Source organism: Flavobacterium sp. ZB4R12 (assembly GCF_048276375.1).
In the GTDB taxonomy this organism is placed as follows: domain Bacteria; phylum Bacteroidota; class Bacteroidia; order Flavobacteriales; family Flavobacteriaceae; genus Flavobacterium; species Flavobacterium gawalongense.
Genome location: NZ_JBLNKS010000005.1, coordinates 115,344 through 216,127, shown reverse-complemented (window position 1 = coordinate 216,127; position 100,784 = coordinate 115,344). Strand labels below are relative to the sequence as shown.

Annotated in this window: 80 protein-coding genes, 3 tRNA genes and 1 other RNA gene (1 of these 84 only partly in view); 39 read left to right on the top strand and 45 right to left on the bottom strand. The window is 32.5% G+C overall.

Features of this window, described 5'->3' with window-relative positions; genetic code table 11:
* Window positions 1-217: 217 nt before the first annotated feature.
* From ACNO7W_RS05485 to ACNO7W_RS05450, 8 genes are all read right to left on the bottom strand, one after another.
* Window positions 218-673 (bottom strand): CAP domain-containing protein, encoded by a 456-nt coding sequence (locus ACNO7W_RS05485; protein ID WP_417937333.1) that lies wholly within the window; start codon window positions 671-673, stop codon window positions 218-220.
* A 365-nt stretch (window positions 674-1,038) separates the two neighbouring features.
* A complete protein-coding gene (locus ACNO7W_RS05480; RefSeq protein ID WP_417937332.1) occupies window positions 1,039-1,542 on the bottom strand; it encodes a CAP domain-containing protein in 504 nt (167 codons plus the stop codon).
* 167 nt (window positions 1,543-1,709) lie between these two features.
* Entirely contained in the window at window positions 1,710-2,354 is a 645-nt protein-coding gene (gene pdxH / locus ACNO7W_RS05475; protein WP_417937331.1) for a pyridoxamine 5'-phosphate oxidase, read from the bottom strand.
* A 99-nt stretch (window positions 2,355-2,453) separates the two neighbouring features.
* Window positions 2,454-3,359 (bottom strand): ribonuclease Z, encoded by a 906-nt coding sequence (locus ACNO7W_RS05470; protein ID WP_417937330.1) that lies wholly within the window; start codon window positions 3,357-3,359, stop codon window positions 2,454-2,456.
* A gap of 79 nt (window positions 3,360-3,438) precedes the next feature.
* The gene (locus tag ACNO7W_RS05465) at window positions 3,439-3,771 is read right to left on the bottom strand and encodes a ribonuclease Z (protein ID WP_143388806.1); all 333 of its coding nucleotides are present in this window, start codon (window positions 3,769-3,771) and stop codon (window positions 3,439-3,441) included.
* 74 nt (window positions 3,772-3,845) lie between these two features.
* The gene (locus tag ACNO7W_RS05460) at window positions 3,846-4,772 is read right to left on the bottom strand and encodes an aspartate carbamoyltransferase catalytic subunit (protein WP_143388807.1); all 927 of its coding nucleotides are present in this window, start codon (window positions 4,770-4,772) and stop codon (window positions 3,846-3,848) included.
* Window positions 4,773-4,825: 53 nt separating this feature from the next.
* Window positions 4,826-5,365, bottom strand: coding sequence for a bifunctional pyr operon transcriptional regulator/uracil phosphoribosyltransferase PyrR (gene pyrR, locus ACNO7W_RS05455; protein WP_035672748.1), 540 nt, complete (start codon window positions 5,363-5,365; stop codon window positions 4,826-4,828).
* Window positions 5,366-5,447: 82 nt separating this feature from the next.
* Window positions 5,448-6,635, bottom strand: a complete 1,188-nt coding sequence (locus tag ACNO7W_RS05450; protein WP_417937329.1) for a DUF418 domain-containing protein — start codon at window positions 6,633-6,635, stop codon at window positions 5,448-5,450.
* 220 nt (window positions 6,636-6,855) lie between these two features.
* On the opposite strand from ACNO7W_RS05450, the gene ACNO7W_RS05445 reads away from it, so the two are divergent.
* Window positions 6,856-7,029 carry a hypothetical protein gene (locus tag ACNO7W_RS05445; protein WP_417937328.1) on the top strand — a complete coding sequence of 58 codons (174 nt, stop codon included), beginning with the start codon at window positions 6,856-6,858 and terminating at the stop codon, window positions 7,027-7,029.
* A gap of 92 nt (window positions 7,030-7,121) precedes the next feature.
* Here the strand turns inward: ACNO7W_RS05445 and ACNO7W_RS05440 are convergent, their stop codons facing one another.
* The 5 genes from ACNO7W_RS05440 to ACNO7W_RS05420 all read right to left on the bottom strand — a co-directional run bounded on the left by ACNO7W_RS05440 (window position 7,122) and on the right by ACNO7W_RS05420 (window position 18,215).
* Complete coding sequence (locus ACNO7W_RS05440; protein ID WP_417937327.1) at window positions 7,122-8,741, bottom strand: ABC-F family ATP-binding cassette domain-containing protein; 1,620 nt, start codon at window positions 8,739-8,741, stop codon at window positions 7,122-7,124.
* Between the two features lie 276 nt (window positions 8,742-9,017).
* A complete protein-coding gene (locus ACNO7W_RS05435) occupies window positions 9,018-11,045 on the bottom strand; it encodes a beta-N-acetylhexosaminidase (RefSeq protein WP_417937326.1) in 2,028 nt (675 codons plus the stop codon).
* 19 nt (window positions 11,046-11,064) lie between these two features.
* The gene (gene nagB, locus ACNO7W_RS05430; protein ID WP_417937325.1) at window positions 11,065-13,002 is read right to left on the bottom strand and encodes a glucosamine-6-phosphate deaminase; all 1,938 of its coding nucleotides are present in this window, start codon (window positions 13,000-13,002) and stop codon (window positions 11,065-11,067) included.
* Window positions 13,003-13,594: 592 nt separating this feature from the next.
* A complete protein-coding gene (locus tag ACNO7W_RS05425; RefSeq protein WP_417937324.1) occupies window positions 13,595-15,175 on the bottom strand; it encodes a RagB/SusD family nutrient uptake outer membrane protein in 1,581 nt (526 codons plus the stop codon).
* A 10-nt stretch (window positions 15,176-15,185) separates the two neighbouring features.
* Complete coding sequence (locus ACNO7W_RS05420) at window positions 15,186-18,215, bottom strand: SusC/RagA family TonB-linked outer membrane protein (RefSeq protein WP_417937323.1); 3,030 nt, start codon at window positions 18,213-18,215, stop codon at window positions 15,186-15,188.
* Window positions 18,216-18,510: 295 nt separating this feature from the next.
* On the opposite strand from ACNO7W_RS05420, the gene ACNO7W_RS05415 reads away from it, so the two are divergent.
* The 3 genes from ACNO7W_RS05415 (at window position 18,511) to ACNO7W_RS05405 (ending at window position 22,085) form a co-directional block, all read left to right on the top strand.
* A complete protein-coding gene (locus ACNO7W_RS05415; RefSeq protein WP_417937322.1) occupies window positions 18,511-19,545 on the top strand; it encodes a sensor histidine kinase in 1,035 nt (344 codons plus the stop codon).
* A complete protein-coding gene (locus ACNO7W_RS05410; protein ID WP_143388814.1) occupies window positions 19,535-20,236 on the top strand; it encodes a LytR/AlgR family response regulator transcription factor in 702 nt (233 codons plus the stop codon). The genes ACNO7W_RS05415 and ACNO7W_RS05410 overlap by 11 nt, the downstream gene beginning before the upstream one ends.
* Before the next feature lie 187 nt (window positions 20,237-20,423).
* Window positions 20,424-22,085, top strand: coding sequence for an MFS transporter (locus ACNO7W_RS05405; RefSeq protein WP_417937321.1), 1,662 nt, complete (start codon window positions 20,424-20,426; stop codon window positions 22,083-22,085).
* A 121-nt stretch (window positions 22,086-22,206) separates the two neighbouring features.
* Here the strand turns inward: ACNO7W_RS05405 and fsa are convergent, their stop codons facing one another.
* The 3 genes from fsa to ffs all read right to left on the bottom strand — a co-directional run bounded on the left by fsa (window position 22,207) and on the right by ffs (window position 24,027).
* Window positions 22,207-22,863 (bottom strand): fructose-6-phosphate aldolase, encoded by a 657-nt coding sequence (gene fsa, locus ACNO7W_RS05400; protein WP_035672771.1) that lies wholly within the window; start codon window positions 22,861-22,863, stop codon window positions 22,207-22,209.
* A 150-nt stretch (window positions 22,864-23,013) separates the two neighbouring features.
* A complete protein-coding gene (locus tag ACNO7W_RS05395) occupies window positions 23,014-23,817 on the bottom strand; it encodes an SDR family oxidoreductase (protein WP_417937320.1) in 804 nt (267 codons plus the stop codon).
* Between the two features lie 112 nt (window positions 23,818-23,929).
* An RNA gene (ffs, locus tag ACNO7W_RS05390) (signal recognition particle sRNA small type) lies at window positions 23,930-24,027 on the bottom strand.
* Between the two features lie 88 nt (window positions 24,028-24,115).
* Between ffs and ACNO7W_RS05385 the strand changes: the two genes are divergently transcribed.
* Window positions 24,116-25,165, top strand: coding sequence for a glutaminyl-peptide cyclotransferase (locus ACNO7W_RS05385; protein WP_417937319.1), 1,050 nt, complete (start codon window positions 24,116-24,118; stop codon window positions 25,163-25,165).
* 13 nt (window positions 25,166-25,178) lie between these two features.
* Window positions 25,179-26,417, top strand: a complete 1,239-nt coding sequence (gene hutI, locus ACNO7W_RS05380; RefSeq protein WP_417937318.1) for an imidazolonepropionase — start codon at window positions 25,179-25,181, stop codon at window positions 26,415-26,417.
* Window positions 26,418-26,471: 54 nt separating this feature from the next.
* Here the strand turns inward: hutI and ACNO7W_RS05375 are convergent, their stop codons facing one another.
* Window positions 26,472-27,356 (bottom strand): hypothetical protein, encoded by an 885-nt coding sequence (locus tag ACNO7W_RS05375; RefSeq protein WP_417937317.1) that lies wholly within the window; start codon window positions 27,354-27,356, stop codon window positions 26,472-26,474.
* A gap of 103 nt (window positions 27,357-27,459) precedes the next feature.
* On the opposite strand from ACNO7W_RS05375, the gene ACNO7W_RS05370 reads away from it, so the two are divergent.
* The 4 genes from ACNO7W_RS05370 (at window position 27,460) to ACNO7W_RS05355 (ending at window position 30,879) form a co-directional block, all read left to right on the top strand.
* Window positions 27,460-28,491: a formimidoylglutamase gene (locus tag ACNO7W_RS05370; protein ID WP_143387854.1), complete on the top strand. Its 1,032-nt coding sequence runs from the start codon at window positions 27,460-27,462 to the stop codon at window positions 28,489-28,491.
* Between the two features lie 138 nt (window positions 28,492-28,629).
* Complete coding sequence (locus ACNO7W_RS05365) at window positions 28,630-29,883, top strand: DEAD/DEAH box helicase (RefSeq protein ID WP_417937316.1); 1,254 nt, start codon at window positions 28,630-28,632, stop codon at window positions 29,881-29,883.
* A 175-nt stretch (window positions 29,884-30,058) separates the two neighbouring features.
* Window positions 30,059-30,535, top strand: a complete 477-nt coding sequence (locus tag ACNO7W_RS05360) for an Hsp20/alpha crystallin family protein (protein ID WP_417937315.1) — start codon at window positions 30,059-30,061, stop codon at window positions 30,533-30,535.
* Window positions 30,536-30,684: 149 nt separating this feature from the next.
* Window positions 30,685-30,879 carry a hypothetical protein gene (locus ACNO7W_RS05355; RefSeq protein ID WP_417937314.1) on the top strand — a complete coding sequence of 65 codons (195 nt, stop codon included), beginning with the start codon at window positions 30,685-30,687 and terminating at the stop codon, window positions 30,877-30,879.
* Window positions 30,880-30,961: 82 nt separating this feature from the next.
* On the opposite strand, the gene ACNO7W_RS05350 is transcribed toward ACNO7W_RS05355, so the two are convergent.
* From ACNO7W_RS05350 to aroC, 3 genes are all read right to left on the bottom strand, one after another.
* Window positions 30,962-33,181, bottom strand: a complete 2,220-nt coding sequence (locus ACNO7W_RS05350) for a response regulator (protein WP_417937313.1) — start codon at window positions 33,179-33,181, stop codon at window positions 30,962-30,964.
* Window positions 33,182-33,417: 236 nt separating this feature from the next.
* Window positions 33,418-34,698 (bottom strand): dicarboxylate/amino acid:cation symporter, encoded by a 1,281-nt coding sequence (locus ACNO7W_RS05345; RefSeq protein WP_417937312.1) that lies wholly within the window; start codon window positions 34,696-34,698, stop codon window positions 33,418-33,420.
* 68 nt (window positions 34,699-34,766) lie between these two features.
* Window positions 34,767-35,831: a chorismate synthase gene (gene aroC, locus ACNO7W_RS05340; protein WP_143387848.1), complete on the bottom strand. Its 1,065-nt coding sequence runs from the start codon at window positions 35,829-35,831 to the stop codon at window positions 34,767-34,769.
* A 519-nt stretch (window positions 35,832-36,350) separates the two neighbouring features.
* Between aroC and ACNO7W_RS05335 the strand changes: the two genes are divergently transcribed.
* A complete protein-coding gene (locus ACNO7W_RS05335; RefSeq protein ID WP_143387847.1) occupies window positions 36,351-36,857 on the top strand; it encodes a porin family protein in 507 nt (168 codons plus the stop codon).
* Between the two features lie 52 nt (window positions 36,858-36,909).
* On the opposite strand, the gene ACNO7W_RS05330 is transcribed toward ACNO7W_RS05335, so the two are convergent.
* The 11 genes from ACNO7W_RS05330 to ACNO7W_RS05280 form a co-directional block, all read right to left on the bottom strand.
* A complete protein-coding gene (locus tag ACNO7W_RS05330) occupies window positions 36,910-37,338 on the bottom strand; it encodes a protease complex subunit PrcB family protein (RefSeq protein ID WP_143387846.1) in 429 nt (142 codons plus the stop codon).
* 53 nt (window positions 37,339-37,391) lie between these two features.
* Window positions 37,392-38,525 carry an N-acetyl-alpha-D-glucosaminyl L-malate synthase BshA gene (gene bshA / locus ACNO7W_RS05325; RefSeq protein ID WP_143387845.1) on the bottom strand — a complete coding sequence of 378 codons (1,134 nt, stop codon included), beginning with the start codon at window positions 38,523-38,525 and terminating at the stop codon, window positions 37,392-37,394.
* A gap of 76 nt (window positions 38,526-38,601) precedes the next feature.
* Window positions 38,602-40,626, bottom strand: a complete 2,025-nt coding sequence (locus ACNO7W_RS05320) for a heavy metal translocating P-type ATPase (RefSeq protein WP_417937311.1) — start codon at window positions 40,624-40,626, stop codon at window positions 38,602-38,604.
* 1 nt (window position 40,627) lies between these two features.
* Window positions 40,628-40,882 (bottom strand): hypothetical protein, encoded by a 255-nt coding sequence (locus ACNO7W_RS05315; RefSeq protein WP_417937310.1) that lies wholly within the window; start codon window positions 40,880-40,882, stop codon window positions 40,628-40,630.
* Between the two features lie 21 nt (window positions 40,883-40,903).
* Window positions 40,904-41,533, bottom strand: coding sequence for a phosphatase PAP2 family protein (locus ACNO7W_RS05310; protein WP_417937309.1), 630 nt, complete (start codon window positions 41,531-41,533; stop codon window positions 40,904-40,906).
* 159 nt (window positions 41,534-41,692) lie between these two features.
* Window positions 41,693-44,686 carry a glycoside hydrolase family 3 N-terminal domain-containing protein gene (locus ACNO7W_RS05305; RefSeq protein WP_417937308.1) on the bottom strand — a complete coding sequence of 998 codons (2,994 nt, stop codon included), beginning with the start codon at window positions 44,684-44,686 and terminating at the stop codon, window positions 41,693-41,695.
* Between the two features lie 13 nt (window positions 44,687-44,699).
* Entirely contained in the window at window positions 44,700-45,182 is a 483-nt protein-coding gene (locus ACNO7W_RS05300; protein ID WP_417937307.1) for an ABC transporter ATPase, read from the bottom strand.
* 63 nt (window positions 45,183-45,245) lie between these two features.
* Window positions 45,246-46,037, bottom strand: a complete 792-nt coding sequence (locus ACNO7W_RS05295) for a (Fe-S)-binding protein (protein ID WP_314897780.1) — start codon at window positions 46,035-46,037, stop codon at window positions 45,246-45,248.
* Window positions 46,038-46,228: 191 nt separating this feature from the next.
* Window positions 46,229-47,560, bottom strand: coding sequence for a 4Fe-4S dicluster domain-containing protein (locus ACNO7W_RS05290; protein WP_417937306.1), 1,332 nt, complete (start codon window positions 47,558-47,560; stop codon window positions 46,229-46,231).
* 4 nt (window positions 47,561-47,564) lie between these two features.
* Window positions 47,565-48,530, bottom strand: coding sequence for an MlaD family protein (locus ACNO7W_RS05285; RefSeq protein ID WP_143387837.1), 966 nt, complete (start codon window positions 48,528-48,530; stop codon window positions 47,565-47,567).
* Window positions 48,531-48,580: 50 nt separating this feature from the next.
* Window positions 48,581-49,747: an N-acetylmuramoyl-L-alanine amidase family protein gene (locus ACNO7W_RS05280; protein ID WP_143387836.1), complete on the bottom strand. Its 1,167-nt coding sequence runs from the start codon at window positions 49,745-49,747 to the stop codon at window positions 48,581-48,583.
* Window positions 49,748-49,830: 83 nt separating this feature from the next.
* Between ACNO7W_RS05280 and ACNO7W_RS05275 the strand changes: the two genes are divergently transcribed.
* Both ACNO7W_RS05275 and ACNO7W_RS05270 read left to right on the top strand, forming a co-directional pair.
* Complete coding sequence (locus ACNO7W_RS05275) at window positions 49,831-52,575, top strand: putative LPS assembly protein LptD (RefSeq protein ID WP_417937305.1); 2,745 nt, start codon at window positions 49,831-49,833, stop codon at window positions 52,573-52,575.
* Window positions 52,576-52,723: 148 nt separating this feature from the next.
* Entirely contained in the window at window positions 52,724-53,104 is a 381-nt protein-coding gene (locus ACNO7W_RS05270; protein WP_314897777.1) for a RidA family protein, read from the top strand.
* Here the strand turns inward: ACNO7W_RS05270 and ACNO7W_RS05265 are convergent.
* From ACNO7W_RS05265 to ACNO7W_RS05245, 5 genes are all read right to left on the bottom strand, one after another.
* A complete protein-coding gene (locus tag ACNO7W_RS05265) occupies window positions 53,085-53,459 on the bottom strand; it encodes a methylglyoxal synthase (RefSeq protein ID WP_314897776.1) in 375 nt (124 codons plus the stop codon). The two genes, ACNO7W_RS05270 and ACNO7W_RS05265, sit on opposite strands and share 20 nt — an antisense overlap.
* 5 nt (window positions 53,460-53,464) lie before the next feature.
* Window positions 53,465-54,316, bottom strand: a complete 852-nt coding sequence (locus tag ACNO7W_RS05260; RefSeq protein ID WP_417937304.1) for an N-acetylglucosamine kinase — start codon at window positions 54,314-54,316, stop codon at window positions 53,465-53,467.
* Window positions 54,317-54,451: 135 nt separating this feature from the next.
* On the bottom strand, window positions 54,452-55,456 hold the full coding sequence (gene gap / locus ACNO7W_RS05255) for a type I glyceraldehyde-3-phosphate dehydrogenase (protein ID WP_143387831.1): 1,005 nt from the start codon (window positions 55,454-55,456) through the stop codon (window positions 54,452-54,454).
* Window positions 55,457-55,522: 66 nt separating this feature from the next.
* Window positions 55,523-56,509: a 6-phosphofructokinase gene (pfkA, locus tag ACNO7W_RS05250; RefSeq protein ID WP_143387830.1), complete on the bottom strand. Its 987-nt coding sequence runs from the start codon at window positions 56,507-56,509 to the stop codon at window positions 55,523-55,525.
* A 373-nt stretch (window positions 56,510-56,882) separates the two neighbouring features.
* On the bottom strand, window positions 56,883-61,310 hold the full coding sequence (locus ACNO7W_RS05245) for a translocation/assembly module TamB domain-containing protein (RefSeq protein ID WP_417937303.1): 4,428 nt from the start codon (window positions 61,308-61,310) through the stop codon (window positions 56,883-56,885).
* A 210-nt stretch (window positions 61,311-61,520) separates the two neighbouring features.
* Between ACNO7W_RS05245 and tsaD the strand changes: the two genes are divergently transcribed.
* The 8 genes from tsaD (at window position 61,521) to ACNO7W_RS05205 (ending at window position 68,454) form a co-directional block, all read left to right on the top strand.
* Window positions 61,521-62,543 (top strand): tRNA (adenosine(37)-N6)-threonylcarbamoyltransferase complex transferase subunit TsaD, encoded by a 1,023-nt coding sequence (gene tsaD, locus ACNO7W_RS05240; RefSeq protein WP_417937302.1) that lies wholly within the window; start codon window positions 61,521-61,523, stop codon window positions 62,541-62,543.
* Window positions 62,544-62,546: 3 nt separating this feature from the next.
* Window positions 62,547-63,254, top strand: coding sequence for a 16S rRNA (uracil(1498)-N(3))-methyltransferase (locus ACNO7W_RS05235; RefSeq protein ID WP_417937301.1), 708 nt, complete (start codon window positions 62,547-62,549; stop codon window positions 63,252-63,254).
* A 25-nt stretch (window positions 63,255-63,279) separates the two neighbouring features.
* Window positions 63,280-63,918: a DUF4159 domain-containing protein gene (locus ACNO7W_RS05230; protein ID WP_143387827.1), complete on the top strand. Its 639-nt coding sequence runs from the start codon at window positions 63,280-63,282 to the stop codon at window positions 63,916-63,918.
* A gap of 9 nt (window positions 63,919-63,927) precedes the next feature.
* A complete protein-coding gene (locus ACNO7W_RS05225; protein WP_143387826.1) occupies window positions 63,928-64,428 on the top strand; it encodes a TrmH family RNA methyltransferase in 501 nt (166 codons plus the stop codon).
* A gap of 151 nt (window positions 64,429-64,579) precedes the next feature.
* A complete protein-coding gene (locus ACNO7W_RS05220) occupies window positions 64,580-65,530 on the top strand; it encodes a zinc metalloprotease (protein WP_417937300.1) in 951 nt (316 codons plus the stop codon).
* A 76-nt stretch (window positions 65,531-65,606) separates the two neighbouring features.
* A complete protein-coding gene (locus tag ACNO7W_RS05215) occupies window positions 65,607-66,698 on the top strand; it encodes an AI-2E family transporter (RefSeq protein ID WP_417937299.1) in 1,092 nt (363 codons plus the stop codon).
* A gap of 11 nt (window positions 66,699-66,709) precedes the next feature.
* Window positions 66,710-67,882 carry a THUMP-like domain-containing protein gene (locus tag ACNO7W_RS05210; protein WP_417937298.1) on the top strand — a complete coding sequence of 391 codons (1,173 nt, stop codon included), beginning with the start codon at window positions 66,710-66,712 and terminating at the stop codon, window positions 67,880-67,882.
* A 2-nt stretch (window positions 67,883-67,884) separates the two neighbouring features.
* Window positions 67,885-68,454 carry a hypothetical protein gene (locus ACNO7W_RS05205; RefSeq protein WP_417937297.1) on the top strand — a complete coding sequence of 190 codons (570 nt, stop codon included), beginning with the start codon at window positions 67,885-67,887 and terminating at the stop codon, window positions 68,452-68,454.
* Here the strand turns inward: ACNO7W_RS05205 and ACNO7W_RS05200 are convergent.
* Window positions 68,451-69,110 carry a M15 family metallopeptidase gene (locus ACNO7W_RS05200; protein WP_143387821.1) on the bottom strand — a complete coding sequence of 220 codons (660 nt, stop codon included), beginning with the start codon at window positions 69,108-69,110 and terminating at the stop codon, window positions 68,451-68,453. The genes ACNO7W_RS05205 and ACNO7W_RS05200 overlap by 4 nt on opposite strands.
* 228 nt (window positions 69,111-69,338) lie before the next feature.
* Between ACNO7W_RS05200 and ACNO7W_RS05195 the strand changes: the two genes are divergently transcribed.
* The 7 genes from ACNO7W_RS05195 (at window position 69,339) to ACNO7W_RS05165 (ending at window position 78,468) form a co-directional block, all read left to right on the top strand.
* Window positions 69,339-70,016 carry a response regulator transcription factor gene (locus tag ACNO7W_RS05195; RefSeq protein WP_417937296.1) on the top strand — a complete coding sequence of 226 codons (678 nt, stop codon included), beginning with the start codon at window positions 69,339-69,341 and terminating at the stop codon, window positions 70,014-70,016.
* Window positions 70,017-70,137: 121 nt separating this feature from the next.
* Window positions 70,138-71,277 carry a sensor histidine kinase gene (locus ACNO7W_RS05190; RefSeq protein ID WP_417937295.1) on the top strand — a complete coding sequence of 380 codons (1,140 nt, stop codon included), beginning with the start codon at window positions 70,138-70,140 and terminating at the stop codon, window positions 71,275-71,277.
* Window positions 71,278-71,357: 80 nt separating this feature from the next.
* Window positions 71,358-72,407, top strand: coding sequence for a YncE family protein (locus tag ACNO7W_RS05185; RefSeq protein ID WP_417937294.1), 1,050 nt, complete (start codon window positions 71,358-71,360; stop codon window positions 72,405-72,407).
* A 14-nt stretch (window positions 72,408-72,421) separates the two neighbouring features.
* On the top strand, window positions 72,422-73,675 hold the full coding sequence (locus ACNO7W_RS05180; RefSeq protein ID WP_417937293.1) for a TolC family protein: 1,254 nt from the start codon (window positions 72,422-72,424) through the stop codon (window positions 73,673-73,675).
* A 4-nt stretch (window positions 73,676-73,679) separates the two neighbouring features.
* Entirely contained in the window at window positions 73,680-74,603 is a 924-nt protein-coding gene (locus ACNO7W_RS05175; RefSeq protein ID WP_417937292.1) for an efflux RND transporter periplasmic adaptor subunit, read from the top strand.
* Window positions 74,600-77,641 (top strand): efflux RND transporter permease subunit, encoded by a 3,042-nt coding sequence (locus ACNO7W_RS05170; protein ID WP_417937291.1) that lies wholly within the window; start codon window positions 74,600-74,602, stop codon window positions 77,639-77,641. The genes ACNO7W_RS05175 and ACNO7W_RS05170 overlap by 4 nt, the downstream gene beginning before the upstream one ends.
* A 71-nt stretch (window positions 77,642-77,712) precedes the next feature.
* Window positions 77,713-78,468: a phosphatase PAP2 family protein gene (locus tag ACNO7W_RS05165; protein ID WP_417937290.1), complete on the top strand. Its 756-nt coding sequence runs from the start codon at window positions 77,713-77,715 to the stop codon at window positions 78,466-78,468.
* Between the two features lie 479 nt (window positions 78,469-78,947).
* On the opposite strand, the gene ACNO7W_RS05160 is transcribed toward ACNO7W_RS05165, so the two are convergent.
* From ACNO7W_RS05160 to ACNO7W_RS05150, 3 genes are all read right to left on the bottom strand, one after another.
* Window positions 78,948-79,021 (bottom strand) — tRNA-Arg (locus tag ACNO7W_RS05160).
* A 22-nt stretch (window positions 79,022-79,043) separates the two neighbouring features.
* Window positions 79,044-79,118 (bottom strand) — tRNA-Pro (locus ACNO7W_RS05155).
* An 18-nt stretch (window positions 79,119-79,136) separates the two neighbouring features.
* Window positions 79,137-79,220: transfer RNA gene (locus ACNO7W_RS05150), tRNA-Ser, on the bottom strand.
* 229 nt (window positions 79,221-79,449) lie between these two features.
* Between ACNO7W_RS05150 and ACNO7W_RS05145 the strand changes: the two genes are divergently transcribed.
* Together ACNO7W_RS05145 and ACNO7W_RS05140 are read left to right on the top strand one after the other, a co-directional pair.
* Complete coding sequence (locus tag ACNO7W_RS05145) at window positions 79,450-80,628, top strand: acetyl-CoA C-acyltransferase (RefSeq protein ID WP_417937289.1); 1,179 nt, start codon at window positions 79,450-79,452, stop codon at window positions 80,626-80,628.
* A 70-nt stretch (window positions 80,629-80,698) separates the two neighbouring features.
* The gene (locus ACNO7W_RS05140) at window positions 80,699-81,460 is read left to right on the top strand and encodes an NlpC/P60 family protein (RefSeq protein WP_417937288.1); all 762 of its coding nucleotides are present in this window, start codon (window positions 80,699-80,701) and stop codon (window positions 81,458-81,460) included.
* 60 nt (window positions 81,461-81,520) lie between these two features.
* On the opposite strand, the gene ACNO7W_RS05135 is transcribed toward ACNO7W_RS05140, so the two are convergent.
* Together ACNO7W_RS05135 and gyrA are read right to left on the bottom strand one after the other, a co-directional pair.
* A complete protein-coding gene (locus tag ACNO7W_RS05135) occupies window positions 81,521-82,789 on the bottom strand; it encodes a tetratricopeptide repeat protein (protein WP_143387817.1) in 1,269 nt (422 codons plus the stop codon).
* 47 nt (window positions 82,790-82,836) lie between these two features.
* Window positions 82,837-85,461, bottom strand: coding sequence for a DNA gyrase subunit A (gene gyrA / locus ACNO7W_RS05130; protein WP_417937287.1), 2,625 nt, complete (start codon window positions 85,459-85,461; stop codon window positions 82,837-82,839).
* A gap of 256 nt (window positions 85,462-85,717) precedes the next feature.
* Between gyrA and ACNO7W_RS05125 the strand changes: the two genes are divergently transcribed.
* The 8 genes from ACNO7W_RS05125 (at window position 85,718) to ACNO7W_RS05090 (ending at window position 93,756) form a co-directional block, all read left to right on the top strand.
* Complete coding sequence (locus ACNO7W_RS05125) at window positions 85,718-88,264, top strand: ATP-dependent Clp protease ATP-binding subunit (RefSeq protein WP_143387815.1); 2,547 nt, start codon at window positions 85,718-85,720, stop codon at window positions 88,262-88,264.
* A 137-nt stretch (window positions 88,265-88,401) separates the two neighbouring features.
* Entirely contained in the window at window positions 88,402-89,772 is a 1,371-nt protein-coding gene (rimK, locus tag ACNO7W_RS05120) for a 30S ribosomal protein S6--L-glutamate ligase (protein ID WP_417937286.1), read from the top strand.
* Window positions 89,773-89,841: 69 nt separating this feature from the next.
* Window positions 89,842-90,357: a DUF421 domain-containing protein gene (locus ACNO7W_RS05115; protein ID WP_417937285.1), complete on the top strand. Its 516-nt coding sequence runs from the start codon at window positions 89,842-89,844 to the stop codon at window positions 90,355-90,357.
* A 56-nt stretch (window positions 90,358-90,413) separates the two neighbouring features.
* A complete protein-coding gene (locus tag ACNO7W_RS05110; protein ID WP_417937335.1) occupies window positions 90,414-91,010 on the top strand; it encodes a Crp/Fnr family transcriptional regulator in 597 nt (198 codons plus the stop codon).
* An 89-nt stretch (window positions 91,011-91,099) separates the two neighbouring features.
* The gene (locus tag ACNO7W_RS05105) at window positions 91,100-91,978 is read left to right on the top strand and encodes a pirin family protein (RefSeq protein ID WP_417937284.1); all 879 of its coding nucleotides are present in this window, start codon (window positions 91,100-91,102) and stop codon (window positions 91,976-91,978) included.
* A gap of 211 nt (window positions 91,979-92,189) precedes the next feature.
* Window positions 92,190-93,071, top strand: coding sequence for a pirin family protein (locus tag ACNO7W_RS05100; protein ID WP_417937283.1), 882 nt, complete (start codon window positions 92,190-92,192; stop codon window positions 93,069-93,071).
* Window positions 93,072-93,076: 5 nt separating this feature from the next.
* Window positions 93,077-93,469, top strand: coding sequence for an OsmC family protein (locus tag ACNO7W_RS05095; protein ID WP_417937282.1), 393 nt, complete (start codon window positions 93,077-93,079; stop codon window positions 93,467-93,469).
* Window positions 93,470-93,474: 5 nt separating this feature from the next.
* A complete protein-coding gene (locus tag ACNO7W_RS05090; protein WP_143387808.1) occupies window positions 93,475-93,756 on the top strand; it encodes a GNAT family N-acetyltransferase in 282 nt (93 codons plus the stop codon).
* 333 nt (window positions 93,757-94,089) lie between these two features.
* Here the strand turns inward: ACNO7W_RS05090 and ACNO7W_RS05085 are convergent, their stop codons facing one another.
* The 3 genes from ACNO7W_RS05085 to hutH form a co-directional block, all read right to left on the bottom strand.
* The gene (locus ACNO7W_RS05085; protein ID WP_417937281.1) at window positions 94,090-95,373 is read right to left on the bottom strand and encodes an anion permease; all 1,284 of its coding nucleotides are present in this window, start codon (window positions 95,371-95,373) and stop codon (window positions 94,090-94,092) included.
* Between the two features lie 31 nt (window positions 95,374-95,404).
* On the bottom strand, window positions 95,405-96,049 hold the full coding sequence (locus ACNO7W_RS05080; protein ID WP_143387806.1) for a DUF47 domain-containing protein: 645 nt from the start codon (window positions 96,047-96,049) through the stop codon (window positions 95,405-95,407).
* A 223-nt stretch (window positions 96,050-96,272) separates the two neighbouring features.
* Window positions 96,273-97,787: a histidine ammonia-lyase gene (hutH, locus tag ACNO7W_RS05075; RefSeq protein ID WP_417937280.1), complete on the bottom strand. Its 1,515-nt coding sequence runs from the start codon at window positions 97,785-97,787 to the stop codon at window positions 96,273-96,275.
* Between the two features lie 647 nt (window positions 97,788-98,434).
* Between hutH and thrA the strand changes: the two genes are divergently transcribed.
* Window positions 98,435-100,784, top strand: partial view of a bifunctional aspartate kinase/homoserine dehydrogenase I gene (gene thrA / locus ACNO7W_RS05070; RefSeq protein WP_417937279.1) — the 5' portion only. 98 nt of this gene lie beyond the right edge of the window; only the first 2,350 of its 2,448 coding nucleotides appear in the window; its start codon is at window positions 98,435-98,437; its stop codon lies off the right edge, out of view.

The window sequence follows — 100,784 nt, the reverse complement described above, 5'->3', positions numbered from 1 at the left end:
AAATGGGGTTTCCCCAAAAAGATTAGTTGGCAAAGGCTATGGAGAAAATCAACTTGTGAACAATTGTTCAGACGGGGTAAAATGTTCCGAAGAAGAACATCAATTCAATAGACGCAGTGAGTTTATTATTACGGCTTTGTAAAACTCTTAAAATAATTAGAGGCTGTCTTTTTGGGGAAAGCAGCCTCTAAATTCCAAAAATAAACAAAAAATTAACTTATATTTTTGCAAAAATATTGGTATAATATTTTTTACCGGTAACCGGATCCATTCTTATTGCAATACCAAAATGAGTATAATTACCTTCAATATTTTTTTTATGCTCAGGACTAGCCAACCAGGCGTTTAAAACAGACTGAGAAGTATTATAATTATAAGCAATATTCTCACTTACTGATTTGGCACCGAGGGCATTCATAATATTTTCAGAACGTACTACAAAATCATTATGATTAACCACATTATTAATAATCATGTAATTGTCATGCTCTTCTGACTTGAGAGAGATATAATTAATTTTCGTCAAGGAATTTAACCCAATGCTAACTCGGTAAGAATTTATCAAATCCATAGTTTCTATTTCGGAAGCATTATAAGAATAATCAACTACTTTTTGAGATAAAGCAGCATTTAGTTTTGGTACTTCAGAAACATCCGAGGAACAAGAATTCATTGTACATGTAATAATTGCGATAAATAGTGTAAGAAATAATTTTAATTTCATAAAAACAGTAGCCTCAATTTTAAGTAGATTGTGATGTAAACTCCTTTAAGTTTATTCACAATATGTTATTAATTTATGAATCAAACATACATTTTTTATCGCTAGAGATCCTAATAAAATCGACGAACTACATCATTATAATAAATAACACACAAAATTCTTACGTTGAAAAAAACTAAATAATTTTTATAAGAAAACCTTCATAACTTTGTAATATTTGAGTTCACTTAGAAAATTTAATGTATAAAAAGAAAAAAGGCTGCCTTTTGGGGGGAAGGCAGCCTCTAAATTCCAAAAAAAAACAAAAAATTAACTTATATTTTCGCGAAGATATTTGTGTAATATTTTTTACCTGTTACAGGATTCTCTCTTATTGCAATTCCAAAATGAGTATAATCACCTTCAATATTTTCTTTATGTCCAGGACTAGCTAACCAAGCATTTAAAGCAGCTTGAGGCGTATTATAATTATAAGCGATATTTTCGCTTACAGTTTTAGCACCTAAAACTTTGATTATATTTTCAGAACGAGCAACAAAATCATTATGATTAACTACATTATTGGTGATCATATAGTTGTCATGCTCTTCTGACTTATAAGACATATGATTGATTTTTTCTAAAGGATTTAACCCTACACTAACTCTGTAGGTATTTATCAAATTCATAGTTTCTATTTCAGAAGTATTATAAGTATAATTAACTACCTTTTGTGTTGTAGTATTTTCTGTTGTTGCTTCAGAAGCATCTGACGAACATGAATTCATAGTGCATATCACAGCCACGAGCAATAACGCACGAAGTAATTTTAGTTTCATAAAAGTAGTAGTTTAAGTTTAAAGTAGATTGTGGGGCAAACTTCTTTAAATGTATTTACAAATATTGTTTTTTATTATATTTTAAAAGTAGACATTTTATCGCTAAACTACCAAATAAAATCGACGAAATGCATCATAAATATTTTTTTACATATATTTTTCTTACATTACGGTGATAATCGATCAATCTTCCAAGAGAAATCTTCTTGATTTGTATATCTAATTCTATCATGCAATCTATTGGGTCTTCCTTGCCAAAATTCAACTTCTAAAGGAGTAACCAAAAAACCTCCCCAATGCTTTGGTCTTGGAATAACCATACTATCATAATCTTTTTCTAATTGTTTTAAATTTTCTTCCAAATAAGCACGAGAGGGAACAACCTCACTTTGGTTTGAAACTACGGCACCTAATTTACTCCCATCAGGTCTGGATTCAAAATAATTATCTGAAATGGTTTCAGTAGTTTTCTGTGCAATACCTTTTATAATAACCTGACGTTCCATGGTATGCCAAAAGAAGGAAAGACATATTTTAGGGTTATTGGCAATAGCCTTACCTTTTTCTGAATTATAATTAGTGTAAAAAATAAATCCTTCTTCATTGAATTTTTTTAATAGAACAACTCTAGACTTTGGAAAGCCATCTAGACCAATTGTAGAGACAGTCATGGCATTAACTTCTTCGTTAGCTCCTAAATCTTCTGCTTCATGAAACCATCTATTAAATAGGTTTATTGGATCTTCGGGAATATTGGATTCTAATAACTCACTCTTTTCGTAGGATTTTCTGTAATTGCTTAAATCACTCATTTTTTTTATTTTAAGATTGTTTGATTTTAAGATTATTCGAAATCGATAATCTTAAAAATACAAGTGCCAATTTTATATGTTGTAGATTATAATCTTTTTTTAAAACTCAAAACTTTTTCCATCATCGGCTAAAAGCACTTCCGAAAAAATAGTTTCAGCTTCTTCCTTAAATAGTTCGATACTTTCATATCGGGTAGAATAATGTCCTAAAATTAATTGCTTCGCATTAGATTTCAAAGCAATCATTGCCGCTTCTTTTGCAGTGGAATGCAATGTTTTTTTAGCCAGATTTTCTTCCGACTGTAAAAAAGTAGATTCATGGTATAAAACGTCTACATTTTCAATAAATGGTATTATTAATTCATTATAAACAGTGTCGGAGCAAAAAGCATAATTCTTTGCAGGAATAGGATCAAACGTCAATTTATCGTTTTCAATGACCCTTCCGTCTTCAAGAGTAATGTCTTTCCCATTTTTTATTTTCTGATAATAACAGGTATCGATTTCATAATTTTGAACAGCATCCAAATTAAGTTTCCGCTCCCCTATTTTTTCTTGGAACAAAAAACCATTGGTATATACGCGATGTTTTAACGGAATGGTTTTCACCAAAACCTTTTCATCTTCAAAAATCACTTCACTGTCAACAGATTCTAATTCATGAAAAAACAAACCATAATTCGTCCAAGAATTAGATAATCTCAATTGTAATTTAATGATTTCTTTAATTCCTTTAGGGCCATAAATATGTAAATCGGTTGTTCTGTTAAGTAAGGTGAAAGTAGACACTAACCCTACTAATCCAAAAAAGTGATCTCCGTGCAAATGCGAAATAAAAATATGATTTATCTTAGAAAACCTAATTTTGTTTTTGCGCAATTGTACTTGAGTTCCTTCACCGCAATCAATCAGAAAAAGTCTATTTTTTATTTCTAAAATCTGTGACGTTGGATTAGTAAATGTCCGGGGAGTTGCTGCGTAGCAACCAAGTATTGTTAATTTCAATTTGAAGGTTTTATTACAAGTTGAATTTTAAACTTCCTAAATATTCATCAACTTTTGATTACAATTTATTGTTTAAACATTAAAAACCTAATTCTCTTTCAATCTCTTCCATTTCTATAATATCATGCGCTTCTAATATGGAAGGCACGACAGTTAATTTGTCAGGAACTGCATTATAATCAAAATCTGAAGCAACAATAACAAATGACTTTTTACTTTTTTTATGTTGTTTCGATAATGGTAAAAATAACTTTATATTGCTTGTAGATAAATCTTTGTAAAACAAAAGATCAATAATCAAGTTGTGTTTTTCAAATGTTTTGTATTGGTGCGTTACCTTCATCAAAAAAGAGGTAAAATCACCTTGTGTGTCTTTAATCGTAATCGTGTGGTTTTTTTGATCTACTTTCATTTTTTTGATTTTCAGAGACTGCGTAGCGGCAGACAGGTTACTAAGTAGCTAAGTTACTAAGTTTTTCTTTGAAATTACTGAATTTTTGAAGCCAAAAGATAAATAACTGCCATTCTAATCGCCACACCATTTTCTACTTGGTTCAAAATAACCGATTGATTTGAATCAGCTACTTCGCTGGTAATCTCCACACCACGATTAATAGGTCCGGGATGCATGATTATGATTTCTTTATTTAGTGAATCTAATAATGTTTTATCAACTCCATATTGCTGAGCATATTCTCTTGTAGATGGAAAATAATTTACGTCCATTCTCTCATTTTGCACGCGTAACATATTAGCCACATCACACCATTCAAGTGCTTTTCGTAGATTAGGCTCCACAGTTACCCCAAGTGATTCAATATGCCTTGGAATAAGCGTTTTAGGCCCGCAAACTTTCACCTCTGCACCCTGCATTTGCAAAGCATATATATTGGATAATGCTACTCTGGAGTGTAAAACATCACCTACAATAACTATTTTTTTCCCAGCCACTTCGCCTAGTTTTTCTCTAATCGAATAACTGTCTAATAAGGCTTGTGTAGGATGTTCATGGGCTCCATCCCCCGCATTTACAATACTGGCTTTTACATTTTTGGATAGAAAATAAGCAGCGCCAGGATTAGCATGTCTCATCACTACCATATCTACTTTCATGGAAAGTATATTGTTTACGGTGTCAATTAGTGTTTCTCCTTTTTTGACTGAAGATTGTGCAGCCGAAAAACTAATTACATCGGCAGATAAACGTTTTTGTGCTAGTTCAAAAGATAATTTTGTTCGAGTACTATTTTCGAAAAAAATATTGGCAATAGTAATATCTCGTAAAGAAGGCACTTTTTTAATTGGTCGGTTGATGACTTCTTTAAAATGATCGGCAGTTTCAAAAATCAGGTCAATATCATTCTTGTTGATGTATTTTATTCCTAATAAATGATTTACGCTTAATTCTTTCATTTCTTTTTACGATTATTAGTTTTTTTTAATAGTTAGATTTTAATAAATGTTCTCTAACTTGTAATTAAATACACTCCATCCTCACCATCATTTTCTTTCCAACTCACTTTCACTTTTTCGTTATTTATGGCATCTACCTGTCTTCCTCTATAATCCGGTTGAATGGGTAAATTGCGACTGAAACGTCTGTCAATTAAAACCAGTAATTCTATTTCTGAAGGTCTTCCAAAAGATTGAATGGCAGTCAAAGCAGATCGTATGCTTCTTCCAGTAAATAAAACATCGTCAATGAAAATAACTTTCTTATTTTCAACAATAAAATTAATCTTGGTTTTATTTGCTTCTAATGGTTTATCCGTTCTGCGAAAATCATCTCTAAAAAAGGTAATGTCCAGATAACCAAGCTTAATTTCGGGAGTTTGGTATTCTTTTTCTAATATTTCTTTCAAACGTTCTGCTAAAAAAACGCCTCTTGGTTGGATCCCTACCAAAATAGTATCTGAAAAATCTAAGTGTTTCTCAATTAACTGACAGGCCAAACGATGTAATATGATAGTAACTTCTTTTGCAGTAAGTAATACTTTTTGACTCATGTTAAAGTGTGTTGTTTGGTTTTGCAAATATACGAATTCCGATTTATGATTTTATAATTATAAAGGGAGAAAATAGATGCAGTTATTTTTTACCGAATGAAATCCATGTTGCTTTGTGCCAAATATACTCTAACGGTCCTTGTCTATGGGTTTTAAGCCACCAGGTACAAAATGATAATTGGATAATAAATAATACAATTCCTATCAATAAACAATAGGTTGCTCCTGTGTATTCAAAAAGCCCAAGGCCATATCTGTAGTAAATAAATGCCCCAATCATGGACTGCATGATATAATTAGTCAAACTCATTTTTCCAAAAGGAATCAGCTTGGAAAAAACCCTATTAACAGAATCCTTTTGATATAGTAAAACAAATACGGAAACGAGTACCAACATAAAAGCAACGTTTGACCAAGAAGCAAATATAATTGTAAGGGTATTTGATAATGTTACTCTTGCAATAATATCAACGATATGAGTCTTTAAAAAGTACAATGGGATAAAGAAAACTATTGCATAACGCAATACTTTATTCCAAAACTGGGTGTTTTCAACGGTTGTTGTGAAAAGTTGTTTTCTGCCAAGTAACATTCCAAACATGAATAAGGCTGGAGCTTGGAAAAATCGTCCATTTTCCCATGACCATAACAAAGAGGCAATTTTCCCCAATGTCAAGTTACCAATTACATAATCCATGAAAGAACCATTTTTCATATAATACCCTATACTTTCATAATAGGCATTAGATAAATTAGGCGGAGCAACATAATCTGGATTTAAAATATAATAAATGCATCTCGCCCATTCCAAGGGTTGTAACATCAAAACAACAGCGGTAATAAAAACGGCTTTATTACTCCATTTTACAACTGGAATAAGTAAAAGCCCCAGAAAGGCATACAAAGTAAGAATATCACCTTGGTAAAATGCGGTATTAACAATTCCAAAAACCAATAATAACATCATACGCCAAAAAAACCGCCCTCGGAAATCATTCCCTTTTTTAGCTTGATTATCATTTTGAATGTAAAAACTAAACCCAAAAAGAAGCGCAAAAATTGCATAGGATTTACCTCCAAAAAGAAAAAACAAAGAATCCCAAACAATTTTATCCAAAGCCACAAGCCAAGTTGGAAAATTTTCCGGTAAATAATAATATTCAAAATGTTCTACATTATGAAGTAACATAATAGACATAATTGCAAAGCCACGTAGCGCATCGACCACTTCTATTCGAGGAGCTTTTAAATTGAAAGTAATATTGGTCATATTTTAAATTTGGATTTAAATAGAAATAGTAAAATTCAAAAATATATTTTTTTTGGATGAAAATCAGTTTAAAAAAAATAATTAATAATTACAAACTAACATTTTGTTATTTTTTTTCAATAATTATAAAATTTTACAAGAAACTACAAAAATTATATAACTAATCGCTAATCTGATTCGGTACCTTTATATTAAGCTAAAATTTTAAAAATAAAAAATCATGCAAAAAAAAATAACAAGATTATTGGTCCTTTTTATAGTACTAATTTCATTTACAAGCTGTTCAGTAATAGAAGGTATATTTAAAGCCGGAATGGGTGTTGGTATTTTTATTGCGATTGCTGTAATTGCCGTAATAGTTTTTATCATGAGTAAAATTTTTGGAAGAAAGTAAATTGTACTTAATCTATTTGAAATTTCAATTAGACAAAAAAATCTCCCGCAATTGTGGGAGATTTTTCTTTAATCTTTTGGACGTTATTGCTTTTATACTGTATACATCTTAGCTCTCAATTCCTTTACTTTTTCATCGTCAAGGTAATCATCGAATGTCATGTAACGGTCAATCGCTCCATTTGGTGTCAATTCAATCACTCTATTGGCAACCGTTTGAGAGAATTCATGATCATGAGTAGTAAAAATTACAGAACCTTTGAAGTTTTTCAACGAATTATTAAAAGCCGTAATGGACTCTAAATCCAAATGATTCGTTGGTTCATCAAGCATCAAGACATTAGCCCTTTCCATCATCATTCGAGATAACATACAACGCACTTTTTCTCCTCCAGATAACACTCTACAGGTTTTCAACGCTTCCTCTCCTGAAAAAATCATTTTACCAAGGAAACTACGAATGTTTACTTCATCACGCTCTTCTTCCGTTTTTACCCATTGACGCAACCAATCTACAAGAGAATAATCGCTCTCAAAAAACGAATGATTTTCTACTGGCAAATACGCTTGGTTGGTAGTCACACCCCAATCGTAAGTTCCTGAATCCGCTTTTTGATTTCCATTTAAAATTTCGTAGAAAGCGGTTGTTGCTCTAGAATCTTTTGAGAAAAGAACGATTTTGTCGCCTTTTGCCATATTCAAATCTACTCCTTTAAACAAAACATCTCCTTCAATTGAAGCACTTAAATTTTGTACATTCAAAATTTGATCTCCTGCTTCCCGCTCTTGGTCAAAAATAATCGCTGGATAACGACGGCTTGATGGTTTTATCTCAGAAATATTCAACTTACTAATCATTTTTTTACGAGAAGTGGCTTGTTTTGATTTGGCCACATTCGCACTAAAACGACGAATAAATTCTTCTAATTCTTGTTTCTTTTCCTCAGCTTTTTTGTTTTGCTGAGCGCGCTGTTTTGCCGCTAATTGGCTTGATTCATACCAAAAAGTATAATTTCCTGAATAATGATTTATTTTACTGAAATCAATATCCGAAATATGTGTACAAACTGAATCCAGAAAGTGTCTGTCGTGTGAAACTACAATTACTGTATTTTCATAGTTGGCCAAGAAATTTTCTAACCAAGCGATGGTTTCAAAATCCAAATCATTGGTAGGCTCATCCATAATAAGTAAATCTGGATTTCCAAAAAGCGCTTGCGCCAAAAGGACCCGAACTTTTATTTTCCCCTCAAGATCGCCCATCAACGTATAATGGTGTTCTTCAGTAATTCCAAGGTTTGATAGCATCGATGCAGCATCAGAATCAGCATTCCATCCATTCATTTCTTCAAATTGCACTTGCAATTCGCCTATTCTATCCGCATTTTTATCGTTATAATCTAAATACAAGGCATCCATTTCTTTTTTGATGGCATACAAGGTTTTATTCCCCATCATCACGGTCTCAAGAACGGTACTCTCATCAAACATATTGTGGTTTTGGTTTAAAACCGACATACGTTTTCCTGGTTCCAAATGAATATGTCCCGATGTAGGATCCATTTCACCGGCAATTATTTTAAGAAAAGTAGATTTCCCAGCGCCATTGGCTCCGATAACTCCGTATATATTACCGTGTGTGAAGGTAGTATTTACTTCATCAAACAAAATTCGTTTGCCAAACTGAACTGATAAATTATTAACTGTTAACATGAATATTTTTTTTTATAAAATTTTTGCAAAAATACGAAAAAAATACTGATTTTTTTTATTCCAAAAAAACACATTTTTATGAATTGTATTTTACTTAACATTAAAAGGATAATCAAAAAAAATCCTGACAAAATATTGTCAGGATTATAATATTAATCTTCTTTAAAACAAACCATTTACCAAATTAAAAAGAAACTAATATTTAGTTACAAAACTAAAATAGAATTAATCAAACTTGATTTTTTCAATACCAATTTTAGTATTGATTTTCAATATTTACAACAACTTTTTCAAACTATTGTAAACGGCTAATTCTACATCGGCATTTTTTTTAGAATTACATTGTTCTAATAAATCATTCAATATAATAGGGTTTGCCGTTTGTTTTTTCTCAATTACGAGTAAAAGCTGCTGGGATAAATCACTTAAACTTTTTGATAATGGCAAAAGCGGTTGCACCAACGGGGCATTAGAACTTAAACCAATTAAATCACTGTTCATAGTAATCCATTTTTTGAAAAAATTGGTTACCAAAATTTGATTTTCTTGACTTTTATTTTCTAAATAATTGTTTACGGCGGTATCAAAATCAAAAACATCTAAAGCATCGGCGGTACACGCATCGGCAAATAAGGTCAACGGTGAATGCATTCGATATTTTTTTCCTCCACCATTACGAGTGTAAATTTTTAGCGGTTCACAAACATTCGAAAAATCATTCAGTGCAGCTGTTTTTTGATTGTTACTAATATTTCTCAAAATCACTTCCTTGTTTCTCAAATGCGTAATTCCAAGTTCTTCTAGTCTAAAAGAAATCGTTTTTAATCTTTTGTGTAAACTATTCAAGTCAGTAACATCTTCATTAGACCACAATCTTTCGGCTATGGCTGCAGTTCGTGGCCAAATTCTTGAATCTATGTTTAAAGGCGTTACGAGCTCGCTCCACATGGCTACTTCTCCTCCCAATATTCTGGTTTTTTCTTCCGGAGTTAGAATACTGTTTTTTGGTATCGGATCATTCAAATAATGTTTCTCTACACCAAGCATTAAATCAATATAATAGCCATTGGATAAAACTGTTTTAAACCCACTTTTTGCCGCTTTTATTAATGATCCACCAGAAGAAAGACCTTCATTCGTTCCTCTCCAAGCGTGAATTATAGCATCTTTAGACATGTTTTCAGTCATTATTTCTTCCCAGCCCATCAATCTTTTGTTGTGTTTTTTCAACATTGGAATCAACTGCATGTTAAAATACGTTTGCAAATCATGATTGTTAGCCAAATTATATTTCTTCTTAAATTCCTGTATTTTAGGATTCGCATTCCACTCTTTACCATTATTTTCATCCCCACCAATATGAAAATAAGCACCTGGAAATAAAGGACAAACGGCATCAAAAATTTCGCTTAACAATTGATAGGTTTTTGGATTTGAAGGATCCAATGTTGCATTAAAAATTCCTGAATTTCTTTGCACTTCATAGGTAACTTTTCCATCACTTACTTTACTTCCTACTTCAGGATATGCGGTAAGGAAAGCCGAAGCATGACCCGGCACATCTATTTCCGGAATAACTAAAATCCCTCTTTCATCGGCATATTTTACAATATTTCTAATTTCTTCCTGAGTATAATAGCTCCCATCTGAAGCCAATTCAGTCAATTTCGGATGTTTTTTCATTTCAATTCTCCATCCTTGATCGTCAGCTAAATGCCAATGAAAAACATTCATTTTCATTGAAGCCATAGCATCGAGATTTCTTTTGATAACATCCACTGGCTGAAAATGTCTTGCCCCATCAATCATCAATCCTCTCCAGGTAAATCTTGGTGAATCCGTAATCTCAACCGTAGGAAAATAATAGGAGGTACTGTTATTTTGCAGTAATTGTAATAATGTCTCCAAACCATGCAACGCACCTAAATCAGATGTGGCATTGATTGTTATTTTATTGGACGTTATCGTAAGTTTATAACTTTCATCTTCATTTATTTCTATTTTTCCGTTGCGAACACAATTAATTTGCAATTCTGCTTCTGGACTTTCGTTGACTTTTGTCAAAAAACTTTGTTCCAAAAACAATCCTGTTCTGCCGTCCAATCTTCGTAAAAAGTTGGTTGCTCCTATAAAAATTCGAGGATTTGGGTTACCGGTAATATTTACTTTAAAATTTTTGCTCAAAGCAAAAGTACCAGTGGTCAAATTTATATTTTGAGGCCACGGCATAAGATTTAACTGTTCTTTTTGTATTTGAGCATTCGACACAAAAGCAAAAAATAATAGAATTCGGATGTATTTCATGTTTTTTTTAATGTTGATTTTAATAGTCGAAACGCTTAAAAGCCTCAATAGCTTCGTATTCAGCAAGACCTAAATTATCATACAATTTTGCTGTATTCTTGTTACGGTCTTCTGCCCTTACCCAAAATTCTCTGGAGTCGTTTCCTTGAAACATCACTCTGTCTTTTTGAGATTGATGGTACAAAATAGCATGTCTTTTTAACAAAACCTCATCCGGACTTAAAGGAACAGCCATATCAATTTCGTGAATATCCCATTCATGCCAAGCACCACGATACAACCACAACCAACAATCATCCATGTATTTCTCTGGCTTCAATTGCTTCATTGCTGCAAAAATTGCATTAAGACAAACTTCATGGGTGCCATGTGGATCAGCCAGATCTCCAGCAGCAAAAACTTGATGGGGTTTTATGTTGGCGATAATAGCTGCAACTAAAGCTACATCCTCCTCTCCTATTGGTTTTTTCTTTACTTGTCCAGTTTCATAAAAAGGCATGTCTAAAAAATGAATGTTTTCATCTTTCAATCCGATATATCTGGTCGCTGCATAAGATTCTCGTCGTCTAATAAGACCTTTTAATTTTCGGACTTCAATCGAATCAATTTCATTCTCGGTTTTATTATTTAAAAAATCGATAGCCGCTTTAAAATTAATTTTAGTTTTATCGGCACCAACAAAATCATTGCAAACTTCGGCAAATTTCAATGCTTCATCATCTGTAACTGCTATGTTTCCTGAAGTTTGATACACTACATGAACATCATGCCCTTGTTTTATTAATTTTGAAAAAGTTCCTCCCATAGAAATCACATCGTCATCCGGATGAGGACTAAAAAGTATTACTCTCTTTTTTGCTGGATTAGCTCGTTCCGGTCTATAAGTATCATCAGTATTAGGCTTCCCTCCTGGCCATCCAGTTATGGTATGTTGCAACACATTGAACATGTTTATATTCAAGTCGTAAGCAGAACCTTCCAAAGCCAAAAGATCAGACATTCCATTATTATTATAATCTCTATCTGTCAGTTTTAAAATGGATTGGTCAGTTTTCTGGCATAGCCAAACAATAGCTTTGCTTTTTAATTCCTGAGTCCAAATGCATTCTCCAACCAGCCATGGTGTTTTGAAACGGGTTAATTCTGAAGCTGCCGATTGGTCTAAAACGAAAGTGGTATTGGTATGATTTTGCAAAAATGTAGCCGGAACCTCAGAGCTGATATCACCTTGAATGGTCCTTTTTATAATATCGGCTTTATTTTGGCCCCAAGCCATTAATACAATTCTTTTAGATCTGAGAATAGTTGAAACTCCCATGGTAATTGCTCTTTTAGGAACATTGTCAATACCATTAAAATCTGAAGATGCATCTACTCTTGTAATGTGATCTAAAGTGATGATTCGAGTTCCTGAATTGATATGAGAACCCGGCTCATTAAAACCAACGTGACCCGTGCGGCCAATTCCTAGTAATTGAAAATCTAGTCCACCTGCATTTTTAATATTCATTTCATAATCAATACAATATTGATTCAGCTCTTCAATCGCTACCGTACCGTCCGGAATATGTATATTCTCCGGTTTGATATCAATATGATTAAAAAGATGCTGATGCATGAAATAATGATAGCTCTGATTGTTCTCTTTAGTCATTGGATAATATTCATCCAGATTAAAAGTGATTACATTACTAAAACTAAGTCCTTCTTCTTTATGCATTCGCACTAATTCTTCATAGACCTTTATAGGTGAAGAACCTGTTGCTAAACCAAGAACACAAGATTTGTTTTTCTCTTGTTTGGATTTAATTAATTGTGCAATTTCTTGAGCTACAATTATAGAAGCTTCTGTTGAGTTTTTGAAAATTTCATTATGAATTTTTTCAAATCTTGTTTCTTCAAATTTACCGGCACTTTTATAGCTAATGTCAGGTTTAATTTCTAAAGCACTTTTCATTTTTATTTTATTTATTCGATTTACTTACTTCGTTGATATTAATTATATTACAAATATAAACTGTTGATTTATTCTTCTTACAAATAACTTATTAAAATTATTCCCTTGTATCTAAAATATAATTTAAACGAAAAGAATAGACTCCCCTGGATATTTTTCTAATTAACACTTGTTTGAATCCTATTGTCTTTGACTTAATCTCGGTATAAAGCTAACTAAAACGTTTTTTCTAAAAAAATAAAATATACCAACAGTCAAAAAATTTAAACAAACGACATGATTTATTCAATAATGCGTTTTAAAAAAAGGGACTTATTTTTATAATGTCAATTGTAAATTCTTTAAATAAAAGATCCTTTTTAAAAAAGACTTTTTGATATAAAAAATGGCGTAAATAAATAGGAATTACTTACACCATTTCTATTTTCAATCTATAAACCTGAGTTCGATTATTAAAATATTGATTTTCAATAGTAATTTAAGTCCTGCAAGGTCAAAAAAGACCTTGCAGGATAATCAATAAAGATAACTAATTGATAAATAATACTTTGCTTTAAAGATAATAATCGAACTCAGGTTATAATCATCTTTTTTAGAAGTTAGGTCCGGTAGTATCCCACCAAAGTCTTGTTCCTCCATTATCAGCTCCACCAAGTTTAGTTAATCCTGTGGCCACACCTCCCGGATTTCCATCTTTCTCAGATTGAACGAAGTTTACCCTTCTTACACCTAAATTAGAATCGATTTTTCCTCCGCTTGTATTTTTAAGAACAGGCAATAATTTTGGATACCCAGTTCTTCTGTATTCTGACCAAGCCTCTTGCCCTTCTGGGAAACCTGCAATCCATTTTTGAGTAATGATTTTTTGTAACTTCACTTCATTTGTGGCAACAGCATCCCATGCAACAGTCACATTATTTAATGCTGCACCATTATTCGCAGGAAAATTAGGATCTACATATGCTTTTGCTGTTTTCACATTGTCAGCAATGTAAGACGTAGCACCTGAAACACCATGTTGATCGAAAGAAGCTGTTATACCCATTTCATACAAACTTTGAGCTGTTCCACCCATATTCCAACCTCTTAAAGCGCCTTCAGCTCTTAACAAATAAACTTCTGAAGTAGTCATTAAAGCAATTTCCTTTGAATTTACAATTGGTCCAATAGCTGAAAAATCAACATGATCTGCTTTGGCAGCAATTTCTATTCCTGTACGAACTCCTTTGTATTGCCCTGGAAATTGTGCTGATGTATTAAAAAATACTGGTAACCTAGGATCAGCATAACCACCCATTATTGATTCCATATCTGCCGACATACGAATGTCTCCCCAAGCTGCACTAATTGTAGCAATTGGATTATTGAACGTAGGTGATACTACTTTGAATAAATCATCATTTGAAGTCATCACCCCAAATTTTTGAGCAATCGCTTTTTCAGCTTCTGTTTTTGCCAAAGCCGGATTCTTTTTAACAATACGCATGGCTAATCTCAAACGCAATGAATTGGCAAATTTTACCCATTTTTTATAATCCCCTTTATAAGAAGAAAGATCCGTAGTTACAAAAGTTGAAGCCTCACCAGCATCTACTCTTTTTGTTAATTCAGCAACCGCAACATCTAATTCTTTGAACATTTGATTGTAAACTTCATCTTGAGAATCATAAGCAATTACCGGATCAGTAGTTCCAAATTTTGAATATACAATAGGACCATAAGTATCCGTTACCCTATGCATTCCTTCTACTTTCAAAATCAAAGACAGCGCATAAAACTGATCGTATTTTCCTTTTGCTTTTTGTTCTACATTGTAAGCATTAAACATTACATCTCCATAAGCAGCTCCCCACGCAAAACCATTCCAACCATCTACAAGATCATAAGTAGTGTTGTTTGTTCCACCTCTAAAAGCAGTTCCCGTAGCCATATAACCCGACCAAATATCTCCTTGTAATCCTTGTTGGACCTGGTATTTCCATTCTGGAGTAAGGACTAATATATTGTTGAACATTGGTCCAAATGAACCTTTAATATGATTAAAATCTTGTTCTAACAATTCTGGGGTGATACCGTTTGGATTGGTATTTATTTCTTCGAAATTATCTGTACAACTTACTGCAGCGAGCAAGGAAATACAAATAGCTGTTCTTTTTATAGTATTTAATTTCATGATTTTTTGATTAGAAAGTTACGTTTAAATTAAGACCGATACTTCTTGTAGATGGCATTCCGTAAACATCAATACCTTGCAAACCTTCACCTGTGCTTAATGAAATATTAGGGTCAAATGGAGCATCTTTGTAAATAAAACCTAAATTTCTGGCGATTAAAGACAGACTGGCCGTTTGTAAAAAAGACATTTTTTTAGTGTTAAAAGCGTATCCTATTGAAACTTCTCTTAAACTTACATTAGTGGCATCATATACATATTCTCCTGTAGCTCCTGCTCTACCGCCTGTTTGTTTGTAATAACTTTCAGCAGGATATTTCCCTGTATAAGCAGAACCATCAGGATAAACTGCGTTGATAACAACACCCCCAGCATTTCTAGCATCTCCAGTTGCTTTCGACACACCAAATTCGTCATTTATTGCTTCGGTTAAACTCATTACATTACCACCAAATCTTCCGTCGATAAGTACATTTGCAAAGAAAGAACCAAATTTAAATGAGTTAGAAAACCCTAGCATAAAGTCTGGATTAGAATTCCCTACTTCTTCAAAATCTGTTTTTTGAATTGTTCCGTCAGTATTTAACATCACCCTACCTTGAGCATCCCTTTTTATATTTACTCCTTCAATAACACCATACGGTTTACCTTGTTCTAAAACATATCTATAGTTATTAACTCCAGCTTCAGTCAAAATTACTTTTCCTCCTAATTCAGTTGGAATTTCCTTAACTGTATTTTTATTTTGAGAATAATTTACAGTTGCATCCCAAGAAAATTTATCGGTTTTGACGATTTTTCCGGTAACAACCGCTTCAAAACCTACGTTTTTAATACTACCTGCATTAATACCATAGTATTTTACTCCTAGTGGATTCGTTAGTGGAGCAAGAATTTGTAAATATTGATGTTTCGTTTCTGAATTATAATAAGATAATTCGAATCCAAGTCTGTTATCAAACATTCTCCATTCTGTACCAATTTCAACTTCTGATTTTAATTCTGGTCGTAATGAGGTTCCAGGTTTTGGAGCTGCAATAGCAGGTTTATTACCTTCTGCAGTAAAACCATTAGTTGGAGAGGTAACAAAAGGGAAAATATCATTACCTACTTGAGCATAAGTAGCTCTTACCTTTCCGTAATTAATAAAATCCGGCAAAGTTGTCATTTCGCTGATAATAGCAGTTACACCCACAGATGGATAAAAGAAACCTGAATTATCCGTATTTACTAATGTGGAAGACCAATCGTTTCTTGCTGCAAGATCTAAAAACAACATGTCTTTGTATCCCAAAGTAGTCGTTGCAAAAACAGATTGTACTTCCTTAGAAGAATCTAATGTTTGTAGATTTCCTGCATTGTTCACAAAATTACCTAATGTAAACCAGTTTGCGATTTGCAAACCTCCACCAATACCAGAATCTAAAGTTGTTCTTTGATTTCCAATTGTATTCGTAATACTTGTTCCAACATTAGCATTAAAACTAAAATCTTCGTTGAATTTAGTATTAATTGTAGCAATCAAATCACCATAACGTTGTGTACTTAAAGTATTCACATTTATGTATCTTCCGTTTGTGTGAGATAAAGTACCTTGTGTAGTGGCATATATTTTTTTATCAAAACCACTTTCCACACGATTGTAACTGTATCTTGAAGCAATACTTAGCCAGTTATATACTTTGTAATCTAAAGCAATCGATCCGTTAAAAAATTGATTGGTATCTTCTGACTTATTTCTATTGATTCCCCAATATGGATTTTGCAAAATATCTCTGTCTGTCATCCAGTTTTGAGCCATAAGATTTCTAGCAGGATCAAAAACTTCAAAATTTTCTTTATATGCGTTAAAATCATTTCCTCTTGGCATTAAATAAACGCCAGTTAAAGGATTGAAATAAAGTCCATTTACCGGTCTGTTATTAACCGTTTGGGTAGTATAATTTGCATTTGCGGCCACACTCAATTTATCTTCGAAAAATTTTGCTGTTTGACGAATACCAAAATTATTTTTCTTTAAACCACTTCCTGGTATAATTCCAGATCCACTAGTGTTAGCATAAGATAAAGTAGTAGACGATATTGCCGAAGCTGAAGAAAAAGCTAATGAAGTAATTTGTGTATTTCCAGTATTAAAGAAATCTTTCACATGGTCATTAGAAGCTCCTTTTGCTCCCCAAGTTTCTTCCCCACCTGCTACAGCAACATATTCATTTTGAAATTTTGGTAAATATGCCGCCGATTCAAAAGTAGTCACTGACGAAGCTTTAAGATTTGATTTTCCTTCTTTTGCTTTTTTAGAAGAAAGTAAAATTACACCATTAGCACCTTGACTTCCGTACAACACAGATGCGGCAGCTCCTTTAAGAACTGTCATACCTTCATAATCATCCGGATTAATAAGAGAAACCACATCACCACCATCACGATTACCACCAGCTGTACTACCAAACGAATCGTTAGGTTGTCCTGAAGTTCCATTAAACAAAGGAATACCATCAATTACATAAAGCGGTTGGTTATTACTCACAGAGGAATTTCCTCTAATAACCACTTTTGTAGAACCGCCCGTACCGCCTGCACTTTTTGTAACGGCTACACCAGCAATCTTTCCGGCAATTGTATTAATGATATTTGCGTCTTTAACACGGGTTAATTCTTCTCCTTTTAATTCTTGAGCGGAATAAGTTAATGATTTTCTGGTTTTCTTGATACCAAGAGAGGTAACCACAACCTCAGAAAGTGCTGTAGAAGCAGCTTCTTTCAATTGTACTTTAATAGTACTGTCATCACCCACTACAACTTTTTGAGTTTCTGATCCCAGATAAGAAACGATCAGGGTTTTTCCTTTTTGTACTTCAATAGAAAAATTACCATCGAAATCGGTAATGGTTCCCTTTGATTCTCCTTGTATTGCAATAGATGCCCCAGGCAATGGTGAACCGACAGCATCGGTCACTGAACCCTTGAGAGTTTTTACTTGCGCAATGGTGATTTGCGAAGTAAAAATGATCATAAAGATTAAGATAATTTGTTTCATTTTTGAAAAGTTTTTGTTAGTTATGGCGTAAATTTATCTTTAAGGGTATTCTAAAAAAAATAATTTATACCAACTGTCCTTTATTTTAAACCAACGACATAATTCCGTCAACAATACGTTTTTCAAGTACGCCTTTTATGTGCTTTTTTTACCTGTTTTCAACTTTTTGATATTTTTATTTAAAAAAAGATGTTTTTTATTGTCAAATTGATTAAAGTTGTAAAAAAATTAAGAAAATATTATTTACCATATAAACCATTAATTATTAACTATAAAAGTGAGTAAAATAAAAGAAATGAAATTCGATATTAAACTTCAAAATCATTTTTGGTTTTGGGGATTGTTTTTTTTGATGAACTTTCTTCGTTGGGGAGCTTATTTTAATGATTATGGATATTCCTTAAAATCCAATATTTTAGAATTTTCACTTCACATTCCATTAGTATATTTTAATTTATACTTTCTCATACCTCGCTATGTATTAACTTCAAAATATTATAAGTACAGTTTAGCTTTATTATTGAGTTTAATGGTTGTTTATTTATTGAAAACTGGATTAACCTATTACATCATTTCCGAAGACATTTGGCCAGAAGCCAACAGAGAATACAAACCCTTTGAATTGAATCATATCGTAGCAGTATGCATTGGTGAAATTTATGTACTTGCTATAGCATCTACTGTTTATTTAACTTTAATCTGGCTTAATGAAAGGGAACGAAATAGGGCTATAAAAGAGAATCAATCTAAAATTAAATTGAAATATTTGAAAAATCAAATCCAGCCTCATTTCTTCTTCAATACTTTAAATAATTTATATGCTTTATCACTAGAATCCTCTGATAAAGTTCCAGATGTGATTATAAAACTTTCAAAGTTGATGGAATATGTCTTATACGACATCGAAGGAACTAAATTTGTTCCTTTGATAAATGAGATTGATTACATCCAAAATTATATTGAAATCGAGAGACTCCGTTTTGAAAACGTAGAAGTAACCATAAATATAGATTCTAATATCGATGAGATAAAAGTTCCTCCTTTACTTTTTATATCTCTTGTAGAAAATGCCTTTAAACATGGTGGTATAAATAATGACAACCTTAAAATAAAGATAAATTGTAAAGTCATTGGTGGCTCAGTATTGAATTTTGAAATATTAAATAATTTTGTACTTTCACAAAATATAAAAACCAAAAAAGGAATAGGTCTTATAAATACTAGAAAAAGATTGAAATTAATTTTCAAAAACAAGTACACTTTAGAACAAAAAATAAAGTTTAATTATTATATTACTCGTTTGCAAATACCAATTCATAATGAAGATTAAATGTGTTTTGATTGATGACGAACCATTAGCGATAAAAGTTCTACAGAATTATTTTAATAATTTTGCCGATTTTGAAATTATTGGCACGTTTAACAATGCATTAGAAGCGCTCGAGTTTATCAATAACAATACTGTTGATGCCGTATTTTTGGATATAAATATGCCAATGATGACTGGTTTTGAATTGATCCGATTAATAGAGTATAAAACTAAAATTGTAATCACTACCGCCTTTAGAGAATTTGCTGCCGAAAGTTATGATTTAGACGTTTTAGACTATTTAGTAAAGCCTATTCCGTTACCAAGATTTATAAAATGTATCAATAAGATTTCAACCGAAATCAATTTAAAGAATAATATTAAAGTTGAAATGCATCGAATAGAACCACATATTTTTATCAAGGTTGATAAAAAAATGGTAAAAATAACGATCGATGAAATTCTGTTTATCGAAGGAATGAAAGAATACATAAAGGTCGTGACTATTGACAAAACCTATATTACGCACAAATCATTAACCTCTTTATCTGAAGAATTACCTCTTGACCGATTTGTAAGAATTCATAAATCATACACCATTGCAATTGATAAAGTAAAATTTATTGAGGGGAATAGGATACAAATACTATCTTACACCTTACCAATAGGACGAAATTACAGTAAAGATGTAAAAAGTAAAATTTTAGAATAAATTTTCACAAAAAATACCCTAATTGACATTCAAAAATGCAACAAAAATGCACTTTATTGAATAAATAATGCTGTTTGTATAAAAATTATCATTTTTATACTGAAATATTTTTTTTTGGTTTCCTTAAGAAATATATTTACAGCCTTGCAGCTAAAAATAATTAATTTAAAAAACCAAAAAAAAAATTATGAATTCAGAACAAACGAAGTCGAATAATTCGGCTCTTTACACATTAATTACAGTATTCTTCTTTTGGGGATTTATTGGAGCATCTAATGGTGTTTTTATCCCTTTTTGTAAAGCCAAGTTTGGCTTAGACCAATTTCAAAGTCAGCTTATAGATTTTGCTTTTTATGGAGCTTATTACATAGGTGCTATACTTCTTTTCATTTTTAGCAGCATTGCAAAAAAAGACATTCTTAACGGTTGGGGATTCAAAAAAGGAATCATTTATGGATTATTGATTAGTACATTTGGAGCAGCTTTAATGATATTGGCAGTAACGCAAGGAAGTTATTTATTTATTCTTGGTGCTTTATTCATAGTTGCTTTGGGTTTTTCTCTACAACAAACTTCTGCTCAACCTTTCGCTGCATCATTAGGTGAGCCTCATAGTGCATCAAGCAGATTAAATCTTGCTGGAGGTGTTAATTCATTAGGAACCACAATAGGACCAATAGTTGTTTCTTTTGCTTTATTTGGTGTAATCTCTGGTGTAAGTATCGAAGAATTTGCTCAAAAAGAAGATTCATTAGATTCAATGAGGATTCTATATGTATTTGTTGGCGGTCTATTTTTATTAGCAGCTGCTTTATTTCATTTTTCTAAAAAATTACCTTCTGGAAAAAGTGACTCTACTTTTGAAACAGCAAATAAAGCAATGAAAACATTAATTGCAATTACTGTAATTTTAGTTGCCATTTTTGCCTATATCTTTTCTCGTTATGAGGATCCTGAATTTATTTCTCGTTTTATAGAAAATAAAGAAAAAGATTATTTAGGATTAGCATTAACCATTTCTACCCTAGTAATTGTAGTGATTGGATTATTGTTCGCTAACACTACAGCACAGAAAAATCCTGAAGGTTGGGGAGCAATGAAATATCCTCAATTAGTGTTGGGTATGTTGGCTCTATTTTCTTATGTTGGAGTAGAAGTAACAATTGGAAGTAATCTTGGAGAATTATTAAAAACTACTGCTTTTGGCTCAATTGAGGGTCCCGGTTTAGCTCCTTACATGTCTATGTATTGGGGAAGTTTAATGATTGGACGTTGGGCAGGAGCAATTTCTGTTTTCAATCCGTCATCACAACTTAAGAAGATTTTACTTATCGTTATACCTTACCTTGCATTTGGTGTAGTTTTAGCTGCAAATGCTATTTCAGGACAAGACATAACACCATTATATGCATACGCATTCGTAATTTTATTCCAAATTGCAGGTTTCTTTTTAGGTAAAGATCAACCGTCAAGAACACTAATGATTTTTGGTTTAATGGGAATGGCAGCCATGCTTATTGGTTTATTCACAACCGGAACCATAGCTATTTTTGCTTTTATGAGTGGTGGATTGTTTCTAAGTATTATGTGGCCATGTATTTTCTCTCTAGGAATTGCTGGTTTAGGAAAATATACTTCACAAGGATCCGCATTTTTAGTAATGATGATTTTGGGTGGTGGAATTATCCCGCCATTACAAGGAAAACTAGCTGATATCATCGGAATTCACGCCTCTTATTTTATTCCTGTATTGTGTTTTGCATTCATCGCATTCTATGGTTGGAAAGTAATTGGAATACTTGAAAAACAAGGAATCGGACACGAAATAGAAGTTGGTGGAGGACACTAATTTTAATAAAATATAATACCAAACCAAAAAACCAAACCAAATAAAAAATCCCATCGACCTAGGTTGATGGGATTTTTTTATTTAATTCACTGAGGCTGAAAACTGCTCACCGAAAACTTTTTTATTTATTTCCTTTCTCGAAATCAGCAACAAACTGTGCCAATCCAATATCAGTCAATGGGTGCTTCAATAAACCATAAATAGCCGAAAGTGGTCCAGTCATTACATCAGCACCAATTTTAGCACAGTTTACAATGTGCATCGTGTGACGTACAGATGCCGCTAGAATTTGAGTTTCGTAACCGTAGTTATCATAAATCAATCTGATTTCTTCAATAAGAGCCAAACCATCTGTAGATACATCATCCAAACGACCAATAAACGGAGAAACATAAGTTGCTCCCGCTTTTGCAGCCAATAAAGCTTGTCCTGCAGAGAAAACTAAAGTTACATTTGTTTTAATTCCTTTATCCGAAAAATATTTTGCAGCCATAACACCTTCTTTGGTCATAGGCAATTTCACCACAATTTGATCGTGTAAATCAGCTAATTCTTCACCTTCTTTGATCATTCCGTCATAATCCAAAGCATTTACTTCGGCACTTACATCACCATCAACAAGATTACAAATATCAACGTAATGTTTCAAAATGCTATTTTTACCCGTAATTCCTTCTTTAGCCATCAATGATGGATTGGTTGTAACACCATCCAAAACGCCTAATGCTTGTGCTTCCTTAATCTGAGCTAAATTAGCCGTGTCAATAAAAAACTTCATAATATATCTATTTAATTGTGTGTTTTATAATTTGGGCGTGACCTGCTGAAAAAGCCGGTCAGGCTCTACGTTGCAATCTTTTACTTTTTAAAGGAAAAAGTAAAAGGATTTTCACTGCGATCCTTCACGCTCATAAAATTCGGTGCAAAATTACAACTTATAATGATTCATAAGCATTTTTTCATATACTTTATCCGGTAAAATTCTCTTCAAGACAATCGAGAATTTTTGCATAAAAACACCCACCTTATAATGAATTTTAGGTTCCGGAGTTTGGATAATTTTATATACCGCTTCTGCCATTTCATTTGGATTACTGCCACTGTCAACATGTTCATCCATTGTTTTTAATGTATTCCCATACGGATTTTCATAAGCTGAACCTTTTATAACCGGAGCATGAAAACGCCCCGAAGCAATATTAGTCGCAAAATCACCGGGTGCTACATTCGTAATATGAACTCCAAAGGATTTCACTTCCATACGCAACCCTTCTGTGATGATTTCAAGAGCTCCTTTTGAAGCCGAATAAACACTTCTATACGGCAAACCCATATAAGCCGCAATAGAAGTAATATTGATGATTAATCCTGATTTTTGCGAACGCATTTGTGGTAACACCGCTTTCATCACTTCAATAGGCCCAAAGAAATTGGTCTCAAAATTATTTTTGATTTCATGCATTGGAATTTCTTCCAGCGGTCCAGTAATTCCAACACCTGCATTGTTGATTACTACATCCAGTCTACCAGATATCGAAATTACTTTGGCTACAGCCTTATGAATCGAATCCGTATCCCGAACATCTAAAGCCACTAAAGGAAAAACAGAATTTAAAATTCGTTCCGGATTTCTACTGGTTCCGTAAACGACAAAACCTTTTTGATGCAAAAACGCTCCGATAGATTTTCCTATTCCTGAAGAACCTCCTGTAATTAGAACTACTTTATTCATGATTATTGATGTTTATTATACGAAAGGTCCAAAAATAAAAAAATCCTCCCGAAGGAAGACTACTTTTGCATAATTCTTAAAAAAGAATCTGAAATAAATTCAGATTAAAAAAAAATGGCAAGCGACCTACATCGCACCGCTCAACCACGTACCCTTGCTATGTTCCCATCCTGGGGGAGTCTGCAGGAGCTGGTCGTGTAGGACTTGCCGGTGCAAATATACAATCTTTTTATATTTTTGCAAGTGCTTTGTACCTATAAAAATAACGTTGTATATTGGTGCATCAAAAAATCAAACTATGAGAAATTATAACTTCCTATCTTTCATTTTATTAGGAATCACTTTAGCAAGTTGCAACGACACAAAAAAAGGTGAAAATACTGTATTTACCTTCGATATTTCTAATTTCAAAGAACAATATCAGCCACAAGAAGCGATAGAATTAGGAATTTCGAACCCAAATTCGAAAGCTGTTGATAGTATTATCTATTACGTAAATGATAAAAAAATAGCTTCAAAAAAAGGACTTGACAAATTAACTTTTCAATTAAAAGACCAAAAATTAGGTTATCAGAACCTAAAAGCGTTAGTATATTATGAAGGAGAAAACTCAGAAGCTACCGCAAGAGTCGAATTAGTTTCGAATGTTCAGCCCAAATTGCTTAAATATACGATTGTAAACACTTTTCCACACGACACAGCTTCTTTCACCGAAGGTTTAGAGTTTTATAAAGATACTTTATACGAAAGTATCGGATTATATAAAAAATCTAAACTTTTAAAAACAGATTATAAAACAGGAAAAATTTATAAAAATTTAAAATTAGATGATAAATATTTTGGTGAAGGAATTACTTTTTTAAACAACAAAATATATCAATTGACTTGGCAGGAAAAAACGGGTTTTATATACAATGCTGATACTTGGAAGTTAGAAAAAACTTTTGCATATGATAAAGATATTGAAGGCTGGGGAATGACTAATGACGGTAAATACATTTATCAAACTGACAAAACGGAGAAAATCTGGAAAATGGATCCTCAAACCCAAAAAATGATTGATTACATCAATGTTTACTCTGGAAATTCTAAAATTAAAGCTGTTAATGAACTGGAATGGATTAATGGAAAAATCTATACTAATGTGTGGCAAAAAGACGCTATCGCTGTAGTAAACCCTATAAATGGAGCCGTAGAAGGTATTTTAGACATGTCTGGTTTGAGAAAATTAATCAATGTAACTTCTGAGGATTATTTAAATGGAATTGCATACAATCCAAAAACAAAAACCATTTTTGTAACTGGAAAAAACTGGGACAAAATGTTTGAAATTACAGTTTCAGAATAATTTTCATAAAAAAATGACTACAATAATCATCAATATTAAAGAATTACTTCAGGTTCGGGAAACATCAGTTTTTAAAATTTCGGGGACTGAGATGGCTATTCTGCCAACAATCAAAAATTCGTTTTTGGTGATTAAAAACGATTTGATTGCCAATTTTGGCTCCATGGATAATCTCCCGGAAATCAAAGCTGACAAGATAATTGATGCAACCGGAAAAATGGTTTTGCCTTCTTGGTGCGACAGTCATACACATATTGTTTATGCCGGCAATCGGGAACAGGAGTTTGTAGATCGAATAAATGGATTGACTTATGAAGAAATTGCTAATCGTGGCGGTGGAATCTTAAATTCGGCAAAAAAATTGAATGAAACGACCGAAGAGGAAATATACAACCAGTCCAAAGCACGATTGGAAGAAGTGATGCGTTTGGGAACTGGTGCGGTAGAAATCAAATCAGGATATGGATTAACATTCGATGGAGAATTAAAAATGCTCCGTGTAATTCAACGTTTATCCCAAAACTATCCTATAACCATAAAAGCAACTTTTCTGGGCGCACATGCTTTTCCATTGGAATATGCAGCAAACCATAAAGGCTACATTGATTCTATAATTAATGAAATGCTTCCAGAAATTGCTAAAAATAAACTGGCAAACTTTATAGATGTATTTTGTGAAACTGGTTATTTTACTGTCGAAGAAACAGAACAAATTATGGAAGCTGGAATCCGTTTTGGCTTAAAGCCAAAAATCCATGTCAATCAATTCAACTCTATTGGCGGAATTCAAGCTGGAATAAAATACAATGCACTTTCTGTAGACCATTTAGAAGTTATGAAACCCGAAGATATTGAAGCCTTAAAAAATACAGAAACAATGCCTGTTGCTTTACCTTCCTGTTCTTATTTCTTGAATATTCCTTATACGCCTGCACGAGAAATGATAGCTGCAGGACTTCCTCTGGCTCTCGCAACCGATTATAATCCTGGCTCTACTCCATCCGGAAATATGAACTTTGTAGTGGCTACAGCTTGTATCAAAATGAAAATGACTCCCGAAGAAGCCATAAATGCGGCCACAATAAATGGAGCCTACGCTATGGGAATTTCTGATACTCACGGAAGCATCACTATTGGAAAAAAAGCTAATCTGATTATTACTAAGCCTATTCCCTCGTACTATCAATTGCCATATGCTTTTGGCAGTAATCTAATTGATACTGTTCTAGTTGAAGGAGAAATTTTTGAATAAAAAAAAGAGGAACATTCATTATGTTCCTCTTTTTTATGCTGTAATTTTGAAATATTATCTTAATACGAAACTTGTTTTAGAAACCAATATATCTCTATCAAAAATATTAATATAATACGTTCCTTTAGCAAAATCTTTCCCTTTTAAATCCTCTGAAACAGTAACTGTTTTGTTTTCATATTTAACATTAGTTGTAAAACTATACGTTAAAGTATTGTCTCCAAAAGTCTCTGTTTTTTTATCGCCTAAAACATTATTCTTACTGTCAATTACTTGAACATAATACATTTTATCTCCTGATTTAGCAATTGGATTTTCAGGAATTGTAAAACTAACTCTAAGAACGTCAGCTCTACTAGCTTTATCAGTTTCTATTTGTTTACCAGAACTTTTTAGTTTAAAAGCCGATCCTCTTGTGTTTAAAACAGTTAATTTTGAACCTATTTCAACTGCTTTTGCTAATTCTTCGTTTTGTCCTGTTAATGCCTCAACATTTTTTTTGGTTTCTCCCAATACTACCACTGTACTATCACGTTGGATAGTCAAGGTTGTATTTTGTTTTTTCAACCCTTCATTCTCGGCCATTAAAACTTTCATATTCCCTTGCAAAGCATTGAATTGAGTTCTGTATTTTGATAATGAAGCTACATCGCCTTTAGATTTACTTAAATCAGACATTAAGTTTACAACTTTATCTCTTTCTTGAATTAGCTCATCAGACATTGATGTGTTTTCCGCAATTGCAGCATCATAAGTAGATTTTAATTCTTGTAAATCTTTCATAACGGATTCTTTTTCGGTCAATGTAGTTTTTAATTCTGTTTTAACTACATCGGCATCAGAAGTCATTTTAAAAATATACACTAAACTTCCCACTAATAAAACTGCTAAAACCGCAATAACCGCTTTAAGACTTGAACTGCTTTTTTGATTTTCCATAATTTGATTTTAATTTTTAATTTATACAAATTTAACAATATATAACCATCTTGTAACGTAAGTTAATACAATTATATTATTTTTGGGAAAAATATTTTTTTTAATGGAAAAAATTATCCCGTTTACTATCAATGATCTTGCAAAAATTACAAACCACAGAAGTGGCGAAATAAAATTTGGAGAAAAAATGATAACCATACCAAAAGAGGCTGATCCTATTGCGTTTCTAAAAACTTGCGACGCAAAATACGTACTATTGGGAGTACCGGAAGACATAGGGATTAGAGCTAATTTTGGTAGACCTGGTGCTGCATCAGCTTGGGATAGTGCCATAAAAAGCATTGCTAACATTCAGCATAATCGTTTTTGCAAAGGAAGCCAATTGATTGTCTTGGGGCAATTAAACGTTAGTGAGGAAATGAGAGAAGTGGAACATTTAGATTTTAATGACATTGACGATCGTTCTAAATTGAGTCAACTGGTAGAAAAAATTGATAAGGATGTTTCTCATATTATTTTTAACATTATAAAATTAGGAAAAACACCAATAGTTATCGGTGGAGGACATAATAATGCCTATGGAAATATAAAAGGATCTGCACTTGCCAAAGGTAAACCTATAAATGCCATTAATTTTGATGCCCATTCTGATTTTAGAATTTTAGAAGGACGACACAGCGGTAATGGTTTTTCGTATGCTTACGAAGAAGGCTTTTTGAAAAAATATTTTATTTTTGGTTTACACGAAAATTACACTTCCAAGAGTGTCTTGGACATAATAAAAAAATTGGAAGACCGTGTGCGCTATAACACCTATGATAGTGTAAACATCCGAAAAGAAAAAGAGTTTAATCAGGAAATGGCTCATGCTTTAGAATTTATAAATGACGATTTTTTCGGAATTGAAATTGATTTAGATGCAATTCCAAACATCGCTTGCAGTGCGATGACTTTAAGTGGTTTCTCAGTGGAACAACTTAGACAATTTATATCCTATTTTGCAAAAAATAAAAATGCAACTTATTTACATATTTGCGAAGGCGCACCAGATTTAGGAGAAGAAAAAAACAATCATTTAATAGGTAAACTTATAGGCTATCTTGTAACCGATTTTATTAAAGCTAATAATCAATAGTTCATTTTATTGCTGAATTTCTTCTTTAAAACTCCAAAAAATCTTTCGAGAATACCATATAAATAGCCATCAAAAATATTAATACTATCTTTGCAAAACTATCTATGTACTTAATACAAGATATTTAATACCAAAATTATGTTATTCGAAGACTTATCGCTCTCAAAAAGTATACAAAAAGCCGTATTTGAACAAGGCTACACCAACCCTACTCCTATTCAAGAACAATCTATTCCGCTAGTATTATCAGGACGCGATTTAATAGGTTGTGCACAAACAGGAACAGGAAAAACAGCCGCATTTGCTATTCCAATTATACATCAATTACACCGAATTGTAGGTTCTTCAAAGAAAGCCAAACAAATTCGTGCTTTAGTTGTTACTCCGACCCGAGAATTAGCGGTCCAAATTGGACAAAGCTTTGATACGTATGGAAAATATACCAACTTGACTCAACTGACCATTTTTGGTGGAGTTTCGCAAAATCCTCAAGTTGATACTTTAAGAAATGGTGTTGATATTTTGGTAGCAACGCCTGGAAGATTACTTGATTTACACAAGCAAGGTTTTATTGATTTAGATCATTTACATACTTTAGTTCTTGATGAAGCGGATCAAATGCTTGATATGGGATTTGTAAATGATGTAAAAAAAATTGTAAAGCTTACGCCAAAGAATAGACAAACATTATTTTTCTCTGCAACAATGCCAATTGCCATTAGAGAATTAGCCGAAATGTTTCTAACAGATCCTGCAACAGTAACTGTTTCACCAGTATCATCTACTGCCGAAAATGTAGAACAACGCGTTTATTTTGTTGAAAAAACAGAAAAAAGAAATTTACTATATCATTTAATTAAAAATGAAAACCTATCCGATGTTTTGGTTTTTTCCAGAACCAAACACGGTGCCGATAATGTTGTAAAAGCATTACGAAAAAACAATATTGCCGCTGAAGCCATACATGGTGACAAATCACAAAATGCAAGACAACGCGTTTTGGACGCTTTCAAAAACAAAGAAGTCGGTGTTTTAGTAGCTACGGATATTGCAGCACGAGGAATTGATATTGACCAATTGCCATTTGTAATTAATTTTGATTTACCAAATATTCCTGAAACGTATGTTCATAGAATTGGCAGAACCGGTCGTGCAGGAAATGGAGGTATTGCAATTTCTTTTTGCAGTAAAGATGAACATGCCTATTGGAAAGACATCCAGAAACTAATAAAAGTGGATGTAAAAACAGTAAATGATCATCCGTATCCTTGGCATTCAGGAAGTCCGGAAACAGCCCCTGCTGCTGCGCAAAAAAATTCAAATCGAAGTGGTGGAGCGCATAAATCCAGAAAATCAGAGGTTTCAAAACAAAATAAGAAACGCTGGTATTAATAACTTCTCCAAAACTAAATTTTCCGCTGTAAGAAATGCCTTTTTAACTTTAGTTAAAAAGGCATTTTGCCGTTAATCCACTTACATTCAACGTTTTGTGTGTTAATTAATATTTTAAAGCAAATAATTTTATTAAATTTGACTTAACTTATTTAAACATTAAAAATTAAAAATTATGGAAAATTTAGTTAAAAGAAACAGTTCATTCCCTTTGATTAATACTGGCTTATTTCCGTCAGTGAACACATTTTTTGATGATTTTGTATCTAGAGATCTTTTTGATTGGGCAGATAAAAATTTTACAGCCCTTGGCAGTAATTTACCTTCTGTAAACTTAAAAGAAACAGAGAATAAATTAGAAGTAGATTTGGCAGCTCCAGGTATGAAAAAAGAAGATTTCAAAGTTGAAATTGACAACAACATGCTTATGATTTCTTCAGAAAAAGAAGAGGAGAAAGAAGAAATAAGAAAAAAAGATAATTACATTAGAAAAGAATTTAATTATCAATCCTTTTTCAGATCTTTCAATTTACCGGAATATATAGATGAAAGTAAAATAGAGGCAAGTTACAAAGATGGAATTCTTCATATTGTTATTGCTAAAAAAGAAGGCGCCAAGAAAAAAGCGCATAAAACTATTGCTATCAAATAAAAAATTGTTTAATATCTTTTATTAAACAATAATTAAAATCGTTGGACCATTTTAAGCAACTGGTTTAACGATTTTAATTTTGAATCATTAGTTCCCTCCCTACTCAACTTTATTAAAAGACAATTTAAATAACATCAAAAAGTGATATTATGAAGACGTCAAAATATTTTTCAAAAAAAGATCAATCTTTAATAGATTACAAAAATATACAAAAAAAAGAGTATCAATTGACTCATTCAAAATTTGAAACAACAATCACTCTTGAAGCTTCGGGAAATAAAAAAACACCAAATCCATTATTATTACTAATGTATTCCAAAGAAAACGAAGTGCTTTTTATTTAGAAAACATGTTGTACATACACTTTATATGAAATAGAACCAATATTAAAATGAAATTGTGATACAATCATCTTCTAAATCAAAACTAAAAAACGGGTGTTAAATCGTGGTTTTTATTTTTTGACAGTAAAACATTGATGATTTTAAATAATTTAACGGAGTCAAAAGGTTTTACAATAATATCATCTATTCCGGCTGAAATAGCTTCTTCAATAATCTCCTCTTTATCAAATGCTGTTAATGCAACAATAGGAGTTTTTATACCTTTAAAACGAATTCTTCTTGATGTTTCAAAACCATTAATTAAAGGCATATTGATATCCATTAATATAACATCAAAAATTTCATCTTCAAGTAATTTTATAGCCTGGTATCCATCATCCACGAGGGTACATTTGTAATTGTTTTTTTTGAGAATTTTTTCAGTAACAATTTGATTAATCTTATTGTCTTCAACCACTAAAACTTTCAATTGTTTGTTTGAAGATAAATCCACTGGAATATCATTTATTATTTCATTGGTTTTCTCAGGATCAAATTCAAAAGCAATTGTAAATGTAAATTCTGTCCCCACACCTATTGCACTTTCGAGCGCAATATCACTTCCAAATAAACCAAGTAAACGCTTTACGATAGATAACCCTAAACCCGTTCCTTGATAATCTACTTCTTTTCTTCCAACCTGAACAAATTTTTCAAAAATCTTATCTTGATCTTCAAAGGCTATTCCTACTCCATTGTCCTTGATCTTAAACTCGATAAAATGTGACTTATCAATAATTTTCTCCAAATTCACATCAATAAATACTTCTCCATTTTTGGTGAATTTTAGAGCATTACTTACTAAATTTATAATTATTTGGGAAAGCCTTAATTTATCTCCGATTAAATATTCAGGAATTGCCGGATCTATATTGACAATGATAAAATTATTATTATTTTTTGCAATAAATGATAATGAGTTTTTAATCATATTTATCTCATCCGAGATATTGAATGTCAAATTTTCAAGTACTATCCTGTTTTCTTCAATTTTATTAATTTGAAGAACATCATTAACAAGTGACAATAAATATCTGGCTGAAAATTTAAGGGAACTCAAATGTGGACTGTTAGCCAATTCTTTATGCTCGTCTAACAGCATGTTAGTAATCCCTACCACTCCATATAAAGGAGTTCTTAATTCATGGGTTATAGTAGAGACAAATTGTGATTTTAGTACTGATGCCTCCTCTGCCTTCTCTTTCGCAATAACCAATTTGTCATTAGCAAGAGAAAGTTCTTTATTGTTTTTTTTCTTGAAATTATTATTTTTATACAAAGTATAAAGCAGCAGTAATAAAACACCTAATATAATGACAAACAATAGGACGATGATTCTGGATTTTCTCAAACTTTGATATTGTAAATCTTTCTCAATTTCAATTTTCTCAATCTCTCTTTTATATTCATCTAACTCGAGATTAATACCCACTATATTTGCCTTTTTAAGGATCTCTTTATTAAAGAGTTCTTCCGTAATTTTATTATAAAGAGCAAGGTTTTCGTATGCCTTTTTGTAATCTCCGTTTTTTAATAAATATTTTGAATACTCTTGGTGAGTATATGATAAATCTGATTTATCATTTCCTTCGTTTCCTAATTTTATACCATTCAAAAAAGAAGAAGTAGCTATTTTATACTCCCCTTTAAACCCATAATACATTCCATTGAGCATATTTAACGCCACAATCGTTCTTTCATCTCCATATTCTTCATGGTATTTATTGATGAATTTTAAATATGGGAAACCTTTATCAAAAAGGCCAATATCAAAATAAGCCCATGTGATATTGAGTTTTGTCAAAACAATCTGGCTTGTATCAGCTAATTTTTTACTGTAATCTAATGAATTTTTATAATAATTTATTCCTTTTTTATATTGTTTTTTTTCAAAACAATATATATTTCCTAAATTATTGTTTATCCAGCCTTTTATAGTGTCATTGTCAGTTTTATTAGCATATGACAATCCTTTTTTATAAAAAAAAATGGCTTTATCATATTCTGATAATTTCTCATAATTTGCCGCAATTGTATTATAGGAATTGGCAACAAGATTATTATCCTTAGCATTTATAGCATGATGTAAAACAAGTCTTGATGTTATTAAAGATTTTTCAAAATTAGCAGCTCTCAAGTATTTAGACGCTTGTTTTGCTAGTTTTGTAATTTCTTTTTTTGAGGGAGTTGGAGTTAAAGAATAACAATTAACATTAAAAATATTTAATGTCAATAGTAATAAAATGATTCTGATTTGATACATATGTTGCTATTCTTGAGCCAAATATACAATATATTAATAAGAAAAGAGTTGTGTTTGTTAATAATATCATAAAATCAAAAATCAGAATGTAAAATATGGATTTTAAAAAAAATAAAAGCAAAAAGTAAAAATATAGCAGTCACTCAGAACCGGAATGAATTAGTATAATGAACAAAAAAAAACTATTTGAAAAAATCAAATAGGCTTACTATTTCTATAAAATAAATTTTTTACTATTATTCAGACACTGCCATTTCATGCTCATCTTCAACTTCCCATTGTCCTACAACTGATGTAGCTAATGCATTCCCTAAAACATTAGTTGCACTACGAAACATATCACAAAAATGATCTATTGGTAAAATTAAAGCGATTCCTTCAATTGGAATATCAAACATACCACATGTTGCCGCTACCACTACTAAACTCGCTCTTGGTACACCTGCAATTCCTTTACTGGTTAGCATCAAAACTAAAAGCATCGTCATTTGTGTTCCCAAATCCAAATCAATTCCATACGCTTGAGCAATAAAAATACTGGCAAAAGTCATATACATCATACTCCCATCTAAATTAAAAGAATAACCCAGTGGTAACATGAAAGAAACAATTCTATCTTTTACTCCAAAACGTTCCAATTCTTCTGTAAGCTTAGGAAAAACGGCTTCGCTACTTGTTGTTCCAAAAGCAATGATTATAGGATCTACAATTCTTTTAAGTAAAACTGTCATTCTACTTTTAAGAAAAATATACCCAATAAGGATTAACACAACCCAAATTGATGAAATTCCAATTAAGAAAGAGCCAAAAAATTTAAAGTATGTGATTGCTAATTCCTGAAAGTCCCTTACTGCAAATACACCCGCAATGGCTCCAAAAACACCTATTGGGGCAAATTTCATTACATAGTTCACCATTTTTAAAACAATATGGGAAGTTTTGTCTAAAGCATTTACAACTGGTTTCACGTAGTCCCCTAAAGCTGCTGCCGCTAAGCCGAAGAAAATAGAAAAAATAACAATTTGTAAAATTTCATTTGTTGCCATTGCCTCAAAAATACTTTTTGGCACAATGTGTTCTATAAAGTTTTCGAAAGATATGCTTTGAGTTTTTGCGGTCACTTCTGATGCAGCAGCTAAATCAACATTTGTCAAATTAAGTCCAACACCTGGCTCAAGTATGTTTACAAAAAACATCCCCAATAACAAGGATATAAATGAGGCTGTAAAAAACCAAGCTAATGCTTTACCACCTATTCTACCTACCGCTTTGATATCTCCTAATTTAGCTATTCCAACAACTAGAGTTGTGAATACTAATGGAGAAATTATCATTTGAACCAATCGAATGAAAACTGTAGCCAGCATTTTTATTTTACCGCTAAAGGATTGGGCAGCTTCTGCTGAAATTGAATTATGAATAATAATTCCTAAAACAGCACCTAAGAACATTGCTATTAGAATTTGCCCTGTAAGGCCTGAGAAAAATGATGGTTTCTTTGTTGTGGTTGTAGTCATTAAATTAGCATATTAATTTCAAGGTTATGGCTCAGGATTTAGCTCGTCAAAATACTGAGTATGCAATTCTATTTTATATAGGTTTTATTGATTAAATAAAAATCAGCTAGAACAATTGCCGCCATAGCCTCTACAATAGGAACTGCGCGGGGAACTACGCAAGGATCATGACGACCTTTTCCTGTCATTTCAGTGATATTTCCTTTATTGTCCAGTGATTCTTGTTTTTGCATAATGGTTGCCACTGGCTTGAAAGCCACACGGAAATAGATGTCCATTCCGTTGCTTATTCCACCTTGAATTCCACCTGAAAGATTGGTTTTAGTTGTTCCATCAGGGTTGTATAAATCATTGTGTTCGCTTCCTTTCATTTTGGCTCCACAAAAACCGCTTCCAAATTCAAATCCTTTTACGGCATTTATAGAAAGCATTGCTTTACCAAGTTCAGCATGAAGTTTGTCAAAAACAGGTTCTCCTAAACCAATAGGCACATTTTGAATCACGCAAGTTACGGTTCCTCCCACGGTATCGCCTTGTTTGCGAATATCACGAATATATTCCTCCATGATTATAGCTGATGCTTCATCAGGACAGCGAACGGGGTTGCTTTCCGTTTTAGAGAAATCTAATTCTTGGTATGGTTTTTCTAAAAAAATAGGACCTACAGAAGAAACGTAAGCATTGATTTTGATTTCCGGTAACATTTGTTTTGCTATAGCTCCCGCAACTACTCTACTAGCAGTTTCACGAGCAGAACTACGTCCACCGCCACGATAATCACGCACTCCATATTTTTTTTCATATACATAATCAGCATGACTTGGTCTGTAATTATCTTTTATATGGGAATAATCATCTGATTTTTGATTGGTATTAGGAATTATGAAACCTATAGGTGTTCCTGTGGTTTTGCCTTCAAAAATTCCTGATAGAAATTGTACGTCATCCGGTTCTTTTCTTTGGGTAACAATTGCCGATTGACCTGGTTTTCTTCTTGACATTTCTAATTGAATTGCTTCTAGATCTATTGTTATTCCAGAAGGGCAACCATCGATTATTCCACCTAAAGCTTCCCCATGTGATTCTCCAAAAGTTGTTATTCTAAATAGTGTTCCGTAGCTATTTCCTGCCATTATATTAAGTTTTGAACAAAAGTACTATTTTAGTTCAACGTTTAAAACTTTATCCCGAGATTTCAAGATAAAGTTTTAAAAAAAATGTGGATTTATTGCCATTGGATTAACATTAAATACCTTTTCTTAACCTTTAATCTAAAAGGTTATTACATTAATTTGTTAAACTTGAATTATAATCTATTGAAAAAATAAAAGTCAAATTAGTCGTTATATAATAAGCACGTTAAGGGATTTATAAAATTGGGTTAAGAACTTAACTACATAGAATGAAATAAAAAAGTGCTGAAAATTATAAAATTACTCGGATACGTAGAAGAAAACCCTTTTGAAATAGTGGACATATTGAACAATCAATTGGTTGCTTTAACAATTTTTCTAAACAAAATGTTTTAATTTGATTTTCGTTATTAAAATCTTAAAAATTGCAAAAAGTGTAAATTATATAACTTTTCTGTAAAATTTTATAACCTTCATATGTAACTTAAGTATACCTTTGTATTAACAAATACTTAACTTATGAAAAAAATCATTTTATCGGCAATAATGTTAATTGGATTAGCATTTACCGCACAAGCACAAGACATTTCGAAAAACGCATTGGGATTACGTTTAGGTGGTAATAATGGTTTTGGTGGAGAACTTTCTTACCAAAGAGCATTAGGAAGCAACAATAGACTTGAACTTGATTTAGGTTGGAGAAACAGAAGTAACTACAACAATAGTGGTTTTGATGACAATGCAGTAAAATTAGCAGCTTTGTACCAATGGGTATGGAACATTGATGGTGGTTTCAACTGGTATGCTGGTGTAGGTGGTGGTGTAGGAAGCTACAATTACGATGACAATGACAACAATTCATTTAATGAAACGTTTGTATTTGCTGCTGGAGATATTGGTATTGAATACAATTTTGACATTCCTTTGTTAATTTCATTAGATTTCAGACCTGAGTTTGGAGGAAATGGATATTACGAAAACAATTATGGTTCTGATATTGCTTTAGGTCTTAGATACCAATTCTAATATTTACCCAAATAAATATACTTAAAACGCCACTAGAAATAGTGGCGTTTTTTTATTTAATAATAATCTCTTTTTTAGAGTTTATTCTGACTACACAAAAAGGATTTGTAAAAGCTTGTGTAACCATTCCGCCAGGTTCAGGATTAGTTTCTTTTACAGTAACAATAATATTTTTATCTGTTTCAACTGCATTATCAATTCCTATAGAATAGCCTCCAGATGTTTTTTCGCCCATATTTAAAACAATGAAATTAGAAGTCTGAATATCATTTGGACTAATTTTATCTTTTAGATTTTCGTCATTTTGCAACATTTTAATTTCATTTGGCTCTGAAAGAATCTCAAAAAAGCGAATGCTTGCTCCTCCATCAGTTTGTTGGGTCAAAACTTCAAACAAGGGTCTTTTATCAGTGCTTTTTGTAGTAGAAGCTCCACAGGAAACCAATAATATACCAAAAAATAACAGTGGTAATTTTTTCATTTTATTTTTTGATTTTTATACATTAAATTAAGAGTCCATTTAAAAAAGTAACCTTATGCATATTTATTTATCGCTTTTTGATATAATTTCTCATACAAAGGCAAAATGTTTTTAATGTCAAATTTCTTTGCAACTGATAGTGCATTTTCTTTGAATTTAGCAAGAGTTGTATCATCTCTTAAAATTTTTAGTGCATTCTGAGCCATTTCATCTGTATTGCCCACATCACTCAAATATCCTGAAATACCCTCAAAATTCACTTCTGATAAGCCTCCCGAATTACTCGAAATTACCGGTACTCGCCAAGCCATGGCTTCTAGTGCAGCAAGCCCGAAACTTTCGGTTTCAGAGGGCAACAAGAATAAATCAGTATAGCTTAAAATTTTATCAATTTCATTACTATTACCAAAGAATATCACTTTGTCCACTATGCCTAATTCCTGACATAAATATTCCGCTTTTTCTTTTTCCGGACCGTCACCTACCATCATCAATTTAGCGGGGATCTCTTTTTGAATATTATAGAAAATTTTAATCACATCAGGAATTCGTTTTACTTTTCTAAAATTACTTATATGAGTTATTATTCGCTCATTTTCCTTTGCCATTATGGAACGATGACAAGCAATAGTAGGATCATTGACGTTTTTATCCAATTCTATAAAATTAGGAATGACCTCAATTTCATTTTTTATATTAAATAATTTAAGGGTATCGTCTTTCAAACTTTGGGAAACCGAAGTAACAAAATCAGATTTATTTATACTGAAAGTTACAGCAGGTTTATAAAATGGATGATTCCCAACAAGGGTGATATCAGTTCCGTGAAGCGTTGTTACCATTGGAATATTAATTCCTTCATCCTTCAACATTTGTTTTGCCATATAGCCTGCATAAGCATGCGGAATGGCATAATGCACATGGAGTAATTCTATTTTATATAACTTTACCATATCAACCAATTTACTTGACAAAGCCAATTCGTAAGGTTGGTAATGAAATAATGGATATTCAGGAACATTAACTTCGTGGTAATGTACATTTGGATTTAAAAGAGCCAAACGTACGGGCTGACTGTAGGTTATAAAATGTATTTCATGACCACGCCGTGCCAATTCAAGACCTAATTCTGTAGCGACAACACCACTTCCTCCAAAGGTAGGATAACAAACTATTGCAATTTTCATGTATGTATTTTAATGAAACGAAATTAATAAAAATAGGAATGGGTTTTATGGAAATTTAAGTTAAATAGTTTCAAACTTAAAATTTCATCCGTTGAATTCTTACGGCATTTAAAATCGCTAATAAAGCCACGCCAACATCGGCAAAAACGGCTTCCCACATCGTGGCTAATCCACCGGCGCCAAGAACCAGTACAATTGCTTTTACTGTGAATGCCAACCCAATGTTTTGCCAAACGATTTGTTTTGTTTTTCTACCAATATTTATTGCTGTAAAAATTTTCGTGGGCTGGTCGTTTTGAATAACGATGTCGGCAGTTTCGATAGTGGCATCGCTTCCTAAACCACCCATTGCAATTCCGGCATCGGCAAGGGCTACAACCGGCGCATCGTTTACCCCATCACCCACAAAGGCAATTCTTAGGTTTTGCTTTTTAAGCTCTTCAACTTTTTGGATTTTGTTTTCGGGTAACAAATCTCCAAAAGCCTGGTCAATGTTTAATTCTTTGGCAATTGCTGAAACTACTGCTTGTTTATCGCCTGAAAGCATTATGGTCTTAATATTTATTTTGTGTAAACTTTGAACTGCTTCTTTTGCATCTTCTTTAATCTCGTCAGCAATTAGAAAATAGCCGGCATATTTTTGATTGATTGCAATAACGATAATTGTAAAAGGGGTGTTGTCGATTTCGGGATCATAACTGATATTGAATTTTTTTATCAGTTTTATATTTCCTGCCAAGATTTCGTTTCCGTCCACTTTTCCTTTAAGTCCGTGTCCTGCAATTTCTTCTACATCAGTAACGGTTGTATTTTTTTCTGAACCTTTTGCATATTCAATAATAGCTGTTCCAACCGGATGCGTCGATTTGGTTTCAAGCGCGGCTGTATATTTTACTAAATCGGCTTCGAGAATACCCACGGCAACTACTTTTTGAACTTTGAAAACGCCTTTGGTCAATGTTCCTGTTTTGTCCATAACGATTACCTGAACGGAAGCCATTAGATCAAGAAAATTTGACCCTTTGAATAAAATTCCATTTTTACTTGCTGCTCCAATACCACCGAAATAGCCTAATGGAATGGAAATTACCAACGCACAAGGACAAGAAATTACCAGGAAAATTAATGCCCTGTACAACCAGTCATTAAAATCGTAGTTTTCGACAAATAGCATTGGAAGTAAACAAATCCCGATTGCCAGAAATACGACTACTGGCGTATAGATTTTGGCAAATTTTCTAATGAATAATTCAGTTGGTGCTTTTTTGGCTGTTGCATCTTGCACCATTTCGAGAATTTTAGATAATTTACTATCGGTGTAGGCCGTAGTTACCTCGACAAGAACAACTGTATTGAGATTTATCATTCCGGCAAGAACCGTTGCGTCTTTTTGTTTGGTATCTGGCTTACTTTCTCCTGTTAGCACCGCGGTGTTGAACGAGGCTGTATCAGAAAGTAATTTTCCGTCTAATGCTAATTTTTCTCCCGGTTTTAATTGAATGATTTCTCCAATGGTGATTTCGGATGCTTTTTTAGAAATGGCATTTTCACCTTCCATTACAGTTGCAGTATCCGGTCTTTGGTCTAATAAGAATTTGATGTTTGATTTTGCTCTTTGAACTGCTAATGTTTGAAACACTTCGCCAACGGCATAAAACAGCATTACAGCAACACCTTCGGGATATTCACCAATATAGAAGGCTCCTAAAGTGGCAATGGTCATCAATAAAAATTCCGTGAAAATTTCTCTTTTTTTTATGGCTTCCAATGCTTCTTTGAACACTGGAAATCCAACAGGTAAATAGGCTATTATATACCACGCAATTCTAACCCAACCGCTAAACCAGGATTGAGGAAAAAAATTATCAAATAGTAACGCAATTAGCAATACTACTAAACTTATTATTGAAGGTACAAACATTCCAAAAACACTTTGGCTATAGTTTGAATGGTCGTGATCGTGTCCGTCATCAGAGTGATTTTCCGGCTCGCCATGAGAAGAACAACATCCCACATCATCGTCTGTTTTAGTATCCGTTTTTTCGTCTAAAGCACAGCACGATTGTTTGCCGCCAGCTTCGTCTTTATGTTTGTGTATCATTTTAAATAATTTTATCCTTAATAAAAAAAGTGAAATAAATAATAACCAAAAGTGTCATTATTGCTGTAGTTATAAATGTTGCAGCAAAGCCCACTAAAACACCAATTAAAACTATTGAAAAACCAATAGATTTAAGATAAATAGGCATTATAGGGTAAAGCATTTCGCTAGCCATATCAGTAAACAAACTTACCAATGCTAGTATCCAGACTGTTTTTGTTATATAATTAAATATTTTCACTTTGAACAGTTTCATTTTAATTAATAATCTTAACCTCTATTTATAGTCACTTATCTTTTTAGATCTTTTTTTATTAATCCATTTATTCACTTTATAGTTAAGATAAGCCGAGCCGCTTCCTATAATTGCTCCTGCTACCACATCACTTGGATAATGAACTCCTGAATGCATCCGAGAATAAGCAATAGCACTTGCCCATACAAATGAGGGGGCAATCACATACCATTTGGGATACGCCATGCTCAATGATGTTGCTGTTGCAAAAGCTAAAGAAGTATGACCTGAAGGAAATGAATCACCCAGTGACGTTGTTGCTTTGTCAATATCTTGATAGGTTTCAAATGGTCTGTTCCTTTTTACCGTATGTTTCAATGCAGTGGTAACAAATGCATTCACTAAAAATGTTTCACCAATAAAAATCGCCTGTTTTTTGATTGTACTATCTTTCTTTATTAATCCAACAGAGTAAATAATAAGGGGAGTTGCAACACTGAATGGAACCGCACTATTAGTTACTAACTTAAAAGTGGGATCTAAGTTTTTATTTCTATCTACATTAATATCCCGTAAAATATTTATATCAATATTTTGGGCACTTACAAAAGTCATGCAAAAAAGCAACACAATTAAATTCACTTTTGCAAAAACCTTCTTTTTATTTTTCATTAAACTCTTTTTATATCAAATATAATATAATACACGGTAAAATTTGGAACTAAATACTTCAAATAAAATTCACAAAAGCCATTTTAATAGAAATAGTCCAAATGAAATTGTTTCCTAATTCCATTTGGACTATAGCCTAATTATTCCGTCAAAATTGCGCTAGTTTACAATCGCTTCATAAATCACCTTCTGGATATCTTCACGAATGTTTTCTTTAGATAATCTATTTTCGGCAGCAATTGGAAAAGTTCTGTTGGATAAAAATACATAGACGATTTTAGTTTCAGGATCAGCCCAAGCCATCGTTCCTGTATAACCGGTGTGCCCAAAACTTGTCATCGAAGCACAACCGCATGTAGGTCCTTCAATACCCAATTGTGGTTTATCAAAACCAACACCTCTCCTATTCCCTGCAGCACAAAAATAACACGTATTGAAATCTTCAAATGTTTTTTCAGAAAAATACCGCTGATTACCGTAACTTCCTTTTTGCAAATAAAGCTCCATTATTTTAGCCACATCCATGGCATTCGAAAAAACTCCGGCATGACCCGAAACTCCACCTTCTAATGCAGCCGACAAATCATTGACATAACCTTGCAAAAGTTGACGACGGAAATACGTATCTGTTTCTGTTGGAGGAATTCTGTTTTTATCAAATTTAGCTAATGGATTGAAACTGGAATTATTCATTCCAAGTGAGCGATAGAAATTCTCTTGAATTAAAACATCTAATGTTTTACCCGTTGTTTTTTCTAAATAATCTTTCAAAATCATAAAAGTAAGATCACTGTATTTGTATTCTTTTTTCAATGATACTTTACTTTTAACAATCATTTTCATAATCGTGTCGCTAAAATCATTTCTTATAAAAAGACTATCTCCCAATTGCTTAGAAAACTGACTATCAGGAATCTTCCTAAAATAAGTTTCAGAAGATTTTGATTTGTCAATGGCTGCTTTATAAAATGGAATCCCTGCAGCAAGCCCGGCATAATGAGACAATAAATCCTTGAAATTGATATTTTGCTTATTCGAATCTTTAAAAATAGGGCACATAGATCCTAATGTCGTTTCTAAATTTATTTTCTGCTGATCGTATTGCAGCATCACATTAGGTAAAGTAGCCAAAATTTTTGTCAACGATGCAACATCATAAATATCTGAATTTTGAACCTTCAAAGTTTTATCATAGGTATGATGTCCAAACGATTTTTGATAGATCACTTTCCCGTTTCTCGCTACCAAAACCTGAATTCCCGGTGTCATTTTAGCATTAATCGCTTTATTGGCGATGCCATCAATTTTTGACAAAATCGTAGAATTCATCCCTACATTTTCAGGAGTTGTGAATCCTAATCGATTTAATTTTTCGGTTACTAATCCATCATTTACTTTGAAACTTGAATTGATAGAAACCGGTAATTTTCCTTTAGCTTCAATCGCTCCAAAAATTAATTCTGCCGAAACGACTTGTGCAATAGCACTATTTTGATAGGAAACGACCATTCCTTCGATAGCATCAAAATTTGCAAAAGGTAATAATGAATATGGTTTGGCAAAAACATCCAGAATTACATTATTATTTTTGGCTAAAAAATTTATCTTAAATAATTCATTTGATTTTAAATCCTCGTTTTTAAAAGCAACATCCGATTTGTGGTATCCAATGATTACAGTTGTAAACGGTTGTAATTTTACTTGTAAACTGTCCAGATTAGTATCTGCAATTACAGTTACTTCGGTGTATTTCTTCAAAGTCGAAACAAAAGCATCATTGTTATCATCTCCTATTTTTACGTAAGCTATTTTTTGTTTGTCCAAACTTTTTATTGGTAAAACAAAAGCCGTATTTTTTAGAACTGTAACTGCATTTTCATACAATTCATACTGTAAAGCATCATTTTCAGATGAATTTAAATCGTTATATAAATTATCTGTTGCAATAGGTTTATAAGAGTTTAAACCCGCTTTATATTTGAATTTTAATATTTTCTTTACAGAAAAAGCCAATCTTTCGGCTGAAAATAAATTAGCCGAATAAGCAAGTTTAAATTTTTCAATTGCTATCGGAACATTTTCAGGAAATAATAATACATCATTTCCAGCCATAAAAGCTTCAAAATTAATTTCGCCAGGCAACTTGAAGTTACTTACACTTTTCATATTCAAAGCATCGGTAAAAATAAGTCCTTTGAATCCCAATTCTTTTTGAAGAATATTGGTTACCACATTATAGGAAATTGAAGAAGGAAAATTAGGCCTTATCTCTAAACTAGGTACATTTAAATGTGCCACCATAACTGAGGAAAGTCCTTCGTGAAACATTTTTTTATAGGGGTAAAACTCTACTTGTTCTAATCTTTCCTTAGAAAAATTAATCGTTGGCAATCCCTTATGAGAATCAATTTCAGTATCGCCATGCCCCGGAAAATGCTTACCAGTCGAAAATATTCCCTGGCTTTGAACTCCTTTCATTAGAGCTATAGCTCGCTCAGTAACCTTGAATTTATCTTCACCAAAAGAACGAAAACCTATAATGGGATTTCTGGGATTCGTATTGATATCGAGAACTGGAGCAAAATTAAATTGTAATCCCAATCGCTTGCTTTGTTTGCCCATTTGGACACCAACTTTCTCTAACAATTTCATATCCTGAATGGCTCCAAGAGTCATATTCCATGGATATCTAGAGGTCGAATCAAGTCGCATATTCAAACCCCATTCCGCATCATTACCAATAAACAATGGGATTTTTGATTTAGATTGAAAACGATTAATAAGTTTTACTTGACGAACCGGACCTCCTTGGAAGAAAATTAATCCTCCAATTTTGTTTTCCTGTATCAGTTTATCAATTGCGTTGAAGTGTACGGTATCTTTATTAGAATAAGCGGCAACCATAAATAACTGCCCTAATTTTTCCTCTAAAGTCATAGCATTATAGAGACTATCGACCCACTTATTACCTTCGGGTGACAATTCAAAAAGTTTCGGCGTATTACTTGAATTTATACTGTCCAAATTTTCTGTTTTGGACGGAACGTTGGTTAAAATCACTTTATTCTTATTAATTTTTGTACCAACACAACTAGTAGCAACAAAAAGAAATAAGACATAAAAAAAAACAATTTTGATGCCTGTTTTTTTCATTGAACTATTTTGTTTAAAAAAAGCGACTATGCCAGCTGTCCATGGCAGGAACTTCCCAGGATTCATTATATTCTTCTATAGTATTAACTAAATTATTGAAAACTATAGTATTTTCAGTAACTGCTTTATCTTTTACCATCTTTTTGAAATCAATAAGGGGCTTGTGCGCAATATGCTCCCCTAATTTGAAAGTCACATTCATTTTATCCAATAAATCTACACTGTATTTTTGTTCTAAACTTTGAATAAATTCTACAGAGGAATCTATAGAACAACCCGTTGCAGCCTGAACATCTTGATTTACAGCGATAATAATAAATCGGTTGTATTTTAATTGGTAGGACGATTCTAAACTGGTACCATGAGCCGCCCAACCCTCAAGAAAAGATTGCAAGGCAGTCTCAATTTCGGAAAATTCGGCATCCGAAAACTTTCTGTTCGATTGATAAATCCAGATTTTGGATTCTTCGGGTAAATTTTCAAATGGAACGTACATGATATTTAATTATAAATTGTGAATTTTAAATAAAAAAGTAATAAATATTGAATCAATACTTTATTACAAATCTTGGGCATTGGCAATCAATTCGGCAATGTCCATTACTTTTACTTCGCCTTCTTTTTCTTTATTTTTAATACCATCAGTCATCATAGTATTACAAAAAGGGCAACCAGCAGCGATTATTTCTGGTTTTGTTTCTAATGCTTCTTCAGTTCTTTCAATATTGACTTCCTTGTTTCCAGGCTCGGCATCTTTAAACATTTGGGCACCACCAGCACCACAACATAATCCGTTTGCTTTAGAACGTTTCATTTCTACTAATTCGGCATCCAATTTAAGAATCAAATCTCTTGGCGCTTCATATACATTATTGGCTCTTCCTAAATAGCAAGGATCATGAAAAGTAATTCGTTTTCCTTTAAATTGTCCTCCTTCAATGGTCAATCTTCCATCATCCAACAAAGATTTTAAAAACTCTGTATGATGAACTACTTCATATTTTCCACCTAATTCAGGATACTCATTTTTGAGCGTATTAAAACAATGCGGACAAGCCGTAACAATTTTTTTTGCTTCATATGCATTTAAAACCTCAATATTCATCATGGCTTGCATTTGAAACAAGAACTCATTACCCGCTCTTTTGGCTGGATCGCCAGTACAACTTTCTTCTGTACCAAGCACTGCAAAAGAGACATTTGTACGATTTAAAATTCGTACAAATGCCTTAGTAATTTTTTTTGCTCTATCATCAAAACTTCCTGCACAACCTACCCAAAACAAAACTTCTGGTTGTTTACCTTGAGCTAACATTTCGGCCATAGTTGGCACTATTAAATTCTCTGACATACTATTTTGTTGATTCGGTTATTTTCCCCTCCCCAACCCTCCCCGAAGGGGAGGGAGCCGAGATTGGAATGTGTTACTGGATTGTTTTTGTATGCTTTAAAATTATTATTGCGTTATTATTGCATTGTTATTATTTACTCCTACTTTCCAGTTTTAACTCCCTCCCCTTCGGGGAGGGCTGGGGTGGGGAACTATTCGTTTTTCCAATTCAATCGGTCTTGCTGATTGTATTGCCAAGGTGCCCCGTTATTTTCTATATTGCTCATCATCGCATTTATTGGCATTGGAGCCGCACTTTGCTCCATTACTAAATAGCGTCGCATATCCATAATAATAGATAGAGGACTTATATTTACCGGACATTCCTCTACACATGCATTACAGGAAGTGCAAGCCCAAAGCTCTTCTGGTGTAATATAATCGTTCAATAATGATTTATTATCCGGTACAAAAATACCTTTATTGGCATCAATATTTCGTCCTACTTCTTCCAGTCTATCTCTTGTATCCATCATTATTTTACGAGGGGACAATTTTTTCCCTGTTATATTGGCAGGACAAGAAGAGGTACAACGACCACATTCAGTACAGGTATAAGCGTTCAATAACTGTACCCAATTTAAATCCTGAACATCACTTGCTCCAAACTTACCTGGTACTTCGTTTTCGTTAACTGGTACTGCCGCAAATGGATCAGCGTTAGGATCCATCATCATTTTCACTTCTTTAGTAACTGATTCCAGATTATCAAATTGACCTTGTGGGTTTAAATTTGCAAAATAGGTATTAGGAAATGCCAATAATATATGTAAGTGTTTTGAAAAATACAGATAGTTCATAAAAATCAAAATACCCGTAATATGCAACCACCAAAATATTTCTGTAAGAAGCATCACTAATTCATTTGACATTCCGTTAAACAATGGTTCTATAAATTGACTTATTGGAAATGAACCTGCTTTGATAAAATGAGAAAAGCCACCGGGTATGTTTTGTAAGTGCAAATCGGAAGCATTCATTAATAAAAACAATACCATCAAAACAACTTCAAAATAAAGAATATAATTAGCATCCCTTTCTGGAGAACCTTTCAAATCCGTACTTGAAAATCGTTGCAATTTGATTATATTTCTTCTAATCCAAAAAGTAAAAACAGCTACTAAAACTAAAAGTGCCAATATTTCAAATGAGGCAATTAATACATTATATAAAGTCCCTAAAAAAGCAAAAACTCTATGAGTACCAAAAAGACCATCAATAATTATTTCCAATAACTCAATATTGATGATTACAAAACCTACATAAACAATAATATGAAGCACACCTGCAACAGGTTTTTTTACCATTTTAGATTGACCAAGTGCAATCATAGCCATGTTTTTCCAACGTGCTTTAGCGTTGTCTTTTCGGTTTATGGCTGCACCAAGATTTATATTTCGAATGATTTTTTTTACATTAATATAAAAATAACCAAACCCAATAGCTAATAATATGGCAAACAATATATTGTCTAAATAGCTCATTTTGTTAGTTTTTTTCTTTTATTATAGAATCATTTATCGGTGCAACATAAGGTTTATTTTTCTTTCCAAATAAAGAAACATTAACATACCTTGTTGGAGACAATCTTATATCTTGCAATAATAATTCTAATTCTCTGGTTGTTGCTTTTATATTTTCATAAAAAGCCTCATCGTTTAATAATTTACCCATAGAACCTTTTCCTGATTCCAAACCACTCATAATACCATCAACTCTAGCTAACGTTTTATTTAGATTTTTTACAGTTTTTCCTAGATCTGCTTTGCTCAATGAATCAGATATTTTAGAAAAGTCACCTGATATTTTATTAAAGTTCGTTACAGCTCCTTCTATTTTAGCTTTATTATCATCTAATAATGTATTAACACTTACGGTAGCTTTGTGAAATTGCTCAATAGTCTTACTTAACTCGGCTAAACTAACCTTCAAATTTTCTTGCCCGTTTTTATCCAAAACATTGTTAATACCTGATAATAGTTTATCCGTGTTAGCCATTATCTTTTCTAATTTTTCCTGAAGAGGAGCTAATTTATCCCCAACTTTATCAGTAAGTCCTAATTTTGTGGTTCCCTGTAATTTTTGACCATCAACAGCTAGGGTTTTATCATTAAAATTCGGATTGATTGCAATTTGTTTTCCACCAATAAATCCAGGCTCATAAATAGAAGCGGTACTGGATTTAGATATAGGGAAATCCGTTTTTAATTGTAATTCAACCAATAATATTCCTGTGTTTTCATTTATTGTAATACTGTTTACTTTACCTATAACCAAGCCGTTTAGTGTTACAGGTGCCGATGTAGCTAATCCTTCTACACTTTCATATTCTACATAAAATGTTTTGTAATTTGTAAAAAGATCCCTTCCTTTTAAAAAACTGTAGCCCCAAATGAATAATAAAATAGATGCAATGACTAATATAGCAGTTTTAATTTCTCTTGTTATTTTCAAAATATAAATGTTTGTGCAAAATTAATATAAAATATTTTAACTTGTTATTATTATTTAAGTGCTTCTTGAATACTAATTTTTTCTCCATTTTTAAATGCAATTAAAAAAGCCGAATCATATCCTTTTTCTTTTGCTTCCTGCAATTGCTTTTTTGCCTCATCATAATCCGGAGTTTCTCCGTACATGTATTTGTAGACTCTGTTATCATATGCTACAGAAATATTTTTCAATCCTTTAAAATTTTTAGGCGCTAATTCCACTTTTCTAACACTGGCAGAAAGTTGCACTTTGAATAAAGCCGATGAATTATCTGCGTTTTTTATTGTTTTTTTAACTTCCGAAGAATTTAAATTTACTTTAGGCTTTACCGGAGATGAAGTATCTTTTATTGGCTTATCAATAATTTTCTGTGATGGTTTTTCATCAAAAATCTCAGTTTCTCCATTTCCATAATAATCGCTCTTATAACTTACAATAGCATCTGCAATGGCTTTAGCGATTTCATTTTGACCTTCCTCCGAATTTAAAGTATTTCCCTCAATAGAATTAGAAATAAATCCCATTTCTATTAATACTCTTGGCATATAGGCCTTATGAAGTACCATAAAAGGGGCTTGTTTAACTCCTCCTCCTCTAATTTTTTTACCTAAATCAGCAAACTCTTCTTCAATTTTACTTGCAAGAGAAATGCTGTTGTCTAAATATTCCTCTTGCATCAAAGTCATTCCTATCATCGTTTCTGGAGAGTTAGGATCGAATCCTTCGTATTTTTGTTTGTAATCTTTTTCCAAAGTAATTACAGAGTTCTCTTTTTTCGCGGCTTCAAGGTTAGAAGCTACTTTATTCATACCCATAACATAAGTTTCGGTACCATCAGCTGCAGTATTTCTGTTTGCATTACAGTGAATCGATACAAAAATATTAGCGTCAGATCTATTGGCTATATTTGCCCTTTCAATTAAATCAATAAATACGTCCGTTTTTCGCGTATATGTAACACTAATTTTAGGTGTAGCCTCTAATATCTTCCCCACTTTTAAAACTACAGCCAAAGCAATATTCTTTTCTACACGACCTTCATATACGGCACCAAAATCATGTGCTCCATGACCCGCATCTAAGGTTACTCTAAATATATTGGATTGGCTATACGTTGTAAAAGAAACTGTCGTTAGAAGTAGAATGAATATTATTTTTATTTTATATGTGATACGCATAAATCTAAAAGTTAATTTTAATTAAAACACCAAGGTTATAAATTCTTTATTTGATTATTTTTGACAAAAAATTATATGTAAGTTTGACATCTCAAAAAACAGGCCATAATTTTACAAAAATAGCATTTAAACCTTTGCATACAAACTTATTTAATATCGTTTTTTTATCAATTTTCCTAACAATAGGATCCGCTAAATTATATTCACAAGATATAACAAAAAAAACAACAGCTATACCTACTAAAAAACAAACAGATAACACCAAAACTGTTGCTGGGGATCCTGAAAAATCAACTACAGATTTAAAAAAAGAAACAGATTCGATAAAAAAGGATACCGTAAAACCTAAAAAAGCATTTCTTGACGGTAAAGTAAAATACACGGCTGAAAACTATGCCAAAATTGATCAAAAGAAAAAACTCATCACCTTATATGATAAAGCAGAACTTTATTATCAAGATGTTGAATTGAAATCAGGGATTATAGTCATGGACTATGAAAAAAACGAAGTCTATGCTGGTCGAATAAAAGACTCCACAGGAGCATACACACAATATCCAAATTTCAAACAAGGTACCAATGTCATAGAACCAGATTCCATTCGTTTCAATTTTAAAACTAAAAAAGCTTTGATTTGGAATTCAAGATCGGATCAAGGAGAATTTAAAATAAAAGCAGCTGTTACTAAAAAAGAAAATGATTCAGTCTATTTTCTCAAAAAAGCAAAGTTCACGACTTCAAAAGATGTGGATAATCCAGAATATTATTTCCAAACCAATAAAGTCAAATTTATTCCTGGTAAAAAAGTAGTTACCGGCTTAACCTATATGGTTATTGCCAATGTGCCAACTCCTGTTGCTTTACCTTTTGCTTTTTTTCCAATGAGTAAAGAGACTAGCGTCTCCGGATTGATTTTACCTAGTTATAATGATTCTAATACAAGAGGTTTTTCTTTACAAAATGGAGGTTATTATTTTGCCCTTAGCGATAATTATGATTTAACTGTTTTAGGAGATTATTATACTAATGGTAGTTACGGAATGCGTTTTGAATCGAGTTATGCGGAACGCTATAAATATCGTGGTAATTTGAATGTACGATTTGAAAATTTAATTACCAGTGAGAGAGGCTATCCTGATTATTCAAAACAGAAAATTTACAATATACAATGGTCGCATTCCAAAGATTCAAAATCGAATCCAAACTCAAGTTTTTCTGCTTCGGTAAATCTTGGAAGCAGTAAATATTTTAAGCAATCTATAAATCAGGCGAATATAGGTTCAAATCTTAATAATACATTAAGCTCATCCATCTCTTACAGCAAAACATTCAATTCAGTTCCACAGGTTAGAATGTCATTGACTGCAACACATTCTCAAAACACACAAACCGAGGAAATCAATATGACTTTACCGACACTGCAAGTAAGTGTGGATCGTTTGTATCCTTTTGTTGGAAAAGATGGTGTCAAAAAAGGTTTTTTTAAAAATATCAATCTACAGTATAATTTAAGCGGTAAAAATAGCATTGTAACCAACGATTCCTTATTCTTCAAACCTCAAATGTTTAGAGATGCGAAAACGGGTATTGAACACACTATCCCGTTAAGTACAAATTTTAAATTATTCAAATATTTTAGTGCTTCCTCCTCTTTTAATTATAAAGAAGTTTGGTACACAAAAACTATTAATAGAAGTTATGATGCTGACCAAAGCAAAGTAGTCGATAATACTGTAAATGGATTTGATGCTTTTAGAACCTACTCTTTTTCATCAAGTTTAGGAACTACTATATACGGGACATTTAATTTTGGAGCCGATAAAAAAATAAAATCTATTCGACACGTCATGCGTCCATCGGTTTCGTATGGTTACACTCCAAGTTTTGAGAAATATTATGATACCTATGCCTCAGATGCAACTGGAACTATGATAAAACAATACTCCCGATTTGAAGGTGGAATTTTTGGAGCGCCAGGTATATCAAACTCAAATAATTTAGGTTTTGATTTAAGCAATACTTTTGAAGCTAAAGTCACTGATAAAGACAGTACTAAGATTGAACCAAAAAAAATAATGCTGCTTAATAATTTAAATCTTTCAACGAGTTATAATCTTAATGCTGACGGGGTAACTTCTCTTGCTTTTTCACCCGTTAGAGTCAGTGGAGGAACTCAACTTTTTGCCAACAAAATGAATGTGAATTTTGGTGCAACTTTAGATCCTTATGCTATTGATAATTCAGGCACCAGAATTAATGTTTTCAATATAGATAATGGAGGAAGTTTATTTAGAATGACAAGTGCTAATATGACTTTAAATTATGCTATTTCGAGCAAAGAAAAAGATAAAACCAAGAAAGACAAAAACGTTCAAAGTGAGAGAAATGGTGGTCGGGAAGATGATTTATTTGGAACAAATACTGATTTAAGCGATAATAGAAAAAGTCAATTTGACGAAAGTGGAGAAGGTGAAGATGTTATTTCAGAATTTTTCAGCTCAAAACTGCCATGGGATATGACTTTTGCCTATTCCCTCACTTATGGAAACAACAACAGAGAGAAAAAAATTATTGGAAATTCCATAATGATTTCTGCTAATGCAGACATAACTCCTAAATGGAAAGCAGGTGTATCAACAGGTTATGATTTTGTACAAAAAGGAGTTACATTCACCCAACTTCGTTTCGAAAGAGATTTATTAAGTTGGAGAATGGATTTCAATTGGACACCATTTGGTACAAATGCCAATTGGGGTTTCTTCATTGGTATAAAATCTGGTGTATTAAGTGATATAAAATTCGACAAACGAAGTAGCACAAATAGATAACCACCTGTTAACCAGTCTTGAATAAACTAAATATTCAAAATTTTAATTCTATTTAATAGAAACCATTTTAAGAAGACTAAAACAAAAAATTGATACATATAATTTTATAATTATTCCATTCAAACAATAAATTAATACATCCATTTTTATGAAAAAGATAATTTTTACCGAAAATGCTCCTGCACCAATTGGTCCATACAATCAGGCTGTTCTTAAAGGAAACACGCTTTATACATCTGGTCAAATTGCAATAAACCCAACAACTGGAGAATTAGTTACCGCTACCATTGAAGCCGAAACCGAACAAGTGATGCAAAACATGAAAGCAGTTTTAGAAGCTGCAGGAATGACGTTTGAAAGCGTAGTAAAAACTACAATATTCATAATGGATATGAATGATTTTGGAAAAATAAATACTGTATATGGTTCTTATTTTAACGAAAAAACCGCTCCAGCTCGTGAAACGGTTCAAGTGGCTTGTTTGCCAAAAAATGTAAATGTAGAAATTTCTATGATTGCAATGCTATAGCATTTAACAGTAATTGTGCCGTTGCCTCATTAGTAGCCAATGGCACATTATGTACGTCACAAACACGAATAAGCATATTGATATCAGCTTCATGAGGGTGGCTTGACAATGGATCTTTAAAAAAGAAAACCATTTGAGTTTTACCTTCCGCAACTCTGGCTGCAATTTGAGCATCACCTCCTAAAGGACCTGAAAGCATTTTCGTTACTTTGAAACCCGAATTTTCAGCTTTGCCCCCAGTTGTCCCAGTTGCAATCAACTGTATTTTTTCTTCTTGTAAAATAGCTTTGTTTTTTTCCAAAAATTGAACCAAGTCAGCTTTTTTACCATCATGTGCAATAATTGCAATTTCCATAAAAATTATTTATTAGCTATATGATACGCAATAAGTCCATCAATTGGTCTTCTCAATACGTTCCCTAATCTTAATTCATATTTATCAAAAGTCTCTTGCAGTTCTTCTTTCAAATAAAATGCAATAGAACCTACAAAGTGAACTGGAACCTCTTTGCAATTATCATATTGTTTAATATAATTTTTTACAAAAGATTTCATTCCTTTGAATATTATTTTTCTACAAAACTCAGTCTCTTTATGTTGAATTAAGAACTTGGCAAATGTTGCCAAATAAGCATTTGGATTTGGTTCTTTATATAATTTACTTTTAACGGAGTCCGGATCTAAATCGTACTCTTTTTCAAATTCTAATGCCAATTCTTTTGGCATTTTATTGAAATAATATTTTCTGATTAATTCTTTTCCAAAAACATTGCCGCTGCAATCATCCATTACTATATAACCTAAAGATTGTACTTTTTGGTGCAATTCTTTTCCATCAAAATAGCTACAGTTAGATCCGGTTCCTAAAATACTAACAATAGCTTTTTCACCTTTAGGTGTTGTAGCATAAACTGCAGCATAAGTATCCTCTTCCACTACAATAATTGCGTTAGGAAAATAGTTTTGAAAAATTTGTGAAAGTGAAATTTTCATTCTTTCGGTTCCACAACCAGCACCATAGAAAAATAAATGGGTGGCTTCTTTTTTATTTTGTAAAATATCAAAACGATCATTTAAACGTTCGATAATTTCGTCTCCATCTAAAATTTCTGGATTCAACCCTAATGTTTGTGTTGTGAACAATACTTTTCCGGCATCGTCTATCGCAATCCAATCGGCTTTGGTAGAACCACTATCAACTAATAATCTCATTTTTTTGGTTTTTTTGGTTTTGTGTATGTTATACTTATTTAAAATGTGTGCAGTATAAAATTTACATTAAAAAAAAGTGAACAAAAAATAAAATCCCGTTACTATTACTATAACGGGATTTGTAAATATAAAGAATTATTTTAAACCTGCAATGTGTACAGATAAATCAATTAATTTGCTAGAATAACCATATTCATTATCATACCAAGAGATGATTTTGAAGAAAGTAGAGTTCAATCCAATTCCAGCATTAGCATCAATGATAGATGTTCTTGAATCAGAAACGAAATCCTGAGAAACAACTAAATCTTCAGTATATCCTAAGATACCTTTCATTGTAGTTTCAGAAGCATTTTTCAATACAGCCATAATTTCCTCGTAAGTAGTTTCTTTTTCAACTTTTACAGTTAAATCAACTACAGAAACATCAGTTGTAGGAACACGCATTGACATACCTGTTAATTTTCCGTTCAATGAAGGAATAACTTTCCCTACTGCTTTAGCGGCACCTGTAGAAGATGGGATGATGTTACATGAAGCAGCACGTCCACCTCTCCAGTCTTTTCTAGAAGGACCATCAGTAGTCATTTGAGTTGAAGTTGTTGCGTGAACAGTAGTCATTAAAGCTTCAACAATTCCAAAGTTATCATTAATAACTTTAGCTAATGGAGCCAAACAGTTTGTAGTACAAGATGCATTTGAAACAACTGTATCAGTTGCCAAAGCTTTATCATGGTTTACTCCCATTACAAACATTGGAGCATCAGCAGAAGGAGCCGAAATAATTACTTTTTTAGCACCACCTTTGATGTGCTCGTTTGCAGTTTCAATAGTTGTAAAGAAACCTGTACATTCAGCAACAACATCAACCTCTACTTCATTCCATTTTAAGTCTGCAGGATTTCTTTCAGCCGTAATACGGATGTTTTTTCCGTTTACATAAAGTTTTCCTTCTTTTACTTCAACAGTTCCATTGAAACGACCGTGAACTGAATCATATTTTAATAAGTAAGCTAAATGATCCACTTCTAATAAATCGTTGATAGCTACAACTTCTACATTATCTCTGTTGAAAGACTCTCTGAATACAATTCTTCCAATTCTTCCAAAACCATTTATTCCTAATTTTACTTTTGACATTTTATTTTAATTTTTGTTTGTATTTATTTTATTTATATAAAGTCTAATTTTAAACTTCAACCAATTCTATGTTGACATTATATCTGAAACTCTTAATAACTCTCTATCAATTTCTGTTTTTCCTTTTATAGCTTGTTCTAATGGCGTCAAGGTAACTTTATCACTTTGTAAACCAACCATATAACTTGATTTCCCTTCCAATAATGATTCTACAGCTTTCACTCCTAATCTACTGGCCAAAACCCTATCAAAACATGATGGTGAACCACCACGCTGCATATGACCCAAAACAGAAACTCTCACATCATACTCCGGTAAATTAGCTTCAACATAATCTTTTAATTCGAATACGTTTTTACCAATTTTATCACCTTCTGCGATAACTACTATACTGGATGATTTTCCTGAAGCTTTACTTTTTTGTAATGATTCTAATAATCTTTCCAATCCTAAATCTTCTTCTGGGATTAGAATTTCCTCTGCTCCAGCTCCAATTCCTGCATTCAAAGCAATATGACCGGCATCTCTTCCCATTACCTCTACAAAGAATAAACGGTTATGAGAACTTGCAGTATCCCTAATTTTATCAATTACATCTACTACAGTATTTAATGCGGTATCATATCCCAAAGTATGGCTTGTACCAAAAATATCATTATCAATAGTACCCGGAATTCCCATAACTGGAAAGTCAAATTCATTATTAAATATCAAACCTCCTGTAAAGGTTCCGTCACCTCCTATTACAACTAAGGCATCAATCCCAGCTTTTACAAGATGTTCATGTGCTCTCTTTCTGCCTTCAGGGGTTCTGAATTCTGTAGAACGAGCCGATTTTAAAATCGTCCCTCCTTTATTTACAATGTTGTTTACACTACGAGGTCCCATTTCTTTGAAGTCACCTTCAATCATTCCTTGATATCCTCTGTATATTCCTATGCATTCTATATTATGATAAGCACATGTTCGAACAACTGAGCGTATTGCTGCATTCATTCCTGGTGAATCTCCACCCGAGGTTAGAACACCAACCTTTTTTATTGTTTTTGGCATTATTTAAGTATTAAAGTGTAAAATTAGCAAACATTCAGCACTTTTAAAGCTGCATTTTTTATAAATTAGTAAAGCGCCCTAAATTCAAACGTTTTCGTTAATAAGTTTTTAAAAAACCAAAATAAAACCTATTTTATTTAACAAAATTAAAAAAAAATCAATTATTATTTGATAATTAACAATTAATAAGATTTTTATCCCCAAAATCGGGATTAGTTTTAGGTAGCTATAACTATCAGTAATAATATATTTTAGTTAAAGCGTTATCATAATTTATTCAAGAAAATTACGAAATAATTATATAAGTATTTATAAAGTAGCTCTTATATATCTTCTTTATAATTCAGGCATTTAAAACATTAGACAAAAAGTATTAATCCTCTTTAGGAATTACAGCTTCCTGATTTGCTTTTTGTTTTTTTTTAGTTGTTTTTTTAGATTTCAAAAAATTAATATAATCCGGAGATAAATTAGAATCTTGATCTTCTGCTGCTGATTCAGTCTGAATTTCGAGTTTATGTTTTTTAAATATTTTATTTACCAGTTCTTTAAAAGTATCAAAATCTACTTCATAAGAAACCCCTAAACCTTGCGTATATCCTATTCCCTGACCGATGTAATTAATATCGTTTTCTTTATTAAAAAGACGTAAATTCATGGTTCCATCTTCATTAACTCTATAAAGCACCTCTAAATTGCCTACAATTGCGGATTCATTTATTCCTCCAAAAGGAACCCCAACTTTACCATTAATTGTAATCCTTTCATTAATTTTTGATGAAATAGTCGCCACAAATCTTCCGTCAGTTTCTCTTCCTATTCTTTTATCTGCAGAAACAAAATTGATCCCTACTTTGAATTTTTCATTATCCGTTTGAATTATCCCCCCTAATAAGCTTGTTGCCGTTTCAAATAAACTTGCCGAAAAATCAGATTGATTTACTCCTTCAGGACTTAAAAAGCCACCAGATGACAATAAATACAATGCCTGGGTTTGCCTAACATCCTTATCATTTAACTTGTATTGAATTTCTGATTTCAAAACATTACTAACCGTTGGAAATTCTATGTTAAAATCAGGCTCAGGACTTGTTAAATCGCCACGAAGACCTATAATTACTTCAACAGGAACTTTAGTGTTAAAGGAAGAATTTTCTAATAATACCGCAGGATTTGCAGTAGTTTTATAGACAGCCTCCAAGTTTAATTGCGCTTTCATAGGATTCCCTTCCCAAGAAATTGAACCTCCTTTTTTTACAGCAAACTTTTTATCAATAAATCCCCCGTATTTAAAGTTATAGGTTCCTTCATAAGCCTGAAAATCGCCCCACATATTGAACTTGCCTAATGTGTTTATCTTAAATAATAAGGATCCGAAACCTTTCCCTTTCATTCCGTGCCCCGTATTTCTATCTAAAATAACTTCCACTTCAGCATTTGGTGTAATATCAAAATCAAACTCTAATTCAAGCCCATTATAATTTCTGGTATTCTCAAAAATACCTTTTTCGATATTATACTTCTCTTTAACGGTCACAAAATGAATAAATTTATTATCACTTACACTTTCAGCATTATTAATTGGGATTTTTATAGCAGTTCCTTTTTCTGATTTCGCATCAACTTTAATAAATAAAGAATTTGTCGGCCCTTTTATCGTTGCGGTACCATCAATAAAAGCGGTACCATAATAAGCGGCATCGTCACTGTCTTTTGTATCTAAAGCTAAAAGTCTTTTCGAATTAATAGTTAAATCTAATTTCCAATCAGAAAAATTATTATGTTCGACACTTCCATTCAAAGTTCCTTTGGTTCCGTATTTTGTATCTGTTAATATATTATTTCTAAACAAAAACTTTTCATCGGCCAAATCAATGATTGTTTTGTCTTTCAATTCATAATCCACATTCAAATATGGAACAGTCACTCCTGCATTATCAACAAAAAGACGTCCATTAATTTCAGGCTTTTTAAGGTTTCCTTGAATAACCGAATTCCCTGATACTGATCCTCTAATATTCGATAAAACTTCACCACCCAGTGAGCTCAATGTTCCCAAATTGAATTTTTCGAATTTTAGTTTTAAATCCAGAATTGTTTCCTTATTTACGATTTCAAAACTTCCATTGGCATTAAAAGATTCTAAATTTTCATTTTCGATATTGGAATTTATTGTAAATTTTCTGAAGTTTTCGTCTCCTTCGATATTAAAATTCAAAATACCTAAATCCGTATTATTTACATTCAAATGATCAATTACAATGGAAGAAGTTGGCTGGTAAACATTTTTATCTTGCTTATAATTTACTTCCCCATTTATATTTCCTTTAAAAACAAACTTGTCGTTATCAGGTGTAATTTTATTTAGATCAACATCTTTAAAACTGAGTTTTAAATCTTTATAGGAAGTATCTTTTAAGTCCCCCATCAGTGAAATTTCCTGGTCTTCATGGGACAATATGATATTATCAATATTAAAATTTTTAAATGCTTTATCAAAAACTATTTGATTATCAGGCGTCTCTTTTGCATTCAAAAACCATAAATAATCCTTAAATTTAACTTCAGATTTACTAATTCCAACAACATTTTTATTGGCTGCATTTATGGTATGATATAAATTTAAATTATAATAATCTTCCCCATTCGCACCTCCTTTAAATTCAGAACGAAAGTATAATGTATCTTTCATAGTTACATTTATCAAACTAAAATCTCGAACTTTATAATATTTAGTTTTTATACTATCTAGCTCTATATAAGCATTATAAAGTGGGTTTTTATTATCGACTGAAATTCTGATATTATCAAAAGTATTATCCGATGCAATGATTTTAGGCGAATTAAAATTGAGTTTGAATTCTTGATTATCCGAGTTTATACTTCCTTTGACTATGGTATTTGATCCAATAGAAATTTGAGGATAAAATATTTCAATAATTTTATTATAAATAGTAAAATCAAATTTAAGAAACTGCCCTTTTTTTACCTTAGTTGGTTTGTAATTTGTATAAAGACTTCCCAAAGAATTAGTAATCATGTTTTTCAACTGACTGAATTCATATTTACCTACAATCTCACCCTGAACAATATCAGGAGAATTTACGGTTATGGTTCGTATTCTATTTTGATCAAAAGTTGAACTTATGGCAAAATCATCAAAATTATAAGTTCCTTTTACATTTTGATAAGAGGTTTTATTGATGTAAACATTTCCCTGAAAATTTTCTATAGTATTTCCTGAAGCCTGAACCACAACATCACCTTTAAAAACAGAAACGGAATCTTTTACTAACTTTAATTTAGATAAATCTGCATTTTCAACATTAATATGAAAATCATATCGGCTGTCTTTTTTACTTAAATCTAATAAACCGTCAAAAGTCATACTCAAATTGGGGTCATTTATAGAAACCTGACCTTTGTAATTCGGCAATTTGAAAGTACCATTTACAACAACATTTGTGTAGGTATAATTATTATAATCTATTTTGCTGATGTCACCTTTAATAGCGGTGTCTAAATATTTTTGTTTAAACCCTTTTCCATCAACATCAATATTCAAAGTTACCCTGCCAAGTTCTTTTCTTTCGAATAAAGTGCCGACATCAAAATTTTCTAAAACAACATTACCTATATAAGAAGCTTTATCAATTACATCTATATTTTGTATTTCTAAGTTAGAAGTTACTTTTCCTAATGCGGTGATCATAGAAAAATCAGCTTCAACCGCAGTGGTTGAAACACTTGAAGTTCCTGAAGCTGAAAATCTACCTAATTTTTTTAAAGAGGTAGGCAATTTATTTCCTAAAATATTGGGCAATATGACTATCAAATTCTCGTAGCTGGAGGTTAACTTATCAAACTTAGCATACATGGAGAATTTTTGACCCTTTTTGGCAAACAGATTTTTAAAATTGATATCACCGTTGATTTGTGTCTTTCTGTCATCAACTAATTCTAAGTTTTTAAATTTCAAATCATTAAGAGTTCCTTTAATACTTGTCTTAGTATAGAAATGTTGGTTTTTACCTAATTCTTTATAAAAATAGCGAATATCATTTGAAGCTATGGAAGCCGAATTCAATTTGATATCAAACTGTATTTTATCCGTAAAATTAGAGAAATCTTCAATTTTATAATTTAATACAACAGTCCCATTTAATGTTGATTCCTTTGTTAACAAATCAAGCTTTTCCAGTTTTATATTTTTTTTGGAATAGCTGAATTTTGAGCTTAAATTTTTTACATACAAACCGCGAAAGTCTAAAAATGACATCTTGTTTATGTTGGTAGTCACATCTGGTCCGAATATTAAAAAATCAGTTACAGAAGCGTTAAGTTTAGTAAAATCGAGATCTTTTGGATTTTCCCGATTATCATCTGTCAAAATAAAATGTCCGTCGTAAATTTGCAGCTTATTCGCTTTCAGCAAAAACTTCTTAGTTGATGGTTTACCAGTTTCAAAGGCAATGATAAATTTGTCTAGGTTGGATTCTTTTTCATTTTTATAAGTTCTCAAATTAAAAAGTAATCCATGCAAATCCAAATCATCAAAAATTAAATCACCATCTAACAATTTTTTTCCTTCCAAAATTGTAGTTTTTATTCTATCCGCATAAATAAGAGTGTCTTTATGATGGTCACTTATCAATACTTTTTTGAATTTCACACCACCAAAAACAGATACCGAAACTCCATCAATAGCGATATGGGTTCCAAAATCTTTATTTATACTTCGAACAAAATATTGAGCAATTTTTGTTTGAACATAAGGCGTAGAAAGTGCTATACCAAGCACCAATAAAAGTAGGATAAGTCCAAGTAGAGAACGAAATACTATTTTTTTAAACTTTTTGATACTTATTTATTTGTTTAATTTTTTTATAAAATTTTATTTTGCTTTTGGAAACAACAGTAGCTTTAATAAAAATTCTTTAATTTTGGCATTTTATGTAAAAAACATTTTTACATAGGATTGTCAAATATAATTCAAAATTTGTGCCTTTTTATGCAAAATCCCGAGGTTTTTATTCTTGCTATCGAAAGTTCTTGCGATGATACTGCAGCAGCTGTTTTACAAAAGGACAAAGTATTATCAAACATAGTAGCTAATCAACTGATTCACAATCAATATGGCGGTGTAGTTCCTGAACTTGCCTCTCGAGCACACCAACAAAATATAGTTCCCGTTATTGATGCGGCCCTTCAAAAAGCAAATATACAAAAAGAACAGTTGTCAGCAATTGCTTTTACCCAAGGCCCGGGATTGATGGGCTCACTTTTGGTAGGAAGTTCATTTGCCAAATCATTGGCATTAGCTCTGAAAATCCCTTTGATTGCCGTGAATCATATGCATGCCCATATTTTAGCGCATTTTATTCATGAAGAAGGATTTGAAAAGCCTACCTTTCCCTTTTTGGCGTTGACCATAAGTGGCGGGCATACCCAGATTGTGAAAGTGAACGATTTCTTTGATATGACAATTATAGGAGAAACCACTGATGATGCCGTAGGAGAAGCTTTTGACAAAAGTGCAAAAATACTTGGACTTCCTTATCCTGGTGGACCTTTGATAGATAAATACGCTCAATTAGGGAATCCTAAAGCTTTTGCTTTTACAAAACCAAAAGTTCCTGGGTTAGATTTTAGTTTTTCAGGTTTAAAAACCGCTATTTTATATTTTATTCAAAAGAAAAAATTAGAGAATCCAAATTTTATTGACGAAAACCTAAATGATATTTGTGCCTCAATTCAATACACAATTATTGAGATTCTGATGGATAAGTTGAAATTAGCCGTAAAGGAAACAGGAATAAAACAAATAGCAATTGGCGGAGGAGTTTCGGCTAATTCAGGAATAAGAAACGCTTTGGCGGAAGCCGAAAATAAATATGGCTGGAAAACATTTGTTCCTAAATTTGAGTACACCACGGATAATGCTGCAATGATTGGAATTGTAGGTTACCAAAAATTTTTAACTGGAAATTTTGAAACTTCATCTGTAGTTTCTAAAGCAAGAATACAATTCTAAATTATGCAATTATTTTATAATCCAACGATCAACGAGACCACTGAGAACTTTTCTTTTGACAAAGAAGAAAGCAAACATATTATTAAAGTATTACGTAAAAAAGACAGTGATATTTTATATGTTACCAATGGTTTAGGGTATTTATTCAAAACTGAAATCACTTTAGCTTCTGACAATAAATGTACCGTGAAAATCATTTCTTTCGAAAAGTCGGCACCTTCAAAATTTCATTTGCATTTAGCCGTTGCTCCTACTAAAATGAATGATCGTTTTGAATGGTTTTTGGAAAAAGCCACTGAAATTGGCATCGATGAAATCACACCAATTATTTGTGATCGTTCCGAACGAAAAGTTATTAATAACGAAAGATTTGATAAAATTATATTGGCTGCAATGAAGCAATCGAATGAATTGTTTCTACCAAAATTGAATGAAGCGATATCTTTCAAAGAGTTTGTAAAGCAAAAACAGGAAGGCTTAAATTTTATTGCTCATTGTGAGGAAACCAATAAAAAAACATTAAAATCCGTTTTAAAGCCAAGTAAAAACATTACGTTACTAATAGGACCTGAAGGCGATTTTACAGAAAAAGAAATCGAATTGGCACTTGATACTAATTATATTCCGGTGTCTTTAGGCAATACGAGATTGCGAACAGAAACTGCAGCAATTGTAGCGTGCCATAGCGTAGTTTTTGTTAATGAAGAGTAAGAATTAATGATTCTGAATTATAGTTATGAAAAAAATATATTATTTGTTGCTATTAATTTCTGTTACCTCATTTTCGCAGGAAATCGCTTTATTAAAATATAGTGGTGGCGGTGATTGGTATGCCAATCCTACTTCATTACCTAATTTAATCAAATATTGCAATGCAAATATCAATACCAAAATAAAACTCAAACCCGGAACTGTAGAACCAGGAAGTCCGGATTTACTTTCCTATCCATTCGTTCATATGACTGGTCACGGAAATGTTGTTTTTAGTGATGCTGATGCAATCAATCTTAGAAATTATTTGCTGGCGGGAGGTTTTCTTCACATTGATGATAATTATGGTATGGATCAATACATTAGAAAGGAAATAAAGAAAATATTTCCAAATAATGATTTAGTCGAAATTCCTTCCAATCATGCTATTTTTCAAAAACCATATCTTTTTCCCAATGGATTACCAAAAATACACGAGCATGATGGCAAACGGCCGCAAGCTTTTGGAATATTTATAGAAAATAAATTAGTGCTTCTTTACACTTTCGAATCTGATTTAGGCGATGGTTGGGAAGACCCTGAAGTAAATAATGATCCAATTGATGTTCGCGAAAAAGCACTAAAAATGGGTGCTAATATTATCCATTATATCTTTAATAATTAATCTGAATCCGTGCAACTAGAACATAAAGATATCCCTTTTGATAAAAAGACATTTCCCATTACATTAGTATGTGATAATATTTATTTCCAACAGAATATCGGCTCACTATTTAGAATTAGTGAAGCATTTGGAGTTGAAAATATCATTTTTATTGGAAAAAATATTCCATTGAATTTAAAAAAAATAAACAAAACCTCTCGTAGTACACATTTACATATTCCTTATTTAGTAATTGAGGATACCAAAGATATAATTGCTTATTTACTGGAAAATAATTACGAAATTATCTCATTAGAAATCACCAATACCAGTAAACCACTTAAAGAAGTATATATTCCTCCCTCAAAAAAAATAGCTTTAGCAATAGGAAGCGAAATAAATGGCATTTCTAATGAAATTTTAACTATCTCAAATCAGACAGTTCATATTAATATGTTTGGGAAAAATAGTAGCATGAATGTCGTACAAGCTACAAGTATCGCCTTGTATGAACTTACAAATAAAAAGTAATTTATAAAAGAACTTCTTAAAGACCGTCAACTACAACGTTATAGTTAATTGTTTATTTTTTTCATAAAATTTTTTTTATTGAAAAATTTGTTATAAAATTGCAACATTATTAACAAAAACCAATATTTTATAACAAAACCCCCAAATTATTATGAAAAAAATTCTTTTAACTGCAACAGCATTTTTGATGCTTTTCTCATGTCAAAATGACCAAACAGAATCAACTGACCCTGCAACCAATGCAGTTGCGCAACGTGGTTGTGCTTCTCAAGAAGTACTTGAAGCACAATTAAAAGCTGACCCTACATTAGCTTTAAGAATGAACCAAATTGAAGCTTTTACAGAAAAAGCAATGTTAACTGGTCGTTTAGTAAACGGTAAAGTTGAAATTCCAGTTGTAGTGAATGTATTATACAAAACTGCTGCAGAAAATATTTCTGATGCTCAAATACAATCCCAAATTGATGTATTAAATCAAGATTTTAATGCAACAAACTCCGATTTCAATACTGTTCCAGCTCTATTCTCAGGAGTTGCTGCAAATGTGGGTATCACTTTTGTTTTAGAAACAATTAACAGAAAATCTACTACTAAAACATCTTGGGATACCAGAGATGCTATGAAAAAAACAAAACAAGGAGGTTTAGATCCTACTTCACCAACCACAAAATTAAACATGTGGGCATGTACTATCGGTGGAGGAATTTTAGGTTACGCACAATTTCCTGGTGGAAGTACTGCTACCGATGGAGTTGTAATTGACTCAAAATATTTTGGATTATCAGGTTCAGGTGCCTATCCTTACAATTTAGGAAGAACTGCAACTCACGAAGTGGGTCACTGGATGAACTTACGTCATATCTGGGGTGATGCAACTTGTGGAAGCGATTTAGTTACTGACACACCTACACACAACACAGCTAATTATGGTGTTCCTGCTTATCCTCATTACAGCACTTGTACTGGAACTCCAGTAGAAATGACTATGAACTACATGGATTACACAGATGATAGAGGAATGTACATGTTCTCTAACGGACAAAAATCAAGAATGGATGCTATCTTTGTTTCAGGTGGAGCTAGAGCGAGTTTCGGAATATAATTTTTTTAGTTTTTAGAATTCAAAACTCGCTACTTGTTAGCGAGTTTTTTTTATCTTTATAACCTAAAATAAAGACATGAATACATCAAAAACCCTTTCAAATGGTATTCTTCGAGCATTATTGACAATCGTTGTTAGCGGTTTAATTTTGTTCTTTTTTTATCAAATTCAATCCGTGCTGATTTATCTTGTTGTATCTTTTATACTTACATTAATTGGAAATCCTATTTTAGACTTTTTCAAAAAACGATTAAAATTCAATCACATTTTTGCGACAATAGTAACTTTGCTTATTTTCATGTTAATCATATTCGGTTTCATAATGATGTTTATTCCTTTGATTTTATCCCAAGGACAAAACTTATCGCTTCTTAACACATCAGCAATCGAAAATAATATAGTCCAGTTGATAAATCAAATTTCCGTATTCTTAGAAAGTCATCATATTGATTCCTCACAAATACTAAAGGAAGCAAACATTACTTCTAAAATAAATTTCAATATTATCCCTAATTTTTTAAATGCAATCCTTGATACAATCAGTAGTTTTGGGATAGGATTAGGTGCAGTACTATTTATTACTTTTTTCTTTCTAAAAGATCAATTAAAATTCATACTAGGAGCAAAAAAATTAATTCCAGATAGTCATGAAGACCAAATTCTGAACTCTTTAGAAAAAATAAACCACTTACTGTCCCGTTATTTCATTGGATTATTACTTCAATTATTTATGGTATTCTTATTATATCTGATTGTTTTAGTGATTTTTGGAGTTCCAAATGCTCTTGTTATTGCCTTTTTATGTGCGGTCTTAAATATCATTCCCTATATTGGTCCGTTAATAGCATCCATTTTAGCTGCAATTTTGACAATGATGAGTAATCTAGGAAGTGATTTTCAATCTGAAATTTTGCCAACCACTATCTATGTATTAATTGGTTTTTGGATTGTTCAGATTATTGATAACAATTTATCTCAACCTATTATTTTTTCTAAAAGTGTAAGTTCACATCCTTTGGAAATATTTCTTGTCATCTTAATTGCGGGTTTTCTTTTTGGTATATTAGGAATGATAGTAGCAGTTCCTTTATATACCATAATTAAAGTAATGGGTAAAGAATTCTTCCCGGAGAACAAAATTATTGTACTATTAACTAAAGATATTTAATTTTGGATTTAATGATTCTAGATCCCAAAATTCAACAATTTATCAATGCAAATATTGGTAGAAGCATCTCTAAATTAGCACTTCAAAAAAATCCATTTCCAGATGTAGACTGGATTTCTATTTTGAACCAAATTGAAGCCAAGACAAAAGCAAAAGACAAATTGCCTAATTGGTTTACAGCCAAAAATATCATTTATCCAAGTAAAATCTCAATAGAACAAACTTCATCCGAAAAAACGGCTTCCTATAAAGCCTCAATTGTTTCGGGTGAAAATTTAATTGATTTGACAGGAGGTTTGGGAGTTGACGATTATTTTTTTGCAAAACAAATAAAAACGGTTGTGCATTGCGAAATTAATCCAGAATTATCAAACATTGTAAAACACAATTTTGAGCAATTGAATGTTCCCAATATTACTTGCTATGCCGGAGATAGTTTAGCAACTTTGATTTCTTTAAATACAAAATGGGACTGGATTTATATTGATCCCTCCAGAAGAAATGATGCGAAAGGAAAGGTATTTATGCTCAGAGATTGTTTGCCCAATGTTCCTGAAAATCTAAACTTTTATTTCAATAATTCGAATGCTATTCTGATAAAAACTGCTCCTCTACTCGATATTTCGGCTGGATTATTGGAATTACAAAATGTTAAAACGATTCATATCGTAGCTCTCGAAAATGAAGTTAAAGAACTATTATGGGAATTATACAAAGGCTATTCTGGAAATATAACTATAAAAACAGTAAATCTTTTAAAAGACAAGAACGAAACATTCAACTTTGTTTTGGACGACCAGACTAAATTGCCGGTTTTTGGTTTCCCTCAAAAATATTTGTACGAGCCCAATAGCGCCATAATGAAATCAGGTGGATTTGATGAAGTGAGTTCATTTTATAACCTAAACAAACTACACAAACATTCCCATTTATATACTTCCGAAAATTTAATTCCCTTTCCGGGACGGGTTTTTCAAATTCAAAATGCAATTCCTTACAGTAAAACGGAAATGAAAACATATTTAGAAAATACCCAAGCCAATATTACGACCCGAAATTTTCCTGATAGTGTAGAAAGCATTCGAAAAAAATGGAAAATAAAAGACGGCGGAAATCTATATTGTTTTTTTACAACTGATGAAAATAATCATAAAATAGTTTTAATTTGCACCAAAATAAAATAAAAATGAAATCTATAATTACTAGTCTACTATTCTTATTCAGCCTTAACTTATTTGCCCAAAAAACATGTGATTATAGCGTAAACGTAACCGATTCTATAGGAACATATAAATCAACTAAAGAATACATGATTTCCGAGAAAAATTTTGCTGGGAATTCCAGTTATATTTTCTATTCCTTAGCATTAACAGATGGTTTGCCAACATTGAATGTACAATTGATTCAAAAAAGCAAAGGATTTATGAAAGCGAATTGCTTTGATAAAAATTCAAAATTATTTTTACAGTTAAACAATGGAAAAATAATAACATTGCTTCACATAAATCAGGAGAATTGCGGCACTATGATTCGGGACGACAAAGATTTTGACAATAGAATAATTTCCGGTTCATTTATGTTTATGAAAGATAGCTTTGAAGATTTAAAAAGTTCTCCCGTATCCATGATGAGAATTAAATATCTAACGGATACTGAAGATTATGTTCTTAAAAAAGAATTTAAATCGGAGTTAAACAATGAGGTTTATGAACCTGAAACGTATTTCATTAACAACCTGCATTGCGTAGAAAACTAATTACAATCCCATTTAGCATTAGAAACCCGATCATTCAAACCCGATTTTAAATTATAATGCCACCATTCGGAATCAAAAGAATTGAAATTACTGCTAATCATTATTGTTTTTAATAATTTTCTATTTTCTTTTACTTGTTCCGAAACATTAGGATAATCATGACTGGCTTCGATTCCAAAAAAATCAAAAGAAGTCCCCATGTCCAGTTCTTTTCCGTTATTGTCGACTAGAGTAATGTCTACCGCTCCCCCTCTATTATGAATAGAACCTTTAGCGGGATTGGCAACATACTCTGGGTTAGGAACGATTTCCCACATTTTTTTTTGAATATCTAAAGGCCGGTAACAATCGAAAATTTTGATCCTATAGCCTTTTTCAATGAATTTTTTATTGGCTTCTACAAGTCCATTAACGGTTTTTAAGCGTAAAAAACATTCCGCGCAATCGTACACTTTTGCTTTTAGAAAATTATCTATTGTTGCATACTTCATATCAAACACAAAATCTTGGCTGTACTCTTTTAAATTTACAAAAGTAGTGTCATTGATAATTGGACTGTTTTTCTCTTCAATAGTAGAAATAGCAGCTTGCGATTTACAGGAAACAATCCAAAAAAGAGAACAAAAGATTAACAATGATTTGAAGTAGCAAGTCATAAATACTATTTTTTATAAAAATAAGATAAATTAAGGATTTACAATAGATATAAAAACAGAAAAACCGATACTAATTAAAGTATCGGTTTTTGTGAACATGCAAGTACAAAATTCGAACCTTTTACTAGAAGATTTAAGGCTTTTGAGTGAAGTATCAGAAGTTTAAAAGCAAATTATTAAAACTGCCAAATTCAATTTTCATTCAAAATTGAATTGTTAACTTGCAGTATGAAAATTTTAATCATTGAAGACGAGATCGATATTGCCACCAGCATAAAAAGTTATCTAAAAGCAAATGATATTCATTGTGAAACGGCGAGTAAATTTGAAACTGCTTTAGATAAAATTACTATGTATGACTATGATTGTATTTTATTAGATTTAATGCTTCCTGACGGTGATGGATTTAATATTCTGAAGGAGTTGAAAAGTCTAAACAAATCAGAGGGGATTATTATAATTTCTGCAAAGGAAACTTTGGAGACTAAAATTGAAGGCTTCAATCTGGGAGCTGATGATTACTTAACAAAACCTTTTCATCTTTCTGAACTTTTGGTAAGAATTCAAGCATTGGTAAGAAGAAAAAAATTCAATGGAAATAATAAAATTGAATTCAATGAAATTGAAGTTGATACACTAGCCAAATCGGTAAAAATTGGAGAAAAGAAAATTGAATGTACCAAGAAAGAAATTGATTTGTTATTATTTCTAATTGGGAATAAAAATAAAGTTTTATCAAAAAGCGCAATAGCGGAACATCTTTCCGGTGATATGGCAGATATGTTAGACAACCACGATTTTGTTTATGCACATATTAAAAATTTGAAGAAAAAACTAAGTGATGCTGGAAGTAACGATTACATAAAATCGGTTTACGGCATTGGTTACAAATGGGATAATGACTAAAAAACTATTACATAAAACCTTAAAATACTATTTGTCATTTTCGTTGATAGTCATGTTATTGGCTGCACCGTCATTTTATTTTGTAACTCAATTTTTATATCTTGAAGAAGCAGATGAAGGGTTGGTACTTTTAAAAAAAGAATTTGTTGAAAATTCAATACCAAAATTAAAAGAAAATGATATTGAGGTTTGGAATAAACTCAATAGAAATGTAAAAATCAACAAAAATCTAAAAAATTTAAAGGAAGATACATTCTTTTATAAAAATTATTACGACACTTTAGACGTAGAAAACGAACCGTATAGAGTTCTTATTTCCCCTGTTACAATTAATGGAAAAGACTATACTTTTTTTGCACGAACAAATTTGGTAGAAAAGGAAGATTTGATATTAAGTGTTGTTATATTATTTATATTAACAATAACTATACTTCTCATTGGTTTATTCATCATTACAAAAAGAGTATCACTCACACTATGGAAACCATTTTATGAAACACTGGAGCAAATTGAGAAATTTGAAATAGATAAAAATTTAGATCCAAAATTAACTGTAAATAATATTGAGGAATTCAATCGACTAAACCTCGCGATAAATAAGTTGATAGAAAAAAACACACTCATTTACAAAAGTCAAAAAGAATTTATTGAGAATGCTGCACACGAATTGCAAACACCAATAGCTATTTTTAAAGGTAAGCTGGAAACATTACTTCAAAGATCAGATGTGACTGAAGAACAATTTGAAATACTTGACAAATTAAATGATACAGCAACTAGATTAAACAGGTTAAATAAAAATCTTTTGCTTTTATCCAAGATTGAAAGTAAACAATATAACATTCTGGAAGATGTAATTTTGAATACGGTTATCACTAATCAACTAGACTTTTTTAGAGAACAAGCATTCGCAAAAAACATTAGTATTACAACAAATCTAGAGTCTGGGACATTAATTAGGACAAATCCGTTTTTATCTGAAATCTTGATAAGCAATTTATTCTTAAATACGATTAATCATAATATTACAAATGGGATTATAAATGTTGTATTGGAAAAGAATTCTTTAGTTTTTTCTAATACAGGCATATCAAAATCATTAGAAACAAATAAATTATTCGAGCGTTTTTCTAAAGTCAATCCTTCTTCAAAAAGAAATGGTTTGGGGCTATCAATAATTAAAAAAATTGCCGATAACAACCAATGGAACGTTATTTATAATTTCAAAGATAATCTTCACATTTTTGAGATCCGTTTCTAAAAATTCAATATTTCTTCAAAATCGGTTTGCAACTTTGGCTATTATAAATTCTTAAATTAATAGTAGTAAAAAAATCAGCAATGGTTTCTAACTTTAAGTATCTTACCATGAAGAGAACTATCCTATTGCTTTTTCTTACTTTTTGTATTTCAAATAGTTACTGTCAAACTTATAAATTAGCAAAGAAAATAAATATTACCGGCAACGAAGGCTGGGATTATCTTGCCGTTGATGAAGTTAATCAGCATTTATTCGTTTCTCACGGGAGCGTTGTAAATGTTGTCGATTTAAAATCCAATAAAACCATAGCAACAATTCCTGATACCAAAGGAGTTCACGGCATTGCGATTGCCAACGATTTAAACAAAGTATTTATTACAAACGGAAAAGACAATTTGGTTTCAGTAGTCAATTTAAAAACATTTGAATTAATTGATAAAGTTTCTATTGAAGGCCAAAAACCTGATGCGATTTTATATGAAAAATTTTCTCAAAAAGTGTTTACCTACAATGCTAAAAATAATGATGCAACGGTTATCGATGCTATCACAAATAAAGTTGTAAAAACCATTCCACTTGGCGGACAACCTGAATTTTCGGTAACCAATGCCAAAGGCTTGATTTATGTAAATATTGAAGATAAAAATGAAATTAAAACCATAAATGCTTCAACATTAGAAGTTATAAATACATGGAGTATTGCGCCAGGAGATGAACCTTCGGGATTGGCAATAGATTTAGAAACCAACAGATTATTTTCGGTTTGCGGTAATAATTTGATGATTGTTGTTGATGCTTCAAATGGAAAAATTATTAAAACTTTACCTATTGGCGGAGGTTGTGATGGAGTTGTTTTTGATGCTAAAAAGAAACTTATTTTTAGTTCAAATGGTGAGGGAACAATTACGGTTGTAAAAGAAGAAAATGCCAATACCTTTTCAGTTCTTGAAACTGTAAAAACGCAAAAAGGGGCCAGAACAATTGCATTGAACAAAACCACGCATCAATTGTATTTGCCTACTGCTGATTTTGGCATAAAACCTGAACCAACAAAAGATAATCCAAAACCTCGCACAAGTCTTATGCCCAACTCCTTTGTGGTTTTGGTTGTTGAAAATAATGCCAAATAGTTAAAATTCTTTTTATGCAAACTTATTCAAGGAAATTAAAGATTTGCCTCATTTTTGTTTTGTTAAGTATCAAGTCCTTTTCGCAGGAAAAAGATCTACATTATTTTATTGAAAAGGCACAAACCAATTCACCTTTAATTACCGATTTCAATAACCAAATAAAATCCGCTGCTCTTGATAGTCTATTGAACAAATCAATCTATAAACCTCAAATTACCGGAGACCTAAATGCAAATTATGCTCCAGTCATAAATGGATTTGGTTATGATGCAGCATTGAGTAATGGTCAATCAGTTTCGGGTTTGATCAGTATTAATCAAAAAATAATCGGGAAAAACCAAATAAATTCACAATCGGAAACTTTCAAATTGCTAAAAGATGGTTTGGTTTTGAATAAAAAAATAGCACAGAAAGATCTGAAAAAGCTAATTATTTCTCAATATATAACTGCTTCCGAAAGTTCTGAACAAATAGTTTACAACCAAAAAATGGCTACGCTTTTAAAAAATGAGGTCACAATACTAAAAAAATTAACTCAAAATTCAATTTACAAACAAACCGATTACTTAATTTTTAATGCAACAGTGAAGCAACAGGAATTAATCCTTTTACAATTAAAACATCAATACCAAAATGATTTGGCTTTACTGAATTATTTATCTGGAGAAACAGATACGACTTTCGTTGATTTGAAGAAGCCTGATATTGCATTGAAGAATATTAAAAATGAAGATAAAATTATATTTCTAAAACAATTTGAAGTTGATAGTTTGAAACTTCAAAATCAAAAAAAATTAATTGATAATATGTATAAACCATCATTAGCATTGCTTGGTGATGCAGGATACAATTCGAGTTTTGCTTATCAATCTTACAAAAACTTTGGCTTTAGTGTTGGTTTAGGATTATCAATTCCGATTTATGACGGAAACCAAAAAACGTTACAACATCAAAAAAATGATATTGCTATTGCAACTAGTTTGGCTTACAAAAACAATTTTAAAAAGCGATATAATCAGCAAATTTTAATCCTAAATCAGAAATTGAAACAAGTTGATGCTATTGAAGAACAATTACAATCACAACTCATTATTTCCGAAGCATTAATAGAAGCCAATAAAAAATTATTACTTACCGGTGATGCACAAATTACCGATTATGTTATTGCAATTGGCAATTTGATCACCATTAAAAATAATATTTCACAAAATAACAGCAACAAACTTCAAATCATTAACGAAATAAATTATTGGAGTTTTAATGAATAATTCAATGACGAAATCAATTCTATTTTTTGCCGTAATCTCGCTTCTTCTTATTTCTTGTAATGGAAAAAATGAGCCAGAAAAAGAAATTGATGCTAGCGTTCCTGTAACCTTAACTTCAATTGACACTTCAGCGATTGAAAGTTTTGTCGATTTGAATGCAACAGCAACTTACTTGGTAAAAAATGTTATAAAAGCAAATGCAACCGGTTACTTGAATTCGGTAAATGTTGCCGTGAACGATTATGTTTCTAACGGTAAAGTATTATTTTCAATAAAAACCAGAGAAGCAAAAGTTTTGGGAAATACAATAAATAAAATTGACCCAAGTTTGAATTTTGGAAATGCAATTCAAGTAAGATCAAATACAAATGGCTACATCACTTTTATCAATGTACAACAGGGAGACTATGTTCAAGATGGTGACCAGCTCGTTACAATTAACGATGCCAACAGCTTTGCCATCGTTTTAAGTCTACCTTACGAGTTGAAAAAACAAGTTCCAATTGGTAAAATATTTTCGGTGTTTATGCCTGACGGAACATCTGTAAAAGCAAAAGTTCAAAAGTTTATGCCAACAGTCGATGTAACTTCGCAAACACAAAGCGTCATTTTGAAAATTATTGGCAAACAAGATATTCCGGAGAATTTAATCGTAAAAGTCAGGATAGAAAAAGCCTCAAGTTCAAAAAACATTTCATTGCCAAAAGCGGCAGTTTTGAGTGATGAAACAGAAACTAATTTCTGGATAATGAAGATGATTAACAACAATACAGCTATAAAAATCCCTATAAAAAAAGGAATTGAAACCGAAGACAAAGTAGAAATTCTTTCGCCAAATTTAACTCGTAAAGATAAAATAGTACTTACTGGAAATTACGGAGTTGGAGATACTATAAAAGTCAAAATAGTTAAAAACGAATCAAGATGAATACTTTTTTTGTTAAACATAAAAACGGCTTAAGTTCTGTTGTTTTCCTAATCATTTTGGGTGGTTTTTTTGCCTATTCTAAAATGCAAACCAGCTTATTTCCAGAGATTACTTTTCCAAAGATAAAAATCATTGCCGATGCAGGCCAACAGCCCATCGATAAAATGATGATTACCATTACAAAACCACTCGAAAATGCTATAAAAAAAGTTCAGGATTTAAAAACCATTAGAAGTACGACTAGTAGGGGAAGTTGTGAGATTTCGGCTTTTATGGATTGGAAATCTGATATAGATTTGAGTAAAACAAGAATTGAGGCACAAATCAATCAGATAAAAAATAATCTTCCGCCAGATACGCAAATTACGGTAGAGAAAATGAACCCTTCTATTCTTCCTGTCATTGGCTATGCCATTGAGGGAAAAGGTAAATCATCAATCGAACTCAAAAAAATAGCCAACTTAACAATTAAACCTTTTTTGTCCCAAATAGGAGGTGTTTCTGAAATTAGAATTATTGGTGGCAAAGAAAAAGAATATTGGTTAACGTTAGACTTTGATAAAATGACAGCGCTTGGCATTACGCCAAATGCGGTTACACAGGTAATGAATGAAACTAACTTTATTAAATCTAATGGATATTTGTCTGATTATCGCTATTTGTATCTCACGATTACTGATGCACAAGTCAATAAGAAAGACGAATTAGAAAACTTGGTCATTCGCAACAACGGAAAAGGAATTGTCACTCTAAGAGACATTGCATCGGTAGAAATTCGCGAAGCCAAAGAATATATAAAAGTAAATGCCAACGGTAAAGAAAGCATCCTTGTAGCAGTCATAAAACAACCCAATTCTAATTTGATTTCACTTTCGAGTGCGATGAATGAAAAGTTGCAAGCATTAAAAAAAATCCTTCCGAAAGGAATTAGCATAAAGCCATTTTATGAACAAGCTAATTTTGTAAATGATGCAGTAAAAAGTGTCACAGATAGTTTGCTCATCGGATTATTATTAGCCATAATTGTTGCCGTTTTGTTTTTAAAATCAGTGAAAGCCAGTGTCACAATTCTGATAATTATTCCGGTTACTTTGGGACTCACCTTAATTATTCTGCATCTCACAGGACAAACATTCAACATTATGACACTTGGTGCGATAGCTGCGGCATTGGGTTTAATTATTGATGATGCGATTGTAGTTGTCGAGCAAATTCATAGAACTCACGAGGAACATCCTGATGAACCTACAGTTTCGCTTTTGCAAAAAGCAATTCATTATTTGTTTCCGGCAATGGTGGGTTCATCCCTAAGTACCATCGTGATTTTTTTCCCATTTGTATTGATGAGTGGTGTGGCGGGTTCTTATTTTAAAATATTAACCGATACAATGATTATTACTTTGGTTTGTTCATTTTTTGTAACATGGTTGTTACTGCCTGTTGTTTATTTACTGCTTTCCAAAAAAGAAAAAATAGATGCAGTGACCGAGAAACGAAACGAAATTCACGAAGTAAAAACTCAAAATTGGGTGGCTTACTTCATTGAAAGACCAATAATAAGTATAGCTTTTTGTATTGTTTTACTACTTTCAATTATACTAACAGTACCTAATTTAGAAACTGGTTTTTTACCGGAAATGGATGAAGGCAGCATTATTCTTGATTATGAAAGTCCTCCGGGGACATCATTGGAAGAAACTGATAGAATGCTTAATGAAGTAGAGAAAATTATAATTCAAATTCCCGAGGTAGAAGCCTACAGTAGAAGAACGGGTACGCAAATGGGATTTTTTATTACCGAACCCAATTTTGGTGATTATTTAATTCAATTAAAAAAAGACAGGAACAAAACCAGTAATGATGTTATTGATGAAATTAGAGCAAAAGTAGAAGCTACACAACCCGCTTTACGCATTGATTTTGGTCAGGTTATTGGTGATATGTTGGGTGATTTGATGAGTTCAGTGTCCCCAATAGAAGTTAAGATTTACGGGAATAATCAAGCTGAATTGCACAAAATTGCAAAGCAAGTTAATGCTATTGTTGAGAAAGTAAAAGGAACAGCCGATGTTTTTGACGGAATTATTTTGGCAGGACCATCCATAAATATTCAACCTAATTATTCCCAATTGGCACAATTTGGAATAACGCCAACCGATTTGCAATTTCAAATGCAAACTGCGTTAGAAGGAAATGTAATTGGACATTTATTGGAAAGCGAGCAAACAATTCCCATACGATTAATTTATCCTTACTCTGAAAAAAGGAGTTTAGAAGATATTAAAAAACTGCAACTGTTTTTACCTAACGGACAATCGATACCAATTACAAGACTTGTAAATATAAATGTGCAAAAAGGAATTGCAGAGATAGAACGAGAGAATCTTCAAACGATGAGTGTGGTAACAGGAAGATTAGATAATCGAGATTTAGGAAGTGTGATGCAGGAAATAAAAACTAAAGTAACAAATAGTATTCATCTTCCTAGTGGTTATTATATTGAATATGCTGGAGCTTACAAAGAACAACAACAATCTTTCAAAGAATTATTAATGATTTTAATAGCTTCATCGTTGTTGGTTTTTGGTGTTATTTTATTTTTATTCAGGGATTTTAGAGTAGCAATAATTATACTTTTAATTTCTGTTTTAGGAATTTCAGGAAGTTATATTTTGCTTTTCATTACAAAAACACCTTTAAATGTTGGAAGCTACACTGGAATTATTATGATTGTTGGGATTATTAGTGAGAATGCCATTTTTACTTTTCTACAATTCCGAGAAACTTTCAAGATTACCGGAAATGTAAATCAATCTTTAATTTACTCTATTTCAACCAGATTACGACCAAAATTAATGACGGCATTGGGCGCTATTATCGCTTTACTGCCTCTGGCTATAGGAATTGGAACAGGATCAGAATTGCATCAACCGCTTGCTATTGCTGTAATTGGCGGTTTTATAATCGCTATGCCTTTGCTGTTAGTGGTATTACCAAGTTTATTGTGTTTTGTTTTTAAAAATGAAAAGCACTTGTAATGTTTGACATAGTTTAGTGCCAAAAAAATAAAAGAATTCAAAATTAGTCTATAATTATAAAAAAAAATCTAATGTTAAAAATAATTCTATTTTTATTCTTTAGTATTGCAACTATAAATGCGCAACAAATAAAAACAGATACTGTTTCGAAAACAGATGCTCTGGGAAATTTAAAATTCAATTACAAACAGCTTATTATACCAGCTGTATTAATTGGATATGGTTTTATAGGCCTTGAAAGCGACCAGATAAAAAATTTTAATTCTGAAATTAAAGAAGAAGTAAATGAGCATATAGATGAGAAAATTACTATTGATGATTTCTCACAATATGCACCTGCGGCTTCGGTTTATGCACTGAATGCCGCAGGAATAAAAGGGAAAAATAATCTGAAGGATCGCTCAATAATATTGGTTACTTCTTATATCATCATGTCAACCGCTGTTTTAAGTCTTAAATCAATTACGAAAGTTCCAAGACCAGACGGTTCTGGAAATAATTCTTTCCCATCAGGCCATACTGCAACAGCTTTTGCCGGAGCTGAATTTTTATGGCAGGAATACAAAGACAAATCAATTTGGTACGGGATCTCAGGTTATGTTGTTGCCACAGGAACAGGGCTTTTCAGAATATACAATGACAGACATTGGCTAACAGATGTTGCTGCGGGTGCCGGAATAGGTATTTTAAGCACGAAAATTGCTTATTGGATTAATCCTTATATCAACAAAAAAATATTTAACACTAAAGAGAAAAACACCACAACATTACTAACGCCTTTTTATAATGGAAAGCAATTAGGTTGTGGTCTGGTGATAAATTTTTAAATATTTTTCTTCACACTTGAAAATTTGTGATTTAAGTATTTCAGAGGCTGAGGAAAAATATTTAAAAATTATTGAGAAGACACCTTTTGATGGTTCGAACATTACACCGCAAATTGCTTCTGAAGTTGTCTTTTTTATAAAAAAGATGGTTTTATTTGCTTTTTACAGGTAAAAAGGGCTTGCTTATTTATATAATAAACTGATTATCATGTATTTACAACATGATTCGAACCCCATTAACTATCATGCTGGGACATGTCGAACCAAATGCTAGAAATAATGTATTTTAAAGTATTAAATAGCTGATTATTAGTTATTTAAAACAGACACAGGGAGAGTCTTACTATTTTACATCTAAAATACAATAGAAATATTTACAAATTCAATTCCTAGCCATTTTACATATAACAACCTAATTATCAATTATTTATATATTAAAAAAAGGCAAAATACATAAAAAATGTATTTTGCCTTTTAAGTGAAGGCAGAAGGATTCGAACCTTCGACCGCCTGCTTAGAAGGCAGGTGCTCTATCCAGCTGAGCTATGCCTCCATTGCTCATGTAAAAAATCTAGTCGGGGTGGCAGGATTCGAACCTGCGGCCTCCTGCTCCCAAAGCAGGCGCGATAACCGAGCTACGCTACACCCCGAAGTGCAAAAATATTAAGCGGAGGGACAGGGACTCGAACCCTGGCATCGATTGCTCGATGACAGTTTAGCAAACTGCTCCATTACCACTCTGGCACCCCTCCAAGCTCAAAGAAACGTGTCCTGTTTTGCGGTTGCAAATTTAAGACATCTTTAGACTTCTCACAACTATTTGAGGTATTTTTTTTAATCTTTTTTGTCATTTTCACAAAAACACTTCACAATCAAACATATAGAATGAAAATAAATTTAAAAAAAGATAATGACATAATCTAAATTTGAAATTGTTTAAAAAAGATTAAATTTGCTTCATAAACCAACATTTTATAAGTTATGAACAAAAGAGTTGTTATCGTTTCTGCCGTTAGGACACCTATCGGAAGTTTTATGGGGGGATTATCTACAGTTACTGCTCCAAGATTAGGTGCGGTCGCAATAAAAGGTGCTTTGGAAAAAATAAAATTAGATCCAAATTTAGTTGACGAAGTATTTATGGGCAATGTAGTTCAGGCTGGTGTAGGACAAGCTCCTGCTCGTCAAGCAGCACTATTTGCCGGCTTACCAAATACGGTTGCCTGTACCACAATAAATAAAGTTTGTGCTTCTGGAATGAAAGCTGTTATGTTGGGTGCGCAAGCAATACAATGCGGAGATGCTGAAATTGTAGTTGCTGGTGGAATGGAGAACATGAGTTTAATTCCACATTATATGCATTTGAGAAACGGAACTAAATTTGGTCCTGCAACCATGATTGACGGAATGCAGAAAGACGGACTGACTGATGCTTACGACAACAGCGCTATGGGAGTGTGTGCTGACTTATGTGCTACAGAATATAATATTACCCGTGAAGACCAAGATAACTTCGCAATTCAATCGTATGAGCGTAGTGCAAAAGCTTGGGATTCTGGAAAATTTGATAATGAAATAGTTCCTGTAGCTGTTCCTCAAAGAAAAGGAGACCCTATAATAGTTTCTAAAGATGAAGAATTCACGAATGTGAAATTAGATAAAATACCGTCATTAAACCCTGTCTTTACCAAAGATGGAACTGTAACTGCAGCGAATGCTTCAACGATAAATGATGGTGCAGCAGCAGTAGTATTAATGACCGAAGAAAAAGCAATAGCTTTAGGACTAAAACCGTTAGCTTATATTAGAAGCTATGCTGATTATGCTCAAGAACCAAAGTGGTTTACCACAAGCCCTTCAAAAGCCCTTCCTAAAGCATTAAAAAAAGCAGGATTATCGATAGATGATGTTGATTATTTTGAATTCAACGAAGCTTTTGCTGTTGTTGGTCTTGCTAATGCAAAAATCCTAGAATTAGAAGACGATAAAATAAATGTAAATGGCGGTGCAGTATCTTTAGGACATCCGTTAGGTTGCTCTGGAGTAAGAATCATTGTTACTTTATTGAATGTTTTAGAACAAAATAATGGCAAAATCGGCGCTGCTGCAATTTGCAATGGTGGTGGTGGTGCTTCGGCAATTGTTATTGAAAAAGCCTAGATAATTATAAGTCATGAGTTACAAGTCTTGAAACTTGTAACTCATGATTCTTAACCATAAATTGACCTAAATGTTTGGAATTTGCAATCTAGCCATAATACCACTTCGCTTTGAACCCAGTGACAGAAGCGAAATCGTTTCTCAAGTTTTATTTGGCGAACATTTTGAAATTTTAGAACAGCTAAAACAATGGTCTCGAATCAAAATGCAATATGATGATTATGAAGGCTGGATAGATTCTAAACAATTCCAACTGATTTCCGAGTCAAGTTTCAATCAATTGTCTGAAGACGCAATCATTCTGAACGCTGATTTAATAGAATACATTACAGCACCAAATAATCTTTTAATCCCAATTCCATTAGGTTCATCTATATCATTTTTAAATTACAATGAAATCAACACTTCAAATTTTGATTTTGAAGGAACTAAAATCAGCGGTATCAAACCCAGAGAAGGTTTAATCAATACCGCTTTTTTGTATCTAAATGCTCCTTATCTATGGGGTGGAAAAACGCCTTTTGGTATTGATTGTTCCGGTTTTACACAAATGGTTTATAAACTCAACGGATATAAATTATTACGCGATGCGTCACAACAAGCAACTCAAGGAGAACCTTTAAGTTTTATTGAAGAAAGTGAACCCGGAGATTTAGCTTTCTTTGACAACGACGAAGGCAATATTATTCATGTAGGAATCATCATGGAAGACAATTATATTATTCACGCCAGTGGAAAAATACGAATTGACAGATTAGATCATCTCGGTATTTATAATCCCGAAACAAACAAGCATACACACAAACTTCGGGTCATCAAAAAAATCATATAAAAAAAACCTATCAAGAATTGTATTCGAGATAGGTTTTTTTTTAATCTTCAATAAGAATTATTACATTTTAGCTTTCAATGCTTTTTTCTTTTCAGTCATTTCTAATGCCCCATAAACGTTCAACAAAGTAGCTTTAACCTCATTATTTGATGGATCCAATTCACTCGCTTTTTCTAAATACGGTAAAGCATCCATAAATACCGCTTCTCGTTGTTTTTTAAGAACCAAATAACGCTTATTATCTTTTTCTGAGTTTCCTAATTTATTCATTTCCTCAAAAAGCTTTTTGTCAGCATCCAGTTTTAAAATCGCTAAATTAAGGTAAGCATTTACATAATCTGGTTTTATTTCAATGGCTCTTTTATAATATTTCTCAGCTTCAACGGTGTTATTAGCAGTAGTACTTATAACTCCTAAATTAAAAACCAAATCAGCATCATTAGGATTTTTTTCTAATACTTCAGAGATTAATTTTTTATAAGTATCAAAATCTTTTGTTTCTAAATACAAGTTAGCTTCTGTCAAAATCAACGAAGTGTCATCAGGATTTGCAACTCTAGCCTCAGCAATAGCTTTTTTAGCTTCTTCAGTTTTTCCATTTTGAACCAAAATAAGAGCCATATTTTTATATATCTCTCCTCTTTTTGAAGGAATAGCTTCAGTTCTTGGTTTTTCATGAGTTCCCAGTTTCACCATTCTGTCTCTTTCTTGAGCTGTTGCAAAAACATCTTCTTCACTTGATAATTTATTCACCGCAAAATAACTCGTTCCCTTTCCAGAATAATTTAAGTTTTTCAACTCCTCATATAACTTAAGAGCCGAATCATATTCTTTAGCATTCACATAAGTAGAAGCTGCATAATATAAATTAAGAGTATCTTTTTTATCTAACAAATAAGCATCATATAATTTTTTAGCGCTATCCGAGTGTTTCTCTATTTTTGAATCTGCTATCGCACTATTAATTAATTTAAATTTTATCTGTGTAATTGATGTAGCTGCCTGAGTAGAATACTTAACTTTTCCAGAAGTCTGTTCAACAGCAATCAAATCTTGATATGCTTTTGCAGCAAGAGAAAGATTCGTATTAGTATCAACATTTTTATTTGCTAAGTCTAATAAAGCATTTCCTTTTACAAAGAAAAATTGTGCTTTTTCAGCATCTGTAGCATTAGTAATCAAAGATTCAGCTCCTTGCAAAATTGTTGCAGCTTCTTGAGAATTTCCGCCTTTCAATGCTTTTTCGGCAGCTTTAATTTGATCTTTTTGAGCAAAAGTAGCTACTGATATCAATAATGCTGATGCAAGTATTACATATTTACTTTTCATAATTTCTTGTTTTTGTTTAATAATTATTCTTGTTTACATTCTTATTTTTATGCTTCATCATCAGAATCGTCGTCTTCAGCATCTTCTTCAGCCTCTTCACTCTCTTCAGAATCTTCCTCATCATCTTCTTCCTCAGTTCCTTCATCTTCAAGAACTTCTAATACTGGCTTAACTCTTTCGATAGCTTCAGATTCAATAACATTTCCGTCTTCATCAACCACCACTTCAGCTACATCATCTTTCATTACTTTTGTAACAGCAGCTATAGAATCATTTCCTTTGATGTTAATCAACTTCACTCCTTGCGTAGCACGTCCCATAACTCTCAAATCTTCGACAGCCATTCTGATAGTCAATCCAGATTTGTTGATAATCATTAAATCATCAGCATCTGTAACTGCATTTATCGAAATCAGTTTACCTGTTTTCTCAGTAATATTTAAGGTTTTAACTCCTTTACCACCACGATTTGTAATTCTGTATTCGTCAAGGCTAGAACGTTTTCCGTATCCGTTTTCGGCAACAACTAAAATTTCGCTGCTCATATCATTTACAGTAACCATGCCAATAACTTCGTCAGTATCATCTTTAAGGGTAATTCCACGAACTCCAGAAGCTGTTCTTCCCATTGGACGGGTTTTAGTTTCTTCAAAACGAACTAATTTACCAGATTTCACAGCCAAAATAATTTGACTTTCTCCATTGGTTAATTTTGCTTCCAATAATTCATCGCCTTCTTTGATAGTGATTGCCGCAACTCCATTTACCCTTGGTTTAGAATATTTCTCTAAAGATGTTTTCTTAACCTGACCTTTTTTGGTCACCATAATAAGGTTATGGCTGTTGATATACTCTTTGTCTTTTAAATCTTGGGTACAGATAAATGCTTTTACTTTATCGTCACTTTCAATATTCACTAAATTCTGAATCGCTCTACCTTTAGCGGTTTTACTTCCTTCTGGTATTTCATAAACACGCATCCAGAAACATTTTCCTTTTTGGGTAAAGAACATCATATATTGGTGATTCGTTGCCACAAACATGTGTTCTAAGAAATCTTGGTCTCTTGTTCCAGCACTTTTTTGACCAACTCCTCCTCTATTCTGCGTTTTGTATTCTGTAAGATTTGTACGTTTAATATATCCTGCATGCGAAATCGTAATTACCACATTTTCATCAGCAATTAAATCTTCAATACTCACATCACCACCTGAATATTCAATTACAGAACGACGCTCATCTCCATATTTTTCACGAATTTCAGTCAATTCTTCTTTAATTAAAGCAATTCTCAAGTTTATGTCTGCTAATAAAGCTTTCAAATGCTCGATTAACTTCATGATTTCATCATATTCTGTTCTTAACTTATCTTGTTCCAGACCTGTTAATTGTCGCAAACGCATTTCTACAATTGCACGAGATTGAATATCGGATAATTTGAATCTTTCGATTAATTTTTCTCTTGCTTCTTCTGTACTTTTTGAAGCTTTGATTAAAGCAATTACTTCATCAATATTATCAGAAGCAATAATTAATCCTTCTAATATATGCGCTCTTGCTTCCGCTTTTTTCAATTCAAATTGCGTTCTGCGTGTCACCACATCATGACGGTGTTCGATAAAATAATGAATCAAATCTTTTAGATTCAACATTTGCGGACGCCCTTTTACAATTGCAATATTGTTTACACTAAACGAAGATTGTAATTGCGTGAACTTATAAAGTGTGTTTAAAACCACGTTTGGTGTCGCATCACGTTTTAAAATATAAACGATACGCATCCCGTTTCTATCCGATTCATCTCGGATATTTGCAATTCCATCAATTTTTTTATCATTTACCAAATCAGCCGTACGCTTAATCATATCGGCTTTATTGACTTGATAAGGAATTTCGGTAACGATAATACATTCTCTTCCGTCAACTTCTTCAAAACCTACTTTAGCACGCATTACAATACGTCCTCTACCGGTTTTGAATGCTTCACGAACTCCTTCATAACCATATATTATACCACCAGTAGGAAAATCCGGTGCTTTGATATGCGTCATCAACTCGTCAACTTCAATATCATTATTATCCATGTAAGCCAATGTACCATTGATTACCTCGGTTAAGTTGTGAGGCGGCATATTTGTTGCCATACCTACTGCAATTCCTGTTGCACCATTTATTAATAAGGTAGGAACACGAGTTGGCATAACTGTTGGCTCTTCTAGTGTATCATCAAAATTCAATTTAAAATCAACCGTTTCTTTATCTATATCCGCCAAGATTTCTTCCGAAATTTTACGCATTCTAGCCTCTGTATAACGCATCGCTGCAGGACTATCGCCATCTACAGAACCAAAATTACCCTGACCGTCAATCAATAAATAACGCATACTCCATTCTTGTGCCATACGAACCATAGCATCATAAACAGAGGTATCACCGTGTGGGTGGTATTTTCCAAGAACTTCCCCGACAATTCTTGCGGACTTTTTGTGGGCAGATCTGGAGTTAACTCCTAAATCATGCATTCCAAATAATACTCTTCGATGTACTGGTTTCAAGCCATCTCTAACATCTGGAAGTGCTCTGGATACAATTACAGACATCGAATAATCGATGTAAGCTGTTTTCATTTCATCTTCAATGTTAATAGGAATTAACTTTTCTCCTTCAGACATAAGTTGTTATATTAAAAAATTATATTAGTTTCAAAACGTGCCAATATACGGCTTTTTGAAATTTTTAAACCTATTTTAACCTACTTATTTCAATGATTTATTAACAAATTTTGCTTTGGTTTTAGTTAATAAAATAAGTGGCTTTTTGCCTATATTCCCCATATTTTTTTGTCTATTAGCTGACAGCACTTGTTAAGGGAATGATTTTTGTTTTTCAATTACTAATTCACTAAATTTACGATATCAAATATATATTATGGATGATAATTTTTCACCAAGAGTAAAAGATGTTATTACCTATAGCAAAGAAGAAGCTTTGCGATTGGGTCATGACTTTATAGGAACTGAACACTTGATGCTGGGTATTTTAAGGGATGGAAATGGAAAAGCAATTCAAATACTGAATAACCTATCTGTCGATTTAGATCATTTACGCAGAAAAGTAGAAATCCTAAGCCCCGCAAGTCCAAGCGTAGACGTTAATGTTGAAAAGAAAAACTTACACTTGACACGCCAGGCAGAACGAGCGTTGAAAACCACTTTTCTTGAAGCAAAAGTATTTCATAGTTCGTCAATTAGTACAGCACATTTATTGTTATGTATTTTAAGAAATGAAAACGATCCAACAACCAAGCTATTGAATAAACTTAAAATTGATTATGACGTAGCTAAAGAACAATACTTAAATATGACTCCAAGCGAAGAAGAATTTTTAGAAAACTTGCCAAGAAGCGAATCGTATAATGACGATTCAGGACAAGATGACAGTCTTAAAGAAGGTGCTTTTAACAATCCTGCTAATAAATCAAACAAAAAATCTAAAACACCTGTTTTAGATAATTTCGGTAGAGATTTAACTGAAATGGCCGAAGAAGGAAAGTTAGATCCTGTTGTAGGACGTGAAAAAGAAATTGAACGTGTTTCTCAAATTTTGAGCCGTCGCAAAAAAAATAATCCACTACTTATAGGGGAACCTGGAGTGGGAAAATCAGCTATTGCTGAAGGTTTAGCTCTGCGAATCATCCAAAAGAAAGTATCACGAATCTTATTCAACAAACGCGTTGTAACATTAGATTTGGCGAGTCTTGTTGCTGGAACAAAATACCGAGGACAGTTTGAAGAGCGCATGAAAGCAGTTATGAACGAATTAGAAAAGAATGACGATATTATTCTTTTCATAGATGAAATTCATACTATTGTTGGAGCTGGTGGCGCAACGGGTTCATTAGACGCATCTAACATGTTCAAACCTGCATTAGCAAGAGGAGAAATTCAATGTATTGGTGCTACAACGCTTGACGAATACCGTCAATATATAGAAAAAGATGGTGCATTAGAAAGACGTTTTCAAAAGATAATCGTAGAACCAACATCTGTTGCAGAAACCATTACGATTTTGAATAATATCAAAAATAAATATGAAGATCACCACAACGTTACTTATACACAAGAAGCAATTGAAGCTTGTGTGAAATTAACCGACAGATATATGTCTGAACGTTTCTTGCCGGACAAGGCTATTGATGCATTAGACGAAGCAGGTTCAAGAGTACATATTACCAATATTGAAGTTCCAAAACAGATTTTAGATCTGGAACGTCAATTAGAAGATGTTCGGGAATTGAAAAACGTTGTTGTTAAAAAACAAAAATACGAAGAGGCCGCTAAGCTTCGTGATGACGAAAAAAAGATCGAAAAAGATTTAGCAATTGCTCAGGAACAATGGGAAGAAGACGCTAAAAATAATCGAATTGAAGTTACCGAAGACAATGTTGCCGATGTGGTTTCCATGATGACTGGAATTCCGGTAAATCGTATTGCACAAACTGAAAGCAATAAATTAGCTAAACTACCGGAACTTATTGAAGGAAAAGTTATTGGACAAAAAGAAGCGGTAATGAAAATTGCCCGTTCCATCCAAAGAAATCGTGCTGGATTAAAAGATCCAAACCGACCAATTGGTTCCTTTATTTTCTTGGGGCAAACTGGTGTTGGTAAAACTCAATTAGCGAAAGTATTGGCAAAAGAATTATTCGATTCAGAAGATGCATTGATTCGTATTGACATGAGTGAATACATGGAGAAATTTGCAATTTCTCGTTTAGTTGGTGCGCCTCCGGGATACGTTGGATATGAAGAAGGTGGTCAATTAACAGAGAAAGTAAGAAGAAAACCATATTGTGTTGTATTATTGGATGAGATAGAAAAAGCGCATCCTGATGTTTTCAATATGTTATTGCAAGTTCTTGATGACGGTTATTTAACGGATAGTTTAGGCCGAAAAATTGACTTTAAAAACACTATAATTATTATGACTTCCAATGTTGGAGCCAGACAATTAAAAGATTTTGGTCAAGGTGTTGGTTTTGGTACCGCCGCTAAAGTAGCTCAAGCAGATGACAATTCGAAAAGTATCATTGAAAATGCATTGAAAAAAACGTTTGCACCGGAATTCCTTAACAGAATTGATGATGTAATTGTGTTTAATGCTTTAGAAAAACATGATATTGATTTGATTATAGAAATCGAATTGAAAAAATTATATGCCCGTGTTGCTGAATTGGGTTACCAATTAAACCTTTCGGATAAAGCCAAAGCTTTTATCGCTGAAAAAGGATTTGATAGACAATTTGGTGCAAGACCATTAAAAAGAGCTATTCAGAAATATGTTGAAGATGCACTTGCCGAAGAAATTATTACTTCAAAAATTACTTCAGGAGACGAAATTTTCATGGATATAGAGGATGGAGCACAAGAACTGACCGTGCAAGTTCATAAAGCTGGCGAACCAACGAATCCATAAATACTTCTAGTATAACACGAACTAAACCCGTTACGTTTTTATAACATAACGGGTTTATTCTTTATACAAATTCAACATTTTTTAAAAACAAATATTTACATTTGATTTTTTAAAAAATGGTTAAATAAAATCAGTTTATGTCTCAAAACAAAGTTATCCTGGGTAGCGAAGAATGGTGTTCATTTCCAGAATTAGGAATTCCAACTATTAAAGCGCGCGTTGATTCAGGTGCAAAAACATCTGCATTACACGCAATAAATATTGCCCCTTTTATCAAGGATGATGCAAATTGGGTAAGGTTTGATATCAATCCTATTCAGAATAATCTAAAAACGGTAATTCATTGTGAGGCACCTTTAGTTGATAAGCGTTTTGTAAAAAGTTCCAGCGGATTTAGAGAACAACGCTATGTTATTCAAAGTAATCTAAAAATTGGAGACTCTAAATGGCCTATTGAAATGACATTGACCAATAGAGATTCCATGGGTTTTAGAATGCTTTTAGGTCGTGAGGCGATGAGTGGAAGAGTTCTTGTAGACCCGGAACAGAAATATCTTTTGGGACAACCAACCTCCGACAGTTTGAAAGAACTATATAAAAATTCTGAAAAAGCCAGCTCTGGTTTACGCATTGGCCTTTTAGCCAGCAACCCCGAATTGTATAGCAACAAACGTATTATGGAAGCAGGCGAAATGCGTGGTCACGAAATGCATTTTTTGAATATCAAAGAATGTTATATGAAGCTGGATGCAAAAACACCGGAAATTCATTACCGTGGAGGGAAAATATTAAATCAATTTGATGCTATTATTCCAAGAATTCGTCCAAGTATAACCTTTTATGGCTGTGCTTTAACGAGACAGTTTGAAGCCTTGAATGTGTTTTGTTTAAATTCTTCTAATGCAATTACCCAATCACGCGATAAATTATATTCCTTACAATTACTCTTACATAGTGGAATTGATATACCTACAACAGGATTTGCAAATTCACCTTTGGACACGGACGATTTAATAAAAATGGTTGGAGGCTCTCCTTTAATTGTTAAATTACTCGAAGGCACACAAGGGAAAGGTGTTGTATTAGCCGAAACCAAAAAAGCAGCAGAAAGTGTTATTAACGCTTTCAAAAGTTTAAATGCCAATATATTAGTTCAGGAATTTATCAAGGAAGCCAACGGTAAAGACATTCGTTGTTTTGTAATTGACGGAAAAGTAGTAGCTGCTATTCAACGGGAAGCAATGCCAGGCGAATTTAGGGCTAACATCCATCTTGGAGGAACAGCTTCAGTCATAAAAGTGACAGCTGAAGAAAAACGGATAGCCATAAAAGCTGCAAAAGCAATGGATTTGAAAGTAGCCGGCGTTGATATAATTCGTTCTTCAAAAGGACCATTATTGTTAGAAGTAAATTCTTCGCCTGGATTGGAAGGAATTGAAGGAGCTACTAATAAAGATATTGCGGGCGAAATGATAAAAGCCATCGAGAAAAACTTTAAGCTAAAATAGTTTTCAGTAGCAGTTTTCAGCTTGTCGATCGATTTTAAGTGAAAACTTCAAACCTTAAACAAAAAAATAATGAATCCTTATATCGATATCATCATTCGCAGTACCGCCGTTTATTTTTTTATGGTTATTGCTTTGAGATTTTTTGGAAAGAAAGAATTATCACAACTCAATACTGCTGATGTCATTCTAATATTATTAATTAGCAACTCCGTTCAAAATGCTATGGTTGGTAACAATACTAGTCTTTACGGAGGTTTGGCTGCGGCAACTGTACTTTTTATTATTAATTATATTTTGAAAAAATTGATGTTTAAGTACCCGAAATTTAGTGATTTCATGCAAGAAAAACCAGAGATTTTAATTCACGATGGAAATCTGGATTTTAAGGCATTAAGCAAATTAAACATTTCTTCCGATGAATTAAAAGAAGCCATGCGCGAACATGGAATTGAATATTTTAAAGACGTAAAACTGGCTATGCTTGAGATTGATGGAAATATCAGTATTATTTCTGATATAGAAAATCTTCGCCAAACCCATTATAAACGAAGACGTATTCATAAAAATTTAGCTGGAATAAACTAGATGTAAACCAGCTCAAAAATATTTTTATAGTAATACGTAACTATAAGCCTGAAATAATTATGCTCGATTCATTCAAAACATACTTTCAATCCAAAACCAATCTAACGGACGAGCAATTCCTTTCGATTACAGGCACGTTGCAATCCAAAAAAGTAGAAAAAGGTGCTATCCTACTCCATCAGGGAGCTATTTGCCACCACTCCTTTTTTGTTTCTAAAGGATTATTGCGTTCCTATACCATTGACGAAACTGGCAAGGAACACATCATTCAATTTGCACCGGAGAATTGGATTATTTCGGACAGAAGCAGTTCTTATTTTAACGAACCTTCCGAATTGTTTATTGATGCCATTGAAGATACGGAAATTGTTTTTATCGATAAAAATTTCATTGATGCCGCAGCCGAAATTAGTATTTCTTTTCGACAACAGGACAATATTGCTTTGCACAATCACATTCGCCAACTTCAAAAACGAGTGAACCTTTTACTGGGAGCAACAGCTGAACAACGGTATTTGGATTTTATAACTATTTACCCGAAGCTTACTTTACGTATTCCACAATGGATGATTGCTTCCTATTTAGGCATTACACCAGAAACATTAAGCAGGGTTCGCAAGGAATTAGCCAAAAGAAATTTTAAGCGGTATTAATTCCTTACCCATTCATTTCTTATTCTACATCAATGCATCTGATTTTAATCCGTAGTAAATTTGTACTCTAATTTAAATAAGATACAAAAATGAAAACAAAAAACGTCGAACTTGTATTGGCACCACCTCCTCCACACATGGTTGGTGACGGATTTAGAGTACATAACTTTATCCCGAGTGGATATCATTTGGATATGAAAAGAATGAGTCCGTTCATCATGATGGATTATAATTCTAAATTTTATTTTCCGCCAACGGATCAACCCAGAGGCGTAAGCGTTCACCCACATAGAGGTTTTGAAACCGTTACGATTGCCTATCACGGAAAAGTAGCGCATCATGACAGTTCGGGAAATAGCGGTATCATTGGCGAAGGTGATGTACAATGGATGACTGCTGCTTCAGGAATTTTACACAAAGAATACCACGAAGCTGAATTCAGCAAAAATGGCGGCGATTTTCAAATGGTGCAACTTTGGGTTAATCTTCCTGCAAAGGACAAAATGTCAACACCAAAATACCAAGGAATTACCAATGACCAAATCAATAAATTCGAACTTCCTGAAAATGGGGGCGTGATTGAAGTTATAGCGGGACAATACGAAAATGTTAAAGGTACGGCTTCAACATTCACTCCTGTACATTTACTAAATGCCAAATTAAATAAAGGAGCAAAAGCATCTTTCAATTTTCCAGCGAATTATAATACAGCATTATTGGTAATTGAAGGAAGCGTAAAAGTTAATGATATCGAAAAGGTTCCTGCCGACCATTTTGCACTATTTGAAAACGAAGGCGAAGAATTTACCATTGAAGCAACTGAAAATGCAATAGTTTTAATTTTAAGTGGTGAACCCATCAATGAACCCATTGCAGCACACGGACCGTTTGTAATGAACACGGAAGCCGAAATTATGCAAGCATTCAATGATGTAAATATGGGGAAATTTGGTTATTTGGAAGAGTAATTTTCTTGCAGTTTTAACACAAAGCCGAATAATAAATACTGCCGCAAAGACACAAAGACGAAAGGAAAATAAGTTTCACAAAATTTAAAATTTTAATTTAATTCCAATAAATTAAAAAGGTTAAGGCTTAGTGTCTTTGTGGCAAAAAATAAAGGTATTTGTAGTATCTCAGTAGTTATATTTCCTAAATTTATTGTTTAAAACAAAAAACATGTCAAATATCAAATTGATAATAGAAGAACGCCCAAGCAATATTGGTAACTTTATGGTTGGGCGGTTACTTCCCTTTCGAGAAAAAAGAATGGTTGGACCGTTTGCATTTATTGACCATATGGGACCTACCTGCATGAGTGATTACGAAAATTTAGATGTTCCGCCACATCCACATATTGGGCTTTCGACTTTGACCTATTTGTTTGAAGGAAGCATTATGCACAAAGATAGTTTGGGAACTGAAATGGAAATCAAACCTGGACAAATCAATTGGATGACCGCAGGAAAAGGAATTGTCCATTCGGAACGAACCCCCGCGTATTTACGCAGTTCCGATAAAATGCTACACGGCCTTCAAATTTGGGTCGCATTACCCAAAGCATTGGAGGAAATGGAACCTTCGTTTTTCCATGTCCCAGAAGATCAAATTCCAGAATGGAAAACGGATAACATTGCTTTCAAACTTATAGCTGGCGAAGTGCTTGGCAAAAAATCACCCGTTCCCGTTTACAGTCCGCTTTATCTTTTAGAACTAAAAAGCACTACCCGTCACACGGTGACTATAGGCAAAGACTTATTTGGCGAAAGCGCTTTATACATTTTAGAAGGAAGTATAGAAAGTGAAGGTACCGTTTTTGGACCAAAGCAAATTTTGATTGCCAAAGACAGTAAACTCTGCACCTTCGATATGACAGAAAACACAACCATTTATATTTTTGGAGGAGAACCTTTCCCCGAAGAAAGAATTATCTATTGGAATTTTGTCGCTTCAACCAAAGAACTGATTGAAAAAGCAAAAGAGAAATGGTTGGCACAAACTTTTGATAAAGTTCCGGGCGAAAGTGAATTTGTTCCACTTCCGGAGCAAAATAAAAAATAACAATTATGATTAAAATCGTAGCGAAAATTGGTGAAGAACTCTATAAAACAGAAATAGAATCGGCTAATAATATGATTATTTCAGATGAACCAGAAAGTAATGGAGGAAAGGATTTAGGCTTTGCGCCAAAAGAATTACTCGCTTCCTCCTTGGCAGCTTGCACATGCATCACTTTACGCATGTATGCTAACCGAAAAGGATGGGATTTAACGGACATCAAAGTTGAAGTCACTTTTGATAAAGATCCAACGGAAAACAAATCCAAGATGATTTGCACTATTCAATTATTTGGAGATTTAGACAATGATCAAAAAACAAGATTATTAAGCATTGCCAATAAATGTCCAATACACAAAATTCTAACCAGCGCTATAGAAATAACCACAGAATTAAATTAGAAATCATGATAATAGAACAAATAAACGAAACTAAAAAAGGATGTTTTAGAGCTGCTGCTAATGAAATAGAAGCAGGAAGAATGACCTATACTTGGGCAGGAACTGATAAATTCATTATAGATCATACCGAAGTAAATTCTGATTTTGCAGGGCAAAGTGTGGGCAAAAAAATGGTACTGGAAGCAGTCCAATACGCAAGGAAAAATAATTTCAAAATTTTACCATTATGTCCTTTCGCTAAAAGTGTATTCGACAAAATGGAAGAAATACAGGATCTTTTATTTTAAAAAAATTGAACATTCAGTATTCGTCCATTGAATATTTCAAAGACATAAAAAAACCATTCGCCGCTACGAATGGTTTTTTTATACCATTTAGACTTTAAATTTACTGTGATAAATCAATTTAACTGTGTGCGTCAGTTCGAGTATTTTATTAAAAAATGCGATAGCTTTTTTTAATAAAATGTATCGAGAACCCTAACATTGTAAGCTTCTCGATACAATTTTGAATAGTAAAGCTGTCGCATTACTATTCAAAATCACTCGAAGAGACGTGGTGTTTTTTATTCCAGTAAAATCAAAAGTAAAATGGTATTATATGAATTTTAAAATCTAAAATTATAAAAACAAACTAAGGAAATAGTAAACCAATGCCGCTAAAATGGCCGAAATAGGAATAGTTAGCACCCAAGCCCAAACTAAACTCACCGTCACACCCCAACGAACTGCAGAAACACGTTTCGTTAAACCAACTCCAATTATAGAACCAGTAATAGTATGTGTTGTACTTACAGGAATTTTTAAATGTTCTGTAAAATACAAAGTTAAAGCTCCTGCTGTTTCAGCAGCAACACCTTCAAAAGAAGTTACTTTTGTAATTTTAGAACCCATTGTTTTTACAATTTTCCAACCGCCACTTAAGGTTCCGGCCGCAATAGCCGAATAACAGGCTAAAGGAATCCATGCAGGCATTTTAAACGTTCCGTCTTCTTTAGGAAGTACTACGTCTAACCAGCTTGGTAAACTTTCCTGCGCAACTCCACTGGTATGAATATAAACCGCAACTGCGGCGGCTATAATACCCATTACTTTTTGGGAATCATTTCCACCATGTCCTAAACTAAAAGCCGCAGAGGATAATAATTGCATCTTTTTTAACCATTCAGTAGCCTGACTGAGATTTAAACTACTAAAAATCAAACAAAAAACACTAACAGACAAAACAATGAATGCTACTAAAAACCATTTGATATTATGTGCCTCAAATACAACACTCCAAAAAGGAGAATCGAAACGAGGTTTTTCAATCTGATCATAATATAGCATTTGACTTTCAACAAACCTGATAGTCAATGCTATAAGAGATAGCGTAAATAGTTTTGGATAAATACTTTTTTTGGAAGAACTTAAAAGCCAAATGGATATTAAATAGGAGATCAAAGCACCTAATAACGGTGCCAAAATAATGAAAGCAACAATTATTAAAACACCTGAAGGCATTCCGCCATCTTTCCCTCCCTTATACCATGATACAACTTCAAAACCAGCATGGGCAATTGCTGCTCCAGCAAATCCACCAATTAAAGTATGAGAAGAACTCGAAGGTATTCCAAGCCACCAGGTCAACAAATTCCAACAAATAGCGGTGATTATACCAGCGAGAATTACAACCAAATTGATGTCCATTGTATTCGCGGTTTTAGCAACTGTATCAGCAACTCCAAAACCAAAAACCCAATACGCCAAAAAATTAAAAAAAGCAGCCCAAAGTACCGCTTGAAAAGGCGTCAAAACTTTTGTGGCAACAACTGTAGCTATAGCATTTGCCGCATCATGAAAACCATTGATGTAATCAAAAATTAAAGCCAGAACTATAATAACTATTAGTAAAGTAAATTCCATAAAATAGTATTTCAGAATAAAACTGATTGAATTAAGAATGCTTTACAGCGATTGATTCTAAAACACTTGCCACACTCTTACATTTATCAGTTGCCGATTCTAAAACTGACAATACTTCTTTATATTTAATAATGTTTTTTGCGTCGGTTTCATTTTCAAATATTTCGAATACGGCTTTATTATAAACAGTATCGGATTTATTCTCCAACTTGCTAATTCTTGCACAAGCATCTGTTATATTCTTGATTTTCTTAAAACTTTTCAGCTCTTTTACCGCAACATCAATATTTTGACACGCTTCAAGATTTATTTCTGTCAATTTTCTGATAGATTTTGTAATCTTATCAACCTGATACAATCTCATTCTACTGGCAGCACCGTGAAGATTATCAGCAACATTGTCTATTGAAGTAATCAAAGAGTGAATATCTTCTCTATCAAAAGGAGTAATAAAATTTCTACTTAACTCAAGATTTGTCTGACGTGTAATGTCTTCTCCTTTTTGTTCCAATGTATCTATTTTTTGAAAAAGAACTTCTCTTTCTTTCAATGGAAGATTTACTGCTTCATGTAAGTTTGAAGCCAATTCAATTAAATTACTGGATGCTTCTTCAAAAAGAGGAAAGAATTTTTTGTCTTTTGGAACTAAAAATTGGAAAATACTATTTATTGACATTTTATTAGGTTTTAGAATTGCAAAAATAATTTATTATTTTGGTTCTTCGCCTAAATTAGTGGAATTCAAAAAAAAGACATCTATTAATCAATGAATAGATTTCGTAATTGTCGCAAAATATCCTTTAAAAACAGGTGCTTATTTAAACTTTAATTTCCATCTCTAATCAACCTAATTTGGTTTTCCACTAATTTTGGCGAAGAACCATTATTTTCTGTAAATGTTAATTTGTTAATAACAAATCGTCTTCTATTTGAAAACTGTTCAGAAAAGAAACTGTTTTTTCAATGTCATAATGCAAAATTCGATCTTCTTTTACCAAAGGAACTTCCTCGCGATAGGCACTTAAAAACATTTCAATGAAATCACTGGATTGCAATGGTCTTCTATATTCTATTGCTTGTGAGGCATTCATCAATTCTATCGCTAAAATCCGTTCCAGATTATCCATAACACGTAAAGCTTTTGTGGCGCCATTTGCCCCCATACTCACATGATCTTCCTGCCCGTTACTAGATACAATACTATCGATACTGGCAGGCGTTGCGAGTTGCTTGTTCTGACTTGCAATACTGGCAGCTGTATATTGTGGAATCATTAAACCCGAATTCAATCCAGGATTATCTACTAAAAATGCCGGAAGATTTCGCAAACCTGAAATTAATTGATAGGTTCTTCGCTCCGAAATACTTCCTAATTCCGCCAAAGCAATTGCCATAAAATCCAATGCCAACGCTAATGGTTGACCATGAAAATTACCTCCGGAAATGATTTGGTCACTTTCTATAAATATATTAGGATTATCCGTCACCGAATTGATTTCCGTTTTGAACACTTTTTTCACATAATCAAAAGCATCTTTTGATGCACCGTGAACCTGTGGCATACATCTAAAAGAGTACGGATCCTGAACATGCGTTTTTTCTTGCTCAATGATTTCGCTTCCTTCAAGAAAACCTTTTATACGATTAGCTGTTACAATTTGCCCTTTGTGAGGACGAATAAAATGAATCAACTCATGAAAAGGTTCAATCCTGCCATCAAATCCTTCAAGAGAAATAGTTCCTATCAAATCAGCTAAATAAGAAAACTTATTCGCTTTCATTAAGATATGAGCTCCATAAGCACTCATAAATTGAGTACCGTTCAATAAAGCCAAACCTTCTTTAGATTGCAAAACGATTGGTTCCCAATTAAAACGCTTCAAAACTTCACTGGAATGTACTTTTTTACCTTCAAAATATACATCGCCTTCTCCCAATAAAGGTAAAGATAAATGTGCCAAAGGAGCCAAATCGCCCGAAGCACCAAGTGAACCTTGAGTATAAATTACAGGCAAAATATCATTATTATAAAATTCAATCAATCGCTCCACTGTTTGCAATTGAATTCCGGAATGTCCATAACTCAACGATTGAATTTTGAGCAACAACATTAATTTAACAACTTCATTTGGAACTTCATCACCTGTTCCGCAAGAATGCGATTTTACTAGGTTTTCTTGTAATTTCGATAAATTTTCATTCGAAATTTTCACATTACAAAGCGAACCAAAACCCGTATTAATTCCATAAATAGGTGCTGAATGCGTGGCCATTTTTTTATCCAAATAATCCCTGCATTTTTGTATATTTATTTTTGCTTCATCAGATAATGCCAATGTTTTATGACGCGCTATAATCTCGTTTAAAACTTCTAACGAAAGTACTTCAGTGCTTATATAATGTGTATTTTCCATCCCATTTGTATTTAAGTGACCAAAATTGAATAAATCAATATTAAAAAGCAACATTTTTTAATAATAATTTAAATTTCATGTTTAAAAAAACCTTAATATATAGATTTCATGCAAATTAACCTATAGCTATTGATTTAAATCCCTAGTTTAGAATACCTGTTAAATTTCTAATATGAAATAATTTATTGGCATAAAATTAAAGAAATACAATGCTCATTAAATGCAAATAGAGATTAATTTAGAATTAAAGTTTAATAAAAAGTGTGCAACAATAACTTAACAGCATTGTGAAATTTGTCGAATTACAAGAATAGCATCAACAAAAAGCCCTTTTATTGAAAAATATTTATTTTTAATCCAAATGCGATTGAATTTTTAAAATATTCGCAAAAACCGAATTTAATGTTTTGGTTTTTATAAAAAACTGTACTTTTGGGGAATCAAAATGGTAAACAACAGATCAACATATCAATCTTCGATAACAACTCAAAACTGGGTTGCAATTTCTGTTACATTTACTACAACAACTACAACTACCCCTTAGGGGTATTCATTTTACATATAATCCTATTATTATACTTTTTCCTGAAGGGAGAAAGATTTTGGATGTATAAAAAACATTGCATTTTTAAAATAAAACATATACAATGAAAGTATTAAAATTTGGCGGAACTTCGGTTGCCAATGCACAAAATATAAAACTAGTTCTAGATATCGTCATCAATAAAGCAAAAGAAGAAAAATTAGTAGTCGTGGTTTCTGCTTTTAGTAAAGTTACTGATATGCTTCAGCTTGCTTCCCAAAAAGCGGCTGCCGGAGATGAAAGCTTCAAAGAAATACTTGCCGAAATAGAGAAAAAACATCTAGATGCCTTAAAAGAATTTATTCCTGTAGGCGAACAAAGCAGTCTGCTAAGTCATATAAAAAGAATTGTAAATCATCTTGAAACATTATTAGACGGTTGTTTTCTTTTGGGTGAATTATCTGCCAGAACTTCCGATACTATTTTAAGTTTTGGTGAATTATTGTCTTCTTACATAATCTCTGAAGCATTAAAACAAAATCTAAAAAATAGTGGTTATAAAGACAGCCGCGAATTAATAAAAACTGATAATCACTTTGGAAAAGCTACCGTAAATTTTGAAGTTTCAAATCAATTAATTGCTGATTTTTTTGCATCGAATGAGAATCAAGTGGTTGTAATGCCAGGATTTATTGCTGCATCACTTGATGGTATAAACACTACTTTAGGTCGCGGTGGTTCCGATTATACTGCTGCAATTATAGCAGGAGCGTTAAATGCAACTGACTTGGAAATTTGGACCGACGTAAACGGAATGTTTACTGCTAATCCAAAAATTGTAAAACAAGCACAACCTATCGCCTTCATTTCCTATCAGGAAGCAATGGAGTTGTCCCATTTTGGTGCCAAAGTTTTATATCCGCCAACAATTCAACCGGTATTGAGAAAGAATATTCCAATTCATATCAAAAATACTTTTGAATCGGAAGCCGAAGGAACTTATATTTCAAACCAAGAAATGGCTCATACTAATCCGGTAAAAGGAATTAGCCATATTGACAATATTACTTTGATTACACTTGAAGGACCAGGAATGATTGGTGTTACGGGTTCGTCTAAAAGACTTTTTGAAGTATTATCGCATGAAAACATCAATGTAATTTTCATTACTCAAGCTTCATCCGAGCATTCAATCTGTATTGGAATTTTAAATTCGGATGCTGATGTAGCTGAAGATGCCATCAACAAAGCTTTTGAAGTAGAGATTTTGCAAAACAAAATTGATCCATGTATCGTTGAAAAAAACCTGTGTATCATTGCTTTGGTTGGCGAAAACATGAAAAATCATCAAGGTTTGAGCGGAAGAATGTTTAGCACTTTGGGGAAAAACAATGTGAATATTCGAGCAATTGCACAAGGTGCATCCGAAAGAAATATCTCAGCTGTTATCAACGAAAGAGATGTAAAAAAAGCATTAAATACGTTACACGAAAACTTTTTTGAAGAAAATACCAAACAATTAAACCTGTTTGTAATGGGCGTTGGAAATGTAGGTGAGAAATTCATCGAACAAATTCACCAACAAAAGAAATTCCTAAAAGACAATCTGAAAATAAACCTGCGCGTTATTGCTTTGTCAAATTCCCGAAAAATGTATTTTGATGAGGATGGAATCTCTCTAAAAGAATGGCAATTCTTATTAGAAACAGGGGAACCTGCTGACAAAGAAAAATTCATTTCGAATGTAAAAGCACTCAATTTACGCAACAGTATTTTTGTTGATATTACTGCAAATGAAAGCGTATCTAAAACCTACGAAGAGTATTTAAAACGCAACATTGCCGTAGTAACTTGTAATAAAATTGCTTGTGCCTCTGAGTATGACAATTATAAAAAACTAAAAAAACTATCCAGACAGTTCAATGCTCCTTTTCTATTTGAAACCAATGTTGGAGCTGGATTACCGATCATAGATACCGTGAAAAACTTGATTGCTTCAGGAGATAAAGTGAATAAAATTCAGGCTGTTTTATCGGGAAGTTTGAACTTTATCTTTAACAATTTTGATGAAAACAATACTTTTCATGATGTCGTTAAAGAAGCTGGTGTACAAGGATTTACTGAACCAGATCCTAAGATTGACTTGAGCGGAATTGATGTTGCCAGAAAGATATTAATCCTGATCAGAGAAAGTGGTTATAAAATGGAAATTGACGAGATTGTCAACGAATCTTTCATGCCTGCTGAATGTCTCGAAACAACTTCAAATGAAGCGTTTTTTGAATCTTTACTGAAACATGCATCTCATTTTGAAGCTATTTACAAGGAAGCGTTGAGCAAAGAATCCAGACTAAAATATGTAGCGCAATTCGAAAACGGAAAAGCAAATGTTGGGTTGCGATTTATTCCTAAAGACCATCCTTTTTACAATCTGGAAGGAAAAGACAATATCGTATTATTTTTCACTGATCGTT

What these genes read in the sequence shown, in the direction of transcription:
- ACNO7W_RS05235 (WP_417937301.1), top strand. Translation starts at nt 62,547, where the DNA reads ATGCAATTATTTTATAATCCAACGATCAACGAGACCACTGAGAACTTT.
- ACNO7W_RS05280 (WP_143387836.1), bottom strand. Translation starts at nt 49,747, where the DNA reads ATGCGTATCACATATAAAATAAAAATAATATTCATTCTACTTCTAACG.
- ACNO7W_RS05095 (WP_417937282.1), top strand. Translation starts at nt 93,077, where the DNA reads ATGATTAAAATCGTAGCGAAAATTGGTGAAGAACTCTATAAAACAGAA.
- aroC (WP_143387848.1), bottom strand. Translation starts at nt 35,831, where the DNA reads ATGGCAGGAAATAGCTACGGAACACTATTTAGAATAACAACTTTTGGA.
- ACNO7W_RS05105 (WP_417937284.1), top strand. Translation starts at nt 91,100, where the DNA reads ATGAAAACAAAAAACGTCGAACTTGTATTGGCACCACCTCCTCCACAC.
- ACNO7W_RS05485 (WP_417937333.1), bottom strand. Translation starts at nt 673, where the DNA reads ATGAATTCTTGTTCCTCGGATGTTTCTGAAGTACCAAAACTAAATGCT.
- ACNO7W_RS05145 (WP_417937289.1), top strand. Translation starts at nt 79,450, where the DNA reads ATGAACAAAAGAGTTGTTATCGTTTCTGCCGTTAGGACACCTATCGGA.
- ACNO7W_RS05310 (WP_417937309.1), bottom strand. Translation starts at nt 41,533, where the DNA reads ATGAAAAATAAAAAGAAGGTTTTTGCAAAAGTGAATTTAATTGTGTTG.
- ACNO7W_RS05345 (WP_417937312.1), bottom strand. Translation starts at nt 34,698, where the DNA reads ATGACTACAACCACAACAAAGAAACCATCATTTTTCTCAGGCCTTACA.
- ACNO7W_RS05300 (WP_417937307.1), bottom strand. Translation starts at nt 45,182, where the DNA reads ATGTACGTTCCATTTGAAAATTTACCCGAAGAATCCAAAATCTGGATT.
- ACNO7W_RS05355 (WP_417937314.1), top strand. Translation starts at nt 30,685, where the DNA reads ATGAAGACGTCAAAATATTTTTCAAAAAAAGATCAATCTTTAATAGAT.
- fsa (WP_035672771.1), bottom strand. Translation starts at nt 22,863, where the DNA reads ATGAAGTTTTTTATTGACACGGCTAATTTAGCTCAGATTAAGGAAGCA.
- ACNO7W_RS05375 (WP_417937317.1), bottom strand. Translation starts at nt 27,356, where the DNA reads ATGGAAAATCAAAAAAGCAGTTCAAGTCTTAAAGCGGTTATTGCGGTT.
- ACNO7W_RS05180 (WP_417937293.1), top strand. Translation starts at nt 72,422, where the DNA reads ATGCAAACTTATTCAAGGAAATTAAAGATTTGCCTCATTTTTGTTTTG.
- ACNO7W_RS05305 (WP_417937308.1), bottom strand. Translation starts at nt 44,686, where the DNA reads ATGAAAAAAACAGGCATCAAAATTGTTTTTTTTTATGTCTTATTTCTT.
- ACNO7W_RS05205 (WP_417937297.1), top strand. Translation starts at nt 67,885, where the DNA reads ATGAAATCTATAATTACTAGTCTACTATTCTTATTCAGCCTTAACTTA.
- tsaD (WP_417937302.1), top strand. Translation starts at nt 61,521, where the DNA reads ATGCAAAATCCCGAGGTTTTTATTCTTGCTATCGAAAGTTCTTGCGAT.
- ACNO7W_RS05435 (WP_417937326.1), bottom strand. Translation starts at nt 11,045, where the DNA reads ATGAAATACATCCGAATTCTATTATTTTTTGCTTTTGTGTCGAATGCT.
- ACNO7W_RS05330 (WP_143387846.1), bottom strand. Translation starts at nt 37,338, where the DNA reads ATGAAAAAATTACCACTGTTATTTTTTGGTATATTATTGGTTTCCTGT.
- gyrA (WP_417937287.1), bottom strand. Translation starts at nt 85,461, where the DNA reads ATGTCTGAAGGAGAAAAGTTAATTCCTATTAACATTGAAGATGAAATG.
- ACNO7W_RS05170 (WP_417937291.1), top strand. Translation starts at nt 74,600, where the DNA reads ATGAATACTTTTTTTGTTAAACATAAAAACGGCTTAAGTTCTGTTGTT.
- ACNO7W_RS05405 (WP_417937321.1), top strand. Translation starts at nt 20,424, where the DNA reads ATGAATTCAGAACAAACGAAGTCGAATAATTCGGCTCTTTACACATTA.
- ACNO7W_RS05320 (WP_417937311.1), bottom strand. Translation starts at nt 40,626, where the DNA reads ATGATACACAAACATAAAGACGAAGCTGGCGGCAAACAATCGTGCTGT.
- ACNO7W_RS05080 (WP_143387806.1), bottom strand. Translation starts at nt 96,049, where the DNA reads ATGTCAATAAATAGTATTTTCCAATTTTTAGTTCCAAAAGACAAAAAA.
- ACNO7W_RS05200 (WP_143387821.1), bottom strand. Translation starts at nt 69,110, where the DNA reads ATGACTTGCTACTTCAAATCATTGTTAATCTTTTGTTCTCTTTTTTGG.
- ACNO7W_RS05135 (WP_143387817.1), bottom strand. Translation starts at nt 82,789, where the DNA reads ATGAAAAGTAAATATGTAATACTTGCATCAGCATTATTGATATCAGTA.
- ACNO7W_RS05420 (WP_417937323.1), bottom strand. Translation starts at nt 18,215, where the DNA reads ATGAAACAAATTATCTTAATCTTTATGATCATTTTTACTTCGCAAATC.
- ACNO7W_RS05165 (WP_417937290.1), top strand. Translation starts at nt 77,713, where the DNA reads ATGTTAAAAATAATTCTATTTTTATTCTTTAGTATTGCAACTATAAAT.
- ACNO7W_RS05315 (WP_417937310.1), bottom strand. Translation starts at nt 40,882, where the DNA reads ATGAAACTGTTCAAAGTGAAAATATTTAATTATATAACAAAAACAGTC.
- ACNO7W_RS05090 (WP_143387808.1), top strand. Translation starts at nt 93,475, where the DNA reads ATGATAATAGAACAAATAAACGAAACTAAAAAAGGATGTTTTAGAGCT.
- ACNO7W_RS05115 (WP_417937285.1), top strand. Translation starts at nt 89,842, where the DNA reads ATGAATCCTTATATCGATATCATCATTCGCAGTACCGCCGTTTATTTT.
- ACNO7W_RS05100 (WP_417937283.1), top strand. Translation starts at nt 92,190, where the DNA reads ATGTCAAATATCAAATTGATAATAGAAGAACGCCCAAGCAATATTGGT.
- ACNO7W_RS05215 (WP_417937299.1), top strand. Translation starts at nt 65,607, where the DNA reads ATGAATACATCAAAAACCCTTTCAAATGGTATTCTTCGAGCATTATTG.
- ACNO7W_RS05445 (WP_417937328.1), top strand. Translation starts at nt 6,856, where the DNA reads ATGCAAAAAAAAATAACAAGATTATTGGTCCTTTTTATAGTACTAATT.
- ACNO7W_RS05085 (WP_417937281.1), bottom strand. Translation starts at nt 95,373, where the DNA reads ATGGAATTTACTTTACTAATAGTTATTATAGTTCTGGCTTTAATTTTT.
- ACNO7W_RS05410 (WP_143388814.1), top strand. Translation starts at nt 19,535, where the DNA reads ATGAAGATTAAATGTGTTTTGATTGATGACGAACCATTAGCGATAAAA.
- ACNO7W_RS05365 (WP_417937316.1), top strand. Translation starts at nt 28,630, where the DNA reads ATGTTATTCGAAGACTTATCGCTCTCAAAAAGTATACAAAAAGCCGTA.
- ACNO7W_RS05125 (WP_143387815.1), top strand. Translation starts at nt 85,718, where the DNA reads ATGGATGATAATTTTTCACCAAGAGTAAAAGATGTTATTACCTATAGC.
- ACNO7W_RS05360 (WP_417937315.1), top strand. Translation starts at nt 30,059, where the DNA reads ATGGAAAATTTAGTTAAAAGAAACAGTTCATTCCCTTTGATTAATACT.
- ACNO7W_RS05270 (WP_314897777.1), top strand. Translation starts at nt 52,724, where the DNA reads ATGAAAAAGATAATTTTTACCGAAAATGCTCCTGCACCAATTGGTCCA.
- bshA (WP_143387845.1), bottom strand. Translation starts at nt 38,525, where the DNA reads ATGAAAATTGCAATAGTTTGTTATCCTACCTTTGGAGGAAGTGGTGTT.
- ACNO7W_RS05175 (WP_417937292.1), top strand. Translation starts at nt 73,680, where the DNA reads ATGACGAAATCAATTCTATTTTTTGCCGTAATCTCGCTTCTTCTTATT.
- ACNO7W_RS05480 (WP_417937332.1), bottom strand. Translation starts at nt 1,542, where the DNA reads ATGAAACTAAAATTACTTCGTGCGTTATTGCTCGTGGCTGTGATATGC.
- ACNO7W_RS05350 (WP_417937313.1), bottom strand. Translation starts at nt 33,181, where the DNA reads ATGTATCAAATCAGAATCATTTTATTACTATTGACATTAAATATTTTT.
- ACNO7W_RS05450 (WP_417937329.1), bottom strand. Translation starts at nt 6,635, where the DNA reads ATGACCAATATTACTTTCAATTTAAAAGCTCCTCGAATAGAAGTGGTC.
- hutH (WP_417937280.1), bottom strand. Translation starts at nt 97,787, where the DNA reads ATGGAAAATACACATTATATAAGCACTGAAGTACTTTCGTTAGAAGTT.
- ACNO7W_RS05185 (WP_417937294.1), top strand. Translation starts at nt 71,358, where the DNA reads ATGGTTTCTAACTTTAAGTATCTTACCATGAAGAGAACTATCCTATTG.
- pfkA (WP_143387830.1), bottom strand. Translation starts at nt 56,509, where the DNA reads ATGCCAAAAACAATAAAAAAGGTTGGTGTTCTAACCTCGGGTGGAGAT.
- ACNO7W_RS05295 (WP_314897780.1), bottom strand. Translation starts at nt 46,037, where the DNA reads ATGTCAGAGAATTTAATAGTGCCAACTATGGCCGAAATGTTAGCTCAA.
- ACNO7W_RS05370 (WP_143387854.1), top strand. Translation starts at nt 27,460, where the DNA reads ATGGAAAAAATTATCCCGTTTACTATCAATGATCTTGCAAAAATTACA.
- hutI (WP_417937318.1), top strand. Translation starts at nt 25,179, where the DNA reads ATGACTACAATAATCATCAATATTAAAGAATTACTTCAGGTTCGGGAA.
- ACNO7W_RS05440 (WP_417937327.1), bottom strand. Translation starts at nt 8,741, where the DNA reads ATGTTAACAGTTAATAATTTATCAGTTCAGTTTGGCAAACGAATTTTG.
- ACNO7W_RS05395 (WP_417937320.1), bottom strand. Translation starts at nt 23,817, where the DNA reads ATGAATAAAGTAGTTCTAATTACAGGAGGTTCTTCAGGAATAGGAAAA.
- pyrR (WP_035672748.1), bottom strand. Translation starts at nt 5,365, where the DNA reads ATGAGTCAAAAAGTATTACTTACTGCAAAAGAAGTTACTATCATATTA.
- rimK (WP_417937286.1), top strand. Translation starts at nt 88,402, where the DNA reads ATGTCTCAAAACAAAGTTATCCTGGGTAGCGAAGAATGGTGTTCATTT.
- ACNO7W_RS05415 (WP_417937322.1), top strand. Translation starts at nt 18,511, where the DNA reads ATGAAATTCGATATTAAACTTCAAAATCATTTTTGGTTTTGGGGATTG.
- ACNO7W_RS05335 (WP_143387847.1), top strand. Translation starts at nt 36,351, where the DNA reads ATGAAAAAAATCATTTTATCGGCAATAATGTTAATTGGATTAGCATTT.
- nagB (WP_417937325.1), bottom strand. Translation starts at nt 13,002, where the DNA reads ATGAAAAGTGCTTTAGAAATTAAACCTGACATTAGCTATAAAAGTGCC.
- ACNO7W_RS05465 (WP_143388806.1), bottom strand. Translation starts at nt 3,771, where the DNA reads ATGAAAGTAGATCAAAAAAACCACACGATTACGATTAAAGACACACAA.
- gap (WP_143387831.1), bottom strand. Translation starts at nt 55,456, where the DNA reads ATGTCAAAAGTAAAATTAGGAATAAATGGTTTTGGAAGAATTGGAAGA.
- ACNO7W_RS05290 (WP_417937306.1), bottom strand. Translation starts at nt 47,560, where the DNA reads ATGAGCTATTTAGACAATATATTGTTTGCCATATTATTAGCTATTGGG.
- pdxH (WP_417937331.1), bottom strand. Translation starts at nt 2,354, where the DNA reads ATGAGTGATTTAAGCAATTACAGAAAATCCTACGAAAAGAGTGAGTTA.
- ACNO7W_RS05460 (WP_143388807.1), bottom strand. Translation starts at nt 4,772, where the DNA reads ATGAAAGAATTAAGCGTAAATCATTTATTAGGAATAAAATACATCAAC.
- ACNO7W_RS05230 (WP_143387827.1), top strand. Translation starts at nt 63,280, where the DNA reads ATGAAAAAAATATATTATTTGTTGCTATTAATTTCTGTTACCTCATTT.
- ACNO7W_RS05220 (WP_417937300.1), top strand. Translation starts at nt 64,580, where the DNA reads ATGAAAAAAATTCTTTTAACTGCAACAGCATTTTTGATGCTTTTCTCA.
- ACNO7W_RS05260 (WP_417937304.1), bottom strand. Translation starts at nt 54,316, where the DNA reads ATGAGATTATTAGTTGATAGTGGTTCTACCAAAGCCGATTGGATTGCG.
- ACNO7W_RS05425 (WP_417937324.1), bottom strand. Translation starts at nt 15,175, where the DNA reads ATGAAATTAAATACTATAAAAAGAACAGCTATTTGTATTTCCTTGCTC.
- ACNO7W_RS05210 (WP_417937298.1), top strand. Translation starts at nt 66,710, where the DNA reads ATGATTCTAGATCCCAAAATTCAACAATTTATCAATGCAAATATTGGT.
- ACNO7W_RS05265 (WP_314897776.1), bottom strand. Translation starts at nt 53,459, where the DNA reads ATGGAAATTGCAATTATTGCACATGATGGTAAAAAAGCTGACTTGGTT.
- ACNO7W_RS05385 (WP_417937319.1), top strand. Translation starts at nt 24,116, where the DNA reads ATGAGAAATTATAACTTCCTATCTTTCATTTTATTAGGAATCACTTTA.
- ACNO7W_RS05195 (WP_417937296.1), top strand. Translation starts at nt 69,339, where the DNA reads ATGAAAATTTTAATCATTGAAGACGAGATCGATATTGCCACCAGCATA.
- ACNO7W_RS05140 (WP_417937288.1), top strand. Translation starts at nt 80,699, where the DNA reads ATGTTTGGAATTTGCAATCTAGCCATAATACCACTTCGCTTTGAACCC.